The 115,343-nt window shown below is 54.4% G+C and carries 107 protein-coding genes (2 of these 107 only partly in view); 42 read left to right on the top strand and 65 right to left on the bottom strand.

Annotated elements, in window-relative coordinates:
* The 4 genes in view from mukB to cmoM are tightly spaced (at most 3 nt apart) and all read right to left on the bottom strand, a layout consistent with a single transcriptional unit that may run on beyond the window.
* On the bottom strand, positions 1-958 hold the beginning of the coding sequence (gene mukB / locus JGF26_RS02905; protein WP_134707394.1) for a chromosome partition protein MukB. Its footprint begins 3,494 nt before the window's first position; the window shows 958 of its 4,452 coding nt (coding positions 1-958); its start codon is at positions 956-958; its stop codon lies beyond the left edge, outside the window.
* Complete coding sequence (gene mukE, locus JGF26_RS02910; protein WP_028019236.1) at positions 958-1,662, bottom strand: chromosome partition protein MukE; 705 nt, start codon at positions 1,660-1,662, stop codon at positions 958-960. Before mukE ends, mukB begins: the two co-directional genes overlap by 1 nt.
* Complete coding sequence (gene mukF / locus JGF26_RS02915; RefSeq protein ID WP_134707393.1) at positions 1,643-2,965, bottom strand: chromosome partition protein MukF; 1,323 nt, start codon at positions 2,963-2,965, stop codon at positions 1,643-1,645. Before mukF ends, mukE begins: the two co-directional genes overlap by 20 nt.
* A gap of 3 nt (positions 2,966-2,968) precedes the next feature.
* Positions 2,969-3,748, bottom strand: coding sequence for a tRNA uridine 5-oxyacetic acid(34) methyltransferase CmoM (gene cmoM / locus JGF26_RS02920; protein ID WP_028019238.1), 780 nt, complete (start codon positions 3,746-3,748; stop codon positions 2,969-2,971).
* A 124-nt stretch (positions 3,749-3,872) separates the two neighbouring features.
* Between cmoM and elyC the strand changes: the two genes are divergently transcribed.
* Positions 3,873-4,652, top strand: coding sequence for an envelope biogenesis factor ElyC (gene elyC, locus JGF26_RS02925; protein WP_049005478.1), 780 nt, complete (start codon positions 3,873-3,875; stop codon positions 4,650-4,652).
* On the opposite strand, the gene JGF26_RS02930 is transcribed toward elyC, so the two are convergent.
* From JGF26_RS02930 to JGF26_RS02960, 7 genes are all read right to left on the bottom strand, one after another.
* A complete protein-coding gene (locus JGF26_RS02930; protein ID WP_134707392.1) occupies positions 4,629-5,522 on the bottom strand; it encodes a YcbJ family phosphotransferase in 894 nt (297 codons plus the stop codon). The genes elyC and JGF26_RS02930 overlap by 24 nt on opposite strands.
* A gap of 143 nt (positions 5,523-5,665) precedes the next feature.
* Entirely contained in the window at positions 5,666-6,412 is a 747-nt protein-coding gene (gene kdsB / locus JGF26_RS02935; protein WP_049005476.1) for a 3-deoxy-manno-octulosonate cytidylyltransferase, read from the bottom strand.
* Complete coding sequence (gene ycaR, locus JGF26_RS02940; protein ID WP_006174474.1) at positions 6,409-6,591, bottom strand: protein YcaR; 183 nt, start codon at positions 6,589-6,591, stop codon at positions 6,409-6,411. The genes kdsB and ycaR overlap by 4 nt, the downstream gene beginning before the upstream one ends.
* A 45-nt stretch (positions 6,592-6,636) precedes the next feature.
* Complete coding sequence (locus JGF26_RS02945; RefSeq protein ID WP_128348087.1) at positions 6,637-7,866, bottom strand: winged helix-turn-helix domain-containing protein; 1,230 nt, start codon at positions 7,864-7,866, stop codon at positions 6,637-6,639.
* A gap of 44 nt (positions 7,867-7,910) precedes the next feature.
* Positions 7,911-8,888, bottom strand: a complete 978-nt coding sequence (gene lpxK / locus JGF26_RS02950) for a tetraacyldisaccharide 4'-kinase (RefSeq protein WP_134707391.1) — start codon at positions 8,886-8,888, stop codon at positions 7,911-7,913.
* A complete protein-coding gene (gene msbA, locus JGF26_RS02955; RefSeq protein WP_049005473.1) occupies positions 8,885-10,633 on the bottom strand; it encodes a lipid A ABC transporter ATP-binding protein/permease MsbA in 1,749 nt (582 codons plus the stop codon). Before msbA ends, lpxK begins: the two co-directional genes overlap by 4 nt.
* 36 nt (positions 10,634-10,669) lie before the next feature.
* A complete protein-coding gene (locus JGF26_RS02960) occupies positions 10,670-12,934 on the bottom strand; it encodes a ComEC family protein (RefSeq protein ID WP_134707390.1) in 2,265 nt (754 codons plus the stop codon).
* Here JGF26_RS02960 and JGF26_RS22505 point away from each other — a divergent pair.
* Entirely contained in the window at positions 12,933-13,055 is a 123-nt protein-coding gene (locus JGF26_RS22505; protein WP_255660271.1) for a hypothetical protein, read from the top strand. The two genes, JGF26_RS02960 and JGF26_RS22505, sit on opposite strands and share 2 nt — an antisense overlap.
* A gap of 94 nt (positions 13,056-13,149) precedes the next feature.
* Here JGF26_RS22505 and ihfB read toward each other — a convergent pair whose 3' ends face one another.
* The 6 genes from ihfB to JGF26_RS02990 all read right to left on the bottom strand — a co-directional run bounded on the left by ihfB (position 13,150) and on the right by JGF26_RS02990 (position 19,558).
* Positions 13,150-13,437, bottom strand: a complete 288-nt coding sequence (ihfB, locus tag JGF26_RS02965) for an integration host factor subunit beta (protein ID WP_008499965.1) — start codon at positions 13,435-13,437, stop codon at positions 13,150-13,152.
* Positions 13,438-13,607: 170 nt separating this feature from the next.
* The gene (rpsA, locus tag JGF26_RS02970; protein ID WP_008499966.1) at positions 13,608-15,281 is read right to left on the bottom strand and encodes a 30S ribosomal protein S1; all 1,674 of its coding nucleotides are present in this window, start codon (positions 15,279-15,281) and stop codon (positions 13,608-13,610) included.
* Between the two features lie 111 nt (positions 15,282-15,392).
* Positions 15,393-16,076, bottom strand: a complete 684-nt coding sequence (cmk, locus tag JGF26_RS02975) for a (d)CMP kinase (protein WP_013097305.1) — start codon at positions 16,074-16,076, stop codon at positions 15,393-15,395.
* 185 nt (positions 16,077-16,261) lie between these two features.
* Positions 16,262-17,545 (bottom strand): 3-phosphoshikimate 1-carboxyvinyltransferase, encoded by a 1,284-nt coding sequence (aroA, locus tag JGF26_RS02980; protein ID WP_049005471.1) that lies wholly within the window; start codon positions 17,543-17,545, stop codon positions 16,262-16,264.
* Between the two features lie 69 nt (positions 17,546-17,614).
* Positions 17,615-18,703, bottom strand: a complete 1,089-nt coding sequence (gene serC, locus JGF26_RS02985; RefSeq protein ID WP_028019248.1) for a 3-phosphoserine/phosphohydroxythreonine transaminase — start codon at positions 18,701-18,703, stop codon at positions 17,615-17,617.
* A 162-nt stretch (positions 18,704-18,865) separates the two neighbouring features.
* A complete protein-coding gene (locus JGF26_RS02990) occupies positions 18,866-19,558 on the bottom strand; it encodes a DUF421 domain-containing protein (RefSeq protein ID WP_134707389.1) in 693 nt (230 codons plus the stop codon).
* 126 nt (positions 19,559-19,684) lie between these two features.
* On the opposite strand from JGF26_RS02990, the gene ycaO reads away from it, so the two are divergent.
* The 4 genes from ycaO to pflA all read left to right on the top strand — a co-directional run bounded on the left by ycaO (position 19,685) and on the right by pflA (position 25,987).
* Positions 19,685-21,445, top strand: coding sequence for a 30S ribosomal protein S12 methylthiotransferase accessory factor YcaO (gene ycaO, locus JGF26_RS02995; RefSeq protein WP_033830109.1), 1,761 nt, complete (start codon positions 19,685-19,687; stop codon positions 21,443-21,445).
* Positions 21,446-21,851: 406 nt separating this feature from the next.
* Positions 21,852-22,709: a formate transporter FocA gene (focA, locus tag JGF26_RS03000; protein WP_008499974.1), complete on the top strand. Its 858-nt coding sequence runs from the start codon at positions 21,852-21,854 to the stop codon at positions 22,707-22,709.
* Positions 22,710-22,760: 51 nt separating this feature from the next.
* Positions 22,761-25,043 (top strand): formate C-acetyltransferase, encoded by a 2,283-nt coding sequence (gene pflB, locus JGF26_RS03005; RefSeq protein ID WP_134707388.1) that lies wholly within the window; start codon positions 22,761-22,763, stop codon positions 25,041-25,043.
* Between the two features lie 203 nt (positions 25,044-25,246).
* On the top strand, positions 25,247-25,987 hold the full coding sequence (gene pflA, locus JGF26_RS03010; protein ID WP_010429226.1) for a pyruvate formate lyase 1-activating protein: 741 nt from the start codon (positions 25,247-25,249) through the stop codon (positions 25,985-25,987).
* A 35-nt stretch (positions 25,988-26,022) separates the two neighbouring features.
* Here the strand turns inward: pflA and JGF26_RS03015 are convergent, their stop codons facing one another.
* The 10 genes from JGF26_RS03015 to lrp form a co-directional block, all read right to left on the bottom strand.
* On the bottom strand, positions 26,023-26,544 hold the full coding sequence (locus JGF26_RS03015; protein WP_045404123.1) for an anti-virulence regulator CigR family protein: 522 nt from the start codon (positions 26,542-26,544) through the stop codon (positions 26,023-26,025).
* 123 nt (positions 26,545-26,667) lie between these two features.
* On the bottom strand, positions 26,668-27,816 hold the full coding sequence (locus JGF26_RS03020; RefSeq protein WP_134707387.1) for an MFS transporter: 1,149 nt from the start codon (positions 27,814-27,816) through the stop codon (positions 26,668-26,670).
* Between the two features lie 275 nt (positions 27,817-28,091).
* Complete coding sequence (locus JGF26_RS03025) at positions 28,092-28,955, bottom strand: dimethyl sulfoxide reductase anchor subunit family protein (protein ID WP_134707386.1); 864 nt, start codon at positions 28,953-28,955, stop codon at positions 28,092-28,094.
* 1 nt (position 28,956) lies between these two features.
* Positions 28,957-29,574, bottom strand: a complete 618-nt coding sequence (locus JGF26_RS03030; protein ID WP_017384545.1) for a DMSO/selenate family reductase complex B subunit — start codon at positions 29,572-29,574, stop codon at positions 28,957-28,959.
* A gap of 10 nt (positions 29,575-29,584) precedes the next feature.
* Complete coding sequence (gene dmsA, locus JGF26_RS03035; protein WP_134707385.1) at positions 29,585-32,029, bottom strand: dimethylsulfoxide reductase subunit A; 2,445 nt, start codon at positions 32,027-32,029, stop codon at positions 29,585-29,587.
* A 210-nt stretch (positions 32,030-32,239) separates the two neighbouring features.
* Complete coding sequence (gene serS, locus JGF26_RS03040) at positions 32,240-33,532, bottom strand: serine--tRNA ligase (RefSeq protein WP_047071876.1); 1,293 nt, start codon at positions 33,530-33,532, stop codon at positions 32,240-32,242.
* 92 nt (positions 33,533-33,624) lie between these two features.
* Positions 33,625-34,968: a replication-associated recombination protein RarA gene (gene rarA / locus JGF26_RS03045; RefSeq protein ID WP_108090350.1), complete on the bottom strand. Its 1,344-nt coding sequence runs from the start codon at positions 34,966-34,968 to the stop codon at positions 33,625-33,627.
* 9 nt (positions 34,969-34,977) lie between these two features.
* Positions 34,978-35,592 (bottom strand): outer membrane lipoprotein chaperone LolA, encoded by a 615-nt coding sequence (lolA, locus tag JGF26_RS03050; protein ID WP_108090351.1) that lies wholly within the window; start codon positions 35,590-35,592, stop codon positions 34,978-34,980.
* 129 nt (positions 35,593-35,721) lie between these two features.
* Complete coding sequence (locus JGF26_RS03055) at positions 35,722-39,360, bottom strand: DNA translocase FtsK 4TM domain-containing protein (protein ID WP_134707384.1); 3,639 nt, start codon at positions 39,358-39,360, stop codon at positions 35,722-35,724.
* Between the two features lie 135 nt (positions 39,361-39,495).
* On the bottom strand, positions 39,496-39,990 hold the full coding sequence (lrp, locus tag JGF26_RS03060) for a leucine-responsive transcriptional regulator Lrp (RefSeq protein WP_000228469.1): 495 nt from the start codon (positions 39,988-39,990) through the stop codon (positions 39,496-39,498).
* 544 nt (positions 39,991-40,534) lie between these two features.
* Here lrp and trxB point away from each other — a divergent pair.
* From trxB to infA, 5 genes are all read left to right on the top strand, one after another.
* Positions 40,535-41,503, top strand: coding sequence for a thioredoxin-disulfide reductase (gene trxB / locus JGF26_RS03065; RefSeq protein WP_049005462.1), 969 nt, complete (start codon positions 40,535-40,537; stop codon positions 41,501-41,503).
* 114 nt (positions 41,504-41,617) lie between these two features.
* The gene (cydD, locus tag JGF26_RS03070) at positions 41,618-43,384 is read left to right on the top strand and encodes a cysteine/glutathione ABC transporter permease/ATP-binding protein CydD (RefSeq protein WP_134707383.1); all 1,767 of its coding nucleotides are present in this window, start codon (positions 41,618-41,620) and stop codon (positions 43,382-43,384) included.
* A complete protein-coding gene (cydC, locus tag JGF26_RS03075) occupies positions 43,384-45,105 on the top strand; it encodes a cysteine/glutathione ABC transporter ATP-binding protein/permease CydC (protein WP_134707382.1) in 1,722 nt (573 codons plus the stop codon). Before cydD ends, cydC begins: the two co-directional genes overlap by 1 nt.
* 46 nt (positions 45,106-45,151) lie before the next feature.
* Positions 45,152-45,856 carry a leucyl/phenylalanyl-tRNA--protein transferase gene (gene aat / locus JGF26_RS03080; RefSeq protein WP_134707381.1) on the top strand — a complete coding sequence of 235 codons (705 nt, stop codon included), beginning with the start codon at positions 45,152-45,154 and terminating at the stop codon, positions 45,854-45,856.
* Between the two features lie 284 nt (positions 45,857-46,140).
* Complete coding sequence (infA, locus tag JGF26_RS03085) at positions 46,141-46,359, top strand: translation initiation factor IF-1 (protein WP_002211347.1); 219 nt, start codon at positions 46,141-46,143, stop codon at positions 46,357-46,359.
* Positions 46,360-46,566: 207 nt separating this feature from the next.
* Here infA and clpA read toward each other — a convergent pair whose 3' ends face one another.
* Both clpA and clpS read right to left on the bottom strand, forming a co-directional pair.
* Entirely contained in the window at positions 46,567-48,849 is a 2,283-nt protein-coding gene (gene clpA / locus JGF26_RS03090) for an ATP-dependent Clp protease ATP-binding subunit ClpA (RefSeq protein WP_049005459.1), read from the bottom strand.
* A 27-nt stretch (positions 48,850-48,876) separates the two neighbouring features.
* On the bottom strand, positions 48,877-49,197 hold the full coding sequence (clpS, locus tag JGF26_RS03095; RefSeq protein ID WP_006174393.1) for an ATP-dependent Clp protease adapter ClpS: 321 nt from the start codon (positions 49,195-49,197) through the stop codon (positions 48,877-48,879).
* A 267-nt stretch (positions 49,198-49,464) separates the two neighbouring features.
* Between clpS and cspD the strand changes: the two genes are divergently transcribed.
* The gene (gene cspD / locus JGF26_RS03100) at positions 49,465-49,686 is read left to right on the top strand and encodes a cold shock-like protein CspD (RefSeq protein WP_008499993.1); all 222 of its coding nucleotides are present in this window, start codon (positions 49,465-49,467) and stop codon (positions 49,684-49,686) included.
* A 70-nt stretch (positions 49,687-49,756) separates the two neighbouring features.
* Here the strand turns inward: cspD and macB are convergent, their stop codons facing one another.
* Positions 49,757-51,697, bottom strand: coding sequence for a macrolide ABC transporter ATP-binding protein/permease MacB (gene macB / locus JGF26_RS03105; protein WP_134707380.1), 1,941 nt, complete (start codon positions 51,695-51,697; stop codon positions 49,757-49,759).
* Positions 51,694-52,809 carry a macrolide transporter subunit MacA gene (gene macA, locus JGF26_RS03110; protein ID WP_129325288.1) on the bottom strand — a complete coding sequence of 372 codons (1,116 nt, stop codon included), beginning with the start codon at positions 52,807-52,809 and terminating at the stop codon, positions 51,694-51,696. Before macA ends, macB begins: the two co-directional genes overlap by 4 nt.
* A gap of 159 nt (positions 52,810-52,968) precedes the next feature.
* Between macA and JGF26_RS03115 the strand changes: the two genes are divergently transcribed.
* Complete coding sequence (locus JGF26_RS03115) at positions 52,969-53,925, top strand: VirK/YbjX family protein (protein WP_134707379.1); 957 nt, start codon at positions 52,969-52,971, stop codon at positions 53,923-53,925.
* On the opposite strand, the gene JGF26_RS03120 is transcribed toward JGF26_RS03115, so the two are convergent.
* Positions 53,922-55,580 carry an ATP-dependent endonuclease gene (locus JGF26_RS03120; RefSeq protein WP_134707378.1) on the bottom strand — a complete coding sequence of 553 codons (1,659 nt, stop codon included), beginning with the start codon at positions 55,578-55,580 and terminating at the stop codon, positions 53,922-53,924. The two genes, JGF26_RS03115 and JGF26_RS03120, sit on opposite strands and share 4 nt — an antisense overlap.
* Positions 55,581-55,872: 292 nt before the next feature.
* Here JGF26_RS03120 and aqpZ point away from each other — a divergent pair, with 292 nt between their 5' ends.
* The 4 genes from aqpZ (at position 55,873) to hcr (ending at position 60,426) form a co-directional block, all read left to right on the top strand.
* Positions 55,873-56,568: an aquaporin Z gene (aqpZ, locus tag JGF26_RS03125; protein WP_025204573.1), complete on the top strand. Its 696-nt coding sequence runs from the start codon at positions 55,873-55,875 to the stop codon at positions 56,566-56,568.
* A gap of 182 nt (positions 56,569-56,750) precedes the next feature.
* Complete coding sequence (locus JGF26_RS03130) at positions 56,751-57,650, top strand: lysine exporter LysO family protein (RefSeq protein WP_134707377.1); 900 nt, start codon at positions 56,751-56,753, stop codon at positions 57,648-57,650.
* A gap of 144 nt (positions 57,651-57,794) precedes the next feature.
* Positions 57,795-59,447, top strand: coding sequence for a hydroxylamine reductase (hcp, locus tag JGF26_RS03135; protein WP_134707376.1), 1,653 nt, complete (start codon positions 57,795-57,797; stop codon positions 59,445-59,447).
* A 10-nt stretch (positions 59,448-59,457) separates the two neighbouring features.
* Positions 59,458-60,426: an NADH oxidoreductase gene (gene hcr / locus JGF26_RS03140; protein WP_134707375.1), complete on the top strand. Its 969-nt coding sequence runs from the start codon at positions 59,458-59,460 to the stop codon at positions 60,424-60,426.
* 59 nt (positions 60,427-60,485) lie between these two features.
* Here the strand turns inward: hcr and JGF26_RS03145 are convergent, their stop codons facing one another.
* Positions 60,486-60,920 (bottom strand): DoxX family protein, encoded by a 435-nt coding sequence (locus tag JGF26_RS03145; RefSeq protein WP_028019272.1) that lies wholly within the window; start codon positions 60,918-60,920, stop codon positions 60,486-60,488.
* A 151-nt stretch (positions 60,921-61,071) separates the two neighbouring features.
* Between JGF26_RS03145 and poxB the strand changes: the two genes are divergently transcribed.
* The 4 genes from poxB (at position 61,072) to JGF26_RS03165 (ending at position 66,383) form a co-directional block, all read left to right on the top strand.
* On the top strand, positions 61,072-62,790 hold the full coding sequence (poxB, locus tag JGF26_RS03150; protein ID WP_134707374.1) for a ubiquinone-dependent pyruvate dehydrogenase: 1,719 nt from the start codon (positions 61,072-61,074) through the stop codon (positions 62,788-62,790).
* Positions 62,791-62,827: 37 nt separating this feature from the next.
* The gene (gene ltaE / locus JGF26_RS03155; RefSeq protein ID WP_049005450.1) at positions 62,828-63,829 is read left to right on the top strand and encodes a low-specificity L-threonine aldolase; all 1,002 of its coding nucleotides are present in this window, start codon (positions 62,828-62,830) and stop codon (positions 63,827-63,829) included.
* A gap of 10 nt (positions 63,830-63,839) precedes the next feature.
* Positions 63,840-65,276 carry an SDR family oxidoreductase gene (locus JGF26_RS03160; protein WP_134707373.1) on the top strand — a complete coding sequence of 479 codons (1,437 nt, stop codon included), beginning with the start codon at positions 63,840-63,842 and terminating at the stop codon, positions 65,274-65,276.
* 93 nt (positions 65,277-65,369) lie between these two features.
* On the top strand, positions 65,370-66,383 hold the full coding sequence (locus tag JGF26_RS03165) for an NAD(P)-dependent oxidoreductase (protein ID WP_028019276.1): 1,014 nt from the start codon (positions 65,370-65,372) through the stop codon (positions 66,381-66,383).
* A gap of 90 nt (positions 66,384-66,473) precedes the next feature.
* On the opposite strand, the gene JGF26_RS03170 is transcribed toward JGF26_RS03165, so the two are convergent.
* The 15 genes from JGF26_RS03170 to gspC form a co-directional block, all read right to left on the bottom strand.
* Entirely contained in the window at positions 66,474-68,294 is a 1,821-nt protein-coding gene (locus JGF26_RS03170) for a chitinase (RefSeq protein ID WP_128348068.1), read from the bottom strand.
* Positions 68,295-68,425: 131 nt separating this feature from the next.
* Positions 68,426-68,866 carry a type III secretion system invasion protein IagB gene (gene iagB / locus JGF26_RS03175; RefSeq protein WP_134707372.1) on the bottom strand — a complete coding sequence of 147 codons (441 nt, stop codon included), beginning with the start codon at positions 68,864-68,866 and terminating at the stop codon, positions 68,426-68,428.
* Positions 68,867-68,968: 102 nt separating this feature from the next.
* Positions 68,969-71,662, bottom strand: coding sequence for a glycosyl hydrolase family 18 protein (locus JGF26_RS03180; RefSeq protein ID WP_134707371.1), 2,694 nt, complete (start codon positions 71,660-71,662; stop codon positions 68,969-68,971).
* 255 nt (positions 71,663-71,917) lie between these two features.
* On the bottom strand, positions 71,918-72,715 hold the full coding sequence (locus JGF26_RS03185) for an A24 family peptidase (protein WP_134707370.1): 798 nt from the start codon (positions 72,713-72,715) through the stop codon (positions 71,918-71,920).
* Positions 72,712-73,197 (bottom strand): type II secretion system protein M, encoded by a 486-nt coding sequence (locus tag JGF26_RS03190; RefSeq protein ID WP_134707369.1) that lies wholly within the window; start codon positions 73,195-73,197, stop codon positions 72,712-72,714. The genes JGF26_RS03185 and JGF26_RS03190 overlap by 4 nt, the downstream gene beginning before the upstream one ends.
* Positions 73,194-74,327: a type II secretion system protein GspL gene (gene gspL, locus JGF26_RS03195; RefSeq protein ID WP_134707368.1), complete on the bottom strand. Its 1,134-nt coding sequence runs from the start codon at positions 74,325-74,327 to the stop codon at positions 73,194-73,196. Before gspL ends, JGF26_RS03190 begins: the two co-directional genes overlap by 4 nt.
* 15 nt (positions 74,328-74,342) lie before the next feature.
* Positions 74,343-75,353: a type II secretion system minor pseudopilin GspK gene (gene gspK / locus JGF26_RS03200; protein ID WP_049005443.1), complete on the bottom strand. Its 1,011-nt coding sequence runs from the start codon at positions 75,351-75,353 to the stop codon at positions 74,343-74,345.
* Positions 75,350-75,955, bottom strand: coding sequence for a type II secretion system minor pseudopilin GspJ (gene gspJ / locus JGF26_RS03205; RefSeq protein ID WP_134707367.1), 606 nt, complete (start codon positions 75,953-75,955; stop codon positions 75,350-75,352). Before gspJ ends, gspK begins: the two co-directional genes overlap by 4 nt.
* Positions 75,952-76,332, bottom strand: a complete 381-nt coding sequence (gene gspI / locus JGF26_RS03210) for a type II secretion system minor pseudopilin GspI (RefSeq protein WP_028019285.1) — start codon at positions 76,330-76,332, stop codon at positions 75,952-75,954. Before gspI ends, gspJ begins: the two co-directional genes overlap by 4 nt.
* The gene (gspH, locus tag JGF26_RS03215; RefSeq protein ID WP_129325264.1) at positions 76,325-76,810 is read right to left on the bottom strand and encodes a type II secretion system minor pseudopilin GspH; all 486 of its coding nucleotides are present in this window, start codon (positions 76,808-76,810) and stop codon (positions 76,325-76,327) included. Before gspH ends, gspI begins: the two co-directional genes overlap by 8 nt.
* Positions 76,810-77,259 carry a type II secretion system major pseudopilin GspG gene (gspG, locus tag JGF26_RS03220; protein ID WP_134707366.1) on the bottom strand — a complete coding sequence of 150 codons (450 nt, stop codon included), beginning with the start codon at positions 77,257-77,259 and terminating at the stop codon, positions 76,810-76,812. The genes gspH and gspG overlap by 1 nt, the downstream gene beginning before the upstream one ends.
* A gap of 3 nt (positions 77,260-77,262) precedes the next feature.
* Entirely contained in the window at positions 77,263-78,471 is a 1,209-nt protein-coding gene (gene gspF, locus JGF26_RS03225; protein WP_028019288.1) for a type II secretion system inner membrane protein GspF, read from the bottom strand.
* Positions 78,471-79,949, bottom strand: coding sequence for a type II secretion system ATPase GspE (gene gspE, locus JGF26_RS03230; RefSeq protein ID WP_028019289.1), 1,479 nt, complete (start codon positions 79,947-79,949; stop codon positions 78,471-78,473). Before gspE ends, gspF begins: the two co-directional genes overlap by 1 nt.
* 12 nt (positions 79,950-79,961) lie before the next feature.
* A complete protein-coding gene (gene gspD / locus JGF26_RS03235; RefSeq protein WP_108090370.1) occupies positions 79,962-81,851 on the bottom strand; it encodes a type II secretion system secretin GspD in 1,890 nt (629 codons plus the stop codon).
* Between the two features lie 13 nt (positions 81,852-81,864).
* The gene (gspC, locus tag JGF26_RS03240; RefSeq protein WP_028019291.1) at positions 81,865-82,596 is read right to left on the bottom strand and encodes a type II secretion system protein GspC; all 732 of its coding nucleotides are present in this window, start codon (positions 82,594-82,596) and stop codon (positions 81,865-81,867) included.
* 298 nt (positions 82,597-82,894) lie between these two features.
* Here gspC and JGF26_RS03245 point away from each other — a divergent pair, with 298 nt between their 5' ends.
* Together JGF26_RS03245 and JGF26_RS03250 are read left to right on the top strand one after the other, a co-directional pair.
* Entirely contained in the window at positions 82,895-84,442 is a 1,548-nt protein-coding gene (locus tag JGF26_RS03245; RefSeq protein WP_134707365.1) for an ExeA family protein, read from the top strand.
* A complete protein-coding gene (locus JGF26_RS03250) occupies positions 84,442-85,071 on the top strand; it encodes a hypothetical protein (RefSeq protein WP_049005437.1) in 630 nt (209 codons plus the stop codon). Before JGF26_RS03245 ends, JGF26_RS03250 begins: the two co-directional genes overlap by 1 nt.
* Here JGF26_RS03250 and JGF26_RS03255 read toward each other — a convergent pair whose 3' ends face one another.
* The 3 genes from JGF26_RS03255 to JGF26_RS03265 form a co-directional block, all read right to left on the bottom strand.
* Positions 85,072-85,695 carry a helix-turn-helix domain-containing protein gene (locus JGF26_RS03255; protein ID WP_028019294.1) on the bottom strand — a complete coding sequence of 208 codons (624 nt, stop codon included), beginning with the start codon at positions 85,693-85,695 and terminating at the stop codon, positions 85,072-85,074.
* Positions 85,696-85,962: 267 nt separating this feature from the next.
* On the bottom strand, positions 85,963-86,793 hold the full coding sequence (locus tag JGF26_RS03260) for an N-acetylmuramoyl-L-alanine amidase (RefSeq protein ID WP_134707364.1): 831 nt from the start codon (positions 86,791-86,793) through the stop codon (positions 85,963-85,965).
* Complete coding sequence (locus JGF26_RS03265; RefSeq protein WP_023310944.1) at positions 86,790-87,113, bottom strand: heavy metal-binding domain-containing protein; 324 nt, start codon at positions 87,111-87,113, stop codon at positions 86,790-86,792. Before JGF26_RS03265 ends, JGF26_RS03260 begins: the two co-directional genes overlap by 4 nt.
* A 97-nt stretch (positions 87,114-87,210) precedes the next feature.
* Here JGF26_RS03265 and JGF26_RS03270 point away from each other — a divergent pair, with 97 nt between their 5' ends.
* The 6 genes from JGF26_RS03270 to artJ all read left to right on the top strand — a co-directional run bounded on the left by JGF26_RS03270 (position 87,211) and on the right by artJ (position 91,732).
* Positions 87,211-87,729, top strand: coding sequence for a lipoprotein (locus JGF26_RS03270; RefSeq protein ID WP_028019296.1), 519 nt, complete (start codon positions 87,211-87,213; stop codon positions 87,727-87,729).
* Positions 87,730-87,955: 226 nt separating this feature from the next.
* On the top strand, positions 87,956-88,684 hold the full coding sequence (gene artP / locus JGF26_RS03275) for an arginine ABC transporter ATP-binding protein ArtP (RefSeq protein WP_028019297.1): 729 nt from the start codon (positions 87,956-87,958) through the stop codon (positions 88,682-88,684).
* Positions 88,685-88,703: 19 nt separating this feature from the next.
* Positions 88,704-89,435 carry an arginine ABC transporter substrate-binding protein ArtI gene (artI, locus tag JGF26_RS03280; RefSeq protein WP_008500032.1) on the top strand — a complete coding sequence of 244 codons (732 nt, stop codon included), beginning with the start codon at positions 88,704-88,706 and terminating at the stop codon, positions 89,433-89,435.
* Between the two features lie 6 nt (positions 89,436-89,441).
* A complete protein-coding gene (gene artQ, locus JGF26_RS03285) occupies positions 89,442-90,158 on the top strand; it encodes an arginine ABC transporter permease ArtQ (protein ID WP_028019299.1) in 717 nt (238 codons plus the stop codon).
* The gene (artM, locus tag JGF26_RS03290) at positions 90,158-90,826 is read left to right on the top strand and encodes an arginine ABC transporter permease ArtM (RefSeq protein ID WP_028019300.1); all 669 of its coding nucleotides are present in this window, start codon (positions 90,158-90,160) and stop codon (positions 90,824-90,826) included. The genes artQ and artM overlap by 1 nt, the downstream gene beginning before the upstream one ends.
* 174 nt (positions 90,827-91,000) lie before the next feature.
* Positions 91,001-91,732, top strand: a complete 732-nt coding sequence (gene artJ / locus JGF26_RS03295; RefSeq protein ID WP_028019301.1) for an arginine ABC transporter substrate-binding protein ArtJ — start codon at positions 91,001-91,003, stop codon at positions 91,730-91,732.
* Positions 91,733-91,774: 42 nt separating this feature from the next.
* Here the strand turns inward: artJ and JGF26_RS03300 are convergent, their stop codons facing one another.
* Together JGF26_RS03300 and JGF26_RS03305 are read right to left on the bottom strand one after the other, a co-directional pair.
* The gene (locus JGF26_RS03300) at positions 91,775-93,247 is read right to left on the bottom strand and encodes a HAMP domain-containing sensor histidine kinase (protein WP_134707363.1); all 1,473 of its coding nucleotides are present in this window, start codon (positions 93,245-93,247) and stop codon (positions 91,775-91,777) included.
* Positions 93,244-93,966, bottom strand: a complete 723-nt coding sequence (locus JGF26_RS03305) for a response regulator transcription factor (RefSeq protein ID WP_134707362.1) — start codon at positions 93,964-93,966, stop codon at positions 93,244-93,246. Before JGF26_RS03305 ends, JGF26_RS03300 begins: the two co-directional genes overlap by 4 nt.
* A 144-nt stretch (positions 93,967-94,110) precedes the next feature.
* Here JGF26_RS03305 and JGF26_RS03310 point away from each other — a divergent pair, with 144 nt between their 5' ends.
* From JGF26_RS03310 to JGF26_RS03320, 3 genes are read left to right on the top strand one after another with little or no spacing between them, the layout of a single operon-like run.
* Positions 94,111-94,707: a cytochrome b/b6 domain-containing protein gene (locus JGF26_RS03310; protein WP_134707361.1), complete on the top strand. Its 597-nt coding sequence runs from the start codon at positions 94,111-94,113 to the stop codon at positions 94,705-94,707.
* Between the two features lie 9 nt (positions 94,708-94,716).
* Positions 94,717-95,487 (top strand): molybdopterin-dependent oxidoreductase, encoded by a 771-nt coding sequence (locus tag JGF26_RS03315; RefSeq protein ID WP_128347884.1) that lies wholly within the window; start codon positions 94,717-94,719, stop codon positions 95,485-95,487.
* 28 nt (positions 95,488-95,515) lie between these two features.
* Positions 95,516-95,761: a hypothetical protein gene (locus JGF26_RS03320; protein ID WP_128347883.1), complete on the top strand. Its 246-nt coding sequence runs from the start codon at positions 95,516-95,518 to the stop codon at positions 95,759-95,761.
* Between the two features lie 42 nt (positions 95,762-95,803).
* Here the strand turns inward: JGF26_RS03320 and rlmC are convergent, their stop codons facing one another.
* The 9 genes from rlmC to nfsA all read right to left on the bottom strand — a co-directional run bounded on the left by rlmC (position 95,804) and on the right by nfsA (position 104,251).
* Positions 95,804-96,931 carry a 23S rRNA (uracil(747)-C(5))-methyltransferase RlmC gene (gene rlmC, locus JGF26_RS03325; protein WP_128347882.1) on the bottom strand — a complete coding sequence of 376 codons (1,128 nt, stop codon included), beginning with the start codon at positions 96,929-96,931 and terminating at the stop codon, positions 95,804-95,806.
* Between the two features lie 40 nt (positions 96,932-96,971).
* Positions 96,972-97,490 (bottom strand): YbjO family protein, encoded by a 519-nt coding sequence (locus JGF26_RS03330; protein WP_129323625.1) that lies wholly within the window; start codon positions 97,488-97,490, stop codon positions 96,972-96,974.
* 20 nt (positions 97,491-97,510) lie between these two features.
* Positions 97,511-98,356, bottom strand: a complete 846-nt coding sequence (gene potI / locus JGF26_RS03335) for a putrescine ABC transporter permease PotI (protein ID WP_023310934.1) — start codon at positions 98,354-98,356, stop codon at positions 97,511-97,513.
* Positions 98,353-99,306 (bottom strand): putrescine ABC transporter permease PotH, encoded by a 954-nt coding sequence (potH, locus tag JGF26_RS03340; protein WP_028019309.1) that lies wholly within the window; start codon positions 99,304-99,306, stop codon positions 98,353-98,355. The genes potI and potH overlap by 4 nt, the downstream gene beginning before the upstream one ends.
* A 10-nt stretch (positions 99,307-99,316) precedes the next feature.
* Positions 99,317-100,450 carry a putrescine ABC transporter ATP-binding subunit PotG gene (gene potG, locus JGF26_RS03345; protein ID WP_050482952.1) on the bottom strand — a complete coding sequence of 378 codons (1,134 nt, stop codon included), beginning with the start codon at positions 100,448-100,450 and terminating at the stop codon, positions 99,317-99,319.
* A 102-nt stretch (positions 100,451-100,552) separates the two neighbouring features.
* Positions 100,553-101,665 carry a spermidine/putrescine ABC transporter substrate-binding protein PotF gene (potF, locus tag JGF26_RS03350; protein WP_028019311.1) on the bottom strand — a complete coding sequence of 371 codons (1,113 nt, stop codon included), beginning with the start codon at positions 101,663-101,665 and terminating at the stop codon, positions 100,553-100,555.
* Between the two features lie 351 nt (positions 101,666-102,016).
* Positions 102,017-102,493, bottom strand: a complete 477-nt coding sequence (locus tag JGF26_RS03355; protein ID WP_014169308.1) for a YbjN domain-containing protein — start codon at positions 102,491-102,493, stop codon at positions 102,017-102,019.
* A gap of 63 nt (positions 102,494-102,556) precedes the next feature.
* Positions 102,557-103,459: a 30S ribosomal protein S6--L-glutamate ligase gene (gene rimK / locus JGF26_RS03360; protein WP_134707360.1), complete on the bottom strand. Its 903-nt coding sequence runs from the start codon at positions 103,457-103,459 to the stop codon at positions 102,557-102,559.
* A 69-nt stretch (positions 103,460-103,528) separates the two neighbouring features.
* Positions 103,529-104,251, bottom strand: a complete 723-nt coding sequence (nfsA, locus tag JGF26_RS03365; RefSeq protein ID WP_028019313.1) for a nitroreductase NfsA — start codon at positions 104,249-104,251, stop codon at positions 103,529-103,531.
* 184 nt (positions 104,252-104,435) lie between these two features.
* On the opposite strand from nfsA, the gene JGF26_RS03370 reads away from it, so the two are divergent.
* Positions 104,436-104,705: a GrxA family glutaredoxin gene (locus tag JGF26_RS03370; RefSeq protein WP_014883149.1), complete on the top strand. Its 270-nt coding sequence runs from the start codon at positions 104,436-104,438 to the stop codon at positions 104,703-104,705.
* Between the two features lie 30 nt (positions 104,706-104,735).
* On the opposite strand, the gene JGF26_RS03375 is transcribed toward JGF26_RS03370, so the two are convergent.
* On the bottom strand, positions 104,736-105,107 hold the full coding sequence (locus tag JGF26_RS03375; RefSeq protein WP_028019314.1) for an inner membrane protein YbjM: 372 nt from the start codon (positions 105,105-105,107) through the stop codon (positions 104,736-104,738).
* A 273-nt stretch (positions 105,108-105,380) separates the two neighbouring features.
* Between JGF26_RS03375 and JGF26_RS03380 the strand changes: the two genes are divergently transcribed.
* The 5 genes from JGF26_RS03380 (at position 105,381) to JGF26_RS03400 (ending at position 110,302) form a co-directional block, all read left to right on the top strand.
* Positions 105,381-107,066, top strand: a complete 1,686-nt coding sequence (locus JGF26_RS03380) for an aspartate:alanine antiporter (RefSeq protein ID WP_028019315.1) — start codon at positions 105,381-105,383, stop codon at positions 107,064-107,066.
* Between the two features lie 252 nt (positions 107,067-107,318).
* Positions 107,319-107,639, top strand: coding sequence for a metalloregulator ArsR/SmtB family transcription factor (locus JGF26_RS03385; RefSeq protein WP_108090520.1), 321 nt, complete (start codon positions 107,319-107,321; stop codon positions 107,637-107,639).
* Between the two features lie 40 nt (positions 107,640-107,679).
* Positions 107,680-108,969, top strand: coding sequence for an arsenic transporter (locus JGF26_RS03390; protein ID WP_134707359.1), 1,290 nt, complete (start codon positions 107,680-107,682; stop codon positions 108,967-108,969).
* Between the two features lie 12 nt (positions 108,970-108,981).
* Complete coding sequence (gene arsC / locus JGF26_RS03395; protein WP_134707358.1) at positions 108,982-109,413, top strand: glutaredoxin-dependent arsenate reductase; 432 nt, start codon at positions 108,982-108,984, stop codon at positions 109,411-109,413.
* A gap of 118 nt (positions 109,414-109,531) precedes the next feature.
* Positions 109,532-110,302: an SDR family oxidoreductase gene (locus tag JGF26_RS03400; RefSeq protein ID WP_134707357.1), complete on the top strand. Its 771-nt coding sequence runs from the start codon at positions 109,532-109,534 to the stop codon at positions 110,300-110,302.
* On the opposite strand, the gene JGF26_RS03405 is transcribed toward JGF26_RS03400, so the two are convergent.
* Positions 110,299-110,850: a TetR family transcriptional regulator gene (locus JGF26_RS03405; RefSeq protein ID WP_049005417.1), complete on the bottom strand. Its 552-nt coding sequence runs from the start codon at positions 110,848-110,850 to the stop codon at positions 110,299-110,301. The two genes, JGF26_RS03400 and JGF26_RS03405, sit on opposite strands and share 4 nt — an antisense overlap.
* An 81-nt stretch (positions 110,851-110,931) precedes the next feature.
* On the opposite strand from JGF26_RS03405, the gene JGF26_RS03410 reads away from it, so the two are divergent.
* Both JGF26_RS03410 and JGF26_RS03415 read left to right on the top strand, forming a co-directional pair.
* Positions 110,932-112,146, top strand: coding sequence for an MFS transporter (locus tag JGF26_RS03410; protein ID WP_028019328.1), 1,215 nt, complete (start codon positions 110,932-110,934; stop codon positions 112,144-112,146).
* Positions 112,136-112,948, top strand: a complete 813-nt coding sequence (locus tag JGF26_RS03415; protein WP_128347874.1) for a Cof-type HAD-IIB family hydrolase — start codon at positions 112,136-112,138, stop codon at positions 112,946-112,948. The genes JGF26_RS03410 and JGF26_RS03415 overlap by 11 nt, the downstream gene beginning before the upstream one ends.
* A gap of 60 nt (positions 112,949-113,008) precedes the next feature.
* Here JGF26_RS03415 and JGF26_RS03420 read toward each other — a convergent pair whose 3' ends face one another.
* A complete protein-coding gene (locus JGF26_RS03420; RefSeq protein WP_028019330.1) occupies positions 113,009-114,241 on the bottom strand; it encodes an MFS transporter in 1,233 nt (410 codons plus the stop codon).
* Between the two features lie 168 nt (positions 114,242-114,409).
* Between JGF26_RS03420 and JGF26_RS03425 the strand changes: the two genes are divergently transcribed.
* Together JGF26_RS03425 and ybjG are read left to right on the top strand one after the other, a co-directional pair.
* Entirely contained in the window at positions 114,410-115,138 is a 729-nt protein-coding gene (locus JGF26_RS03425) for a phosphatase PAP2 family protein (RefSeq protein ID WP_028019331.1), read from the top strand.
* A 7-nt stretch (positions 115,139-115,145) separates the two neighbouring features.
* Positions 115,146-115,343, top strand: the 5' end (the start) of a protein-coding gene (gene ybjG, locus JGF26_RS03430; protein WP_028019332.1) for an undecaprenyl-diphosphate phosphatase. Its footprint extends 411 nt past the window's final position; 198 of the gene's 609 nt are visible here — the first part of the coding sequence; its start codon is at positions 115,146-115,148; its stop codon lies beyond the right edge, outside the window.

The following is a 115,343-nucleotide window of genomic DNA, read 5'->3' on the forward strand; positions in this document are numbered from 1 at the left end:
TGTGCTCGCCCAGCTCGCGCGCCATTTCGACGTGCTTGTACTGCTCGGCCACCAGCTGTTTACGGGAGGTAAACAGCTCGCGACGGTACTCTAATGCCTGATCAAGATGCACGCGGCGCTCGTTGGCGTGACGCATGTAGTCCGCAGCCACGTAGTTAGTAGCTTCGCTGATCAGGTGTTTAAACAGGTCGCGGTCAGACTGGGTAACGCGAATCGCTTCCAGCGTCATGCGGTTTTCACGCAGTGCGGCTTCCATATCCTGGAAGGCCTTACGCACGCCGCTGTTTTCCGGCAGCAGGTAGTCTCGCAGCGAGCGGGTAATGGCGCTGGAGATACCACCGTACAGCGACGCTTCGATCAGACGATAGTATTTGCTACGGTCTGATGCCGTGCGCAGACGACGCGCCACCACGCCCAGATCGAACATCAGCGAGTGGTAGTCGGTAATAGAGTTGAACTGCTTGAACTGCACGCCTTCGATGGCTTCGAGCTTGTCTTTCAGCTCCTGCAGCGTCAGCACGCGCGCCTGGCGCTCGTTCAGGGTTTCCGTCAGCAGCGCCGTCGGCTGCATTGATGTTGGCAGCCCCTGGATCGCAAACGGTTTGATATCCACTTTACGGTCGCGACCCGCGACCTGCTGCAGGCGTACGCCCACCACCACACGCTGATGACGGGAGTTAATGACGTCCAGCACCGAATAGCAGACGCCAGCCTTCAGCTTACCGTGCAGACCTTTATCACGGGAGCCGCTTGTTGCCCCCGCTTCGGTGGTGTTACGGAAGTGAAGCAACGTCAGATCGGGAATCAGCGCCGTAACAAACGCCGCCATGGTGGTGGATTTACCCGCACCGTTACCGCCGGAGAGCGTCGTGACCAGCTCATCCAGATCGAACGTTCGGGCGAAGAAGCCGTTCCAGTTAATCAGCGTTAGTGAGCGAAATTTACCGCGTTCAATCATTACTCTTCCTCCCCGCTATCCGGCAGATTCTCTTCATGCTCATCATTGAGCTGCAAATGGTTTTCCACCGGCATCGCTTCACCATCGCGGATCATGCGAAGCTGCGCCTCACGCGCGTCATCACCCGTACGCACATCGGCGCCGAAGCGGAAGACAGATTCCGTGATGCGGAATTTGCTGCTGTCGTGGCCCATAAACCAGACCATACCCAGACGACGCAGACGGTTCAGGGAAGAACGAACTTTTTCCTGTAATTTCTGACGATCGAGATCCGAACCCGTGGAGCGGTTGTTCACCAGCTTAAGCAGCTTGCTCTCATCTGCCAGCGTCAACAGCTCGTCGTAAAGTTCCTGCTGGGTGAAGATCCCTTCATTCGCCAGACGTTCCGGGCTGAGATAGAGGTAGCAAAGAATTTTGCCGACCATCATATCCAGCTCGGAGAGCACGGAGCGCGGAATCAGCGTCGTGGAGCGTGGACGCAGGTAGAAAAAACCTTCCGGTGCGCGGATAAGCTCCACGTTATAGCGTGCATAAAACTCTTCCAGGTACTCCTGAAAGTCCATCAAAAAGGCGTGATTATCCAGCTCGTCTAAGCCAATGTGACGACCGGCACGCAGCTGGCTGTCCAGCGCCGGAAATAACGGATTCGCCAGCGCCTGTGCCAGCTTAACTGGCATCACTTGTTCAATATTTGTCAATGACATGCGCCTGTACCTTGGCTCCGTAATCGTTAATTGGCTGCCACTTCGGCGGCAGTCCGGTGAAATCTGCTTGTGCGACACCCAGGCGCACCGCCTGGTCTACCACAATGCGGGCAACATCGAAGTGGCGTGCACGAGGATATTGCGCCAGATAGTCGCGCACCACGAGACCAAGATCCAGCGGCACTTGTCTGGTTTTGTAGACAGTGAGCTGTTCTTCGATCATGGCCGCAAGTTGCTCACGAATTTCGTTGAATTCTTCGTATTCCAGATCCGGTGGCAGTTCACCGGTCACCTCTTCATCACGCAGCGCCATCTCTTCGTCGCGCATATCCAGCAGACGATCGGCATTGGCGTAGGTCAGCGCCCACGGCGCATCGAAATAGGTCTGCACAGACTGACGCAGACGCTGGGCAAAGACGCGGTTTTTATCCATATCAATCGCGGTACGGATAAATTTATGCACATGGCGGTCATAGCCGATCCACAGGTCGATCGACTGCTGTCCCCAGCTAATAATGCGATCGAGTTTACTCTGCAAATCAAAGACCAGACGGTCGACAAAATGCAGATCGTCATGTGCCATGGTCGCATCCTGAATGCGTAGCAGGTTGGCCTGGAGCTTATCCCCTGCGGCCTCCAGCGTATCCTGCAGTTCACGCAGCGTGCCGGAGGTTTCCGACAGCAGCAGTTCACAGCTGGAGATGGCCGCGCGCCAGTCTTTGTTCAGCAGTTGCGCAATATCGTCTTTCACCTGCTGCTGCTGTTCGTCCATCAGACGCTGAGTCAGATCGATACTGTCGAAAATCTCCGCTACCGAGTATTTCAGCGGCGCGTAAACATTGCGGTGCCAGTGGAATTCGTCACCGTTTTCATCCGCAGCATCGGCGGCACGCTTAAGTTCACCCGCCACGATCGAGAGCTGCATGGAAAGACGCAGCGTGGAAAATTCACGCTGGCGAATGTAGTAATCGGTGATGCCGATGCCCAGTGGCGTCAGGCGATAGATGGCGTTTCCTTCCGCCTGCTCGCTGGTAAAGCGGTTCAGCAGACGTTGACGCACCATATCGTTGATTGCGTTGTTGGCACGCACGCTAATGGTTTCGCTGGTTTGCTCAAACGCATCACTGACATGGCGGAACGCATCCACCAGTTCACCCTCGCTCATTTCACCATCCAGCCGTTCGCCGTTCAGCGTGGCAACCGCCAGCAGGAAAGAGAGTCTGTCTACCGGCAGCGAGATGGAGAAATCGTTTTTCCTGGCCCAGGCAACCAGTTCGGGGACTGTCTGGGAAAATTCACTCATAGGTTATCCTTGCATCTGCGGCTTGTGCGCGGTGACGTGAATATAGCGGCCAAGGCTGATAAAAGGCTCCTGACGGCAATACCGCGTTTCTAATTCTGTTAAGGTGTCAAAACAGTCACGCTGTTTGTGTTTTTCACGCAGATAATCATGAAACACCCTGACGCCCGTCTTCCCAACGATCTGCCAGCCAATCTCTTCCAGCCAGCCGTACACCTGCTGTGGATCGCGCGGATAGTCCGGGGAAAGCGTGCGCTTTTTCTTTTTCGGCATCCCGACCTGAACATAGTCGAAGTTACCTGCAACCATGTTATGCATCAGGAAGCCGTTAGCATTGTAGAACATCAGCGACAGCGTGCCGCCCGGGCGTAACATCGACCACAGGGTTTGTAATACGCTTTGCGGATCGGCAACCCACTCCAGCACCGCATGAAACAATATCAGATCAACCTGGGTTTCCAAATGCTGTGAGATATCCTGAGCGGCGCATTGTATAAAATGCATGTTGTCGCTCACACCTTTCTCTTCTGCTGCACGCGTCGCACGGGCGACCATTTCAGCAGAAAGATCGCAAAGCGTGACGTGATGACCGCGCTCGGCCATTTTTATCGCCGTCTGCCCTTCACCGCCTCCGGCGTCCAGCACACGCAACGTTTGACCGCCAAAGGTGGCAAGAATGTTGTCCAGATCCTGCCAGAGGATCGTCTGACGTAACTGCCCTTTCGTGGTGCCATAAATGTTGCGCGAAAACTTTTCCGCGATGTCATCAAAATTGCGATCCCGCATTGGGAGAGTTCCACTCGCTAACTGCAAAACCGCTATTTTGTCACACCCGCGCGGAGAATGAACCTCTCTGGTGTAATATCACGGGTAATCACCTGCTATATGGTCAAAAAAGGAACCAAAAAGGATGCTTTTTACCCTTAAGAAATACATTGGAGGGATGATGCTTCCCCTTCCTCTGTTGCTCATCATCATCGCGCTGGGGCTGGCGCTGGTGTGGTTCAGTCGCTTTCAGAGAAGCGGCAAAACGCTTATCACGCTTGGCTGGTTTGTCTTGCTGCTGTTGAGCCTGCAGCCGATCGCGGATGGCCTGTTACGCCCAATCGAAAATAAGTACCCGACATGGCAGGGAAATCAGAAAGTAGCGTACATCGTGGTGCTGGGCGGCGGATATACCTGGGACCCTGACTGGGCACCCAGCTCAAACCTGATCAACAATAGCTTGCCAAGGTTAAACGAAGGTATTCGCCTGTGGCTTGCGAACCCGGGATCAAAAATGATCTTCACCGGCGCGGCGGCCAAAACGAACCCGGTAAGTACGGCTGAAGCAGGTGCCAGAGTCGCGGAATCACTCGGCGTGCCACGATCCGCTATCATCACTCTGGACAGCCCAAAAGATACCGAAGAAGAGGCGGCAGCAGTGAAGCAGGCGATTGGCGATGTCCCGTTCTTACTGGTGACCTCCGCCTCACACCTGCCACGAGCGATGATTTTCTTTGAAAAACAAGGTCTGCACCCGCTTCCCGCACCAGCAAACCAGATGGCCATTGATGCCCCGCTCAACCCATGGGAACGGGCAATCCCGTCCCCGGCGTGGCTGATGCATAGCGATCGCGTCGGCTATGAGACGCTCGGTCGCCTCTGGCAGTGGCTGAAAGGTTCCTCAGGCAAGCCAGGGCAAGAGTGATTTTGTCGCCAGATCGAAGTTTGCGCGATTAAAACGCCCGGTATTGACCAATTGCGCGACTTCGTCCCAAAGCAGATAAAGCCAGCGTCGCCAGAGAAACGCTTCTGCAACGGGCGCGCGTTGAAGGTAGTGCCAAATTAAACCTTCCGCCGCCCCGCTGTCGCTGAGCCTGAATAACTCATATTCGCGCGGAGCCCAGAGCATGATCCCCGGCCCGACCATCGCCAGAAGCTGATCGCTGCGGGAATCTTTCAGCATGCTGCGCAGGGTAAAATTACCGTGGATCAGCACGCAGTTATCATTAAAGCCTTCAAACAGCGCCGGTAAGCACTCGCGGGTGCGAAACAGAATACGTTTGTCCTGCATAGTTAAACCGGTGTTATTGAACTGGTTAAGCGTCCCCCACAGTACTTCAACCCGCTGGCGATACCACAGCGGCCACAGGTTTTCCTGGGTACTGTCGACCGGACCGACAAGTCCACGGCTATCCTGACGGTGCCAGGCCAGCAGCGCCTCGACTATCTGGTCTTTCAACTGTTCCCAGCGTTCCGGCGTGCGTGCCGGTGCTTCAACAGGCACACCACGCAAACGCTCGATCAGCAATACATCCGGGCCGGGATGTTCCTCATGGGTCATCACGCCGTACACCGTTGGCATACGGACGGTCCCCTCCCGTGCCAGCATCGACATTTTCCACGCAAGCTGCCTGGCAACCCCCGGCGAGGTAAAACTTCTGGCCATCAGTGGCATTGGGTTACCCTGACTGTCATACAACGACCAGAGCGCGGTATCGGCCTTTTCACTCACGCACTCAACCCGGCTTAACTTCTCGCCCAGCAGATGGCTAAGTTCGGCACGCAGCTGTTCCATATGAGATTACCCCCATCAAGACTACTGCTTTTATAATGAGCGCGCAGAATGAAGATGTCACCCGGAAGAGATCAATTATGGAAAAGAAAGGGAAAAAATAGCAGGGAGAGAACATCCCCCCGAAAGGAGGGATGAAGGCAATATTAACGCAGTTCGGCGCGAACGCGCTCAAGATCTTCCGGTGTATCAACGCCCGTTCCAGGCACTTCCATGGCAACAGCAACGTGGATTTTTTCACCGTACCAGAGCACACGAAGCTGCTCCAGCATTTCAATATGTTCCAACGGGCTGGGTGCCCAGGTGACATATCGACGAATAAAGCCGGCGCGATAGCCGTAAATCCCCAGATGGCGCAGGAATGAATCACCGATAGTCTCTTTAGAGAGCGCAAAGCGATCGCGATCCCACGGAATCGTGGCGCGGGAGAAATAGAGCGCATAACCTTCGGCATCCATCACCACCTTCACCGCATTCGGGTTGAATGCTTCTTCAGCGTGGTGAATGGGTACTGCGAGTGTGGCCATACCGACCTGACGTTGTGCCAGGTTTTCCGCCACCTGACGGATAATAACCGCCGGGATCATCGGCTCGTCGCCCTGGACGTTAACGATGACCGTATCGTCACTAAAACCGCATTTTTCAACCACTTCCGCCAGACGTTCAGTGCCGGACTGGTGATCGGCACGGGTCATGCACACCTCTCCGCCGACTGCCTCCACCGCGCGGGCGACGTCCGGATGATCGGTAGCAACAATAACGCGATCGGCACCCGATTCACGTGCACGCTCCAGGACATGCACAATCATCGGCTTGCCGTTGATATCCACCAGTGGTTTACCCGGCAGTCGCGTTGACGCATAACGCGCAGGAATAATGACAACAAAACTCATGGCTTGCTCTCTTCTGCCACCAGGGAGCGGGCTTCGTTTTCCAGCAAAACCGGAATACCGTCACGCAGCGGGAAAGCCAGGCTGTCCAGCTTGCAAATCAGCTCTTGTTTGTCCTGGCTATAGTAGAGTTTGCCGTTGCACACCGGGCAGGCAATAATTTCAAGTAAACGGTGATCCATAGTTCCTCCGTATGGGTAATCATTAAAGCTTACCACATTCCCTTTTCAGAGAGTGCCTGTTTCCCAGCCACTTCGGCAGGTTGTAAACAGTCCGTCAGGTACCCGCCCCAGCGTCACGTTGCTGGCCCCCTGCCAGCGAGCAAAATCGCTTATAGCGGACGCTAACCCTTTTTCCAGACTCGCTGACACTCTGATACCCTCTTCCAGATAGAGTGCGATGACCTCAAGCGTGTCGGTTTTACGGTGCATTTTGGCGTCCATGCGCCCGACAAGTTGCCCTTTGTGCAGCAGAGGCAGAACAAAGTAGCCATACTGGCGCTTCGGTGCTGGAGTGTAGCACTCCAGTCGGTAAGTGAAACCGAACAGTTGCTCGGCTCTTTTTCTGTCCCAAACCACAGGATCGAAAGGAGACAGCACCGCGCTATGTGTTGCCTGAAGTTTTCCTTCCTGAGCCTGAGGCAGAAGCGGAAGTAGCTCCGAATGCAGCCACATTTCTCCCAGTGTTTCCACTGTGACGGGAACGACTCGCTGTTCGCGCTGCCATATTTCCAGCAATGGTTTCAGCGCGGGCTGGCGCAGGCGGTAATAATCTGCCAGCCACTGTGGGCGGAAAATACCCAGACTGCGGGCACTGTTTTCCAGCATGACATCCTCAGCCGCTTCCTGAGTCAATAAGTCACGCTCATCGTCCCAGTGAGGCATCACACGATGGGTCAGGTCGTATACACGCTGAAAATTACGCCGTTCAATCACCATGACCTGGCCTGACGTAAACAGTCCTTCGAGATGGCGTTTATGCGGCTTCCACTCCCACCAGCCGCTCGTACCTTTTCGCGGATGCTCAAAATCGGCAGAACGTACAGGTCCGTTTTCCTGAATGTGGCGGATGAGTTGCTCAATCTCAGTTGCATGTTCCAGCATCCACTCTTGCCGGTACTTCCAGCCCATCTTCTCCGGAGCAAGCATCCGGTGACGAACCAGGGCAAAATCACTGCGAGGCAAGAAACACGCTTCATGCGCCCAGTACTCCATTAACTCCCCTTTGCTGAGAGCCTCATCCAGCCATTGCGAGGGATAATTCCCCAGACGGCTAAACAGCACCAGATAAGGGCTACGGGCCACGATGTTAATGGTGTCGATTTGAAGTAGCGACATGCGCTGGATGGTAGAGAGGATATCGGCAGATTGCGCGCGGCGACGGGGTTTTTTGAGTAACCCCTGCGCAGCAAGGTGCAAATTACGTGCGGCTGAAAGCGAGAGTTGCGGTAAAGACATGCGTTTTCCTGTCAGTCAAAGCGCCACCAGAACCGCGTAAGCCTTCACTTCACCAACGTGATCAGTTCCTTGAGTAATTGTTCCGGCTGCTCGCCGCTGAGTTCAGCGTCAACCGGCAGGTACCACCAGTTTTCTTTTGCAAAGGCACGGCATTTCACCGCATCTTTTTCGGTCATGATCAGCGTCTGTCCCGGCATAGTCAGGGCATCGACCTGCTCTTCCACCAGCGCCTGGTGGTCCGCCAGCGGCACACATTTTTCAAGCTGTGCGCCACACTGTTCCAGCGTCGTGAAGAAACGTGGAGGATGGCCAATACCGGCCATCGCTACCAGGGCGGGAAGTTGTGCAACTTCCCGGCGTTCCCCGGTCTGCAAATTCACCGCCAGACCAGGATGGAGATGCATAGGGATTTCACCCGCTTTTGCCACACCACCATTCACAATGACCGCATCTACGGATTTCAGACGTGAAGCGCGTTCGCGCATCGGCCCGGCCGGCAGCCACCAGCCATTGCCAAAACGACGAACGCCATCAATAACCACAATCTCTTTGTCACGCACCAGAGCATAATGCTGCAGACCATCATCAGTGATGATGATTTGTACCGCATGTTCTGCAAGCAGTGCCTGCACGGCGTCGCTGCGCACCGGAGAAACCGCAACCGGAGTGCCGGTACGCTGGTAAATTAAAACCGGTTCATCACCCGCTTCAGCAGTCGATGTTTCATCCGTCAGCAGCAGTGGGTAATGCGTTGCCTTGCCGCCATACCCGCGCGACACTACGCCGGGACGTATACCGCGTTTTTGCAACTGTTCCACCAGCCAGATAACGACTGGCGTTTTACCGTTGCCACCCGCGGTGAGGTTACCGACAACCACTACCGGAACCGGCGCGCGCCATGCGCGTTTGAGCCCCAGACGATAAAGAAGACGAATGACAACGCTCACCAGGCCATAAAGCCAGGAGAACGGCAGAAGCAGTAGCCACAGCGGCGATTCACCGGACCAGATGCGTGCAATCATGCGCCAAACTGCATCTTATGAAGCTGGGCGTAAACACCACGGTGCTCCAGCAAATCAGTATGGCTTCCGCGTTCAACAATGACGCCATCTTCAACCACCACGATTTCATCAGCCTGCTCGATAGTCGACAGACGGTGTGCAATCACCAGCGATGTACGGTTCTTTTGCAGTTCATCCAGGGCTGACTGAATCGCGCGTTCCGATTCCGTATCCAGCGCCGAGGTCGCTTCATCAAGGATCAGAATTGGGCTATCGCGCAGCAGCGCACGCGCAATGGCGATACGTTGACGCTGCCCACCGGAGAGTAGCACCCCGTTCTCACCGATTATGGTATCCAGTCCGTTATCCATCTTGTTGATAAAGTCCATTGCGTACGCCATACGCGCGGCGTTTTCAATCTGCTCGCGGCTGTATTCATCAGTGCGTGCATAAGCAATGTTGTTTGCAACAGTATCGTTGAACAGATGCACGTTCTGTGAGACCAGCGCAACCTGGTTACGCAGCGACTGCAGGGTGTACTCTCGCAGGTCATGGCCATCCAACAGAATCTCACCTTCGTTAATATCGTAGAAACGGGTGATCAGGCTGGCAATGGTCGATTTACCTGAACCGGAACGACCAACCAGTGCAACGGTTTTCCCCGCCGGAATGGTCAGGTTGATGTTGCGCAGGGCCGGAGTTTCACGGCCAGGATAGGCGAAAGTGACATTGCGGAATTCGACATCGCCACGGGCGCGCTCAATCACGCGTGTACCTTCATCTTTCTCCTGCTCGGAATCCAGAATGCTGAAGAGAGTCTGACAAGCAGCCATCCCACGCTGGAACTGGGCATTGACGTTTGTCAGCGATTTCAGTGGACGCATCAGAGCAATCATCGAGGAGAAGACCACGGTGATAGTACCCGCCGTCAGCGTCTCCATCACGCTAGGGAAGCTTGCCGCATACAGAACGAATGCCAGTGCCAGAGAGGCAATCAGCTGAATAACAGGGTCAGAGATTGAAGAGGCCGACACCATTTTCATCCCCTGCAGGCGCATTTTGTTGCTGACTTTGTCAAAGCGGTGGGTTTCGACTTCCTGACCGCCGAAAATCAACACCTCTTTATGTCCTTTCAGCATCTGTTCTGCACTGGTCGTCACCTGCCCCATGGTGTTCTGCATATTCTTACTGATATTGCGGAAACGTTTTGAGACGACGCGAATCGCAATAGAAACCACCGGTGCCAGAACGATAAGGATGATCGACAGCTGCCAGCTGTAATAGAACATCATCGCGAACAGGCCGATAATCGACGCGCCCTCACGCACAACGGTAATCAGTGCGCTTGATGACGAGGAGGCAACCTGTTCTGAGTCGTAGGTAATGCGAGACAGCAGCGTCCCGGTCGACTGTTTATCAAAGAATGAGACCGGCATGCCCATCATGTGACTGAACAGACGGCGACGCATAGTCATAACCACTTTCCCTGATACCCAGGAAATACAGTAGCTGGAGATATAGCTGGTGATGCCGCGTAAGATCATCAGTCCGATAACCACCAGAGGCATCCATAGCAACACTGAGCGATCCGTTTTACCAAAACCGTCGTCCAGTAACGGTTTGAGAAGCGATAGCATAAAAGTATCGCTGGCTGCGTTGAGGATTAACGCTACACCCGCCACGATCAAGCCTGGTTTAAAGGGCGCAATCATCGGCCAGAGTCGGCGGAAGGTTTGCCACGTGGAGAGATCTTTGTCGTTATGCATTCAAAAAACCAGCATTTGTTGAAATAGCCGCATATTCTACCCGTTATCTACGGGCGCGCCAAACCACTGATGATACCAACGTGGTAAAAATTGCTCTCGCAAGCGCAGGATTTGCCAGCGATGTTGCGAAAATGTCACCGATATTTGTCCAGAATGGGGGGTATCGTGCCAGATATATCCCTCTTTTCGATAACGTCGAACCACTTTCGCCGACGGAAATCGCCATGCGTTATAGCGTGCCGCCGAATCCAGGGCAATTTGCCCTTCTACCCGTTGAACCAGTGGCAATGAAGAAGACGTCTTACTGCCATGATGGGGTACCTGTATGAGTGTAGACGTCACATTACGCCAGTAATGGCTAAGCATTGCCTGTTCCGCTTGCGCTTCAATGTCCCCTGTCAGCAGAACACTCTGCTCGCCGTCGTCAATTTTTACCACACAGGAGTGGTTGTTTCCTTGAGCAGGATAATTTTCAGGTGGCCAATGGACGGCGAAGGTCAACCCCTGCCAAATCCATCTCTGCCCACGAAAACAGGGATGATGCCCTGCCTGGCGTAATGGACTTCTTATCCACAAATCAGGCCATGTTTTTTGCAGCGATATCAGCCCTCCCGCATGGTCAAGATGCTCGTGACTGAGAATTACGCCTTCTGGTCGCAGGTGATGCCAACGGAGCCACGGAATAATTAACCGCTGCGCACTATCGCCGCCTGGCCAGGCGAGCCCGGTATCATAGAGAATGGCTTTTCCCTGTCTTTCAATAACCATTGCCAGGCCCTGCCCCACATCCAGCATATGTAACGTCCAGCTATCGCTTTTTGCCGTTCGCCAGAGGGGAAATGTGAGTATGACACTTCCAGCCAGGCAAACGGCAGGAACACTGCTCCAGGCACGAAACCGCCAGCCAACAATGATAAGCCAGGGGAGTAATGTGAGGGACTGCCAGCGTTGATCCACATTTTGCCAGCCATCAGGCAGGCGCATCAGCAGCCAGAACAATACCGCCAGAGACTTTTCGGCTGCAAACCAGATGGTACTTTCCAGGGCCGTCAGTGGAAGCAGATGAAGCAGCATACCGAGCAGGATCAGCGGGACAGAGACCAATGTCACCAGGGGAACGGCAAAGAGATTCGCAACCAGGGAAGAGATGCTGAAGCCATGGAAAATCAGGACCTGCAAAGGCATGAGCAACAGCAGCATTCCTATCTGAAGATAAAGCAGATTCAGTAGCGGCCGCATCCAGCGAGCCCGGTGTCCGTGAGGAAGAGGCAACCACTGAAACCAGAAAATCAGTGCGGCAACCGCAAAGGCTGACAAGAGCAGACTCTGTGAAAGCACAGCTAATGGATCGATTAACAGGATCGCCGCAACACAGCAAAACCAGATCTCCCAGGGGGACCATTGACGGGCGGCGATCCGCAACGCCGCCAGCATAGTAATGGCGGTAACCGTTCGCAATGCCGGGGGTTGCAGACCAGTAAGCCAGGCATAGAAGGCAGCAAAAACCACCCCAGCCAGCAGAGGCATCTGCCAGCGGATCCAGTGGCAGGGTAATAAAAACTGGAACCCACGTGCGAGTAGCCAGGCGATGGATGCTGCCATCGCGATATGCAGTCCTGAAATTGCCATCAGATGGAGTGTGCCGGTTTCCCGCATCAGGTCTTTTATTTCCTGGGGTACGTCCAGACGTTCTCCCATCCCCAATCCAAGGATAACAGCCCCCCATTGATAAGAAGAAAGCCGGTTTTGCAGTGACATCAGGTATTGAGCACGCAGGCTACAGCGTCCATCGACGAGTTCCGCATGGGTGAAGCGCCCACTCAGTGTTTGATGTTGGGCAAACGCGCTTCGCTGAAGATCGTAGCCCCCGTCATTTAATTCTCCATGTACAGGCCTAAGTCTGAGCGTCATGGCCCAGCGCTGGCCGGCACAAACCTTTTGCGGCAGTGCATTGCCATACAATGTTACGCCAGCCGATGTCCACCCGCGTTGGCCATCGACGTTGATAATCTTTCCCTGATGCATTGTTGAACCATCAGTGGCGGTGATCTCTACCTCAGCATGTACGGCATCTGACGTTAAATGTTGCATCGGCCAGACGCTCTCTTGAGCGGCAAGAATTCCCCATACGCAAAATAATAAACCGATCCCCACATATTTCAGTCGTACGCGCCGCTGCGCGGCCAACCCTATTCCGCCAACAATCATTATCCACACGAAATAGCGTGGTGGCAGTTCAGGTAACCAGAGTAACGGAGTTATCGCCAGAATGGCACAGACGCTAATAGCGGGAATTCTCATGACTACCTCCCTGTCTCAGGAAAGGCAGTATGCAGGCAGGCAGGGTGAGCCGTCAGTTGAGAAAAATGCGTTTTACAGCAAGCGCTGTATTGATTTTATTGGTTTGCAGAAAGCGAAATGAAAAATGCGCGGTTTCTTCAGAATTGAAACGATAAAGACAAAAAAAGCACCCGCAGGTGCTTTCTTTCGAACCCAGTTTAACCCGATGGCTAAACTCAGTTACCGTAAATATTGGCGCGGTCGCGCAGTTCTTTACCCGGCTTAAAGTGTGGAACGTACTTACCTTCCAGCTCGACTTTATCACCCGTTTTCGGGTTACGCCCGGTGCGTGGAGCACGATAGTGCAGAGAAAAACTACCGAAACCGCGGATTTCAATGCGCTCGCCCTGGGCAAGAGTGGAGGCCATATGCTCCAGCATCTCTTTTACGGCATCTTCCACTGCCTTGGCAGGGATATGCGGTTGCTGACTGGCAAGTCTTTCAATCAATTCTGACTTGGTCATGATTCCTCCGGTTCCTTTCAAACCAATTAGCTGAACAGCTCATTAAACAAGGGCGGCCGTAGCCGCCCTTTGTTATTGATTACAGGACGAATCCTGCAATCTGTCAAGTTTGCTCCTCATCCTTCACGCTGTAAATGCATTACAGCTCAAATGATGCTGAGAACTTGATATTACTCGCCTTTAGCTGCTTTGAAAGCTTCAGCCATTGCGTTGTTAGAGAAGTTTGCATCTTCCTGTTTGTTAACAGTTGCGATTGCATCTTTCTCATCAGCTTCGTCTTTAGCACGAACAGACAGGCTGATTGCACGGTTCTTACGGTCAACACCGGTGAACTTAGCTTCAACGTCGTCGCCTACGTTCAGAACCAGAGTGGCATCTTCAACGCGGTCACGGGAAGCTTCAGAAGCGCGCAGGTAACCTTCAACGCCGTCAGCCAGTTCTACGGTTGCGCCTTTAGCGTCAACTGCAGTCACTTTACCGTTTACGATTGCGCCTTTCTTGTTCAGTGCAACCCAGTTGTTGAACGGATCTTCTGCGAGCTGTTTAACGCCCAGGGAGATACGCTCACGCTCTGCGTCAACCTGCAGAACAACTGCAGCGATTTCGTCGCCTTTTTTGTATTCACGAACTGCTTCTTCGCCTGCAACGTTCCAGGAGATGTCAGACAGGTGAACCAGGCCATCGATGCCGCCGTCCAGGCCGATGAAGATACCGAAGTCAGTGATAGACTTGATTTTACCTTCAACACGGTCACCCTTGTTGTGGGTTTCCGCGAACTGCTGCCATGGGTTGTTTTTGCACTGTTTCAGGCCCAGGGAGATACGACGACGTTCTTCGTCGATATCCAGAACCATCACTTCCACTACATCACCAACGTTAACAACTTTGGATGGGTGGATGTTTTTGTTGGTCCAGTCCATTTCGGAAACGTGCACCAGACCTTCAACGCCTTCTTCGATCTCAACGAAGCAGCCGTAGTCAGTCAGGTTAGTAACACGACCAGTCAGTTTAGTACCTTCTGGGTAACGCTTAGCGATAGCTACCCATGGATCTTCGCCCAGCTGTTTCAGGCCGAGGGATACACGAGTACGCTCGCGGTCGAACTTCAGCACTTTAACAGTGATTTCGTCGCCCACGTTCACTATTTCGCTTGGGTGCTTAACGCGTTTCCACGCCATGTCGGTGATGTGCAGCAGGCCATCAACGCCGCCCAGGTCAACGAATGCGCCGTAGTCAGTGAGGTTCTTAACGATACCTTTGACTTCCATGCCTTCCTGCAGGTTTTCCAGCAGCTGATCGCGTTCTGCGCTGTTTTCGGACTCGATAACAGCACGACGGGAAACAACAACGTTGTTACGCTTCTGGTCCAGCTTGATTACTTTGAACTCAAGCTCTTTGCCTTCCAGGTGCAGGGTGTCACGGACTGGACGAACGTCTACCAGAGAACCTGGCAGGAACGCACGAATACCATTCAGCTCAACAGTGAAGCCGCCTTTAACTTTGCCGTTGATAACACCGACCACAGTTTCAGCTTCTTCATAAGCTTTTTCCAGCGTGATCCATGCTTCGTGACGTTTAGCTTTCTCACGAGAAAGCAGGGTTTCACCGAAGCCGTCTTCTACTGCGTCCAGAGCAACGTCAACTTCGTCACCAACCTGGATTTCCAGCTCGCCCTGGGCGTTTTTGAACTGCTCTGCCGGAATGGCGGACTCAGATTTCAGACCGGCGTCAACCAGTACTACGTCTTTGTCGATAGCAACAACAACACCGCGAACGATGGAACCCGGACGGGTTTCGATTTCTTTTAAGGATTCTTCAAACAGTTGAGCAAAAGATTCAGTCATGTTTAATCTTCAGGTTAATATTAACGTCCACCTGGCTCCGTGCCGGATGGGGTTGTTTCACATACCCGCCGTCAATCCATTGCAGCGGGGGTACTGCTAAATCGGTCGCGATTACGCGAGTGCCAGTTTTTGGCGCGCATATTGTAGCGCTTTTTCAATCACTTGCTCAATAGTTAAACTGGTTGAATCCAGAACTAATGCATCTTCTGCAGGAACAAGTGGGGCGACGGCGCGGTTACGATCGCGGTCATCACGCTCTTTTATCTCGGATAAAAGGCGATCAAAGTTAACACTAAACCCCTTCTCCTGCAACTGAAGCATGCGGCGTTGAGCACGTTCTTCAGAAGAGGCGTCAAGGAAAATTTTCACTGGCGCATCAGGGAATACCACGGTTCCCATATCGCGTCCGTCGGCGATCAGACCCGGGGCTTCACGGAAAGCGCGCTGACGACGTAACAGAGCCTCACGAACGCGCGGGAATGCTGCAACCTGAGAGGCCGCATTCGCGACTTCCTGAGTACGAATTTCACCACTTACGTCTTCCCCTTCCAGGATGACTTCCAGGTTGCCATCGGTCGAGACAAAACGCACATCCAGATGCGCAGCCAGCGGTACCAGCGCTTCTTCAGACGCAACATCCACATGGTGATGCAACGCTGCCAGAGCCAGCACGCGATAGATTGCTCCCGAATCTAAAAGATGCCATTGCAATGCTTCCGCCATCGCTTTGCACAGAGTACCTTTCCCTGCGCCACTAGGCCCATCAATGGTGATTACCGGGGCAACTGCCGTCATCTTTTTCTCCTTAAATAAGGCATACCGTTTACATGAACGCCGCGCATTATACGCGCCAACGTGCGCAACTGTTACCTTTGCGTGCAAATTACGGAATGATTGAAGCAGAGTGTAGAAGAAATGAACGGAAGTGTTCGTCAGGAAACGTAAGGAAATGCCGCATCAGATGATGCGGCAAAACATCATCAGGCCAGCGTGCTAATGCGTGCCAGCTGTTCGAAGTAGTCCGGGAAGGTTTTCGCGGTACATTTCGGGTCAAGAATGGTGACCGGCGTGTCTGACAGCGCCACCAGCGAGAAACACATCGCCATACGGTGATCGTTGTAGGTTCCGATTTCCGCAAACTGCAGTTTTGCCGGAGGGGTCACGCGAATGTAGTCTTCGCCCTCTTCCACCTCGGCACCGACTTTTCGCAACTCTGTCGCCATTGCGAACAGGCGGTCCGTCTCTTTTACGCGCCAGTTGTAGATGTTACGCAGCGTGGTGGTGCCTTTGGCAAACAGCGCCGCCGTGGCAATGGTCATCGCCGCATCCGGGATATGGTTCATGTCCATGTCGATGGCGTTCAGCTCGCCGTGGGTACAGGAGATGAAGTCATCGCCCCAGGTGACAATAGCGCCCATTTTTTCCAGCACGTCCGCAAAACGGATATCGCCCTGCACGCTGTTTCGGCCAATACCGGTCACTTTTACGGTGCCGCCTTTAATTGCTCCAGCGGCCAGGAAATAGGATGCAGAGGAAGCATCACCTTCAACAAGGTAGCTACCCGGGGATTGATATTGCTGTGCTCCACGCACCACGAAGCGCTGATAAGACTGGTTCTCCACCTCAACACCGAAGGTTTTCATCAGGTGCAGAGTGATATCAATATACGGTTTGGAAACCAGATCACCCTTAATGGTGATAACCGTGTCCTGCGGTGCCAGCGGTGCAGTCATCAGCAGTGCCGTCAGGAACTGGCTGGAGACGCTGCCGTCAACCTCAACGCTTCCGCCGGTAAAACCTCCGCGCAGACGCAGCGGTGGGTAGTTTTCCTGCTCCAGATACTCAATCTGCGCGCCGCCCTGACGCAGCGCATCCACCAGATGACCAATCGGGCGCTCTTTCATGCGCGGCTCGCCGGTCAGCACAATATTGTTGCTGCCCAGACACAGGGCTGCCGCCAGCGGACGCATTGCGGTACCGGCGTTCCCCAGAAACAGCTCCAGCTCTTCACCAGAGCGCAGTGCACCGCCGTTACCAGTCACTTCACAACGCGTGCGGTCGTCAGACAACGTGTATTGAACTCCCAACGCTTTCAGCGCATTGAGCATGTGGCGTACGTCATCGCTATCCAGCAGATTTGTGAGGACAGTGGTGCCGTTTGCCAGAGCTGCCAGCAGCAGAGCGCGGTTCGAGACACTTTTTGAACCAGGCAGATTAATGGTGCCATCTACCCGCGCGATAGGTTGTAACGTCAGGGATTCCATGAAAACTTAACTCTCAAATCAACATAATAAAAACCCCGTAGCAGGGCTACGGGGGTGAAAACAGCGTAATTAACCGTGGCGACGTTCGAAGTCGATCATGAAATCGGTTAGAGCTTTAACGCCTTCCAGCGGCATCGCGTTATAGATGGAGGCACGCATACCGCCAACAACACGGTGTCCCTTCAGTGCATGCAGGCCGGCCGCGAAGGACTCTTCCAGGAAGACTTTATCCAGGTTGCTGTCTGCCAGCTGGAACGGCACGTTCATGCGGGAACGATTGGTTTTCGCGACATCGTTACGGTAGAAATCGCTCTTGTCGATGACGCCATACAGCAGTTCAGCTTTCTGCTGGTTAACCTTGTCCATCTGCGCCACACCGCCGTTTTGCTTCAGCCATTTGAACACCAGACCGGAGAGGTACCACGCAAACGTAGGTGGGGTGTTGAACATAGAATCGTTATCGTTCAGCACGGTGTAATCGAGAATCGACGGGCAAGATTTATGCGCTTTCCCCAGCAGGTCTTCACGCACGACGACGATAGTCAAACCGGCCGGGCCGATATTTTTCTGTGCGCCCGCATAGATAACACCGTAGCGGCTGACATCAATCGGTGCAGACAAAATGGTGGAGGAGAAATCCGCGGCAACCACGACATCGCTGCCGAAGTTTGGCGTCTCATCGATGGCAATCCCGTCAATGGTTTCGTTCGGGCAGTAGTGCAGATACGCTGCGTTATCAGAAAGCTGCCACTCGCTCATTGGCTTAACGGCGCGCAGACCGTCAACGGTCACTTTGGCGTCGATAACATTTGGCGTGCAGTATTTATGCGCTTCTTTAACGGCACTTGCCGCCCAGTAACCCGCGTCAACATAGTCAGCCGTCGTTTTGTTACCGAGGATATTCAGCGGTACACCTGCAAACTGACCGCGTCCGCCGCCGTGACAGAACAATACTTTGTAGTTCGAGGGAATATTCAGCAGATCGCGAAAATCCTTTTCTGCCTCTTCCGCCACCTGAATAAACTCTTTACCCCGGTGGCTGATTTCCATCACCGACGTACCGAGACCGTTCCAGTCACAAAGTTCCTGTTGGGCCTGTTTAAGCACGTCTGCCGGTAACATTGCCGGACCTGAACTGAAATTAAAGACTTGAGCCATTTCCCCTCACCACGCTAAAAGCCATAAGTTATAACTGTGGATATCGGTTTTATCATTCAGTGACACGCGCCGCAATGTCTAAAACTTATAGCCGGCGAAATGTGTCCCGCGTCACACAAAACAATCTACCGCCTCGTCAGGACAAAACCGACAAAATGGCTGTCAGGTAAGCCGTTTAGCCTGGCTAACCTTCGACCATTCCGGATTTGCACAGCGGGGGCATAATTGACGATCGCCCGGCTGCATCGCAACCACGTGGCTACATCGTACGCAGGCATATTCGCCAGCTTCAGGAACCGTTCTGAAACGTTCGATCAGCATGTCCGGTAAAATACAGAGACCGGGCTTTACGTCCTCGTCAGAATAGTAATAAACGCTGATCTGCCCGTTGGTTTCCATTATTGCCAGACGCACCTGCCCGAGCTGTTCCACGCTATTCAGGCGTAGATCCATAAAGAACTCAAACTCGGTCATGTTGGCACTTTTTACATTTTCCCAGGCCAACTGTCCGCCCTCGACGATTACAACCGGCTTCCCTTCAAGCAGGTCTTCCAGCTTTTCGCTTTTCGACATCAGCCACATGACAAGACGGTAAAGTAGCGCCAGTGAGACAAATACAATAAACACCGGCACCATAGGCACATCATCATAGAAGGCAACATCACCCGCCGCTGATCCCAGCGTCAGGATAATCAATACCTCAAAGAGCGACATCTGCCGGACGCCACGACGGCCCGTAATCTTGAGAAACAGAAAGACCAGGACGAAGGTATACAGACTGCGCAGAGCGACTTCGCCTAAAAACTCAGGAGGGACTTTATCAAACGCCATCCGATGGAGATCGAAAGCTTTCATTTTTCTATGCCTTACAGTAGGTTACTGGCTATAAGCATAGCTCAGGCATTTATTTTCGCCGGAGATAGCACCTGTCACGCAAAACCCGTATCATTGCGCGCTTTACGTACGATAAAAGTGAACGCCATGACTCAAACATTTATCCCCGGCAAAGACGCCGCTCTGGAAGATTCCATCGCTCGCTTCCAGCAGAAACTGACCGACCTGGGCTTTAACATCGAAGAAGCCTCCTGGCTCAATCCGGTGCCTCATGTCTGGTCCGTGCATATTCGCGATAAAGACTGTGCCCTGTGCTTTACCAACGGTAAAGGTGCGACAAAAAAAGCGGCACTGGCCTCTGCGCTGGGTGAGTATTTTGAGCGTCTGTCCACCAACTATTTCTTCGCTGACTTCTGGCTGGGCGAAACCATCGCTAACGGCCCGTTTGTTCACTATCCAAACGAAAAATGGTTCCCACTGACCGAAGATGACGAACTGCCGGAAGGTATTCTCGACGCCCGCCTGCGTGCCTTCTACGATCCGGAAAACGAACTGACTGCCAGCATGCTGATCGATCTGCAGTCCGGTAACGACGATCGCGGTATCTGTGCCCTGCCATTTACCCGTCAGTCTGATGAGCAAACCGTCTATATTCCGATGAACATCGTCGGCAACCTGTATGTCTCCAACGGTATGTCCGCCGGTAACACCCGCAATGAAGCGCGCGTGCAGGGTCTTTCCGAAGTCTTCGAACGTCACATCAAAAACCGCATTATTGCCGAATCTATCAGCCTGCCTGAAATTCCGGCAGACGTGCTGGCGCGCTACCCGGGCGTGGTGGAATCCATCGCCAAACTGGAAGCAGAAGGTTTCCCAATCTTTGCGTATGACGGCTCGCTGGGCGGTAAATACCCGGTTATCTGCGTCGTGCTGTTTAACCCGACCAACGGCACCTGTTTCGCCTCCTTCGGCGCGCACCCTGACTTCGGCGTGGCGCTGGAACGTACCGTCACCGAACTGCTGCAGGGCCGTAGTCTGAAAGATCTCGACGTGTTCACCCCGCCAACGTTTGACGATGAAGAAGTGGCCGAGCATACCAACCTCGAAACCCACTTCATCGACTCCAGCGGTTTGATCTCCTGGGATATGTTTAAGCAGGACGCAGACTATCCGTTCGTGGACTGGAGCTTTGCCGGTACCACTGAAGAAGAGTTCGCCACGCTGATGGCGATCTTCGACGCGGAAGATCAGGAAGTCTATATTGCCGACTACGAACACCTTGGCGTCTACGCCTGCCGTATTCTGGTGCCAGGTATGTCCGACATCTACCCGGCTGAAGATCTGTGGCTGGCGAATAACAGCATGGGCGCGCATCTGCGCGAGACGCTGCTGGCTCTGCCGGGCAGCGAATGGGAGAAAGAAGATTATCTGAACCTGATCGCCCAACTGGACGAAGAAGGTCACGATGACTTCACCCGCGTACGCGAACTGCTGGGCCTGGCGACCGGTAAAGACAACGGCTGGTATACCCTGCGCATCGGGGAGTTGAAAGCCATGCTGGCCCTGGCGGGTGGCGATTTGGATCAGGCCCTGGCCTGGACCGAGTGGACCATGGAATTCAACCAGTCGGTCTTCTCTGCCGAGCGCACCAACTATTACCGCTGCCTGCAAACGCTGTTGTTGCTTGCACAGGAAGACGATCGCGAGCCGCTGCAATATCTGAATGCCTTCGTACGGATGTACGGTGCTGAGGCGGTAGAAGCGGCCAGTGCGGCCCTGAGTGGCGAAGAGCCGTTCTATGGTCTGCAGGCTGTTGATAGCGATCTGAAAGCCTTCCCGGCGCACCAGTCACTGCTGAACGCCTATGAAAAACTGCAGAAAGCAAAAGCCGCTTACTGGTCAAAATAAGCGCACATAACATTAGCAGCAGTAGGCGTATTCAATCGTCTGGGCTATATTACGGGGCAATTTCATTGCCCCGTTTTTTATTTTCTTCGGCAATGATTGTTGATTGTAATAATAAAGTTAAACATGGGTAAATATAATAATATTAACCCGGGCTTTACTGTTACTTTTTATGGTAAATACTCCATATTAATTAACTGTTTTAGAGGTGGCCGAACGAAAAAATTCAACTCTTTTCATAACTTTTAAAATTTATTTTTATACGGATAATCAAATACTTACTCCGCATTTGTTGTAAAACCATACACACTGCGGGCCTATAAGCCAGGCGAGATATGATCTATATCAATTTCTCTTCTATAATGCTTTGTTAGTATCTCGTCGCCGACTTAATAAAGAGAGAGTTAGTGTGAAAGCTGACAACCCTTTTGATCTTTTACTCCCTGCTGCGATGGCCAAAGTTGCCGAAGAAGCAGGTGTCTATAAAGCAACGAAACACCCGATGAAGACGTTCTATCTGGCGATCACGGCTGGTGTGTTCATCTCTATCGCTTTCGTCTTCTACATCACTGCCACCACCGGTACTGCTGGAATGCCTTTCGGCATGGCCAAACTGATTGGCGGTATTTGCTTCTCACTGGGTCTGATTCTTTGCGTTATCTGCGGTGCCGACCTCTTCACCTCAACGGTGCTGATTGTCGTAGCGAAAGCCAGCGGAAGAATTACCTGGGGTCAGCTGGCGCGTAACTGGCTTAACGTCTACGTGGGTAACCTGGTTGGCTGTCTGCTCTTTGTTTTGTTGATGTGGCTTTCTGGCGAGTACATGACCGCCAACGGTGGCTGGGGGCTCAACGTCCTGCAAACTGCCGACCACAAAATGCACCACACATTTATCGAAGCCGTTGCTCTCGGCATCCTCGCTAACCTGATGGTCTGCCTGGCTGTATGGATGAGCTACTCGGGTCGCAGCCTGATGGACAAAGCCTTAATTATGGTTCTGCCAGTTGCGATGTTTGTTGCCAGCGGCTTTGAGCACAGTATCGCGAATATGTTCATGATCCCAATGGGCATTGTCATCCGCGACTTTGCAAGCCCGGAGTTCTGGACCGCAGTTGGTTCATCCCCGGAAAGTTTCTCTCACCTGACTATTATGAATTTCATTACTGATAACCTGATCCCTGTCACTATCGGGAACATTATCGGTGGGGGTCTGTTAGTTGGGTTGACATACTGGGTCATTTACCTGCGTGGCGACGATCATCATTGATGGTTTTCTCAGGCAGTAAATAAAAAATCCACTTAAGAAGGTAGGTGTTACATGTCCGAGCTTAATGAAAAGTTAGCCACAGCCTGGGAAGGTTTTGCGAAAGGTGACTGGCAGAATGAAGTAAACGTACGTGACTTCATTCAGAAAAACTATACCCCGTATGAAGGTGACGAATCCTTCCTGGCTGGCGCAACTGACGCGACCACCAAGCTGTGGGACAGCGTAATGGAAGGCGTTAAACTGGAAAACCGCACTCACGCGCCAGTTGATTTCGACACCTCCGTTGCTTCCACCATCACTTCTCACGATGCTGGCTATATCAACAAAGCCCTTGAGAAAATCGTTGGTCTGCAGACTGAAGCACCACTGAAACGTGCAATCATCCCGTTCGGTGGTATTAAAATGGTTGAAGGTTCCTGCAAAGCGTATAACCGCGAGCTGGACCCAATGCTGAAAAAAATCTTCACCGAATACCGCAAAACCCACAACCAGGGTGTATTCGATGTTTACACCAAAGACATTCTGAACTGCCGTAAATCTGGCGTTCTGACTGGTCTGCCAGATGCGTATGGCCGTGGCCGTATCATCGGTGACTACCGTCGCGTTGCGCTGTACGGTATCGACTTCCTGATGAAAGACAAGTACGCACAGTTTGTTTCCCTGCAGTCTGACCTGGAAAACGGCGTAAACCTGGAAGCGACTATCCGTCTGCGTGAAGAAATTGCTGAACAGCACCGCGCGCTGGGTCAGATCAAAGAAATGGCGGCTAAATATGGCTGCGATATCTCTGGTCCTGCTACCAACGCACAGGAAGCTATCCAGTGGACCTACTTCGGCTATCTGGCCGCGGTTAAGTCTCAGAACGGTGCAGCGATGTCCTTCGGTCGTGTATCCACCTTCCTGGATGCTTACATCGAACGCGACATCAAAGCAGGCAAAATCACCGAGCAAGACGCTCAGGAAATGATTGACCACCTGGTCATGAAACTGCGTATGGTTCGCTTCCTGCGTACCCCAGAATACGATGAGCTGTTCTCTGGTGACCCAATCTGGGCAACAGAATCTATCGGTGGTATGGGCGTTGATGGCCGTACTCTGGTAACCAAAAACAGCTTCCGCTTCCTGAACACCCTGTACACCATGGGTCCTTCTCCGGAGCCGAACATCACTGTTCTGTGGTCTGAAAAACTGCCTCTGAACTTCAAGAAATTCGCCGCTAAAGTGTCTATCGATACCTCTTCTCTGCAGTACGAGAACGATGACCTGATGCGTCCGGACTTCAACAACGACGATTACGCTATCGCTTGCTGCGTAAGCCCAATGGTTGTTGGTAAACAAATGCAGTTCTTCGGTGCGCGTGCAAACCTGGCGAAAACCATGCTGTACGCAATCAACGGCGGCGTTGATGAAAAACTGAAAATGCAGGTTGGTCCTAAGTCTGAGCCGATCAAAGGCGACGTTCTGAAGTTCGACGAAGTCATGGACCGCATGGATCACTTCATGGACTGGCTGGCTAAACAGTATGTCACTGCACTGAACGTTATCCACTACATGCACGACAAGTACAGCTACGAAGCCTCTCTGATGGCGCTGCACGACCGTGACGTTATCCGCACCATGGCGTGTGGTATCGCAGGTCTGTCCGTTGCGGCTGACTCCCTGTCTGCAATCAAATATGCGAAAGTTAAACCAATTCGTGACGAAGACGGCCTGGCTGTAGACTTCGAAATCGAAGGTGAATACCCGCAGTTTGGTAACAACGATTCTCGCGTTGATGACATGGCGGTTGACCTGGTAGAACGTTTCATGAAGAAAATTCAGAAACTGACTACTTACCGTAACGCTATCCCGACTCAGTCTGTTCTGACCATCACCTCTAACGTTGTGTATGGTAAGAAAACCGGTAATACCCCAGACGGACGTCGTGCTGGCGCGCCATTCGGCCCAGGTGCTAACCCAATGCACGGTCGTGACCAGAAAGGTGCTGTTGCCTCTCTGACTTCCGTTGCTAAACTGCCGTTTGCTTACGCTAAAGATGGTATCTCTTACACCTTCTCTATCGTTCCAAATGCGCTGGGTAAAGACGACGAAGTGCGTAAAACTAACCTCGCGGGTCTGATGGATGGTTACTTCCACCACGAAGCGTCCATCGAAGGTGGTCAGCACCTGAACGTGAACGTAATGAACCGTGAAATGCTGCTCGACGCGATGGAACACCCTGAGAAATATCCTCAGCTGACCATCCGCGTATCCGGCTACGCAGTACGTTTTAACTCCCTGACTAAAGAACAGCAGCAGGACGTTATCACCCGTACTTTCACTCAGTCCATGTAAGTGGAATTGACTGAAATCACGCGTTAAAAAGCGTACAATAAAGGCTCCACGCAAGTGGGGCCTTTTTAGCACCCTCTCCACCTCAGTCTCTTTTGTCCGCTATCTATACTTAATGGATAACAGCCAAAACAGACTTAACACAGCCGGTTTTGAGCTGTGCATACACAGGCCCCGGACGGGCCGATGCTGGAGATATCACCGCAATGTCAATTATTGGTCGCATTCACTCCTTTGAATCCTGTGGCACTGTCGATGGCCCAGGTATCCGCTTTATCACCTTTTTCCAGGGCTGCCTGATGCGCTGCCTGTACTGCCATAACCGTGACACCTGGGATACACACGGCGGCAAAGAAGTGACCGTTGAAGATTTAATGAAAGAGGTGGTGACCTACCGTCACTTTATGAACGCGTCTGGCGGTGGTGTAACCGCATCCGGCGGTGAAGCCATTCTTCAGGCTGAGTTTGTACGCGACTGGTTCCGTGCCTGCCGCAAAGAAGGCATTCATACCTGTCTCGATACCAACGGCTTTGTACGTCGCTACGATCCGGTTATCGACGAGCTGCTCGAAGTGACCGATCTGGTGATGCTCGATCTCAAACAGATGAACGATGAGATCCACCAGAACCTCGTTGGTGTCTCAAACCACCGCACGCTGGAATTTGCCAAATACATTGCCGATAAAGGCATCAAAACCTGGATCCGCTACGTGGTTGTGCCTGGCTGGTCAGATGATGACGACTCCGCGCATCGTCTCGGGGAATTTACCCGCGACATGGGCAACGTCGAGAAAATCGAGCTTCTGCCCTATCACGAGCTGGGTAAACACAAATGGGTGGCAATGGGCGAAGAGTACAAACTCGATGGCGTGAAGCCGCCGAAGAAAGAGACGATGGAACGCGTAAAAGGCATTCTTGAGCAGTACGGCCATAAGGTGATGTATTAAAGAAAAGCCCGGTGAAAACCGGGCTTTTTTATATTCTATTTAAAGACGCCGTTAATAACGGACGTCACGATGGCTGTACTCAGCGCAATTAAGACCAGGTCGTCTCCGACCACACGCCATTCATAGCCAGGGTAGGAAGGAAGCTGGCCCAGCATTGAGGCCGGCACGGTTTTCTTCGCAATGCCCGGAGGCAACGGCTTACCGCGCGCCAGGTTTTTCGCGATACCCGGAGGCAGAGAGTCATAGCCCGTTAAGCCATAATTCAGCGCCAGGTGGCGGGCATGATCGAAGCTCACGCGAGCGTCGACATCGTTACCGACATCTTTACTGCTTTTAAAGCTTTTATCCGATTTTCCAGGGTTATCCTGACCGTTATTTTGCTTATTGCCATGGTTACCAGAATTCCCGTTACCATGATTGCCGCCATTACCCTGTCCGCCACCGTTTCCGTGACCACCGCCATTCCCGTTTCCAGGATTAGCCATGACCGGAGCCGTTGCAAACGTTAAAGACAACACTACGGCAAGTGCGGTAGCGGAAAAACGACGAATAGACATGATTGCTGCCTTATAGTGGTAGGACTCACATGAATTATCGCCTGGCGCAATAAACAAACAATAAGTAAAACTCTTAGTTGTGACTGGGACAAAAAAGCCTGTCATCGACAGGCTTTTATTTAATCAGGCATGTGCCACAGGCGTAGGATGTTCGCCCACTTTGCGCAGCAGCATCAAGAGATAAATAAACGACACGCTGGCGATCATGATAAACAATAAATTATCGGAATAATTCTGCATCAGCATCGCGGTAAACGTCGGCCCTAATAAACTGCCGATGGTATAGCTCAGTAACAGCGCCTGGTTCATTGCCACCAGCTGGTGATGTTCAACTTTCTCACAGGCCCAGGCCATCGCAACCGGATAGAGCGTAAAGCCGGCGGCCCCGAGAATAAACAGCGCAGGCGCCATTGCGGCGTTGCTGAGCATGGCTAGACATCCCAGGATCACCACGAAGACCTGAACGCGCAGTACCAGCAGACGACCGAAACGGTCCGCCAGTCGGCCAATCGGCCATTGCCCGACGATCCCTGCACTCACCATAACCGCCATCCAGAAGCCAATTCCGGAATCGCTGACGCCCTGATGATTTAGATAGAGCGGCATCAGGCCATAGAGTGAGCCCAGTACAATCCCCGAGATAATGCAGCCGTTAACGCCCAGCCGCGCCTGACGGAGTCTCAGCATCGGCCAGACGTGGGTTGCTTCCTGGTGTTCGCTGTTCTGGTTCACAATGCGCGTAAAGAGCAGCGGCAGGATCGCGGCCAGCACCATACCCGTTACCCAGGGCAGAACGCTCATCAGGTCGGTTGGCAGTTTGCTGACCATCAGTTGACCCAGCACGGTGCCCACATAGTAAACCATCATATAGGCTGCCAGCAGGCGTCCGCGGTTGCGCGACGTACCGCTGCACATCAGCGCACTTTCAACCACCACCCAAATCATCGCGCAGCCTACGCCAGCGATAAAGCGCCACGCCATCCAGCTCCAGAAGCCGACCATAAAGCCTAAACCGGCACATCCGGCGGCGAAAATCAGCGAGGCCAGATAATAGCTGCGATTAAAGCCAAAGCGCTTAATCAGGCTCCCGGTGACCAGCGTCCCCAACAGGTTGCCGGTAAAAAAGGACGAGCTGACCATACCCACCTGCCAGGTCGGTAAGTTTTCATGGGCGAGCCACAGCGGGACGAGCGTATTTAACACTGCGATCGCCAGGGTCAACAGAAGCAGGCCACAGAGCAACAGAAGCACTGGCCGGGTATAGGTGGTCATGGGTTAAAAACCGTGAGGAAGTTCAGATTTCGTGCGCATCATGCCACTGGCAAAAACAAAGTCAATCCACTGATTTCGCCGTCACGCACAATATGTTCCTTGTCGATTCAAAAAACTTATCCTGCTAATGCAACGCCTGCTATAGATATTAATTATGTATCTGTTTTTATTTATTAATGAACGAAATTAAAACGAAACAACAGTCGAAAAATTTCATGATCGAAAAAAGAAAAAGCCGGGCACTCAGGCCCGGCTTGATATAACTAAATGCAACGTTAACTGGCAATAGCCATACCCACGGTCATATGCAATCCGTAGAACACACCACGGCCAATCAGTTCACCTGCCAGTACCAGCACAAAAGCCAGCGACAGCAGCGGCAGCGCGGGCTGATATCCTTTAAGCTGAGGCGCGATCCAGAATACCAACGCCGCGACCAGCAGAACGATGCGCCAGGCCATCAGTGAACCGTAGTCCGGCACCAGGGCAGAGGCATGCTGAATAGAGCTGTGAATGGTTGCCAGTTCGGATCCCTGCATCAGGGCAACCATCGCACTCACCACCAGCGCCAGCAGCGAAACAGCGGGGAGCAAACGCATTGCCCACCCATCTACGCCCGCTACGCGCAGCAGCAGGTAGCCCAACAGCGGACCACCGATAAACATCGTCAGGAAGAAACTCATCGGCGTCCAGACGCTGTACCAGGTTGGAACGGTATCAATGGTGTTGTACACGCGCACCATCATCCATACGAATACCACGCCTAGCACCATGGTCACGATCAGCCACAGGCTGCGTAGACCCGCAGGCAATTTTTTCAGCGCTGCCAGCAGCCATCCCAGCCCACCGACGGCGAAGAAAATCGCCCCGCTGGCAATCTCATTACTGAGTGATGATGCCCCCACGCGGTTCAGGGAGTTAAACGCACGCATCGGTGAGCCCAGATGCAGCGTTGAGGCAATAAAGCCAATTCCCATCAGTACCCACAGACCAAACATACTCAACACGAGACGCTGCTGCTGTTCAGCACTGAGGTTGCCTTTTAACAGCGCCAGGGCGAGCACGATAAACCCACCGGCAACACATTGCCCAAAGACCGTGAAGATCATCAGCGGCCATTCATGCCATCCACTTCCCATCTCACACCTCCTTCGGATTTGCCAGGTAGCCGGTGGTGTCACCTGTCGGACGGCTGTTGGCGTTAGGTTTAATCACAATACTCGGCTTCGTGAAGTGCGCTGACGGTAGTGGCGCTACCGCCGCAAGCTGACCGTGTTTTTTACGCAGCTCTTCAATTGGGCCAAAGTCCAGCGCGCGCAGCGGACAGGACTCGACGCAAATCGGTTTTTTGCCATCCGCCACGCGTGAGTGGCAGCCGTCGCACTTGGTCATATGACCTTTGGCGGCGTTGTACTGCGGCGCGCCGTACGGACAAGCCATATGGCAGTAACGGCAACCGATGCAGACATCTTCATCCACGACGACAAAACCGTCATCGCGCTTGTGCATCGCCCCACTCGGACAGACCTTAGTACAGGCCGGATCTTCACAGTGGTTGCAGGCAATCGACAGGTAGTAGGCGAACACGTTTTGATGCCAGACGCCGTTATCTTCCTGCCAGTCACCCCCGGCGTATTCGTAGATACGGCGGAAGCTGACGTCCGGGGTCAGATCTTTGTAATCTTTACAGGCCAGCTCGCAGGTTTTGCACCCGGTGCAACGGCTGGAATCAATAAAAAATCCATACTGGGTTGTCATCGGTTACTCCTTAAACCTTTTCAACCTGAACAAGGTTTGTGTGAGATGGGTTACCTTTCGCCAGTGGCGATGGGCGCTGTGTAGTCAGTACGTTAATACTGCCTGCCTGGTCGATGCGGTTGGCATCCGGGTTATACCAGGCCCCTTCCCCCAGCGCGACAACGCCAGGCATCATGCGCGGTGTAACCTTGGCTTCGATATGCACCTCACCACGCCCGTTGAAAATGCGTACGCGATCGCCATTGTTGATGCCGCGCGCTTTGGCATCCATCGGGTTGATCCACATCTCCTGACGGCAGGCGGCTTTCAGTACGTCGACGTTACCGTACGTGGAGTGAACTCGCGCTTTGTAGTGGAAACCGGTCAACTGCAGCGGGAATTTCGCCGTCAGCGGATCGTTATAGTTTTCAAAGCCCGGCGTGTAGATCGGCAGCGGATCGATAACGTCCCCTTCCGGCAATTCCCAGGTTGAGGCAATTTTTGCCAGCTCTTCGGAGTAGATTTCGATTTTACCCGACGGTGTGGTTAGCGGGTTCGCCTGCGGGTCTTCACGGAACGCTTTGTACGCCACGTGGTGCCCTTCCGGATCGCGCTGTTTGTACATACCTTGCTTACGGAAGGTGTCGAAATCCGGCAGATCAGGGATCGCTTTACGAGAGAGCTCATGCAGATAGCGCATCCACCCTTCCTGAGTACGCCCCTCAGTAAACTGCTGCTCAACGCCAAGACGTTTCGCCAGCTCAGAGGTCATCTCATAGATGGTTTTGCACTCAAAGCGAGGTTTGATGGCCTGATCGGTGAAGATCACATAGGACATGTTACCGCAGGAGGCGTCCAGCGCGAAATCCATCTGCTCAGATGCAGTACAGTCCGGCAGCAAGATATCGGCATATTTTGCCGAGGAGGTCATGTGGCAGTCGATGACCACAATCATCTCGCACTTCTTGTCATCCTGCAGGATTTCGTGGGTACGGTTAATTTCAGAATGCTGGTTGATCAGACAGTTGCCGGCATAGTTCCAGATCATCTTGATCGGCACATCCAGCTTGTCCTTGCCGCGCACACCGTCGCGCAAAGCGGTCATTTCCGGACCACGCTCGATCGCATCGGTCCACATAAACATCGAGATGCTGGTCTGAACCGGGTTATCCAGCGTCGGCATACGTTCAAACGGTACTTCATACGAGCCTTCACGCGCGCCAGTGTTACCGCCGTGAATACCAACGTTGCCGGTCAGGATGGAGAGCATAGAGATGGCGCGGGTCGCGATTTCACCGTTTGCATGACGTTGCGGGCCCCAGCCCTGGCTGATATAGGCCGGTTTGGCTGAGCCAATCTCACGCGCCAGCTGGACGATGCGTTCGACCGGAATACCGGTGATCGTGGACGCCCACTCTGGCGTTTTCGCCACGCCATCGCTGCCCTGGCCAAGAATGTACGCTTTGTAATGCCCGTTTGCCGGCGCGCTGGCTGGCAGGGTTTTCTCGTCGTAACCGACGCAATATTTATCCAGGAAAGGCTGATCGACGAGGTTTTCGGTGATCATCACCCACGCCAGCGCTGAGACCAGCGCCGCATCGGTACCTGGACGGATTGGGATCCACTCATCTTCTCGCCCGGCACCGGTATCGGTATAGCGCGGATCGATGATGATCATGCGGGCATTGGACTTAGCGCGAGCCTGTTCGAGGTAATATGTCACCCCGCCACCGCTCATGCGGGTTTCACCCGGGTTGTTACCGAACAGTACAACCAGTTTGCTGTTTTCGATATCAGACGGGCTGTTACCGTCCGCCCAGCCACCGTAGGTGTAGTTCAGGCCAGCAGCGATCTGAGCAGAGGAGTAGTCACCATAGTGATTAAGATAACCGCCGCAGCAGTTCATCAGGCGCGCCACCAGTGTTTTACCCGGTGGCCAGGAACGGGTCATGGTGCCACCGAGCGTTCCAGTACCGTAGTTCAGGTAGATGGATTCGTTGCCATACTCGTTGATCAAACGCTGCATGTTGGTGACGATGATATCGTAGGCTTCATCCCAACTAATGCGCTCGAACTTTCCTTCCCCACGTTTGCCGACGCGCTTCATTGGGTACTTCAGACGGTCCGGATTATACACACGACGACGCATGGAACGGCCACGCAGACAAGCGCGTACCTGATGTAATCCTTCGTAGTTATCGTCCCCGGTATTGTCGGTTTCAACATATTTAATTTCGCCATCCACCACATGCATACGCAGTGGACAACGACTACCACAGTTTACGGTACAGGCGCTCCACACCACTTTTTCCGGAGCTGTCGCCGGGGACAATGCATCTGCCGCCGACGCCAGCCGGGTAAAAGGAAGCGTGAGGGCGCTACTGGCCATAGCCAGGCCGCCTATTGCCGTGGTTTTCATCAACCCACGGCGAGTGACCTCAGCTGCCATTAATGCTTCAGGCGCGTTGATTTTCATAGAGACTCACTTGGTTGCTCACAAAGAAAAGAGAGGCGGCACATACCGCTATATAGTTTTATATATAACGAAACTCTTCGTTATCAGTCATTTATGCTAACTTTCATTCGGAGGAGTATTACTACTTTAGAGGGAGGGGGTATTGCGTAGTATCAATTCAGAGGCATAAAAAAAGCGCCCGAAGGCGCTTTTTTGTTGTGAGGCAAAGAATTAGCCGATGTACTGCTGGCCTTTCATGTATGGGCGCAGTACTTCAGGGATCTCGATACGACCATCTGCCTGCTGATAGTTTTCCAGCACGGCAACCAGCGTACGGCCGACAGCCAGACCAGAGCCGTTCAGGGTATGAACCAGACGGGTTTTCTTGTCAGATTTGCTGCGGCAGCGTGCCTGCATGCGACGCGCCTGGAAATCCCAGACGTTAGAGCAGGAGGAGATCTCACGGTAGGTGTTCTGCGCAGGCACCCACACTTCCAGATCGAAGGTTTTGCAGGCGCCAAAGCCCATATCACCGGTGCACAGGGCCATACGACGGTACGGAAGACCCAACAGCTCCAGCACTTTCTCAGCGTGGCCGGTCATCTCTTCCAGCGCGTCCATGGATTCTTCAGGACGGACGATCTGCACCATCTCAACTTTGTCGAACTGGTGCATACGAATCAGACCGCGCGTGTCGCGACCGTAAGATCCTGCTTCAGAACGGAAGCACGGAGAGTGTGCCGTCAGCTTAATTGGCAGGTCGTCTTCGTCGATGATCTCATCGCGCACGAGGTTTGTCAGCGGCACTTCAGCGGTTGGGATCAGCGCGTAGTTGCTGCTGTCCGCTTCCTCGTCCAGCGGACGGGTGTGGAACAGATCGCCGGCAAATTTCGGCAGCTGGCCCGTACCGTACAGCGTATCGTGGTTGACCAGATACGGTACGTAGGTTTCGCTGTAGCCGTGCTGCTCGGTGTGCAGATCCAGCATGAACTGCGCCAGCGCGCGGTGCAGATGGGCAATCTGGCCTTTCATCACCACGAAGCGAGAGCCGGTCAGCTTAACCGCCGCCGCAAAGTCCAGGCCCGCGTGCATTTCGCCCAGCGTCACGTGATCGCGCACTTCGAAGTCGAACTCGCGAGGCGTACCCCAACGTTTCACTTCAACGTTGTCGTTTTCATCTTTGCCGACAGGCACGCTGTCGTCAGGAATATTCGGGATAGCCAGGGCAATATCACGAATTTCGGTCTGAAGAACATCCAGCTCAGCTTTCGCCTGATCCAGCTCTTCACCCAGTTTGTTCACTTCCAGGCGTAATGGCTCAATATCTTCCCCGCGCGCTTTCGCCTGGCCAATGGATTTCGATCGAGAGTTACGCTCTGCCTGCAGATTTTCAGTTTGTACCTGCAGAACTTTACGACGCTCTTCAAGAGCGCGCAGCTTATCTACATCCAGCTTAAAGCCCCGGCGTGCCAGTTTTTCAGCGACTGCGTCTGGCTCGTTACGCAGCAGATTGGGATCGAGCATGCTTATCCTGTGCTTATCGAATTAAAATAGGAAAATGTGACCACAGCCTGCGGTCACAGGGATACATTGCCAACATTACCGCAACGATAGCGCTAACGGTAGCGTTTTATAGGGCTATTTTGATCCTGTCCGGCGAGCCAGGTGAGCTTTTCACCAATCTTGCCTTCAAGACCTCTGTTTGTGGGGTGATAATAGCGCGTTTGTGCCATCTCTTGCGGGAAATATTCCTCTCCGGCAGCGTAGGCATTGGGTTCATCATGGGCATAACGGTACTCCTGACCATACCCCATCTCTTTCATCAGTTTGGTCGGTGCATTACGCAGATGAACCGGCACATCGTAGTCCGGACGTTCACGCGCATCAGACATTGCCGCTTTAAAGGCGGTATAGACCGCATTACTCTTCGGCGCACAGGCCAGATAGACAATCGCCTGCGCAATGGCGCGCTCCCCTTCAGCGGGACCGACGCGGGTAAAACAGTCCCATGCTGAGAGCGCCACCTGCATCGCCCGTGGATCAGCATTGCCGACATCTTCCGAGGCAATAGCCAGGCAACGTCGTGCAACATACAGCGGATCGCCACCGGCAGTGATAATGCGTGCATACCAGTAAAGTGCCGCATCCGGCGCGCTGCCTCGCACGGACTTATGTAGCGCCGAGATCAGATCGTAAAAACGGTCGCCCTTGTTATCGAAACGCGCGCTACGTTCACCAGCAATCTCGGTGAGCAGTTCCGGTTTAAGCACTCTCTTGCCGGAGTCATCAATTTCGGCCATATCGGCCATCATCTCCAGCGTATTCAGTGCCCGACGCGCATCACCGTTGACCAACTCAGCAATCGCACGACGCGTCTCGTCAGGTAAAACGATATCCTGCCCGCCGTAGCCGCGTGCTTTGTCGTCCATTGCCTGGGTGAGAACCTTTTCGATATCCTCGGTAGTCAGCGATTTGAGCAGGTAAACGCGCGCACGCGAAAGCAGCGCCGAGTTCAGTTCAAACGATGGGTTTTCAGTGGTTGCACCGATGAAGAATATCGTGCCGTCTTCAATATGCGGCAGGAAAGCATCCTGCTGGCTCTTGTTGAAGCGGTGGACTTCGTCCACAAAGAGGATGGTACGCCGCCCGGCATTGCGGTTCTGCCGCGCACGCTCGATCGCCTCGCGGATCTCTTTCACGCCGGAGGTGACCGCCGAAAGACGTTCAACGTCCGCGTTGGCATAGCGGGCAATAACTTCTGCAAGGGTGGTTTTGCCGGTGCCAGGTGGCCCCCAGAGGATCATGGAATGGAGATGCCCGGCTTCAATAGCACGCGGCAAAGGCTTACCGGCAGCCAGCAGATGTTGCTGGCCGATGTACTGCGCTAAATTTTCTGGCCGCATACGGGCGGCCAGAGGTTGAAACGCGTTATCTGAAAAATCGAGCGACAGATTGCCCACTCACGCCTCTTACTTATTGCGTTGGTCGTCCACCGTTACGCCCTTCGGCGGGGTAAAGGTGAATTTCGATGCATCAACGGCGCCGTTCTGCTGAGACTTGAGCTGGTAGCTGCTGCGCTGATCGTCCTGCTCAACCGCGCCGAACTGATTAATGGTACCGTTGGTGCTTACGTTAATGGTGAACTGCTTCAGGTTGCCGTTGCTGCCTTTCGGCGTCAGGATAAACTCGTCACCCGTCTGTTTGATATTGTACTGCTGCCAGTCGCTGGACTGGTTGCGGGCAATCAGCATAAACGGCGTATTGCTGGTGGCATCTTTCAGCCAGGTCGCCGTTGCCTGCTCAACGAACGGGTTGAAGAACCATAAGGTTTTACCGTCAGACACCAGGATGCTCTCATCCGGCTGGGTCATGTGCCAGTTAAACAGATTGGGGCGCTTTACCCACAAATCGCCCTGGCCTTCCTGCACCGCGTTGCCGCTGCCGTCAGTCACTTTTTGCGTGAAGCTGGCGTGGAAGCTGCTCACTTTATCCAGTCGGCTTTTAAGGTCGCTGGCTGCATCAGCCCAGACGCTGCTGGCGACAAAACTGGTCAGTAATGCACAGGCGATGGCGATTTTTTTCATTGTTATTCCTTAAAATACGTCTTCCCGAAATGGGGTTTCCGTCTTCTATTCTGGACCTGCCCGAAGGCAGGCGACAGAAGAAAATGCTTAATTTTTTGCTGATTTACCCTTCTTTGCAATCGCTGAAGGTTAGTCAAACGGCGGCGGAGCAAGCACCTCGCGGTTACCATTATGCCCCTGCTCGCTCACGATGCCCTGCGCTTCCATCTGCTCGATGATACGCGCTGCGCGGTTATAGCCGATGCGGAACTGACGCTGAACGCCAGAGATGGACGCTTTGCGTTTTTCGGTAACGAAGTTAACCGCCTGATCAAATAATGGATCCAGCTCTTCTCCACCGTCAAAACCGCCACCGCCGCCTTCGCTTTCTACATCGCTGGTAATACCGTCAACATACTGCGGACGACCGCGCGCTTTCCAGTCCTGCACCACGGCGTGAACTTCCTCATCGCGGACAAACGCGCCGTGGACACGCACCGGAGAGGTGGAGTTCGGGCCGGAATAGAGCATGTCACCCATACCCAGCAGCGACTCTGCGCCACCCTGATCAAGAATGGTACGGGAGTCAATTTTACTTGATACGGTAAACGCAATACGCGTCGGAATGTTCGCTTTAATAAGACCAGTGATAACGTCCACGGAAGGACGCTGGGTCGCGAGAACAAGGTGAATACCGGCCGCACGCGCTTTCTGCGCCAGACGGGCAATCAACTCTTCCACTTTCTTACCGACGGTCATCATCAGGTCAGCGAACTCATCCACCAGAACGACGATATAAGGCAGTTTTTCCAGCACCGGATGCTGGGCATCCATGCTGTCACCCGGCTTCCAGTAAGGATCCGGGATCGGACGTCCCATGCGCACAGCCTGGGCAATTTTCTCGTTATAACCGGCCAGGTTTCGCACGCCCAGCGCAGACATCAGCTTGTAGCGGCGTTCCATCTCATTGACGCTCCAGCGCAGGGCGTTGGCGGCGTCTTTCATGTCGGTGACCACTTCAGTCAGCAGATGCGGAATGCCTTCGTAGACCGACAGTTCGAGCATTTTCGGGTCGATCATGATGAAACGCACGTCTTCCGGCTGCGCTTTATAAAGCATGCTGAGGATCATGGCGTTCACGCCGACGGACTTACCGGAACCGGTGGTACCCGCTACAAGCAGGTGAGGCATTTTGGCGAGATCAGCCACCACCGGATCGCCCGCGATATCTTTACCCAGCACCACGGTCAGCGGGGATGGGTTATCGCGGAATTTGGTGTTATCCAGCACTTCGCGCAGGTAAACGGTTTGACGTTTTTTGTTCGGCAGCTCAAGGCCAACGTAAGGTTTGCCGGGAATCACTTCCACCACACGTACCGCAACGGTCGACAGCGAACGCGCCAGGTCGCGGGACAGGTTCGAAATACGCGCGGCTTTAACACCCGGCGCCAGATTCAGTTCAAAACGGGTAATAACCGGGCCAGGAGAGTAGTTCACCACGTCCGCCTTGATACGGAAGTCGGCCAGACGAGCTTCCACCAGACGCGCCATCTGCTCCAGCGCAAACGTATCGACCGGCTCAACTTCAGACGGCGGCGGCGTTAACAGGTCCAGCGACGGTAACGGCGTACTTGGACGTTGCAATGGACGGCTGTCACCATTACGCATCAGCAGCGGGTGAATCAGGCTTTCCTGCGCCTGAGGCGCAGGCTGCTGGAACTGCGGCGGCTGTTGCGGCTGCGTATAAGCCTGCGGAGCTGGCTGCTGACGCACTGGCTCGGCTTCCGGCATCACGCTCGGGGTAAATAAAGGCTCGCTCGGACCATCATCCACCAGATCCTTCATTGGCGAGAATTCAAAATCAGACAGCGAGAACGGGTTCGCACCAGCAGGTTGTTCACCGGAATAGCGTTGCTGCTGCGTTGCGGCAAACTGGCGCGCTAATTCGGCTTCCGCCGCGTCATCTTCATCTTCCAGAATCGGTTCATCGTGCTGGTATTCCTCACCGTAACGTTGATTCTGTTGCGCTGCGAACTGGCGAGCCAGCTCGTCCTGCTGCATTTCATCGGCGTCATCTTCGTACTCTGGTTCACGCGCTTTTTCTTCGGCCATACGCTGGGAAGGCAGCTTGATACCGTAAGAAGCAAGCTCACGACGAGTGGGAACGCGGACGCGGTTAGGACGAGGCAATTGTGGGCCAATACCCTCTTTCACCTGAGGACGTGGTGTCCCACCTGTTGCCAGACTGAAGACAGGTGCAGCCACGGCCGCCGCCGCAGTTGCCTGCTTAACGCTTTCTGTAACAGGAGCAACAGCAGGTGTTGGGTCAACCGGCGGAACAGAGAAAGAAGGTGCTTTGGTAACCGGCTCCTGCACCGGTTCAGGCACAGGCTGATACCAGGCTGCCAGTTGCTCGCGTTCACGAGCACGACGCTCTTCAACCTCTTCAAAATAATACATTGGTGGACGAGAGGGTTTCACCTCTTCCACCACTTCAGGTTCAGGCTGTGGCGCTACATAAGGCTGCACAGATTCAACCGGCTCAGGCACATACTCCTGATACGGCTGGGCCACAGGCTGTTCATATTGCTGCGGTTCATATTCAGGTTGCGGCGGCTGATAAGGCTCCTGCCACTGCTCCTGATGCACAGGGATATAGCTTTCCGGTTCAGGGGCGATAACGGGCTCCGGTGTGTTAACACCGGGCGCTGTCTGCCAGTCAACCTGAGGCTGCTGAATAACGGATTCCGGCGGTGGAACCGGTGCAGATGGCATCACGGCTTCGACAGGTGCGGCATACGCCTGCGCAGCGGTCGTTGCTGCTGCGGCTGCGGCAACCGGCGCGGTAACGGTTTGACCATTTAGCAGCGGATCGTATTCGTCAAAGTCACCCGGCGTGGCACGGCTCCCGGAGAAAAGCACATCATCAGGATCGACGGCGTTACCTGCTGCGCGATACTCAACCTGCTCGTCTTCATCCATACGCTTACCAGAGAAGAGTGCCGCATCGGTTTTACGTCCAAGCGGGTTGGCAAATTTTTCAGCTACACGCTGGCGACGCGCCAATGCCCCACGCAGGATACGTGCGCGACGGGATTCGCGACGCTGTACAGGTGCATCGTCTTCCTCTTCATCTTCATACTCGTCTTCATCCACCCACGTATCGTCACGACGGGTACGGTTGCTGGCGAAGGTCAGAATGGTGAGGATAAAACTGCCGATTTTCTCGGCAATGCTCACCCAGGACCAGCCGGTAAACAACGTCAGCCCGGCAGCCCAGATGCACAGCAGCGCCAGCGTGCCGCCGCTGCTGTGGAGCATTGGTTGCAGTGCAGAACTCAACAAACTGCCGATCACTCCGCCAGAGGCAAAGTACCAGATATCATCGGCATTAATGGCCGCCAGACCGCATGAGGTCAGGATCAGCGCCAGCGCGCCGATCAGGCGCAGCGAAACCGCGAAATAGTCGATGTAATCATCGTTCTGACGATGACGCCACGCAAACCAGCATCCGCCAATGATAATGACGGGAAGGGTGTAGGCCATCACACCGAAAATGAAAAACAGCGTGTCCGCAAGCCAGGCTCCGGGGACACCGCCTAAATTATGGATAGGCTCATGCCATGCAGTTTGTGACCAGCTGGGATCTGAGGGGTTGAAACTGAGTAAGGCTGCCATCAGCCAGACGGCAAAAAGGGCAATAACAATCAGCAAAGCTTCGAGGAGACGACGTCCGCTGCTTAGCTTCGATAGTGTGACTTCTTTGTCTTCAGTGTATTCCTGGCTCAAGAAAGGCTCTCCAGGTATCAGGCATATCCTGCCTGTTTGCTAAAACGGACAACAGCGCCGGGACTCCCCGGCACTGTTGCTGTATGGATTAACAGGAGTGTAATCAAACTACGCTGATTTTGCACCTGTTCCGTGTTAGCGCGTCTTAATAACCAGACGATTGCTCTGTTTGACCTCTTCCATCACCACATAAGTACGGGTGTCGTTCACGCCCGGCAGACGCAGCAGGGTCTCACCCAGCAGCTTACGGTAGGCGGACATATCCGGCACACGGGTTTTCAACAGGTAGTCGAAATCACCGGACACCAGGTGACACTCTTGAATTTCTTCAAGTTTTTGTACAGCGGCGTTAAATTGCTCAAACACATCCGGCGCACCACGATTCAGAGTAATCTCAACAAATACCAGAAGTGAGGCATCCAGATAATGCGGGTTCAGCAGAGCAGTATAGCCCTGAATGAAACCCTGTCTTTCCAGTCGGCGCACACGCTCAAGGCATGGCGTCGGGGAAAGTCCCACACGTTTTGAAAGCTCGACGTTGGAAATACGCCCATCCTTTTGCAATTCATTAAGAATGTTACGATCGATACGGTCGAGATCTTTGCCAGGGCGCTTCTTGCTATCTACCATTATTATTGTCTCTCTGTATTCCTTCCCTACTCCTGCCTGGACCCTGTGCACATCACTGTTCAGAGCCTGTACCCGTTAGTCATCACATCGCCTGGTTTTGTATTAGACGCGATGCGGATTCGGGTTCTGTTGGTAAGAAGACCGTTGCCCGAAAGCAGTCACCGACATCACGTATGGCGTCTGTCCACGCCATGCGTAGATTTCACTGACCCGGTAAAAATGGCATTTACGTGCATGCCTATGCGGCACACGGTTAACGCGGTTTTTTTTCTTCCTTGAATGTTTTCGCAAAAGCGCAGGGGATTGTCAAAGCAAAACATCGTTTTTTAGTACAACATGCCGGATATTCATTACGGCAGGGTATGAATCCTCATTTTATTGCCTTACAAACGACCGTTTTTCAAGGGAAAGCGCGATGTTATCGCGCGCCATTCATCGTCAGCGGCTATTACACAGATTGATATCAAAATTGCTGCGCTCTTTTTTTACGGCAACAAATTCCCTACAATCCAGCCAAATGTCTGCCAACAACAATGGGGATCTCATGGGCACGGCTAAACACAGTAAGCTGCTAATCCTTGGTTCTGGACCTGCGGGATATACCGCGGCGGTCTATGCTGCACGCGCTAACCTGCAACCGGTGTTAATTACCGGCATGGAAAAAGGCGGTCAGCTGACCACCACCACCGAAGTGGAAAACTGGCCAGGCGACCCGCACGACCTGACCGGGCCGCTGCTGATGGAGCGTATGCACGAGCATGCCGCTAAATTCGAAACCGAAATTCTGTTCGACCACATCAATAAGGTCGATCTGCAGAACCGTCCGTTCCGCCTGACGGGTGACAGCGGCGAATACACCTGTGACGCGCTGATCATCGCCACCGGTGCCTCTGCCCGTTACCTCGGTCTGCCATCCGAAGAAGCGTTCAAAGGCCGCGGCGTTTCTGCATGCGCTACCTGCGACGGTTTCTTCTACCGCAATCAGAAAGTCGCGGTCATTGGCGGCGGTAACACCGCAGTGGAAGAAGCGCTCTACCTGGCGAACATTGCCTCTGAGGTGCATCTGATCCACCGTCGCGACACCTTCCGCGCAGAAAAAATCCTGATCAAACGTCTGATGGATAAAGTGGCAAGCGGCAACATCGTGCTGCATACCAACCGCACCCTGGAAGAGGTGACGGGCGATCAGATGGGCGTTGCGGGTCTGCGTATTCGTGATACCCAGAACACCGATAATGTTGAAACGCTGGAAGTGGCGGGTCTGTTTGTGGCTATCGGCCACAGCCCGAACACCGCGATCTTTGACGGTCAACTGGAGCTGGAAAACGGCTACATCAAAGTGCAGTCTGGTATTCACGGCAACGCGACCCAGACCAGCATCCCGGGCGTGTTCGCCGCTGGTGACGTGATGGACCATATTTATCGTCAGGCGATTACCTCAGCGGGCACCGGCTGTATGGCCGCGCTGGACGCTGAACGCTACCTTGATGGACTGGCTGAACAAGGTAAATAATCTTTACAAGTCAGTAACAAACGTAAATAAAGGCGGCGATAAGTCGCCTTTATTGTCTCACCGTTGTAACATTGCGCTGCCCAATTTCTAATAACGTCACCTGCAAAGTACGCAATGGAAAAAACCCGTCAACAAGAGTTAACACGCTGGCTGAAACAGCAAAGCGTTCTTTCCCGCCGCTGGCTTACGATCTCCCGTATTCTTGGGTTCGTCAGTGGTCTGTTGATTGTTGCCCAGGCATGGCTGCTGGCCCGCATTCTTAATCATATGATCATGGAGAACATTCCACGCGAAGCGCTCCTGCTGCCCTTTATTGTTCTGATCCTGATTTTTATCCTGCGAGCCTGGGTGGTATGGCTACGTGAGCGTGTCGGGTTTCACGCCGGACAGCATATCCGCTACGAGATCCGCCGTCAGGTGCTCGATCGCCTTCAGGAAGCCGGGCCCGCGTGGATCCAGGGTAAACCGGCCGGTAGCTGGGCGACGCTGATTCTTGAGCAGATTGACGATATGCACGACTACTATGCGCGCTACCTGCCGCAAATGGCTCTTGCCGTCTTTGTTCCGCTGCTTATTGTGCTCGCCATCTTCCCGGTGAACTGGATGGCCGCGCTGATTCTGATGGGCACCGCCCCGCTGATCCCGCTGTTTATGGCGCTGGTCGGCATGGGGGCTGCGGACGCTAACCGTCGTAACTTCCTGGCATTGGGTCGCTTAAGCGGCCATTTCCTCGACCGTCTGCGCGGCATGGAAACATTGCGCATTTTTGGTCGCGGTGAAGCGGAAACCGAAAACATTCGCCAGGCATCGCAGGACTTCCGTCAGCGCACCATGGAAGTGTTACGCCTCGCCTTCTTGTCTTCTGGCGTACTGGAATTCTTTACCTCGCTGTCGATTGCCCTCGTGGCGGTCTACTTCGGCTTCTCCTACCTCGGCGCGCTGGATTTTGGCCATTACGGCACGGCAGTGACCCTTTCTGCCGGGTTCCTGGCGCTGATCCTGGCCCCGGAGTTTTTCCAGCCGCTTCGCGATCTGGGGACCTTCTATCACGCTAAAGCACAGGCGGTTGGCGCGGCCGACAGCCTGAAAACATTCCTGGAAACGCCGCTGGCACACCCGGAACGGGGTGACATTACGCTGAATGCTAAAGATCCCGTGACCATTGAAGCGCAGGACTTTTCCATTTTGTCACCCGAAGGCAAAGTGCTCGCAGGTCCGCTGAACTTTACCTTACCTGCCGGACAACGCGTAGTGATCGTCGGCACCAGCGGTTCCGGGAAAAGTTCGCTGCTGAATGCGCTATCCGGTTTTATGGCCTACACAGGTTCACTGCGGATCAACAAAACGGAACTGCGCAACCTCGATCCTGACGCCTGGCGTAAACAGCTGAGTTGGGTAGGCCAAAATCCGCAGCTTCCAGCCTCTACGCTGCGTGAAAACGTGCTGCTGGCGCGCCCGGATGCCCGAGAAGACGAGCTGCAATCGGTTCTCGACCGCGCCTGGGTCAGCGAATTTCTGCCGCAACTTCCGCAAGGAGTTGATACCGTGGTCGGCGACCAGTCTGCCGGACTGTCCGTCGGACAGGCGCAGCGTGTGGCGGTTGCCCGTGCGCTGCTTAACCCGTGCCAGCTGATGCTGCTTGATGAGCCCGCAGCCAGCCTGGATGCACACAGCGAGCAGCGCGTAATGGATGCCCTGAATGACGCCTCTCTGCAGCAAACCACCCTGATGGTCACCCATCAGCTGGAAGGTATTGCCGACTGGGACCAGATCTGGGTCATGGAGAACGGTCGTATTGTTGAGCAAGGCGATTACGCCTCTCTCGTTACCGCGCAGGGACCGTTTGCCGCCCTGCTGGCGAATCGTCAGGAGGACATCTGATGCGTGCTCTGCTGCCTTATCTTGCGCTCTATAAACGCCACAAATGGATGCTGACACTGGGGATTGTGCTGGCGATTGTGACGCTGCTCGCCAGTATCGGCCTGCTCACCCTTTCCGGCTGGTTCCTGTCGGCCTCTGCCGTTGCGGGCGTTGCCGGGTTGTACAGCTTCAACTATATGCTTCCAGCGGCCGGTGTTCGCGGTACCGCCATCACCCGTACTGCCGGACGCTATTTCGAGCGGCTGGTCAGCCACGACGCCACTTTCCGCGTGCTGCAGCACCTGCGTATCTACACCTTCAGCAAACTACTGCCCCTCTCCCCTGCCGGGCTGGCGCGTTTTCGTCAGGGTGAGTTACTTAACCGTGTCGTAGCGGATGTCGACACGCTGGATCACCTGTACCTGCGCGTGATATCCCCGATCGTGGGCGCGTTTGTGGTGATTGTAGTGGTCACGCTGGGACTGTCCGTTCTGGATGTTCCCGTTGCGCTGACGCTGGGTGGGATCATGTTGCTCACGCTCATTATTTTGCCACCGCTGTTTTACCGCGCCGGGAAATCCACCGGGGAAAACCTGACGCGCCTGCGCGGGGACTACCGCCAGCAACTGACCTCCTGGCTTCAGGGGCAGGCCGAGTTGACCATTTTTGGTGCCAGCAAGCGCTACCGCGCGCAGATGGAAAGTACGGAGCTGAACTGGCATGAAGCCCAGCGCCGCCAGTCGGAACTGACGGCCTTCTCTCAGGCGCTGATGATGTTAATCGGCGGCGTGGCAGTAATCGCTATGCTATGGCTGGCATCCGGTGGTATCGGCGGTAATACGCAGCCAGGTCCTCTGATTGCCCTCTTCGTGTTCTGTGCTCTGGCCGCATTTGAAGCGCTGGCACCGGTGACAGGCGCTTTCCAGCATTTGGGACAGGTAATCGCCTCCGCCCTGCGCATCACCCAGATCGCCGAGCAAGAACCTGAAGTCACATTCAGTGCCGCACAGACCGCGGTGCCAGAGAACGTTGCGCTCACGCTTGATAATGTCACTTTCGCTTACGACAAGCAGGCGCAGAACGCACTGGAAGGTGTGAATCTCGAGGTAAACGCTGGCCAGCGCATTGCCATACTCGGCCGTACCGGCTGTGGCAAATCGACGCTGTTACAGTTGCTGACCCGCGCCTGGGACCCGCAACACGGTCAGATTCTTTTCAATGATACGTTGCTGACAGATTTCAGCGAACAGTCTCTGCGCAAAACTGTCAGTGTGGTTCCGCAGCGCGTGCATCTGTTTAGCGCCACACTGCGCGATAACCTGCTGCTGGCAGCACCAGAGGCCTCTGATGATGAACTGAGCGCCATGCTGGAACAGGTTGGACTGCATAAGTTGCTTGAAGATGCAGGGCTAAACAGCTGGCTGGGTGAAGGTGGCCGTCAGCTCTCCGGCGGTGAGCTGCGCCGTCTGGCGATTGCGCGCGCGCTGCTGCACGATGCGCCGCTGATGTTGCTGGACGAACCGACGGAAGGTCTGGACGCCACAACCGAGAGCCAAATCCTTGATTTGCTGGCCAATGTCATGACCGGTAAAACCGTGCTGATGGTCACACACCGCCTGCGCGGACTGGCGAGTTTTGATCAGATAATTGTGATGGACAACGGACACATTATTGAGCAAGGTAGTCACGCAGAACTGTTGGCGAAACAGGGTCGCTACTACCAGTTTAAACAGCGTCTGTAGACTATATTTGTACCGATCCTCACTCGCGTATTGGAGTTCTGCTGTCATGCGCCTGGTCCAGCTTTCTCGTCATAATATTGCGTTCCCTTCTCCGGAGGGGGCGCTACGTGAACCCAATGGGTTGCTGGCTCTTGGTGGCGATCTCAGTCCTGCACGACTGTTAATGGCCTACCAGCGAGGTATTTTTCCCTGGTTTTCCCCCGGTGATCCGATTTTATGGTGGTCTCCCGATCCGCGTGCCGTACTGTGGCCTGCGCAGTTTCACCTGAGCCGCAGCATGAAGCGTTTCCACGCTAAATCACCGTATCGGGTGACCCTGAATCACGCCTTTGGTCAGGTGATTGAAGGCTGTGCTGAAGACCGCTATGAAGGGACATGGATAACGCGCGATATCATTACCGCTTACCACCAGCTCCATGAACTGGGTTACGCCCATTCCATCGAGGTATGGGAAGGTAGTGAGCTCGTCGGCGGCATGTATGGCGTCGCGCAAGGGACGCTTTTTTGCGGCGAATCCATGTTCTCCCGCGCGGTGAATGCCTCGAAAACGGCGCTGCTGATCTTCTGCCAGGCGTTTTCCCAACGCGGCGGACGCCTGATCGATTGTCAGGTACTCAACGAGCATACGGCCTCCCTGGGTGCTGTTGAAATTCCGCGACGCCAGTACATCGAACAACTGGATGCCAGCCGTCAGGAGAAGCTCCCGCGCGACTTCTGGATACCGAGAACGCTCTTTCTGCCCAATGCCTAAATGTTTTCCGCATATTTTTTGTGAGGGTGTTATAATTATGCCGCAGAGTAGCTTCTGCCTGTTGCCCCGCCGCCGTTTGGGACCCTCGCTTCAGATAACGTCCTGACGTTTATCCTGTCGTCTCCCCTTTACGAATGCGCTTCCTGTTCGGTTGTACCGTGACGCTTGGGCAATGCGCCGAAACTGTTTTGCTGCGTTTTAATCGCGCAATTCTTTACTTAATTGATGAATTTCGGCATTATCTTGCCGGTTCAAAACTTGGTAGTGATACCCCAGAGGATTAGATGGCCAAAGAAGACAATATTGAAATGCAGGGTACCGTACTTGATACGTTGCCTAATACCATGTTTCGCGTAGAGCTGGAAAACGGTCACGTGGTAACTGCGCACATCTCCGGTAAAATGCGCAAAAACTACATCCGCATTTTGACGGGCGACAAAGTGACTGTTGAACTGACCCCGTACGACCTGAGCAAAGGCCGCATTGTCTTCCGTAGTCGCTAATTGTTTTCGCCTGTAATGGCAGATGAATATTTAAAAGGTCGGGTTAATCCCGGCCTTTTTTATTTGTGGCATTAATGTGGCTGTGCAGGAAGATGTATTTCAGTGCGGCACGATGCCCTCACCCTGACCCTCTCCCACAGGGAGAGGGAGAAAAGCGGGCACAAAAAAAGCCGGGTTAAAAAACCCGGCTTTTAGATTTAAAACAACTCAGTGAGCCGCTTCAGGCTTGTGTTTCTGCGCACTCTGGAAATCATACGTCAGCTCATTCTTCGCCTGATCCAGCGCCACCGTCACCTGGCCGCCATCCACCAGCGAGCCAAACAGCAGTTCGTTCGCCAGCGGTTTCTTCAGGTTGTCCTGAATCACACGCGCCATTGGACGGGCACCCATCGCACGGTCATAGCCTTTCTCAGCCAGCCAGTTGCGGGCCTCCTGGCTCACTTCCAGCGACACGCCTTTCTGATCCAGCTGAACCTGCAGTTCGACGATGAACTTATCCACTACCTGATGGATCACCTCGGTAGACAAGTGATCGAACCAGATAATGTTGTCCAGACGGTTACGGAATTCCGGCGTAAAGATCTTCTTGATCTCTTCCATAGCATCGGTGCTGTTATCCTGGTGGATGAGGCCGATGGATTTACGCTCGGTTTCACGCACACCGGCGTTGGTGGTCATCACCAGCACCACGTTGCGGAAGTCCGCCTTGCGCCCGTTGTTGTCGGTCAGCGTCCCATTGTCCATCACCTGCAGCAGGATGTTGAACACGTCCGGGTGCGCTTTCTCGATTTCATCGAGCAGCAGTACCGCGTGCGGATGCTTGATCACCGCGTCGGTCAGCAGACCGCCCTGGTCAAAGCCCACATAGCCCGGAGGCGCACCAATCAAACGGCTGACGGTGTGACGCTCCATATACTCGGACATATCAAAACGCAGCAGCTCAATGCCCAGGGCTTTGGAGAGCTGTACTGTCACCTCGGTTTTCCCGACACCGGTTGGACCGGCGAACAGGAAGGAACCGACTGGCTTGTGGTCATGTCCCAGCCCAGCGCGTGCCATCTTGATCGCTTCGGTTAAGGCCTCAATGGCTTTATCCTGACCAAAGACCAGCATTTTCAGGCGATTGCCGAGGGTGCGCAGCGTGTCGCGGTCGCTCTGAGAAACGCTCTTCTCAGGGATACGCGCGATACGAGCCACCACGGACTCAATATCCGCCACGTTAACGGTTTTCTTACGCTTGCTGGCCGGCATCAGGCGCGCACGCGCCCCGGCCTCATCAATCACGTCAATCGCCTTATCCGGCAGATGACGGTCGTTGATGTATTTCACCGCCAGCTCCACCGCCGCACGTACCGCTTTCGCGGTGTAACGCACGTCGTGGTGCGCTTCGTACTTCGGCTTCAGGCCATTGATGATCTGCACCGTCTCCTCGACGGACGGTTCGGTCACGTCGATTTTCTGGAAGCGGCGCGCCAGCGCACGGTCTTTCTCAAAGATGTTGCTGAACTCCTGGTAGGTGGTGGAGCCAATCACGCGGATCTTGCCGCTGGAGAGCAGCGGTTTGATCAGGTTCGCGGCATCCACCTGGCCACCGGAGGCCGCACCTGCACCGATGATGGTATGGATTTCATCAATAAACAAAATGCTGTTGGTGTCCTGCTCCAGCTGTTTTAACAGCGCCTTGAAGCGTTTTTCAAAATCACCGCGGTATTTGGTGCCAGCCAGCAGCGAGCCGATATCCAGCGAGTAGATGGTGCAGTCGGCAATCACTTCCGGCACGTCGCCCTGCACGATACGCCAGGCCAGGCCTTCGGCAATCGCGGTTTTACCCACGCCAGATTCCCCCACCAGCAGCGGGTTGTTCTTGCGACGACGGCACAGCACCTGGATCGCGCGCTCCAGCTCTTTATCGCGGCCAATCAGCGGGTCGATACCGCCAACGCGAGCAAGCTGGTTAAGGTTGGTGGTGAAGTTTTCCATACGATCCTCCCCGCCTGCTTGCTCTTCATTATTGTTATTGACCTGATTGCTGGAATCCGATGCCTGGTTAGGCTCGTCTTTGCGCGTTCCGTGAGAAATAAAGTTAACCACATCGAGGCGGCTGACTTCGTGTTTGCGCAGCAGGTAGGCAGCCTGTGACTCCTGCTCGCTGAAGATGGCGACTAAGACGTTTGCGCCAGTCACTTCGCTACGTCCGGAAGACTGGACGTGGAAAACCGCACGCTGCAATACACGCTGGAAGCTGAGCGTCGGCTGCGTGTCGCGCTCTTCTTCACTGGCTGGCAGCACCGGTGTGGTTTGTTCGATGAAGGCTTCGAGTTCCTGACGTAGCGCCACCAGATCCACGGAGCAGGCTTCCAGCGCTTCGCGGGCAGATGGGTTGCTAAGCAGTGCGAGCAGTAAATGCTCGACGGTCATAAACTCATGTCGGTGCTCACGCGCTCTGGCGAAAGCCATGTTTAAACTGAGTTCCAGTTCTTGATTGAGCATAGGCACCTCCCCCAATTTTATGCCTTATCAGGCCTTTTCCAGCGTACACAGCAACGGATGCTCGTTCTCCCTCGCGTAGTCGTTCACCATCGCCACTTTGGTTTCCGCGACTTCAGCAGTAAAGATGCCGCAGATCGCTTTACCACGATAATGAACGGTAAGCATCAGTTGCGTTGCACGTTCTACATCATAAGAAAAGAACTTTTGTAGCACGTCAATAACAAATTCCATCGGCGTGTAATCATCGTTCATTAACATAACTTTATACATAGATGGCGGTTTTAGCGCGTCGCGCACTTTGTCTTCCGCCAGCTGGTCAAAATCCAGCCAATCGTTGGTCTTACCCATTATGCATAACCACTTTGAATCTACCTCAGATGTTAGATAACAATCATCTATTACTGTCATCCGCGATGTCTGTCACAAACTGTTGCAATAGCGTTAACTGCTTCAAACTTTGGTTGATTATTGTCCCATCTCCAGCCCCAAACGCTTGACGACTTCTTTCGTTTCTCTAAATTGTACAAGCGTGAGATGGCGAGGTTTTGAACAGCCCCCACTCCACCACCGGTTCATTCCATCTTAATTTATAAGATTTACGAAGGATGTCGAAGCATGGAAATGGGTACTGTTAAGTGGTTCAACAACGCCAAAGGGTTTGGATTCATCTGCCCCGAAGGCGGCGGCGAGGATATATTCGCTCACTATTCCACCATTCAGATGGATGGTTACAGAACGCTCAAAGCCGGGCAGTCCGTCCGGTTCGATGTACACCAGGGACCAAAAGGCAATCATGCAAGCCTTATCGTACCCATTGAAGCAGAGACGGTTGCATAGCTCTCTGTTTTATTGTGTACATCCCGCAGTCAAAATGCCAGCCCGATCGGCTGGCATTTTTATTTTCAGCCTATTCGCGGGCCAGCGCATCAACCGGATCCAGCCGCGCCGCGTTGCGGGCCGGCAACCAGCCAAACAAAATGCCGGTAAATGTCGAACACAAAAATGCGGTAAGAATAGCCAGAGGTGAGAAACCAATTTCCCAGCCGGGTAAAAAGAGCTGGAGCGCAAACGCGATCATCATCGAGAGCGCAATGCCCATTGCACCGCCGACCAGACACACCAGCACCGCTTCAATCAAAAACTGCTGGAGCACATCGCTGGCCCGGGCCCCGACCGCCATACGGATGCCAATCTCCCGCGTGCGTTCGGTCACCGACACCAGCATGATATTCATCACCCCAATGCCACCCACCACCAGCGAGATCACTGCCACCAGCGTCAGGAACAGCTGAAGAGTACGTGTGGTCTTTTCAGCCGTTTTCAAGAGGCCGTCCATATTCCAGGTGAAGAAATCTTTCTTTCCGTGACGTAACGTGAGCAGTTGTTCCAGCTGCTGCTCGGCCCGGGCACTGTCGTAGCCTTCCTTCACGCGCACGGTGATGGAGTTGAGCCAGGATTGCCCCATGATCCGCCCTGAGATGGTGGTATAGGGCAGCCAGACGCGCAGGATCTTACTGCTGCCAAACATCGACTGCTTCTCTTCCGCCACGCCAATGACGGTGGCAGGCATATTCCCTACCAGGATCACCTCACCCACCACGTTGGTTTTATTGGGGAAGAGTTGCCTGCGTGAGTTCGCGTCCAGCACCACCACCTGTGCCCTACCCGCCAGCTGCTCGGCGTTGAAGGTAGCGCCTTCACTGAAGGTCATGCCGTAGACGTTGAAATAGTCTCCACTCACGCCATTCGCGCTGGCGGCCACGTCAACGTTGCCCACGCGCAGACGCAGGTTCTGCGAAACCGCAGGCGTGGCGGAGTTCACCCACGGCTGCTTCTGAATAGCCTCCAGATCGTTATATTTCAGCGCCTGCTGATACTGTGGCTCGTCGTCGCCAAAGTCTTTGCCGGGATAGACGTCAATAGTATTGGTGCCGATGGCGCGAATATCGGCCAGCACCAGCTGCTTGGCGGCATCGCCCACCACCACAATCGACACCACCGAGGCGATACCAATGATAATGCCGAGCATCGTCAGCAAGGTGCGCATTTTGTTGGCCGCCATAGCCAGCCAGGCCATGGTCAGCGCTTCGCGAAAGCCGCTGGAAAATTGCCCCCAACCGGTTGACGCAGGCAAGGCTTCTTTCGGTGCTGTCGCTCTGGTCTGTCGCGGTGGCGGGTTGCTGACCAGCTCGCCGTCGTGGATCTCAACGATCCGCTCCGCCTGCGCCGCGACCTGTGGGTCATGCGTCACGATAATCACCGTGTGCCCCTGATCGCGCAGCTGATGGAGGATCGCCATGACCTCTTCACCTGAATGGCTGTCGAGCGCGCCGGTCGGCTCATCCGCGAGGATCACCTGTCCACCGTTCATCAGCGCACGGGCAATACTGACTCGCTGCTGCTGACCGCCGGAAAGCTGAGACGGTTGATATTCCACCCGTTCTGCCAGCCCCAAACGCGTTAATAATGCTTGCGCCCGCTCCAGACGCTTTTTACGCTCCACGCCCGCATAGACCGCGGGCACTTCCACGTTCTGTGCCGCACTTAAATGAGAAAGCAGGTGATAACGCTGGAAGATAAAACCAAAGTGTTCGCGCCGCAGTTTTGCCAGCGCGTCACCATCAAGCGTGGAGACATCCGTTCCCGCCACGCGATAGGTGCCGCTGGTGGGTTTATCCAGGCAACCGAGAATATTCATCAGCGTCGATTTACCGGAACCAGACGCCCCGACAATCGCCACCATCTCGCCAGCCTCGACGCGCAACGAGATCCCCTTCAGCACCTCCACCGGGCCGTCGCCCGACGGGTAGCTGCGACGAATGTCGTTCAGCTCAAGCAGCGCCGTCATTTAGGCGCTCCTGGCAGGCTTTCGCTGGTGACAACCTCCTCACCCTCTTCCAGCCCTTTCGTCACCACCACGTCAGTATCGTTACGCGCGCCGATCACCACTTCTCGATCGCGAGTTTCGCCATTGCGCAGTACCTTCACCTTATAACGGCCCTCGCCAGTGGATTCACCCAGCGCGGAGAGTGGAATGGTCAGCACGTTTTTCACGCCGGTGAGCTGAATATGCACCTGTGCGGTCATGTCCAGACGCAGAACGCCCTGCGGGTTGGGCACCTCAAAACGGGCATAGTAGAAAATGGCGTCGTTGACCTTTTCCGGCGTCGGCAGAATATCTTTTAGCACGCCTTCATAACGCGTCTGCGGATCGCCAAGCACCGTAAACCAGGCATTCTGCCCCGGTTTAAGATGGATCACATCCGCCTCTGAGACCTGGGCTTTCACCAGCATGGTGCTCATGTCTGCCAGGGTCAGAATGTTTGGCGCCTGCTGTGCCGCAATGACCGTCTGGCCCTGAAGCGTCGTGATCTGGGTGACTTCCCCAGCCATCGGGGCAACAATTTGCGTGTAATCGAGGTTGGTTTTCGCCGTATCCAGCGAGGCCTGATTGCGCTTGATTTGTGCATCAATCGTGCCAATCTGCGCCTGCTTGACCGCCAGTTCTGTGGTGGCAGTATCTAAATCTTGTTTCGAAATAGCCTGAGTTTTGGCAAGCGCCTGCTGGCGGGTGAGCGTCACCTGGGCGAGGTTACGCTCTGCCAGTGCCTGTGCACGCTGCGCCCGCAGTTCCATCAGCGTCGCTTCCACCTCACGGATCTGGTTCTCAGCCTGTTCAGGGTCGATTACCCCAAGCAACTGACCTTTTTTCACCTTGTCGCCAATCTCTACCGACAACGTTTTCAACTGGCCGCTGACCTGAGCACCGACATCAACCTTGCGCAGGGCGTCAAGTTTGCCCGTTGCGAGGACGTTTTGCTGCAGTTCACCCGGACGAACAATCAGTGTCTGATACTGCGGCACCGGCGCATTAAGCACCTGCCAGAGCCAGTATCCGCCGACCAAAACCACGACCGCCAGCAGCAGAAACAGCGTTCTGCGTTTTCCCTTGAGGTTCATAAATATTCCAAATAAATGTTCTGGCAATTATCAGTGTTGATTTTATCTAAACGACTCCTCAACGAAACCCCTGTTTCCCGAAATCGTCACAATTTGTTTACGAGATGTTGAACGTTCGCCTGCTGAAATGAAGCTCTTCAACAAGAAGCAGGATCTATCATGTCTTCCATCGTCGATACACCTTTTTCAAACCTGCCGCAGCCTAAATCAGGCTGGCAGCTTTTCAAAAATCTGGCTTTCGGTCAGCTCACACCTGGGCTTGCGTGGAAGAATCCCTCCTATCGACGTAAATTCATGTTACGTTCGCTGGCGTCACCTGTTAGCACCGCGCGCCTTTTAACGAGTCTGGCAAAACAACCGCGTCTGATGCAGATGTTGCAGGTACAACCTGGGCTACCATGCCGGCTGCATCGTCCCTGGTTAACGGTGAATATGGATAGTCAGCACGCGCTGGAATCCCTCAACTGGCACTATCAGACGATGAGCCGCCAGCTTCCTGCGACGCTGCTGAATGGTTATCTTTCTAAACAGGGCTTCACGCTGCTGACCTTAACCGGCAAAGATGAACAGCAATTTACCGTTCGTCTGTGCGCAGATGCATTCCTGGATAAAGAGGGGGAAGCCACCCTCGCTTTCTGTGACAGCCAGAACACGGTGCTGGCAGAAATGACCTTTACGTTGTGCCAGTTTGAAGGAAAATCTACGCTGTTTATCGGCGGTTTGCAGGGCGCAAAAGCACACGTTCCGCACGAGCTTATCCAGGGGGCAACGAAAGCCTGTCATGGCCTGTTCCCGAAACGTCTGCTCGTTGAAGCAGCAATGACCCTCGGCACCGCTTTCCCGGTAGAACAGATTCTTGCCGTCAGTAACGCCACCCATATTTATCGCAGCTGGCGTTATCGCAAGAAAAAAGAGGGGAAACTGCTGGCCGATTACGACAGTTTCTGGGTTTCCATCGGCGGTGAAAAACAGGATAACGGTAACTTTAGGCTGCCGCTTGTTATGCCACGTAAACCGATGGAAGAGATCGCGAGTAAAAAACGTTCCGAATATCGCCGCCGCTACGAACTGCTGGATAGCCTGATTCAGCAAGTGAGCCAGGCAACCCAATCTTAATCCGCTTTCCCGCGTGCCAGCCACAGCACGCGGGAGAACATCTTGCGCAGCAGCGTCGGTACTGATTCCACGCCCCGTTTCCCCGCCTCCGTCGCCACTTCAATGGCTAAATCCGGTTTTGACGAACGATGAATGGCTTTGGCAATCACGCGCCGCATGTTCATCGGGACATCTACAGGTACCATCGCAATTCTGTGGAATACGTCGTCAAAACCCTGACGATACATAAAATGCTCCATGTCCATCGCAGGGAGCATGGTTAAATGGTCGCGCTCTTCTTCTCGCTCATTATTCAGCAGGCTACGCACGGTTGAGGCGTATTTTTTACCCGCTTCGTCACCGTCTACCAGGACATGCCACTCGATCCCCATCCGGCGGGCAAATTTTATCAACGGTTTTAATCCCGACTGGGCAAACTCAATCACCTTAATGCCTTCGGCATCAAAATGGTGGCCGCACTGGCGCGCCAGTTCGTTGATGACCCAGGTTTCCGTTTCCCCCTCCACCAGCAGCCAACAGCGGGCAAAAAGCGACGATGCTCGATTAAAGCGAATATGAAACGCAATACGGCGCCCGTCTTCCGCGTTCAGACCGCCAGGCCCGAGCCGGAAAGCAGAAACACGCGAAGATTCACGCACCAGACGGCAGACGTGTTCAACCGGCGTCAGCGATAATAACTCGCCGGAATTGGTGGTGGTAATGCGCTGGAGCGGCAGCAGATTCAGCAGATGCCATGCCACGGAGAGCATAATGGGATGCAGACGGGTCTCAGGATCTTCCACCAGCAGCAGCGGGCGGGCGTCCCGGTCGAGACGAACGGTTCCTTTGGCCTGCAGAAGTGTTGAAAACAGCCCCAGCAAAATTACCCGATGGGAACGGCCTCCAGGCCGGTCGATCATCCGGTTAATAATATCGAGGTAACGCCAGCTTCGCTGCTCATCATGAGAGCGTCGGCGCATCAGACGATGGCGCGACTCCGACGTGCCCTGTTCGGAAAAATAGTGTTCGAGAAGTTGCACCATCGCGGACAATCCCTGACGGATTTGCCCATCGGTCAGATTTTGCGGACGCGAAACCAGCTCTCTGGCCAGGAAATCCAGCTCCCGGGCCGTAACTTCCACTTCCGGCATATGCGGTACGGTACCGTTACGGATACGCCGCATAAAGCGCGCATCACGCAAGCGTAGTACCGGCGTCAGGCGGGTCAGGTGGCGCGCCAGATCGTCGATATTCTCCAGGGGGATCGGGTTGGCTTTCTCATCAAGAAAATCGCGCAGGGTCAGTACCCCTTCGTTTTCCGACATCTCGCCTTCAAGCCGATAGAAAATACGATGGAAATCGTCATCGCACGGCACCCAGCAAGGTGATAACGGACGGAAACGACGCACGCGATGACGTCCTGGCTCAGATTCCCGGAACGTCAAAATGATATGCAGATGCTTCTCGCGGCCCGTGATGTCACCCGGTGGGAACCAGAAATCATCGTGGACGAAGTGATACAAATCATCTTCGGGCGAAAGCAACAACGTTAGCGCATCCAGCAGGCTGGACTTACCCCAGGCGTTCTCGCCGATCAGGACGTTGTTCTGTTCAAGCTGCAGCGACAGGCGGTTAATCCCGCGAAACCCGACAATTTCCACACGTTCGAGAAGCATAAATCCCCCGCGAAATGACCACTTTTTCCTTTAAGTTATCAGCAGTATAGCGGGCGTCGTTCTGTCACGACAGCATAACATTCGTCCTTGCGAGAATTGGTCTATGCTCTATTTACCGCTTATTTGAACAAGGATTGACATCACATTGCCTTAAATCAAATTAATCGAATTTATTTAAGTGGCGAAGGGGTGTTGTTGGTTTTTAGAATAACGGCTCTTTGAGTCGTCATCCCTTTATGGCGATATATCCCGTACGCGGGAAAGCGTGCGGAAATTTATTATTGAGGTGGTTATGTTTAGAAAATTGGCAGCAGAATGCTTTGGTACATTCTGGCTGGTATTTGGTGGCTGCGGTAGCGCCGTTCTGGCTGCGGCATTCCCGGAATTAGGCATTGGTTTTGTCGGCGTCGCACTGGCGTTTGGTTTAACCGTATTAACCATGGCCTTTGCCGTAGGGCATATTTCGGGTGGCCATTTTAACCCGGCGGTGACATTGGGTTTATGGGCGGGCGGCCGTTTCCCTGCGAAAGAAGTCATTGGCTACATCGTCGCTCAGGTAGTGGGCGGTATTATTGCGGCAGCTGTGCTTTACGTGATTGCCAGCGGTAAAGCCGGCTTCGACGCGGCAGCCAGCGGGTTTGCCTCTAACGGCTTCGGTGAACACTCACCCGGCGGCTACTCCATGCTGTCTGCCATCGTGATTGAAATTGTGCTGACCGCAGGCTTCCTGCTGGTGATCCACGGCGCAACCGACAAACACGCACCAGCAGGCTTTGCCCCTATTGCCATTGGTCTCGCGCTGACGCTTATCCACCTGATTTCTATTCCGGTCACTAACACCTCCGTCAACCCGGCACGCAGTACCGCCGTCGCCATTTTCCAGGGCGGTTGGGCGCTTGAGCAGCTGTGGCTATTCTGGGTGATGCCAATCATCGGCGGTATTCTGGGCGGTGTGCTGTATCGCACCCTGCTGGAAAAACGCGATTAATGATTTTCTCCCTCTCCCGTGGGAGAGGGTTGGGGTGAGGGCATCAGGCCGCATAACCCCACATACACTCAAGCCGGGTAAGGCGCAGTCGCCACCCGGCTTTCTTTTTGCCGCTTTACTGAACAGCCTTTATTGGGTAGTGTCACTGGCGCTTAACAGATACTCAAAAGGACCAGCTGTTCATGTTTTCAGGACTCCTCATCATTCTGCTGCCCCTGATTGCGGGCTACCTTATCCCGCTGCATCAGGAATCCGCACTACGTCTTATCAACCGTTTTCTCAGCTGGATTGTATACGTCATTCTTTTCTTTATGGGGATCAGCCTGGCCTTCCTGGATAATCTGGCGACCAATCTGCTTTCTATCCTGCATTATTCAGTGGTCACCGTGGTGGTTATTTTACTGTGTAATATTGCCGCACTATTCTGGCTTGAACGTACCGTTCCCTGGAAAAACCATCATCATCAGGAAAAGCTGCCTTCCCGAATTGCGATGGCGCTGGAATCATTAAAACTGTGCGGCGTCGTGGTGCTCGGGTTTCTTCTTGGGCTGACCGGCTGGGCATTTTTACAACACGCTACGGAAGCTAGCGAATATACCCTTATTTTCCTGCTGTTCCTGATCGGTATCCAGCTGCGAAATAATGGCATGACGCTTAAGCAAATTGTTCTGAACCGTCGGGGAATGATGGTCGCGGTCATTGTTGTCGCCAGCTCCATGGTGGCGGGCGTGATTAACGCTTTTATTCTCGACCTACCGCTGAAAACAGGCCTCGCGATGGCCTCAGGTTTCGGTTGGTATTCCCTCTCCGGGATTCTGCTGACCGAATCGTTCGGCCCGGTGATTGGTAGCGCCGCCTTCTTTAACGACCTGGCACGGGAGTTAATTGCCATTATGCTGATCCCGGGTCTGGTGCGCCGAAGTCGCTCTACGGCGCTGGGTCTGTGCGGCGCGACTTCAATGGACTTTACCCTGCCGGTATTACAACGCTCTGGCGGACTGGAGATGGTGCCCGCCGCCATCGTGCACGGCTTTATTTTAAGCCTGCTGGTTCCGGTTCTGATGGCAGTCTTCTCGGCCTGATACTTCTTTGGCGGTAGGGTTCCTGCCGCCAAAATTGCGCTAAATCAATCTCCCTTTATTTTGTAGCAAAAAGCCCTTTTCACCGTTCTGGCACAGGCATAACCTTAAACATGTATATTAAATATAACTTTAACAGGTGTGATTATGTTTTGTGTGCAATGTGAACAAACCATCCGTACCCCGGCAGGCAATGGCTGCTCTTACGCACAGGGTATGTGCGGCAAAACCGCAGAAACATCTGACCTGCAGGACCTGCTGATTGCGGCCCTGCAAGGCCTTTCCGCATGGGCGTGCAAAGCGCGTGAATATGGCATCATCGACCACTACGTCGACAGCTTCGCACCGCGCGCCTTCTTCTCCACGCTAACCAACGTTAACTTCGACTCTCCGCGCATTGTCGGCTACGCCCGCGAAGCCATTGCCCTTCGTGAAGCGCTGAAAGCGCAGTGTCTGAAGGCGGACGCTAACGCTCGTGTTGAAAACCCCATGTCAGAACTTCAGCTGGTGAGCGACGATCTGGGCGAGTTGCAGCGTCAGGCGGCAGAGTTCACCCCAAACAAAGACAAGGCGGCCATTGGCGAGAATATCCTTGGCTTGCGTCTGCTGTGCCTGTACGGTCTGAAAGGCGCCGCGGCCTATATGGAGCACGCGCATGTGCTCGGTCAATACGACAACGACATCTACGCCCAGTACCACAACATCATGGCGTGGCTCGGCACCTGGCCTGCAGATATGAACGCGCTGCTTGAGTGCTCAATGGAAATCGGCCAGATGAACTTCAAAGTGATGAGCATTCTGGACGCCGGTGAAACCAGCACCTACGGCCACCCAACGCCCACCCAGGTCAATGTCAAAGCAACCGAAGGCAAATGCATCCTGATTTCCGGTCATGACCTGAAAGATCTCTACAACCTCCTGAAGCAAACCGAAGGTACGGGGGTTAACGTCTATACCCACGGTGAAATGCTGCCGGCTCACGGGTATCCAGAGCTGCGTAAATTCAAACATCTGATCGGTAACTACGGCAGCGGCTGGCAGAACCAGCAGGTTGAGTTTGCCCGTTTCCCGGGCCCAATCGTGATGACCTCTAACTGCATCATCGACCCAACCGTGGGCGCGTATGACGACCGCATCTGGACCCGCAGCATCGTCGGCTGGCCGGGTGTAAGCCACCTTGAGGGCGATGACTTCGGTCCGGTCATCAAGCAAGCGCAGCAGATGGCGGGCTTCCCGTACAGTGAAATTCCGCACCTGATTACCGTCGGTTTTGGCCGTGAAACACTGCTCGGGGCTGCAGATACGCTGATCGATCTCGTCAGCCGTGAAAAACTGCGCCATATCTTCCTCGTCGGCGGCTGTGACGGCGCACGTGGCGAGCGTAACTACTTCACCGATTTCGCCACCCGCGTACCGGAAGATTGTCTGATCCTGACGCTGGCCTGCGGTAAATACCGCTTCAACAAACTGGACTTCGGTAACATCGAAGGTCTGCCGCGCCTGGTGGATGCCGGACAGTGTAATGATGCCTACTCTGCGATCATCCTGGCGGTTACTCTGGCGGAGAAACTAGGCTGCAGCGTGAACGATCTGCCGCTGTCGCTGGTGCTGTCATGGTTTGAGCAGAAAGCGATTGTCATCCTGCTGACCCTGCTCTCTCTGGGCGTAACCAACATCGTGACCGGCCCCACTGCGCCGGGCTTCCTGACGCCGGACCTGCTGGCCGTGCTGAACGAGAAATTCGGCCTGCGTTCCGTGACCAACGTTGAAGACGATATGAAGCAGCTGCTGAGCGCGTAAGGAGTTATTCATGACCATGCCAACCTCACAATGTCCGTGGCGGATGCAGGTTCATCACATCCATCAGGAGACGCCGGATGTATGGACACTGTCACTGCTGTGCCATGACTACTATCCGTACCGTGCAGGGCAGTATGCGCTGGTCAGCGTTCGCAATTCGGCGGACACCCTGCGCGCCTATACCCTATCCTCAACGCCGGGCGTGAGCGAATACATTACGCTCACCGTCCGCCGCATTGACGACGGCGCGGGCTCCCAGTGGCTGACGCGTGACGTCAAGCGCGGGGATTACATCTGGCTGTCTGACGCGCAGGGGGATTTCACCTGTGACGACAAAACAGACGATAAATTCCTGCTGCTGGCAGCGGGTTGTGGCGTAACACCGATTATGTCGATGCGTCGCTGGCTGGCGAAGAACCGCCCGCAGGCCGACGTGCAGGCGATCTTCAGCGTCCGTTCCCCGGACGATGTGATTTTTGCCGAGGAGTGGCGTGATTATCCGGTGACGCTGGTGGCGGAACATAACGCAACCCATGGTTTTATGCCCGGTCGTCTGAGCCGCGAGCTGCTGCAAAGCGTGCCTGATATCGCAAATCGTACCGTGATGACCTGCGGCCCGGCGCCGTACATGGCTATCGTGGAAGAAGAAGTGAAAGCGCTCGGCGTGACCCGCTTCTTCAACGAGCAGTTCTTTACCCCCGTGGCAGTAGCGGCTACCAGCGGGATTAAATTCAGCAAACTGCAGCCTGCACAGACTTTCTTTGGCCGTGTGGGCACTACGCTGCTGGAGGCGCTGGAAAGCAATAAGATCCCCGTAGTGGCAGCCTGTCGTGCAGGCGTGTGCGGCTGCTGTAAAACGAAAGTGGTCTCCGGGGAGTACAGCGTCACCAGTACTATGACGCTGTCCGACGCGGAAATTGCAGAAGGTTATGTGTTGGCCTGCTCGTGTCATCCGCAGGGTGATTTGGTTCTGGCATAAACGGTAAACGTTCGATCACAGGCCCGGTAAGCGCTAGCGCCACCGGGCTTTTGTTATCCTCACCGCCACGCAGGACCTTTCCCTACCGCAAACCGCCCTGCCCCTAGACACGCCACCGCCAGCGAGCCGATAAAGAAGTACACCAGGCTTTCAATTGCCCATGCGCCTACCTTATCGAGCGCGAGCGTTTCCCCCATTCCCACCATCAGCCACGCCACAATCATCGTAAATGCCAGCACCAGCGCGGCCGGGCGCGTAAAGAGCCCAATGATAATCAGGATCGGTGCCACGACTTCGCCAATCAAAACGCCATAGGCGATAAACCCCGGCAACCCTTTTTCCACCAGCATGCCGCTGATGAATCCCACACCACCAAACAACTTATGCAAGCCGTGAAACAGCATTAGCCCACCCACGGCAAGTCGTAACAAGAGTTTGCCAAGATCGTCGCACGATAGCTTTTCATTAACAGCAATTAACAATGATTTAACCATTTGAAATGATTCCTGTTTTCACTGAGGTATCACCAGATTATGCCGAATAATTGCGCGTGAACAGCACCTTTTAATTGGGGGGATGCGGCGGGCAATACGGAGACTTTCTTCTAAGCTTGTAAGCGATATCACAAAAAGGAGACGGACAACCATGAAACAAACCGTGGCTGCATACATAGCGAAAACCCTGGAACAAGCAGGCGTAAAACGCATCTGGGGTGTCACCGGCGATTCACTTAACGGACTGAGCGACAGTCTCAACAAGATGAAAACCATTGAATGGATGCCGACCCGTCATGAGGAGGTCGCCGCCTTTGCCGCCGGTGCCGAAGCCCAGCTCACGGGGGAACTGGCCGTCTGCGCCGGATCGTGTGGGCCGGGAAACCTGCATTTAATCAACGGTCTGTTTGATTGCCACCGTAACCACGTGCCGGTGCTGGCGATTGCCGCTCATATTCCGTCGACAGAAATCGGCAGCGGCTATTTTCAGGAGACGCATCCGCAGGAGCTGTTCCGTGAATGTAGCCACTATTGCGAGCTCGTTTCGACACCCGAGCAGATCCCTCAGGTCCTGGCGATTGCCATGCGCAAAGCTGTGCTGAATCGGGGTGTTTCCGTGGTCGTGTTACCTGGCGACGTCGCGCTCAAGGCCGCACCAGAAACCGCTAGCAGCCACTGGTATCATGCGCCACAGCCAGTGGTGACGCCAGCCGAAGAAGAGCTGAAAAAACTGGCGCAACTGCTGCGCTATTCCAGCAATATTGCCCTGATGTGCGGCAGCGGCTGTGCAGGCGCACATAAAGAATTACTTGAGTTCGCCGGTAAGCTCAAAGCGCCGATCGTCCACGCCCTGCGCGGCAAAGAGCATGTTGAGTACGATAACCCCTATGATGTGGGTATGACCGGCTTAATCGGCTTTTCCAGCGGCTTCCATACGATGATGAATTCCGACACACTCATTTTGCTCGGCACGCAATTCCCTTATCGTCCGTTCTACCCGACGGACGCTAAAATCATTCAGATTGATATCAACCCCGCCAGTATCGGCGCGCACAGCAAGGTCGATATGGCGCTGGTGGGCGATATTAAATCCACCCTTGCCGCCCTGCTGCCTCTTCTCGAAGAAAAAACCGATCGCAAATTTCTCGATAAAGCGCTAAGCGACTATCGCGATGCGCGCAAGGGGCTGGACGAACTCGCCAAACCGAGCGACAAAGCCATCCATCCGCAGTATCTGGCGCAGCAGATCAGCCATTTTGCTGACGACGACGCCATCTTTACCTGCGACGTGGGTACCCCAACCGTCTGGGCAGCGCGCTATCTGAAAATGAACGGGAAACGTCGCCTGCTCGGCTCGTTCAACCACGGATCGATGGCCAACGCCATGCCGCAGGCGCTAGGGGCGAAAGCCACCGCTCCGGAACGCCAGGTCGTGGCGATGTGCGGCGATGGCGGGTTCAGCATGCTGATGGGCGATTTCCTGTCGGTGGTGCAGATGAAGCTCCCGCTTAAAATCGTGGTTTTCAACAATAGCGTGCTGGGCTTCGTGGCGATGGAGATGAAGGCCGGCGGCTACCTCACGGACGGCACCGAGCTGCACGACACTAACTTCGCGCGTATCGCCGAGGCCTGCGGCATCACCGGTATTCGCGTGGAAAAAGCGTCAGAGGTGGATGAAGCCCTGCAACGCGCCTTTTCCATTGACGGCCCGGTACTGGTGGACGTGGTGGTCGCCAAAGAAGAGCTGGCGATCCCGCCGCAAATCAAACTGGAACAGGCCAAAGGCTTTAGCCTCTACATGCTGCGCGCCATCATCAGCGGCCGCGGCGATGAGGTGATCGAACTGGCAAAAACGAACTGGCTCAGGTAAAACATCTGGCATCGCCTTTTAAATATAAGGACATGCCATGATTGATTTACGCAGTGATACCGTAACCCGTCCGAGCCGCGCCATGCTCGAAGAGATGATGGCCGCTCCGGTCGGGGATGACGTCTATGGTGACGATCCGACGGTTAACGAGCTGCAGCGCTATGCCGCAGAGCTCAGCGGGAAAGAGGCCGCTCTGTTCCTGCCCACCGGTACGCAGGCCAACCTGGTGGCGCTGCTCAGCCACTGCGAGCGCGGCGAAGAGTACATCGTGGGCCAGGGCGCGCATAACTATCTGTATGAAGCAGGCGGTGCAGCGGTGCTCGGCAGCATTCAGCCACAGCCGATTGACGCCGCGCCGGACGGCTCCCTGCCGCTCGATAAGGTCGCTGCGAAAATCAAAGCTGACGATATTCATTTTGCGCGCACAAAACTGCTCAGTCTGGAAAACACCCATAACGGTAAAGTTTTGCCGCGCGAGTATCTGAAGGCGGCGTGGGAATTTACCCGTGAGCGTAAACTGGGGCTGCACGTGGATGGCGCACGCATCTTTAACGCCGTGGTGGCGTACGGTTGCGAGCTAAAAGAGATCGCGCAATATTGCGATTCGTTCACCATTTGCCTCTCTAAAGGGTTGGGCACGCCTGTAGGCTCCCTGCTGGTGGGCAATGCGGACTACATCAAGCGTGCCAACCGCTGGCGTAAAATGACCGGCGGCGGCATGCGTCAGGCGGGTATTCTGGCGGCGGCCGGGCTGTATGCCCTGAAAAACAACGTGGCACGTCTGAAAGACGATCATGACAATGCCGCATGGATGGCGGCGCAGCTGCGCGAAATAGGTGCCGATGTTATGCGCCACGACACCAACATGCTGTTCGTTCGCGTGGGTGACGAACACGCTGCCGTGCTGGGTGAATTTATGAAAGCCCGTGGCGTGCTGATCAACGCCTCACCTGTCGTGCGTCTGGTCATGCATCTCGACGTGAGCCGCGAACAGCTGTCAGAGGTGGTGAAACACTGGCAGGCGTTTTTACAGCGATAAGGAGCCTCACGTGCCGCAACGCATTCTGGTGCTCGGCGCCAGCGGGTATATCGGTCAGCATCTCACCACTGTATTAAGCCAGCAGGGGCATCAGGTGCTGGCCGCGGCACGCAACACCGAACGTCTGCAAAAACTCAGTTTGCCTCGCGTCACGTGCCATAATGTTGACCTCAACTGGCCGAAGGAACTTCCCGCGCTGCTGGAAGGGGTCGACACGCTTTACTACCTGGTGCACAGCATGGGTGAAGGCGGAGATTTTATCGCCCACGAGCGTCAGGTGGCGATGAACGTCCGCGATGCCCTGCTGCAAACGCCGGTGAAGCAGGTCATTTTTTTAAGCTCGCTCCAGGCGCCCGAACATGAGCAATCCGATCATCTGCGTGCCCGCCAGCTGACGGCGGAAACCCTGCGCGGCGCCACTATCCCTGTTACCGAACTGCGCGCCGGAATTATCGTCGGTGCGGGCTCCGCCGCCTTCGAAGTGATGCGCGATATGGTCTACAACCTGCCGGTACTCACGCCGCCGCGCTGGGTCCGTTCGCGCACCACGCCGATTGCGCTGGAAAATTTACTGCATTATCTGGTGGCGCTGCTGGACCACCCGGCGGAGCAACACCGCGTGCTGGAGGCGGCAGGCCCGGAAGTGCTGAGCTATCAGGAGCAGTTTGAACATTTCATGCGCGTCAGCGGTCGCCGCCGCTGGCTGATCCCCATCCCCTTTCCAACCCGCTGGATTTCGGTGTGGTTTTTGAATGTGATTACCTCTGTGCCGCCGACGACCGCCAAAGCGCTGATCCAGGGACTCAAACATGATTTACTGGCGGACGATCGCGAGCTGCGGGCACTCATTCCCCAGGACCTGATCCGCTTTGATGATGCCGTGCGCAATACGCTGAAAGAAGAAGAGCAACTGGTGAACTCCAGCGACTGGGGTTACGACGCCCAGGCGTTTGCCCGCTGGCGACCGGAGTATGGTTATTATCCCAAACAGGCCGGCTGCACGGTAAAAACGCAGGCAAGCCTGGCGGCGCTGTGGGACGTGGTGAACCAGATTGGCGGCAAAGAACGTTATTTCTTCGGCAATATTCTCTGGCAAACGCGTGGAGCAATGGATCTGCTGGTGGGACACAGGCTGGCAAAAGGCCGCCCTGCTCGTCCTTACCTTGAAGTGGGCGATGCGGTCGACAGCTGGAAGGTCATCATCGTCGAGCCGGAAAAGCAGCTGGCACTGCTGTTCGGTATGAAAGCTCCGGGGCTGGGTCGACTCTGCTTTACGCTGAAAGACAAAGGCGACCATCGCGAACTGGATGTCCGCGCCTGGTGGCATCCGCACGGGATGCCGGGTCTGTTCTACTGGTTGTTCATGATCCCCGCACATCTGTTTATCTTCCGGGGAATGGCGAAGCGGATTGCGCAACTGGCAGAACAAAAGACGGAAAAGTTCTAAATAAAACTCTCTTTCTTTCACCTTTCCCATTGCAACCCGCCGTAATTCACGAAAGAATGCGCACGAAATTCTTTTTCAACACAGTGGATTGATATGAAGGTACTGGTTACCGGGGCGACCAGCGGCTTAGGCCGAAATGCGGTCGAATTTCTGCGCAACAAAGGCATCAGCGTCAGGGCTACCGGTCGCAACGAAGCGATGGGAAAACTGCTGCAAAAAATGGGCGCAGAGTTTGTCCATGCTGACCTGACGGAGCTGGTCTCCTCTCAGGCGAAAGTGATGCTCGCCGGTATCGACACGCTGTGGCACTGCTCCAGTTTCACCTCTCCGTGGGGAACCCAGGAAGCCTTTGACCTCGCTAACGTGCGGGCAACCCGCCGTCTGGGCGAATGGGCCGTTGCCTGGGGCGTGCGTAACTTTATCCATATCTCCTCCCCATCGCTCTATTTCGATTATCACCACCATCGTGACGTGCAGGAAGATTTCCGCCCCGCACGTTTTGCCTGTGAGTTTGCCCGCAGCAAGGCGGCCAGCGAAGAGGTGATTGACCTGCTGGCGCAGTCAAACCCGCATACCCGTTTTACGGTACTGCGTCCGCAGAGCCTGTTCGGGCCGCACGACAAGGTGTTTATTCCGCGTCTGGCGCAGATGATGCACCACTACGGCAGCGTGCTGCTACCGCGCGGCGGCGATGCGCTGGTGGATATGACCTACTATGAAAATGCGGTTCACGCCATGTGGCTGGCAAGTCAGCCGGACTGCGATAAGCTGATTTCCGGCCGTGCCTACAACATCACCAACGGCGAGCCGTGTTCGTTACGCAGCATTGTGCAACGGCTGATTGATGAACTGCAGATCAACTGCCGTATCCGTTCCGTGCCCTACCCGATGCTGGACATGATCGCCCGCAGCATGGAGCGTTTTGGCAGTAAATCGGCCAAAGAGCCCGCGCTGACGCACTATGGGGTATCCAAGCTCAACTTTGATTTCACGCTGGATATTACCCGCGCAGAGAACGAGCTGGGGTATAAACCGATCGTGACGCTGGATGAAGGGATTGTGCGCACGGCGGCGTGGTTGCGGGACCACGGGAAGCTTCATCGCTAGCCTTTTTGCCCGGTGGCGGCTTCGCCTTACCGGGCCTACAACAGCACAGTGCGAACACGAAAACGGCAACCCTTCGGTTGCCGTTTGCTTTTACAGCGCCGTCCAGGCGTCAGACCATGCCAGACCTGCGCCGGGTTCATAGTACGCCGGAGCCGTGTTACACCAGCCGCTGTACGGGAACGGTTTGCACTGGAAGAGTTTACCGTGGTTGTTCACGATATCACCTGCTTTGTACTTACTGTTCGCACTCCACGCGGCGTAAGAGCCGGATGTCCCTTCGTCCTGAGAAGGAACCGCTTTCGCCTTCACGTTCAGCAGATAAGAGGTTGTGCTGCTCAGTTCACCGTCGCTAACCGTGAGGCTAATTTCAACCTGCTGCGCCGTCGCCGCTTCTGGGGCTCTGAAGGTCACAACCGCTTTATCCTGACCCGTCACAGTCTGACCATCCTGAGAGCGCCAGGTGTAAGTCAGTTTGTTACCATCAGCATCTGTCGAACCTTCGGCGCTCAGAGAAACCTGCGCACCTGCGTCAACCGCACCGATTGGGCCGGCAATATGCGCGACCGGTGCGTGATTGACAGCCGTCGGTTCTGCAGGCGTTTCATCCGGAACGGGCGCCGGAGCCGGGGTTTCCTCTTCCGATGGCGCTGGTGCTACCGGGGTTTCATCCGGCGTGGTTGTTGAGCCGTCATCGTTAACGATATTCACGTTAAAGAAGTGCTGTACGCATTTGCTGTAGTCGCCCTCTTTGAACGCGCTGTATGGCGTCTGGTAGCCCACCAGCTGGCAAGAGTACGTCTGACCGCTTGGTGTATCCGCGCTCCATCCCCAGTCCTGCTCCCAGTATATCTTCAGCGCGCCAGCACCTCCTTCATCGAACTGCTTCATGTTGGCGCAGCCCAGCACTTCATTCGCCGGAACCGGAACCTTCAGGTAGTTCGCGAACTCTTTGTAGTACTTGATACGGTTTTGCGACTGGGCAATTTCAGTCGGGCCGCCGCATTCTACGCCGCCGTTGATGATCTGGGTGGTCACGCCGAAGCCCGGTACCAGACCGTTGGCTTTATCGCGATCGTTCGGCTGCCATGTGCCGTCAATAACTTGCAGCATGCTGGGTTTTGGTGGCTGCGGATAGGCGAAGAAGAAGATCGCACTCGCCAGGTTCAGCCAGGTATCCGCCACCAGCTCGGGTTTATCGAGCAGCGTACGCACGTCACCGTACATCGCTTCAGAGAACGGGCCATAGTTGTAGTTGTAAGACAACTGTTTCGCGCCGCGACCGAAGTAGCTCAGGAAATCGCCGTCTTTATCTTTACCGCACGGCCAGGTCTGACCCTGCCAGACGTCCGGGTTACATTCGCCGTTATAGCCCCCCTTCTGGCCTTCGCTCCAGCCCATTTCACGTACGTGAACCAGCGCCTGACGCCATTCGGCTTCCGGACGCCAGCTTTCATGGCCGCCAGTCTCCTGAGCGAAGTGAGCAAACATGGTTGCCAGCTCTTTACGGCAGATGGCGTCGCTGTCACGACCATCCTTATAGGTCTTACACAGCGCCGGGAATTTACCGACCGCTTTCAGGAAGTTGCTATAGGTGTACGCCTGCGCACGCAGCGGGAAGAGATATTCCCAGTCGCTGGCCTTAACAATGCCTTCAACGCGCTTCACGTTTTCCGGGTTCGCTGCACGGCCTGGCTCAATCAGTTCAACCTGCGCATTATCCAGCGTCTGAATGGTCTCTTTCACTGAGGCCATCAGCGGGAAACTGGTCAGCTCTTTTTCTTTCTTCGCCAGATCGCTGGCTTTCATGGTGTATGGCTCACTGGTGGTCGCTTGCAGCGAGGCAGCCTGTGCCATAAAGGGAGCTACGCATGCTCCGGCAACGAGCACACTTAGTAACGTCCTTTTGTTCATTTCCGATTCCTGTTAATTGAAGTTAAAATTAAAATCCCGGTTTATGTATTAATCCATTAATACATAAACCACAGACAGCTGTTTTTTCTTTTCGAAGAACACCCTGAGGAATTCTTCAAAAATAAAAAACATTAATATTGTGCAGCTAATTTTAATTGCTGATATTTTTTCCAGACTTTATGGGCATAGACCATACGCTGCGGATAATTCTCTTTTTTTAAACCTGCGTTATACGCGCCGACAGCCTCCCAGTTATAGCCATAGACCTTAATCATTCCGGACAGAATGGAAGCGCCGACCATGATGGAGGTACAGGGCTCGGTCATCAGTCTGCGTTCATCAATACCTCTGGTCTCCAGTTCCGTAAAATGTGAGCTGTTAATTTGCATCAACCCAACATCACGCGTGCCATCATGATTTTGTCCCACCGCATACGGATTCATACCGGATTCGACATTGGCTATGGCATACAATAAATACGGGTCGACATGATAATAACGTGCCGCGTTATCCCAACAGTTTGCCAGTGCGCTTTGGCTTATTATTAATAACAACAAAAGGATCTTTTTCATTTTTACCTGCTGACAGTTTCGGTTATTTCTCCCTACCAACATCCTGTAAAATGAATTTTTCATCACTCCCCCTTCGTGAGGGGGAGTGATTATCGGGTTAGATTATTTGCAATCTGTTGATGCGCCTTCTTTCACCCATACGTCGCTATTAGCCGGGTTATCGCCACGGGTCCACCATTTGGCACGGTAAACGTTACCCTGGTAAGTGGTGGTTTCACCGCCGTTGTAGACCAGGTCAGAACGCCAGTTCATCTTCACATTGCTCACCAGTTCCCAGGCATCCACACCGAAGCCAGGTTTGTTACCTTGCGTCCAGTATTTCGCTTTCCACACCAGGTGGTCGGCACTCACGGTGTCGCCATTGTTGTAGATTTTGCTGGCATCCCATGCAGCATATTTGCTGGCGTTAGCATCGACTGGCGCGTCGCAGCTACCGGTTGCCGTGCCTTCATCCGAAGGAGGTGTCACTTCATCAGACGGAGGGGTCACTTCATCAGCAGGCGGGGTGACGTCAGCAGGTTTAGGATTCACCGTGACCTGCACGTTAGACTGCACGCTGGTTTTACCATCGCTTACGACGACACTCAGGGTGTAAGTCGAGGCGGAGGTCACATCTGGCGCAGTGATATTCACGTTCGCCGTATCAGTCCCGGTCGCGTGCATATCCGCCGGAACGCTCCAGGCGTAGGTCAGTGCATCACCGTCTGGATCCGCAGCCTGCGCGTGCAGCGCATAGGTTTCACCTGCCTGCAGCGTCACTGCTTCCATTGGGTTCACAACCGGTGCCTGGTTCGCTTTTGGTGCTTTGTTTACAACCTGCACATCAATCGCGTTGCTCAGTCCTTTCGCGTCAGTCACGGTCAGGCGGAATGCCATCGTCTGATCGCTGGTCACCGCAGCCACGTTGAAGGTGGCTTTCGCTTTGGTGCTGTTGGTGAGCGTCACCGATGGGCCAGAAATCTGGGTCCACTTATAGGTGATTGCATCGCCATCCGGATCGCTGGAAGCAGACCCGTCGAGCGTTACGGTCGCCGGGCCAGAGACGTAAAGATCGGTCGAGGAAGCAATCGGCGCATGGTTGGTGACAACAGGTTCAACCGGGGTTGAACTACCGCCCAGCAGGCTTTCATTCATGGCGTTCAGAATGTCGCCGTTATCTGAGTCAATGGACCAGGAGAACAGACCGCCCAGCTGATTCGCCATAACATACTTGCCTTTTGCGGCAGCAGAACGCGCATCTTCATAAGTGATCAGGTCGCCAGTGGATTTATTGAAGACGTACGGTGCTTCCGCGTCTGCGTCGTAACCGTATTCCCAACCCGGCTTGCCTTTGTACTCATTCACAATCTGACGGTAGTCAACCACGCCCGGTTCCCAGGTCCCTTTCACCTTGCCGGTGGCGGTGCCAGTGAACGGATTGTTGCCGGTGTAACCATGAACCCCCGTCCAGCCGCGGCCGTACATGGCGGTTCCCACCACAATCTTGCCAGGCTGTACGCCCTGCTGCAGCAGCGCGTTAACGCCGTTTTCGGTGGTGTAGTTTGTGTCCGGACGCCATGCAGGTGCTTTCAGCGCAGCCTGGTGACCCAACTCTGTATTGCTCCAGCCGCCGTAGAAGTCATAGCTCACCAGGAAGATGTGATCGAGATACTGCTGTGTGGTGGTGTAATCCACGTCTTCGATCTTATCTTTGCCGGAACCGATCGCGGTGGTCAGTTCATAAGTACGGCCAGTTTCGCTGGAGAGTTCGTTCAGCATCGTGCGCAAATCATGCATCAGCGCGGTATACGTCGCTTTATCCTGCTGCGGATTACCCAGTGCCGTGTTCTCACCGCCGCCGCCCGGGAATTCCCAGTCGATATCCACACCGTCAAAGAATTTCCAGGTTTGCAGGAACTCTTTCACCGATGCCACGAAGCGGGAGCGAATAGCAGGGTTGTTCATCTGGAAGAACGGATCGGAGAGGGTCCAGCCACCGATAGATGGCAGTACTTTCAGCCCTGGATGTGCTTTTTTCAGCGCCATCAACTGACCAAAGTTACCTTTGTAGGGGTCATCCCAGCCAGAAACGCCGGCCTGTGGTTTTTGCAGCGCCGCCCACGGATCGTGAATGGCAACGGTATAATCCGGACGACCGTTACAGGCACGTTGCAACGCCTGGAAGCTGTTACCCCCTTCGATGGTTTTCAGGCTGTCGTTGATGCCGTCACCGCCACAGATTGGAATGAAGCCATACAGAATATGGTTCAGGTTAGCCGCCGGGATTTTATCGACCTGGAAGTTACGGTCATAGACGCCCCATTCCGGGAAGTAAGCCCCAACCACTTTGTCAGTATGCTGAGCAAAGGTCTTGTTGTTTTCCTTCATGGTAGTATTGAGAGGAAGCAAGTGGCTACCGTCGGTATCCGCGACAATAATCAGCTTGCTGGCGCTTTTGCTACAACCGCTGGTGTTACAGAGCTCTACCTGCTCCTGGTAACGTCCGCCTTTTTTCACCTTGAAGGTGGCAGAGCCTGATGCGCTGCCCGCACCGGTCCAGACGGTTTGGCCGTCCAGCAGCACCTTCGCGGACGTCGGTGCATCACCGCTCCAGACGTTCCACTCCACTTTTACATCCACGCCGTCTTTATGTACTTTGACAAGGCTGTTGTAATCCTGTGCTGCCTGATCGACTTCAACAAGGGCAAATTTGTCATTACCGTAGCCGATCGTCGGTGTACCCGGTGCTGCAGCAAATGCGGAACTGGTTGCCGCCGCAATAAAGAGCGCCAGATATTTAGGCTTCATAAATTTCATTTTTATTTCCTGATAAATTTATTCGTAACGTTAATCATCCATGTCTTCCTTGAGAACATGGAGCTTTTTGCGTAATGCGTATTTAACCAATCTGAAAACCGAGAAAAAAAACGTTTTTGCTGCGTTGTATTCCTCCATAAAAAGATACAAGCCCCAATTCCGTGTAGCTTATATCCCTTACGATACACTGGGCGCAAAGAGACGTCCTTCTCTTCCACCGTCAAAAAAATTTATAAAAAAACTTGACCTGAATATTTAAAAAATGAAAGCAAACTGCTGACTAATAAACACCACTATTCCAGCAAATGAGAGATACGGCCCGAAAGAAATCGTGAGGTTATTTTTATTTAAATTAAATAACGTGAAATAGCCGACAATACCGCTCAACGCTGCTACTAATTCAAGTACAGGCAACGACTGCCAGCCGCACCAGGCCCCTAAGGCCGCCAGCAGCTTAAAATCGCCGTACCCCAGACCTTCCCGCCCGGTTGTCAGGCGAAACGCCCAATAAAGTAACCAGAGCGACAGGTAACCCGCCACGGCACCGAACAGCGCATCCCGTAAGGGCAACCGGTGGTCAAAAGCATGGAGCAGCAATCCCGTCCAGAGCAGCGGCTGGGTCAGGCAATCCGGCAGCAGTTGATAGCGCCAGTCGATCATGGTCAGCGGCAATAAAAAAGCGGCCAGCAGCCAAAGGGAAAACAATGCCTGTACGTACGGCATACACCAGGCTGTAATACCAAAAAAAAGTGCAGATAAAAGTTCGATTAAAAATATCCGCAATGGGATGGCGGTGTGGCAGCTTCGACAGCGTCCGCGTAAAACAAGCCAGCTGACCAGCGGGATATTCTCCCAGGCGGCAAGCGTGTGCTGGCATACCGGGCAGTGCGAGGCTGGGAACAGCAAATTGCCACTGCCTTCCTCTTCCATCACCATGCCAGGTACGCGCTCGGCGACGACGCCAAGAAAACTCCCCACAATGCTGCCCAATATCGCACTCATTGCCGGGAACCCCACAGGCCAGGTATCCCGCATCAGCGCGAAAGTATTCATGCGGTTTTGCTCCAGGTGAGCTGTATTTCTGCTTTCACATCGCTGAGGTGATCGACCGGTGTGAGGTTCATTTTTTGCAGTCTGACACCGGATGTCTGGTTAATTTCCCGCAGCCAGCTTTTTAATTCGTAGACGTTAACGCGACTAACCACGAACGATAATGTTTGTCCATCCTGACGCACATCGGTCAGAGAGAGATTAATTTCATGTGCGCTATTTTCCACCACCGTGCGCGGATTGTTTGTTTTAACAACCTGAACCGGAAGGTGGTTTTTATTTATTTCGCTGCGCATCCAGTTCAGCGTCTCTTTTTGTCTGGTGAGCGTGGCTTTACTATTTTGAATCATATTATCCAGAGGAATAACACCTGCATAATATATAGCGCCCCCCAATACGGTAATAGCACATATTTTCAGGATGGTTTTTTCTCTGGCGCTGTAATGCTGGTAACGAGACTTGAGCTGTGCGATTCGCGCTTTCATTTATATTTCCCGGCGATCATAGCGGTATAAGGAGCAGACGTAGAAACAGGCTGCAGGGTGAAATCAAAATTTTCACCCGCCTGATTCACAAACGTCTGCAATGCAGTTTGGCTTTGCGAACTGACGCTCAGCGTCAGCGAGTTTTGCCGGGCATCGTATTCGAGCAGAGAGATCTCCATTCCCGGTACGGCCTGTCTGGCTTTTTCCAGTTCGTCCAGTTGCAGAAATACGCCTTTACTCTGTTTTTTCATGTTTTGACCAAAGTGATATTTGATATTGGTCTGCTGACGCATACTGGGGAAATGATGCTGATAAACCTGAAGGATCTCCTGCTGAACCTGATTTTCCTGTTGCACCAGCATCCATGCCATGGCGATCCGCGGGCCCAGTAACAGGCCAAGAGAGAGCAGGCCCGCTGCGGCCATCGCCGTTTTGATGCTCTTCGCGGCTTTACCCGTGCTCGCTTTCGCGCTGAACTGACCATGCAGGAGCGTGACGCGGCAGGTTTGCCACTGCGGCTGGATCAACATCAGTGGATGCTGCCAGGGTTGCACGGTATCGACGTCAACATCGGCAGGCGTTTCCCCGTAACAGCACACCTCCCCCTCTCCCGCTTTCTGCAGTAAAAGGGGCAACAGGCCCGGCGCTATTTCGCAGGCGGCATGCGGCGATGAACGCAGCCAGTAACCATTGTCCATGGCGACAAGCGTGCTTCCGCCTGCCGTTGCGGGCAGCAGCCAGGCATCCGGCAGCGCCTGTATGACCTTCAAACCGGCTTCCTGGCAGCGGGTTAACCACCCGCGCAGACAATCGGCGTCGATGGCTACGGCGTCAACCTCGGCACCCTTTTTGTTAAGCACCGTCCAGTGAAGGTTGTCCACATCACCCATCAGCGTCTCTTCCGCCATCCACGAGAACGCCGTCGCCTGCGAGGCGACTTTCTTCGGCAGCGTAAAATGGCGGAAGATCATGTTGCTCGCGGGCAGCAGCAGACAAACACGGGCTGCCAGAGGATGCTCCACCAGTGCGTCCAGGCTATCCACTACCTCAACCTGTTCGCTGCCGGAGAGACACCACATTATTTTCCCGTCCTCGCGGCTGTCGGGACGAACAAAAAGTACCTGTTTCATAGCGTTCAACTTTTCTTATTCAATCATTCGGTAACGACGTTGCCACGTCACGATCTCGCCAGCCTCACTGTTGACCTGAAGCTGGCTCACCACGCGAAGCGTTAATTCATCGGTATTGCCGGTATAATTGACGCGGAAATACCGGCTATTGGTTGAGAAGAACTCAGCCACCTGCGGGAGATCGTCCTTTAGCTGTGGGAAGGCCCGTTCCAGCGCTTTGCTGAACGCTTCCATATTTTCCCAGCCAGTTTCAGGGCGCGATTCAATCAGGCGCAGGGCGTCATCTTCGGTCATTTTTCCGGGGAACATTGCGGCCAGTAAGGACGCATGCGCCGGTTTCAGCGTGTTCACATCCACCTTGCTGGCGGAGTCCGGTAATGCGCATAACAGCTTGTTCACCTTCGGGTATGCCGTTGCCGGAAATGCCGGCAGCAGCGTAATCTCCGCAATCGTGCGCATCATCTGGTTCGCCGGTTGTCGGGCGGGCACCACGCCAGCCCAGGCATCGGTCTCGGTACCCTCTTTGGCCGTCGTCGTATCGCCATCGAGATAGTCCACCAGCTGTTGATACACCTCTTCTGCCGTGTTGTGACTCAGGCCACTCTCTGTCAGAAGCTGTTCAACAATCTGCTCTTTACGCGATTTTTCCGGCGTGACAGGCACATTTTGCCCTTGCGCAATTTTCTCAGCGGCCAGCAGGTTATTAACGTTAAAACAGTCCTGCGCGTCTTCTATCTGGCTGACGACCGTATAGTCTTCCCCGCGTGTTTCCAGCGGTTGATGCCAGTCGCCCTCAAGCGTGAGGGCTTTACTCTCGCCGCTGGCGTCGGCTTGCAGTCGGTCTTTCACCACCTTCTCCTGCGCCTGCATCGCCCAGCGCAGCTGCTGCTGGCTCACCTGGTAATGCGTTTTTTGCAGGTTGCGGCAAAATTGCTGGCTGATTTTAGCGGCCAGCGCCGACATCATGACCAGCAGGATCAACACCACCAGCAGGGCCACCCCTTTCTGTTTGCGTAATACACTCATGATGTTGCTTCCGGTGCCGCTGGCGACACAGGCGACGCAGCTTCCGGCAGATCGCCCGGGGTCGTAAACACCCAGCGCCAGGTATCACCGTTTTCCATGGTCAGCGTCAGTTCTACGCCGTCCGGCAGATGCGCCGGGTCGCTCCAGCTTTTCAGCCAGCCCTGATGGTAAAAACGCCACTGCAGGGATTTCACCTCGCTGACAATCGGCACCTCGTCGGGTTTGGCGTCCGCCGGGCCGTCAATCACCGGCCAGACGTCGCGATACAGGCGCCCCTCTTCCAGCCGCCAGCGCACGCGCTCCAGTTGTACCGTTCCGCTCACGCCGTTCAGGGTGGTCAGTTCAAGCACATCACCAACCTGACGAAACCGATCCGGCTCGTTACGCGGGGCGCGCGCCTGAAGCTGGTAGAAATCACGCACCATCAGGTTCCAGGCCCGCTGAAGCTGATTGAGCTTCGCCGCGCTGGCATCGGTGGCCGAGCTGGTACGCATCGCGCCGTCCAGAATTTGCCAGGCCAGGGTGCTGATCACCGCAAAGATGGTCAGCGCAATCATGATCTCCAGCAGGGTAAATCCGCGCTGGCGTCGGGTTTTCTTCACTTGCTCTCTCCCGGCCCAATGATTTGCAGTGAGATTACCGGCTGGCTGTCGTCGCCTTCCGCATACACGCGGATGGCGTTAGCCCAGCTGTTGTCGGCGGTTTTGACCCGCTGCTTGCGCCAGTTCCAGCTGCGTCCGCCCATGATTTCCGTTCCCTGCTGCTCAGCATCCGGGAAGTCGGTTTTCGCGAGCTGCGCTTCCGCCAGCTGGTTCTCGGCAACCCAGCTCGCCTGCAATGTGTCGGCCAGACCATGGGTGAAACGCACGTTCAGGGAGACCGAGTTCATCAGCGCCAGTGCGGCAGTCGAGAAGATGACCAGCGCGACCATCACCTCCAGCAGCGTCATGCCCTTTTGCTTAGCGTTGCCTTTAGTCATCGTTTTCTACCGATACCGGGGCCGCACCTTGCGACACCACGCGAAAATGGTGCTGTTTGTCGTCGCTTTGCAGCGTCAGCGTGAAGCGGCTGATTTCACCATCCGGCAAAAAGAGCACCTGCGGCTCGGAGGCGACCGTGGCGGCAAGGCGCTGCGGCGAGAGCGAAACGTGCATCTCCTCAGGGAAATCGCCTTTGGTGGTAATACGACCTGCGGATAACGGTACCCAGTGCCGCTCGCCGTTTTTATCGTCGAGCGTCACCAGCTGATAGTTATCCGTGGTTAGCACCAGCCCGACGATATTTCCGTCCATCACCGCACGGTCTGAACCATAATCAACGAGGGCTTTTAATTGCTGGCCAAATATATCCGCACCGCTGCGTGAAGGTATTGTTGACACCACCATCATGGCGCAACTGGCAAATATCACCAGCGCCAGAATAATTTCCAGCAACGTAAAGCCGCGTTGATTTTTCATTATTTCTCTTTCTTATCCAGAGACCAGTTCGTAATATCATCGGCGGTATTGGCTTCACCGTCAGGCCCTGCCGAGAAGACATCGACCGCACCGTGTTCGCCCGGGCTCACCAGAATATACTCTCCGCCCCATGGGTCCTGCGGCAGGCGACGAATATAGCCGTCAGCACGGTAGCCGTTCGGGATGGGTGCGATTTCAGGTTTAGTCACCAGCGCCTGCAAACCCTGTTCCGTTGTCGGATAACGGTGGTTATCCAGCTTATACATATCCAGGGAGCCTTCGAGCGCGACAATATCGCTGGTCGCTTTTTGGGTATCGGCCTTTTCTTTATTTCCCATTAAGTTTGGCACCACCATACTCGCTAACACACCGAGAATAACAATAACCACCATTAATTCGAGCAAAGTAAACCCCGCCTGGCGTGCCAGGTGTTTTCTTTTCTTAGCCATGTTTTAACCTACCATATTATTAAGTTGCAGAAGCGGTTGTAATATTGACAGCACGATGAATAAAACAATCGTTGCCATGGATACCACCAGTGCCGGTTCAAATACCGACAGCGTTAACGTAATTCGATGCTGTAATGCTGATTCCTGGTTTTCCGCCGCGCGATCCATTAAATTGCCTAATTCGCCGCTCTCTTCGCCGGAGGCAATCATATACAGCATGGTCGGCGGGAATAATTTCGCCTGTTCCAGCGCGGCATACAGCGACGCCCCCTGGCGCACGGTATCTGCTGCCTGCTCCAGCACCTGCCGGGCATAGAGGTTTTCAATGCCGTCCATCGCGATATACATCCCTTCCAGTAACGGCACGCTGCTGGCCTGAAGAATACTTAAGGTACGGATATAACGGGCGCTGTTAATGGCGCACACCAGCTTTTTAACTGGCGATCCGTTGACCAGCCAGTGGTTCCATTTGAAACGGTTTTTGGTATGTCTGAGCCAGGCCTTAAAGCTGACGAATCCACCGCCCAGCACGCCGACAATGTAGATGCCGTAGGCCTGCAGGAAATCACTCACCGCAATCAGCGTCCGGGTGGTGATCGGCAGTTGCTGCTTCATGTGGGTGAACTGTTCAATCACCTGCGGCACCACCGCCACCAGCAGAATGCTGATGACCGCGATGGCCACCACCGTCAGGGTGATGGGGTAGACCATCGCCTGCGTCAGCTTGCTTTTCATCTTCTGACGCTGCTCGTTGTACTCGGCCAGCTTCTCCAGCACATCGCCCAGGTGGCCGGTCTTTTCACCAGCCATCACCAGCGTGCAGTAGAGTTTGTCGAAGGTGCGCGGAAACTGGCTGAAGGCGTCAAAGAGCGTGTGTCCCTCCACTACCTTCTCGCGGATCTCCACCACCATCGCCGCCAGCTTTTTGTCTTCCGTCTGCTTCGAGATTGCTTTCAGCGCGCTCTCCAGCGGCAGCGCGGCGTTGACCAGCGTGGAGAGCTGGCGGGTAAACATCGACAGCACCGGGGTGGAGAGCTTTGTCCCCGTTTTCGTTTTTCCGGCTGACGCTGCTTCACGGGTCTCGGTAATGCTGACGGGCATCAGCTTTTGCTCGCGCAACATCTGGCGAACCTGCTTCTGCCCTTCGGCCTGCAACGCGCCACGCACGGTTTTGCCCGCGACATCCGTTGCCGTCCAGGCGTAGAAGGCCATTACGCATCCCCTCCACGCTCGGCGGTCACCCGCATCACCTCTTCGAGAGACGTTACGCCGCCGATCACTTTCAACAGTCCGTTTTCACGCAGGCTGTAGGCCTGCTTAAAGAGCTGTGTCTCGATGGACATTTCGTCTTTATCTTCATGAATGGCGCGGCGCATAGTGCTGTCCACCACCAGGAATTCATGAATACCGGCCCGGCCCTGATAGCCGCTCTGGCGGCAGTGCTCGCACCCTACCGCGCGATAGATCGTTTTGGGTGGCGTCTCCATAAAACTGAACAACGCCTTTTCATTGTCATCCAGCGGACTGGTGGTTCGGCAGTGAGAACACAACCGACGCACCAGACGCTGGGCAATGACACCGAGTAACGATGAACCGATTAAAAAGGACTCCAGCCCCATATCCCGCAGACGGGTAATCGCCCCTGCGGCACTGTTGGTGTGCAGCGTAGACATGACCAGGTGACCGGTCAGCGATGCCTGCACCGCAATTTGCGCGGTCTCACCATCACGAATTTCCCCAATCATCACCACGTCCGGGTCCTGACGCAGAATTGCGCGCAGTCCGCGGGCAAAGGTCATGTCCACGCGCGGGTTAACCTGCGTCTGCCCCACCCCTTCCAGCTCGTATTCAATCGGATCTTCAACGGTCAGAATATTGCGTTCATGGCCGTTCAGCGCCGACAGAATGGCGTACAGGGTGGTACTTTTACCGGAACCCGTTGGCCCGGTGACCAGGATAATGCCGTGCGGACGGTCAATCAGCCCTTTTAACTTCTCCAGCTCTTCATCAATCAGCCCCAGCTTGTTGATGTCGGGCTTGAGATTGCTTTTATCGAGCAGACGCATTACCACGCGCTCGCCATACTGAGATGGAATGGTCGACACACGCACGTCAATCGCCTTACGACCAATGCGCAGGGAGATACGGCCATCCTGCGGCAGGCGCTTCTCGGCGATGTCGAGTTTTGACATGACTTTAATACGCGACACCAGCAGCGGCGCGAGTTTACGCGCGGGTTGCAACACCGGGCGCAGTACGCCGTCGACGCGGAAGCGAATACTCAGCGTGCGCTCAAAAGTTTCGATATGAATATCTGACGCACCGTCCTTGACCGCCTCGCCGAGAATGGCGTTGATCAGGCGGATCACCGGGGAGTTTTCGTCGTTATCGAGCAGATCTTCGTTATCCGGGATCTCCTCGGTTAACGCCATCAGATCGATATCCGCATCCATATCGTCCACCAGTTGCTGAGACACGCCGCTGCTCTGCTGCCAGATTTTAGCCAGCATCTCATCGAAGGCGTCAGACGTCAGGGTTACCGGAACGAACGCGCGCCCCAGCACCCGGTGTACCTCCAGCAGGGCAAAAGCCGGGGTGTCATCACGGATATAGACATCATTGTTGTAAAATAAAACGCCATTATCTTTCGCGTAGCTGCTGCTACACAGAGTTTTACCCAGCTCGTCCACGTTATGCCTCCCTTACTCTTTAAACGGGTTGCGGGAGGCAGAGGGCAATGCAGGCAACACCGCATTATCGGTTGGCTCAACGATACCGAGCTTTTTCTCTTCCACGCGCTGCTGCTGACGAGCGCGGATTTGGTCATATTTCTCTTTCGACGCCGCACTGTAGTTATCGTCGTCACGCAGGACGGTGGTATGGATGAATACCATCAGGTTGCGTTTGGACGTATCCTGCGAGGTGTAGCGGAACAGCTGACCGACCAGCGGGATATCGCCGAGCAGCGGCACTTTGGAAACCGACTGTTTGGTGACGTTTTCCATCAGTCCGCCAAGCACCACCGTCTGCCCACTGTGCACCATCACTTCGTTGTTGATGGTACGGGTGTTGAAGGTTGGGCCGAGGCTGGCGTCTTCCGTTGCACTGTTGTCGACACTTGACACTTCCTGCTCGATCTTCAGATGGATCATGTCCCCGTCGTTGATTTGCGGCACAATCTTCAGCTTGGTACCGACCGTCTTACGCTCAACAGAGTTAAAGACGTTGTCACCACTGGTGGTCTGCGAACCGGAAAGCACCGGCACATCCTGACCCACGTTGAACGACGCTTCTTTGTTATCCAGCGTGACCACGCTTGGGGTCGAAAGAATGTCATTTTTGCCATCGGTTGAGAGCGCGGTCATCAGGGCCCCGAAATCACCGTTAAAGAATCCTGTCGCCAGGCCAGTGAAACTCGCCCCTTTCATCACGCCATTTTTCACCTGGCTGATGGGCAGCCCGGTGGAGCCGAACTGCACACCACCGTGCTTACTGGTCCACTGCACGCCGAGGTCCAGTCCGTTACCGTCCTGCACCTCAGCAATGATCGCTTCTACCAGTACCTGCGGACGGCGGATGTCGAGCTTGTCGATCACCTTCTCCAGAGAGTTCATCACGTTAGGCTGCGCGGTGATCACCAGCGAGTTGGTTGCCTCATCAGCGGTAATATTCAGATCGCTTGTCGCAGTAGCGGTTTTCGCCTTAGGCGTGCCCGCTTTATCTTTCAGCTGTTCGCCAATACCGGTAAGCACCGGAACCACTTTCGTGGCACTGGCATACTTGAGATAGAAGACTCGGGTGTTACCCTCGTTGTTCTGCTCGCGATCCAGTTGATGAATGAGGGAACGGGTACGCATCCGCGCATCTTCCGAACCGCTGATCACCAGACTATTCGTTTCGTCATCCGCCACCACTTTGGTAGCCAGTTGCGGCGCGTTTTGCCCTTTCTGCTCTTCGTTGTTGAGGTTGTTCAACATGTCTGAGAGCTCCTTCGCGGACGCAAAGCGCAGCGGCACAATCTCACGACGCTGAACCCCGTCTTTATCCACGCGCTGAACCAGATCCACCAGGCGGTTCACCACAGAGGCTTTACCGGTTAACAGCAGCACGTTGGAGGGCTCGAAATGGACCACGTTCCCGATGCCGGTGGCATCGTTGAGCTGACGCAGCAGCGGAGCCAGTTCACGTACTGGCACATTTTCCATGCGCACCACGCGAGTGATGATCTCATCACCCTTGCCCGGATTTTTGCTGTCTGCCAGCGGTGCACCGGCGGTGCGGGCTACGCTTGAACGCACCACTTTGACCATGCCGTTGTCCATCGGGATCACCGACAGCCCGTACAAATCCAGCACGCTCAGAAAGAACTGGTAATACTCATCTTCCGTCAGCACGTTGTAGGTTCTGACCGACACCGTGCCCTGAACGGACGGGTCGACGAGAATGGTTTTATTAAGATTGCGGCCAACCGTATCAATAAACTCGCGGATATCGGTATTTTTAAAGCTCGCGCTAAAGTTGGCTGCAAGCAGCGAACTCGAATATAACGACAATGCGGTCAGCGCCACGCACGCCCAGGGAAATTTCTTCATGTCTGTACACTTGTTAATTGTTTAGAACATTAACCCGAATATTTTCAAGGTGAGCGTGACGTCTGACGACGACCTCCGCTTCTTTCATTTTCGACCAACTGGCAATAATACTTTTTGCCTTTGCTTGATCGGTCATATCGACTGAGTTCACTTCTACTGCCACATCCCCTTTTTTCAACCCTGAATGGCTGTAGAAGGTGGAAGCATCCTTTGGATTAATGTTATAGCCTTCCAGTTGCCCCTTTTCGATTATTGGTTTTAACACCAGATAATCATCCAGATGCACATTGTCCGCACCTGCATCTTTCGTCGAATGGGTTACCGGGCCGTTGTCAACGCCGCCCTTAAAATAATCAGGTTTATTTAAAGCCAGTACCTGCGTAGCACCTTCGTAATTAACCACCACATTATCTTTGTTAATTTCCTGAATATAGGCATCGTTAAATCCGGCCAGTGGCTCACCTTCGCGGTAACTCTTTTGACCACCGGGTGTTTTGATGACGGCGAAGGAAAGCCAGGTATCATCACTGCGTACGATGCCTTCAATTTCCGCAGCCAGAGGGGCTTTGACTGCCGCAGGTAAGTTATCCTGACGTACAGCAGCGGCGAAAAGTGTGAATGTCTTTTCTTCACGAGGATTTTTCGCTGGCTGCACATCAGAATTAACCAACTTATTCGTCACTTTTTTATAATCTTTAAACGTCCGATACCCTTGCTGGCCGCAAAAAATTAACAGCACAAACATAATGCAAGGCGTTATCCACCGAGACAGATATGAGAACCTCATTTTTCATCTGGCCTTTAGCAAAGCGAAAATAAGCAGCATCACACTGCACTAATATGTGTGGAAAGCGTAATACCTCGCGATAAATACGACCACTGGCTTTGCCGCTAACTTTCATGAAAAAACATATTGACCGTATAAAATTCAGATGTTAGGTATCGACAGCAGGATATTTTTACCCTGTGTATAAATTGCCCCCTCGGTGGCGTTGCTTTACTTTCTCGTCCTGTTGCTATTCAATCAGAGACGGTAAGTCGTTATGTATCAGAGCCACTTTAATTTTAAAAATCCGCCCTTTCGGAAGATCACTCGTTTATCCGGGGATTTTCTGGTGCCTTATCATCAGGACGTTTTCAACCTGCTGAAAGAGAAAACCCAGCTGGCGGGAATTACGGGGCTCTTTTCTGACGATCTCCCGCTGCTGGGCCAGTTCAGCGATGCCCTGAAATCTGCTAACCCTAATGTTCTTGCCATCAACGCGTTCCCAAAACTGAGTGCCAGTAGCCTGCTGTATAAGCTCAACCCGGGAACGAAAGAGAACAAGAACCGGATTCAGGCGGTAGATGCGGTGTTGCACCAGTGGCAAGGCGGTAAAACCAGGTCGAAAGTGCTGGTGATCGCCCACACCGAAGCCATGAAAGACACCTGCCGGGAGGTGCTGGCTCTGTTGCTCACGCGCGCCCAGGAGATGGAGTTTGCTCTTTCCATCGTGCTGATGGGCACAACAGCTCAGGAAGCTGTCCTGATGCAGCAATCTGTGTTGCGGGAATATACGCATACCCATCACACGTTGCGCTCACTCACCTGCCGGGAATATCTCAACTACGTGCAGGCGCAGTGTGACGAACAGGGATGCGAGAACTCACCGTTAACCCCGGCCCGCGTGCGTAAAATGCATGCCCTGACCAAAGGGAATATCAGCAAGCTGAATGAACTGGCGCACCTCGCGATGCTTGCCGCCTGGACCGAGCGTGCAAGCCAGGTCAGCCCACGTCATTTACGCCTGGCCGCGGGAGAAGTCCTGCCCGGGAAAAATTACGGTAAGCGCCTGGCTACCGTGGGATTATTCGCGTCTGTGCTATTCGCTGCCTGCGGCTGGTATTTCAGCTCAGCGATGACGGCACGCCTTCCGATTCAGCTGCCGGTTCCTGTAAGCTGGCGGCATCAGACGCCAAAAGTTCAGGCGCCTGTTGTGCCGGTTATCGATAACGAAATGATCACCCCGTCAGATGCCATGCATCAGCTCTACCTGATGTGGGGTTATGACGCCTCGGCGGACGATGCTCTGTGTCAAAACGCCGCGAAGGTGAACCTGATGTGTAAACAGGGAAATGCCTCACTGGAGGCGCTGGCACAGGAGGGCTATCCGTGGATCAGTGAACTGAAAACGGGTAACCACCTCAATTATGCCGTGGTCGCCCGCGTCGGAGAGACCTCAATCGACCTGCTGATGAACAACCGCACCTGGCAGGTGAGCCGCAACTGGTTTAAGCAACACGCGACCGGAAACTACACCCAACTGCACAGCCTGACGCCAGAAGGTAAAGACGCGATCGGCGCCGCCAGCGACAGTAAAGATATGACCTGGCTTGACCAGCAGTTGAGCCAGGCCCTTGCCCAACCGGAAACCCACTCTCAAACCTGGACGACGGAAATGATGAAACGCACCCGCGAGTTCCAGCAAAAAATGCATCTGCATGTGGATGGTATTCCCGGGGAAGAGACGTTGATGCAGTTGATGCGCGTAACCAATACCACGCCGAGCGTATTGATTCAGACCACTCAAACGCAGGAGGGGCGTTCCTGATGTCTACCATCTGTCTTGCGGCTCAGCGCAGCTACACAACCGGGGAGGCGGTGTGGTTTTCGTATCGTTTCCCCCACCTGAGAACAATATTCACCAACACCGTCGTATGGATGGTGAGTCTGTGTGCCATGCTGATGGCGGGACTGTACACGCATACCTACTGGAACCTACGTCATCCCGCACCGGAACTGGCAAAAAAAGTCAGCGTAGTAAAACCCGAGACGCAGATTTCAGATATGCACTATGTGTATGTGAGTAAGCCGTTCCCGCATCCGGAGCCGAAACCTGCGCCAGTACACCATGATATTCCTGCCATGCAGGATCTTCCCATTAACAGCGATGATGCCGACTGGCAGCAGGCACCTCAGGGTACGGAACCGCACGATACGTCGCGGGATACGTTACCCGGAACTGAAGCTCACGATGTTTCGCCCGCCAGCACAGACACAAATAATTCATCGTTAACCGAGTTGTTTAAGCAGGCGTTAAAAGAACAAGAACAGGATTACTCGCACGGAAAAATTCCCGCGCCGCCAGTTGACGAAACGCAGGAGAATTCACAGTCTGGTGTATTACATAAAGCAGATACCCGATCGCCTTTGAGTCAGAAAGGCGATCGGCTGGAATAATTAATATTTCTCAGGCAACGTTGCCATATTAAGGAGACGCCCCTTTTCCACGACAATATACTGACCTTTTTTCAGGTCGGAGAGAATTTTAATGATGGTACTACGCGCCAGATTGGTGTACTCCTGAATATAATCATAAACATTAATATCACGTTGATGATGAATAATCAGTTCATTAATTTCGTACAGGAATTCGCGTACGACTGAATAGGCACTGCGGGCAACCAACACATCGTCTCGTTTGCTCAGCATACAAATGTACCAGGAGAGGACTTTAGTCAGTTCCGGCCATAAGTTGTTTTCAGTCATTAGCTGGGCGAAAACCTCTTTTTTAATTGAGCGCACCACGGTATTGGCACGAACGAGGCCATACATGTGCGTTGCGTTGTAGTACATGGCAGAGAGACCAAAAATGCACTGGCCCGTCACAGTGAACATACACAGCTCGTCGGATTCACGGCGGAACTCAACTTCGCCGCTGACGATAATATGAATATACTGTGAATCAGAGGTCGATATTTTTTGCCATTTCTTTAAGGTTCTTTCTTCAAAACCTGACGTTGCAGAGATAATGGTTTCCATTTCATGCTGCGGACGTAATTTTTTCGCATAGATGCTTAACATTATTATACCCGATTTAAGATGTGAAATTTAAAAAGCAAGACTAAGGTATAAAACCTTAACCTTTTAATATTTTCCTGATGATATTCTCAAGGAGAAAATAAAGGACGAGTACGTTATATTTATTTGCTGCATTACTTAGCAAGCTATGTGTCTATCTTAAATCCGGATAATTTTAAGTCAATTAACTAAAAATGAATTAAGTTTGTACTTAAGATTAATCTCAAGCAATTCAGCATAAACAGGCGCATTCGGGGGCAATCCGAAGGATTACCCCTGCCCGTATTTCTCTAGAAGTGCTTCTGCAATGGCCATCGTTTCGATATCCGCGACTCCGTTCCACAGATCGGGCCGGAAATGCATCTGGAAGACCATGATGATGCGTTTTTGCTGCGCCGGCGTACTGTCTGCCGGTACTTCATAGCCATAACGCGCAAGGAGATCGAGTAACGCGGGAGTATCCACCTGTTGATAGCGCGGACGCCCGTTCATATAGAACGCAACACGTGAGGGATCGGGCCATGCGCCGATGCCTTGCTGAGCCAGTTGCCGCCACGGAAACAACGGACCGGGGTCATCTTTACGCTGCGGCGCGATATCCGAATGGGCCACGACATTTTCAGGCCTGATGTTGTAGCGGGCAATAATGTCTTTGGCGAGCGGCACCAGCGCCGCGATCTGCGCAGGTTCAAAAGGAGTAAAGTGCTTAACGCCAGACGTCTTTTGCCAGCCACGGTTTTCCAGCTCAATGCCGACAGATGTATCATTGATACGGTTAGTACCCCGCCAGAAGCTAATGCCTGCATGCCAGGCCAGCTCGCTCTCGGGCACCAGTTGCCAGATGCGCGGTTTTCCTTTCGGTGCCGGTGGCTTTGCAGGGATCAAATAGTGAGAGCTGACGTTTTTATCCGTTAGCGTGGCGAGCGAGCTGTCAAAATCATCCGCGGTGTAGTGGATCACCAGCACCTTGATGCGCGGGTAAGCCGCCTGCGCCTGATGCCGGGTATCCAGCTCGTAGGCACCTTTATCAATAATCCCTTTTTCAGCGGAGCACCCTGCCAGCAACAGCGCCAGCAGGAGCGCCGTAAGCGAACGCGTCATCGAAGAGTTTTCACCGCCGTACCGCTTACGCTCACCATCAGCATGCTGGCATCTTTCCCGACCGTTTCGTAGTCGATATCAATCCCCACGACCGCATCCGCGCCGAGGGCTTCCGCCTGCTCGCCGAGCTCTTTAAAGGCGATCTCGCGCGCTTTGCGCAGCTCTTTTTCGTATGCGCCAGAGCGTCCACCTACGATATCGCGGATGCCGGCAAAAAAGTCACGGAAGATGTTGGCACCGAGAATCGCTTCACCGGTGACCACACCGCAGTACTCGGTAATGGTCTGCCCTTCCAGGGTTGGCGTTGTTGAAAACTGCATATTTTATCTCCTTCTTTAGCGTTCAATGCCTTAGGCACAGCATTATCGGTTCGTTACGCTATGATTGAAAGGATAGTTAATAAATAAGGAAATCAACATGCGCTATTCTGCTTTAACACTTTTCGTGCCCTGCGCGCTGGTGCTCAGCGCCTGTACCACCACGGTCACGCCAGCCTTTAAGGATATCGGTACCCGCAGCGGCCCCTGTATTGATGGCGGCCCGGACACCGTGGCGCAGCAGTTCTATGATTATCGCATTCAGCACCGCAGCAACGATCTCACCGGCCTGCGCCCGTATCTGAGCGATGGGCTGGCAAAATTGCTGAACGACGCCACCCGCGATCCGCAGCACAACGCGCTGTTGAAATCCGATCCGTTCTCCAGCCGCGCCACGCTGCCTGACAGCGCCGAAGTGGCCAGCGCGTCAACTATTCCGAACACGGATGCGCGAAACATTCCGCTCCGCGTGAAGCTGACCCAGGGTACTCAGACCTGGCAGGATGAAGTGCTGATGATCCGTGAGGGTCAATGCTGGGCGGTGGACGACGTACGCTACGTCGGCGGCAGCGTTCATGCCCCGGCAGGCACGCTACGTCAGTCGATTGAAAACCGTTAAACCATCCGATACAAAATTGTAACCCCCGAAAAATGTGCGGCATTTCATTCGGAATGCCGACATTTATACTCGCCGACCTTGCCGTTCGCTATTTTGTGCTATGTTTAAGAGGAAATACGGGTTATATTTAACTTTTAACGCAGAAATATTGCATAACTATTCTGTCAACGGTACTATCTGCGGCCTCAATTGCTATAGATTGCCTGGATGAGTAAAGACTGCCCCGATGAGTATTAAACTAAACGGCATTAACTGCTTCTACGGCGCACACCAGGCGCTGTTTGACATCACGCTGAACTGCCCGGAAGGCGAAACGCTGGTTTTGCTTGGCCCAAGCGGTGCAGGTAAAAGCTCCCTTCTGCGTGTCCTTAATCTGCTTGAAATGCCACGTTCAGGTACGCTGGCAATCGCCGGTAACCATTTTGATTTCGCGAAAACTCCGTCAGATAAAGCGATTCGCGAACTGCGTCAAAACGTCGGCATGGTCTTCCAGCAATACAATCTCTGGCCGCATCTGACCGTGCTGCAAAACCTGATTGAAGCCCCGTGCCGCGTGCTGGGGTTAAGCAAAGATCAGGCGATTGCACGTGCCGAAAAACTGCTGGAGCGTCTGCGTCTTAAGCCATACAGCGACCGCTATCCGCTGCACCTTTCTGGTGGGCAACAACAGCGTGTGGCGATTGCTCGTGCGCTGATGATGGAGCCTGCGGTACTGCTGTTTGATGAGCCGACGGCGGCGCTGGACCCGGAAATCACCGCCCAGATCGTCAGCATCATTCGTGAGCTGGCGGAAACCAATATTACTCAGGTCATCGTAACCCACGAAGTGGAAGTGGCGCGCAAAACCGCCAGCCGCGTGGTTTACATGGAAAACGGTTATATCGTTGAGCAAGGTGATGCGAGCTGCTTCTCCAACCCGCAAACCGATGCCTTCAAAAACTATTTATCTCATTGATTGTGTCAGGGGAAATATAATGAAAAAAGTATTACTTGCCGTGCTGCTTGCTGGCGTTACCCTTTCCGCTACCGCAGCCCAGACCATTCGTTTTGCCACGGAAGCCTCTTACCCTCCGTTTGAGTCGATTGATGCGAACAACAAAATTGTTGGCTTCGACGTGGACCTGGCTAACGCCCTGTGTAAAGAGATCGACGCAACCTGTACCTTCAGCAACCAGGCGTTCGACAGCCTGATCCCAAGCCTGAAGTTCCGCCGTATCGACGCCGTCATGGCCGGTATGGACATCACCCCTGAGCGTGAAAAACAGGTCCTGTTTACCACCCCTTACTACGACAACTCCGCCCTGTTCATTGGTCAGAAAGGGAAATTCACCTCTGTTGATCAGCTGAAAGGCAAGAAAGTCGGTGTACAGAACGGCACCACGCACCAGAAATTCATCATGGATAAACATCCGGAAATCACCACTGTTCCGTATGACAGCTACCAGAACGCGAAGCTGGATCTGCAGAATGGCCGTATTGACGGCGTCTTCGGTGATACCGCTGTCGTGACCGAGTGGCTGAAAGCCAACGACAAGCTGGCACCAGTGGGCGACAAAGTGACCGATAAGGATTACTTCGGCACCGGTCTGGGGATTGCCGTTCGTCAGGGCAACACTGAGCTGCAGCAGAAATTTAACGCTGCGCTGGAAAAAGTGAAGAAAGACGGCACCTACGAAACCATCTACAAAAAATGGTTCCAGAAGTAATTCCTGATGAATGAAATTTTTCCTTTAGCAAGCGCCGCCGGGATGACCGTCGGCCTTGCCGTTTGCGCACTGATTATCGGCCTTGTGCTGGCGATGTTCTTCGCGGTGTGGGAATCAGCAAAATGGTTCCCCGTCGCCTGGGCAGGCTCCGCGTTGGTCACCGTGCTGCGTGGGCTACCGGAAATCCTGGTGGTCCTCTTTATCTATTTCGGTTCCTCACAGCTGCTGTTAATGCTGTCGGACGGTTTCACCATCAATCTTGGCGTTGCGCAGATCCCGGTGCAGATGCAAATTGAGAATTTTGACGTTAGCCCGTTCCTGTGCGGCGTCATTGCCCTCTCTCTGCTCTACTCCGCCTACGCGTCGCAAACGCTGCGCGGTGCGCTGAAAGCGGTACCGCAGGGGCAATGGGAATCCGGTCAGGCGTTAGGCTTGTCGAAGTCAGCCATCTTCTTCCGTCTGGTGATGCCGCAAATGTGGCGTCATGCCCTGCCGGGGCTCGGTAACCAGTGGCTGGTGCTGCTGAAAGATACCGCTCTGGTGAGCTTGATTAGCGTAAATGATTTGATGCTGCAAACCAAAAGCATCGCCACCCGTACTCAGGAGCCGTTTACCTGGTACATTGTGGCGGCAGCTATCTACCTGGTGATTACGTTGCTCAGTCAGTACATCCTCAAGCGTATTGACCTGCGTGCGACGCGCTTTGAACGGAGACCAGGCTGATGCTTGAATATTTTCCCGAGTTGATGAAAGGGCTGCACACCAGCCTGACGCTGACCGTGGCGTCCATCATCGTGGCGCTGATCCTGGCCCTTATCTTCACCATCATCCTGACGCTGAAAACGCCGGTGCTGGTGTGGATTGTGCGCGGCTACATCACCCTGTTTACCGGTACGCCGCTGCTGGTGCAGATCTTCCTGATTTACTACGGGCCCGGCCAGTTCCCGTCGCTGCAGAACTATCCGGTTATCTGGCACCTGCTCTCTGAGCCGTGGCTGTGTGCCCTGATTGCTCTTTCCCTGAACAGTGCTGCCTACACCACCCAACTGTTCTACGGGGCTATCCGCGCTATTCCTGAAGGGCAATGGCAGTCGTGCGGGGCGCTGGGCATGAGCAAGAAAGACACGCTGGCGATTTTGCTGCCGTACGCCTTTAAGCGCGCGCTCTCCTCCTACTCCAACGAAGTGGTGCTGGTGTTCAAGAGTACCTCTCTGGCCTACACCATCACCCTGATGGAAGTGATGGGTCACGGACAGTTGTTGTACGGACGCACCTATGACGTGATGGTATTTGGTGCCGCAGGCGTGGTGTATCTGGTGGTTAACGGTCTGTTGACGCTGATGATGCGTCTGATTGAGCGTAAAGCGCTGGCATTTGAGCGCAGAAATTAACCACGCGAATGCATAAAACGGTATTCATGGAGCGGGTAACCTGATGGGTTATCCGCTTTTTTTTTACAACAGACATAATATTTAATCATTTTTATTGCATACAAATTCATTAACTGGCATTGTACATCCAGGCCGCAGACACGGCGCATAAATAAGACAGACGGGAGCATTACAATGAAAAAGTTAGTTCTGGCCGCATTACTCGCAACCTTCGCCGCTGGCGCATCCGCTGCGGATAAAATCAATTTCGGCGTGTCCGCCACCTATCCGCCGTTTGAATCGCTGGATGCCAGCAACCAGATCGTCGGTTTCGATATCGATCTGGCAAAAGCGCTGTGCAAACAAATGCAGGCCGACTGCACCTTTACTAACCATGCTTTTGACAGCCTGATCCCGTCGCTGAAGTTCAAAAAATACGACGCGGTGATCTCCGGGATGGACATCACGCCTGAACGCAGCAAGCAGGTCGCGTTCACCGACCCGTACTACGCCAACTCGGCGGTGGTGATTGCGAAGAAAGGTGCTTATAAATCCTTTGACGAGCTGAAAGGCAAACGCATTGGGATGGAAAACGGCACCACGCACCAGAAATACCTGCAGGACAAACATCCTGAAGTGAAAACCGTGGCCTACGACAGCTACCAGAACGCGATTATCGACCTGAAAAATGGCCGTATTGATGGCGTGTTTGGTGACACTGCCGTGGTGAACGAGTGGCTGAAAACTAACCCGCAGCTGGGTACCGCAACCGAGAAAGTGACCGATCCACAGTACTTCGGTACCGGTCTGGGCATTGCAGTACGTCCGGATAACAAAGCGTTGCTGGAAAAACTGAACGGCGCCCTGAAAGCAATTAAAGCGGACGGCACCTATCAGAAAATCAGCGATCAGTGGTTCCCGCAGTAAGTATTTTTGCCGGGTGATGGTTTCGCCTTACCCGGCAATTTCTTACAACGGCACAAAGAACCGGAAACGTGCCCCGCTCACCGAATCCATCAGCCTGATCCCTCCCCCATGCAGCTCCAGCATTCGCTTCACAATCAGCAAGCCTAATCCGCCGCGATTCTCCCGCGATGCCTGCGGGTTTAACGCAGAAGGACGCTGAAACAGATCGTCACGCAATGCACGCTCGATACCTGAGCCACTGTCCGCCACCTCAACCTGCAGTAGCCCATTCTCCTGCCAGACCTTAAGCAAAATCTCGCCTCCTGCCGGGGTATGGCGAACGGCATTATCCAGCAAATTCGTGACCACCCGCTCAATCATCGACACATCGGCATACACCAGCGGCAGCGGGCCAGGGACGTCTATATGCATCCGCAACTGCCTTGTCTGTGTGGTCAGCTCGAATTTTTGCGCCACATCTGAAATCAATTCAGCCATGGCAAAACGTTCGCGCTGCGGTTTAATCCCCCCATGCTCAAGGCGCGCCAGTTCAAACAGCTGTTGAGAGAGATGGCGCACTTTCTGTCCCTGACGCAGTGCGATCGCCAGGTATTGATTCTGCTCCTCGGCACTCAACGTGGCGGACTTAAGCGAGAGGGTTTCGAGATACCCCAGCAGCGAAGTCAGCGGCGTGCGAAGATCGTGAGAGATATTGGCGATAAACTCCCTGCGCTGGCGGTCACCGTCAGCCAGTTGATCCCATTGTGAAGCAATCTTGCGCGATAATTCGATAAACGTGTTACGAAGCAGTTCAACTTCGTTTTCAGGAGCCAGATTGACCGGCCGGGCGGCCAGACTTTTTATGGCGCTGATGCTGTCCTGCTCAAGGTCATTTACCTCGCTGGTTAACTGTTCCACTGGACGGGTAACCCATTTTTTGACCAACCACCAGGCCAGTGCGCCAAAGAGTAATGCCAGTAAAAGCGATCCTACGATAGCGTCGGTCAGGGCCTTGTGCCACGCGGTGTTCGCCAGTGCATTTAGGTCTTCGCCCTGGAGAATAATATACAAGTAGGAGTGCAGATTGCCGTTAAGGAGGAGCGGCGCCACGCTGAACACCTTACGTTGATCCAGACTTCGTGGATCATCGCCATACACAGGGAAAGCAGCCCCGGATAAATAGTTGTTTAACGGGGTAAGGTCGATCGTTTGACGCTTCATGTGCCCGACCGGGGCCGCGTCTGCCACAATATGTCCCTGAGGCGACACCACATAGAGTTCAACGCTGGGATTAAGCGTCATCAGACGATCGAACAGCGATTTGAGATTCTCAGTGTTTGCTTTACCCTGGTTATCAAGAAGCGGTTCACTGTTCACTATCTGCTGCGCCAACCCCGCTGACAGACGTTGCACCATGGCATCGCCGTACTGCTTACTGCTATAAAGCTGCACGCCACATGCCACAAACATGCATAAAACAAGCGTTGCGCTAAAAAGAAGTGACAGGCGCTGGCTTAAGGTTAAGTGGCTTATCATGCGTGGGGCTCCGCTTTTTCGACGGCAAATTTGTACCCTTTCCCCCACACCGTCAGGATGATATCTGGCTCTGCGGCATCTTTTTCAATTTTGACGCGCAGACGGTTAATGTGCGTATTTACCGTGTGCTCGTACCCTTCATGCTGGTAGCCCCAGACATGATCCAGCAACGATAAACGGGAGAACACCTCGCCCGGATGGCGGGCAAACCAGTAGAGCAAATCAAACTCACGCGGGGTCAAGTCGATGGTATCCCCCCGCAGGCGAACCTCTCGTGCCAGGGGGTCAATTTCCATGCCGTGACAGCGAATAATGCCCGCCTCCAGACGAAGATTTTGCCCCATCGCTTCCTGACGTCGAAAGAGCGCCTTGACGCGAGCAATCAGCTCCAGAACGGAGAACGGTTTAGGCAGATAATCGTCAGCCCCCATCTCAAGACCCAGTACCCGGTGCGTCTCGCTGGTGCGAGCGCTGATGATAATGACGGGCAGATAGCGGGTCATCTGGCGGATACGGCGACAGATCTCCAGCCCGTCCACGCCAGGCAGCATCAGATCGAGGATCACGGCATCCCAGTGCTGTTTTTCCAGTTGGAGCAGCGCACGTTCGCCATCGGCTTCGTGCACAATCTCAAAACCTTCATCTTTTAAGTTCAGGCTCAGGAAGGCGGCGATATCGCTATCGTCCTCCACCAGCAATATTTTCTTTGCGTTACTCATGACCCACATCCACGCCGTTTCATTACAGTTGAGCTTACCTAATAACGCCCGCCGGAGTTATCACATTTTATTTAAACTTCCGTGAGGATGTGGTGACCGAATTTATCTTAGGATTTGACCACGCAATGGAATAACGAGGTCACCATGTCTCTGCCAACAGCTGTTATTCATCCCCTTTGGGTCAGGGTGTGTCACTGGATTAATGCCCTCGCCATGGCTGGCATGGTATTCAGCGGATGGCGAATTTATAACGCCTCGCCGTTGTTCCCATTCACTTTTCCGTCCTCTTTCACGCTGGGAGGCTGGCTGGGCGGCGCGCTGCAGTGGCACTTCGCCATGATGTGGGTTTTAGGTATTAACGGCCTGATCTACTGCACGTTAGGTATTGTCACCGGGCGCTTTGCACGCACCTTTTTCCCTTTGTCTGTTAAGGGGTTGCTCAAGGATATGGCGCTGGCCCTGCGGGGAAAACTGCAGCATGCCGATCTCAGCCACTACAACATGGTGCAAAAACTGGCCTACTTGCTGGCCATATTAACCGGCGTAATGCTTGTGCTTTCCGGGCTGGTTATCTGGAAATCCGTTCAGTTTCCGCTTTTACGTGAACTGTTGGGAGGCTATGACACCGCACGTTACATCCACTTCTTTTGTATGTCCTTCATTGTCGCGTTTGTCGTGATCCACCTGCTTATGGTGCTGCTCGTTCCTAAAACATTACTGGCAATGCTGCGCGGTCGCTAAGGATATCTCATGAAAAAACCAACCTTTCTCTCTTCCCGCGACGCGGAATATCTGGTCAAGGACGCCGAAAAATCCGTAAACGCACGGCGACGTCACTTTCTTAAACAGGGGCTGACGTTAGGCGGGATTATGCTGCTTACAGGCTGCGACCTGAGCGACAACGCCAGTGTTGAAACTGCACTTTCACGAATGTCGCGCTTTAACGATCGTGTCCAGGGTTTCCTGTTCAGCGACCGTCATCTGGCACCTGAATATACCGAAAGCGACATCACCCGGCCTTTCCCTTTTAACGCCTTTTACGATCGCGACCAAATTCCGCAGGTCGACGGCCGGGATTATCAACTCGCCATTCGCGGCCTGGTGCGAGACACCCGCAGCTGGTCCCTGCCTGAGTTGTATCGTATGCAGCAGGTAAACCAGATCACGCGCCATATTTGCGTGGAAGGATGGAGCGCCATTGGCCGCTGGGGTGGTATCCCCTTCCGCCATTTTCTGCAGGCGATCGGTGCCGACACCCGCGCCAAATACATCAGCTTCCGCTGTGCGGATGATTACTACACCAGCATTGATATGGCGACCGCGTTGCACCCGCAAACGCTGCTCGCCCTGACCTGGGATAACCAAATCCTCCCTCCTGAGTACGGTTATCCCATGAAACTCCGAATTCCGACCAAGCTGGGATACAAAAACCCAAAGCATATTCAGGTCATTGAAATCACCAATCGCTTCCCCGGCGGTTACTGGGAAGACCAGGGTTACAACTGGTTTGGTGGCAGTTAATACAACAACGTAAACGACGAGGAATACCATGAAAAAAATGATCATTGCAGCAACCGTGCTTTCAGCTCTGTTTATGGCAAATGTGCAGGCGGCAGACTCCATGAACAAAGAGACGATGGCAAAAGACAACATGTCCCAGCCACACGATAAAATGTGTAAGGGCGACATGTGCAAAGACGCCATGAAGAAGGATCACATGGGGAAAGACAAAATGGGCAAAATGGACAACATGAAAAAGGATGAGATGGGTAAAAAAGACGCCATGAGCCAGTAAGTCTCATCGCAGCCGGAGGCAACCGCCCTCCGGCTGCTTTGCTTATTGTTTAACGAGTAGCGTCAACACTTCATAGTGCGCAGTGTGCGGGAACATATCGAAAAGCTGAACGCGCTCAATGCGATAACCCGGCAAATGCGCAATGTCTTTCGCCATCGTCTGCGCGTTGCAGCTTGAATAGACGATGTAATCCGGTGCCATCTGGCTCAGGTAATCGCATAGTGCTTGTCCGATGCCACGGCGCGGCGGGTTTACCAGTACCAGCTCTGGCACATTACCCTGCCCGGTCGCGAACTGCGTAGAGTCCAGCGCCTGGAAGTGCAGATTCGTTAACCCCAGCTCAGCGGCGGACTGTCTGGCGCAGGCAATCGCCTCAGCAGAGATCTCAATCCCGGTAAGCTGCATCTCAGGCGTGGCGCAGTGCAGGCCAAATCCCCCCACGCCGCAGAACAGATCCCACATATGATGGATGTTTAACGCCCGAACCCAGTCGCGCGCGGTGGCGTACAGCGCACTGGCGACAGTCGGGTTGGTCTGGAAGAAGCTTTGCGGGCGGATCCACAGCGGCACACCGTTGAAATTCTCCGCCAGCGCGTGCTGTTCGGTGAAGAAGACCTCTTTTTCCCCTTCCATGATCGCCATATGCACCGGCTGAATATTTGCCGTGATGACCTTAAGCTGCACAAGCTGTTCCTGCAACCACGGCAGCGCCGCGCGAAGCTGTTCCAGCTTGGTTTCGGAACGCAGCACGAAACGCAGCATCATGCCGCCGTCAATCTGGCTTTCCGTCAGCAGAAGGTATTTCAGCTCGCCGCGCTTGCGGGCGACGTTGTAAGGCGTTAACCCGGCCCGCGCAATAAACGGTTTGAGTGCCGCAAAGACGGGCTCAAATGAGGCGGGGTAAAGCGGGCAGTCAGTTAAATCTTCCGGCGTGCCGTCGCGGTGCAGCATCCCCAACAGCGGTTTTTCTACGCTGCCGCTGACCACCATTTTGGCTTTGTTGCGAAAGCCCTGCTCCGGGCCGCTGACGGGTGCGCACCACTCGCCCACCGCGTGTGCTGCCAGCAGCTGTTGCAGGTCGGCCATTTTGGCGGTGAGTTGTTGAGAGACCGGCTGTTCTATCCACTGACAGGAGCGGCAGCGACCGGCGTCATAGAGTGCGCACTGCATATGAAAACCTTAAAAATCACGAGGGCTGCGATTATACACATTATTGCAGGCGGAAGAACCGCCGACTGGAAGCCGGAATAAACAGCAGGAACAGAACCAGTATGTCCGGCAGTTTTTGCATAAACAGCGCGCGCAGGATTTCGCGTTTGGATTCACCGGCAATGCTGAACAGCTCCGGGTAGCCATATCCCAGCGAGGCGGCCCACAGATAGCTGGCGGCGGTAATTTGCGTCAGCAGATAGACCCAGCGCGCCCAGTTGCGCCCTTTCACCAGCGAAAAGGCGCAGTAGATCTCGATAAACACCAGCACCAGGCTGCTCAGAAAGACCAGCGTCAGATTCCACGTCTGCACGCTGCGGTGAATAAATTCACCAATGCCGCGCGCGCCCAGGGTGTTCAGAATCATCAGCACATCCAGGCAGCGGATCATAATAATGGCGAGCGCCGCCACCTGAACCAGCGCAGGAACGTTTGGACGAGCGTGCGTAAGACGTGATTTCTTTAATAATCCCAATGTTTTACTTCCCTGAAAAACAGTGCCGCGTCGTACGCGGCACATCACTGGAAATTTTAAATCCTTCAGCCGCGTCTTGCACGCTGGATATCACGCACACGCTGTTTTTCCGCGCGCGCCATCAAATACCAGGCGATAAATCCGACAATTCCGACCACGCCAAGAATAATCGAGGCCAGGGCGTTGATTTCCGGGTTCACCCCCATGCGCACGCTGGAGAAGACCAGCATCGGCAGCGTCGTCGCCCCCGGGCCAGAAACAAAGCTGGCGATAACCAGATCGTCGAGCGACAGGGTAAACGCCAGCAGCCAGCCCGAGATCACCGCTGGCATAATCATCGGCAGGGTGATGATGAAAAAGACCTTCAGCGGCGTCGCACCAAGATCCATCGCCGCCTCTTCAATGGAGCGATCCAGCTCGCGCAGACGCGAGGAGATCACCACCGCCACGTATGCGGTACAGAAAGTGACGTGCGCCAGCCAGATGGTGAGCATCCCGCGATCCGCCGGCCAGCCGATGGCATGCGCCAGCGCCACGAACAGCAGCAGCAACGCCAGACCGGTGATCACGTCCGGCATAACCAGCGGGGCGGTGATCATAAAAGCAAAGCCGTTCGAACCGCGAAAACGCCCGAAGCGGACCATCACCAGTGCAGCGATGGTCCCCAGCACCGACGCCATGGTTGCGGCCAGCGCAGCAATCGTCAGGCTCAGCCCCACCGCGCTCATCATCGCATCATCGTGGAACAACTCGCTATACCAGCGCGTCGACCAGCCAGCCCAGACCGTCACCAGTTTGGAGCTGTTGAACGAGTAGATCACCAGCATCAACATGGGTGCGTACAGGAAGGTAAAGCCAATCACCAGGATCGCAATTCGCCACGGGGAGCGCACTACCGGTAAGTTGTTCATCCGTGGTCTCCCATCTGTTTCTGCTGATGCTTGTGGAACCACATGATCGGCACGATCAGCAGGAGTAACATCACAATTGCCACCGCGGACGCCACCGGCCAGTCGCGGTTATTAAAGAACTCTTGCCACAGCACGCGACCAATCATGATGCTGTCCGGCCCGCCGAGCAGTTCCGGGATCACAAACTCCCCCACCGCCGGAATAAAGACCAGCATCGACCCGGCAATAATCCCGCCTTTGGTCAGCGGGACGATCACACTGAAGAAGGTCTTCAACGGGCGCGCACCGAGATCGAGCGACGCTTCCACCAGCGAGTAATCAATACGCGTCAGCGCCGTATAAATCGGCAGCACCATAAACGGCAGATAGGCGTAAACAATGCCGATGTAGACCGCGAGGTTGGTGTGCAGGATCGTCAGCGGCTGATCGATAACTCCGAGCCACATCAGGAAGTTATTCAGTACACCGTTGTTTTTCAGGATCCCCATCCAGGCGTAAACGCGGATCAGGAACGAGGTCCACGACGGCAGGATCACCAGCAACAGCAAAATGTTACGCGTCGACGGCTTACTGTGCGCCACGGCCCACGCCAGCGGGTAGCCCATCACCAGACAGCAGATCGTCGAAATCGCCGCCACCTGTAACGACTGTAAATACGCTTCGAAATAGAGCGGATCGTCCGTCAACTGCAGGAAGTTGCCGAGATTAAGCGTCAGCGTGAGCTGTCCGTCGGCCCAGTCCAGCAGGTTGGTATAAGGCGGGATCGCCCGCGCCATTTCTGCGAGGCTTATCTTGAAAACAATCAGGAACGGCAGCAGGAACAGCAGGATCAGCCACACGTATGGCATGGCGATCACCAGCTTGCGACCGTGGTTCATCTGCATACGCGCCAGCCAGTTCGCAAAACCACCCGTTTTTTCTGCGCGGGCTGGAGGTTCTAGTGTACTCATGAGCCGCTCCTTATACCGTCAGCACAACGCAACTGTCAGCATCCCAGCACAGGCGCACTTCGTCACCCCAGGTCGGCTGCCCCTTGCGATAGCGATGTTCGTTCTGCAACTGAGCGCTGAGCATCTGTCCGCTTTTCAGACGCACATGGTAGATGGAAAGATCGCCAAGGTAAGCAATATGCACCACTTCACCGACGGCAAAGTTATAGCCATCGGCAGGGGGATCCTCACAGAGCATGATTTTCTCCGGGCGCAGCGCGACGTAGACCGGCACGTTATCCACCACCGAGTTATCCGGATCGACCTTAAGCGGATGTTGCAGCCCCGGAGATTCAATGACCAGGCCATCTTCCTGGCGATCTTTCAGCAGCCCTTCGAAGACGTTGACCGAGCCAATGAACTCCGCGCTGTAGCGGGTGGTCGGATGCTCATAAATCTCTTCCGGTTCGCCAATCTGCACGAACTTCCCACGGTTCATGATGGCGATACGCCCGGCCATGGTCATTGCCTCTTCCTGGTCGTGGGTCACCATCACGCAGGTCACCCCCACACGTTCGAGGATATCCACCACTTCGAGCTGCATACGGTCGCGCAGTTTTTTATCCAGCGCCCCCATCGGCTCATCGAGCAGCAATAATTTCGGACGTTTTGCCAGACTGCGGGCCAGGGCGACACGCTGACGCTGACCGCCAGAGAGCTGGTGCGGTTTACGCTTCGCGAACTCCTGCATGTGAACCAGGCTCAGCATCTCAGCCACACGCGCGGTAATTTCGGCTTTCGGCAGTTTGTCCTGCTTCAGGCCAAAGGCGATGTTCTGCTCCACCGTCATGTGCGGAAACAGCGCGTAGGACTGGAACATCATGTTAATCGGGCGCTGATACGGCGGCACGCTGGAGAGATCCACGCCATCCAGCACAATCTGCCCGGCAGTGGGCTGTTCAAAACCGGCCAGCATACGCAGCAGGGTCGACTTACCGCAGCCTGATGCTCCCAGGAGGGCAAAAATTTCACCTTTGTAGATCGTCAAATTGACGTCGTCCACGGCATGCTGGCCATCGAAAGATTTGGTGAGGTTACGAATTTCAAGAAGCGGGGTCAGCGCTTTACGGACTTTCGCCTGCGGGCGGGGGATCGCGTCATTCACGGGGTGCTCTCCGGCAGAAATCAAATCATGGTGCAGGCGCACCATAACGGTGCGCCTGTTGCCGGGTGCGCTGTGCTTGCCCGGCCTACAACTCACGGGTAATTACTTACCGCTTTTCACCTTGGTCCACGCACGGGTACGTACGCGGTCAATTTTTGGATCCTGAACTTTCAGGGTGAACAGCTTGGCGAACACATCCGCAGGCGGATAGATAGCCGGGTTATTGCGGATCTCTTCACTGACCAGCGGCACGGAAGCCTTGTTACCGTTCGCGTAGTAGACGTGGTCACTGATATGGGCGATGACGTCAGGACGCATCAGGTAATTGAGGAACTGATAGGCTTCATCTTTGTTTTTCGCATCTGCAGGCATCGCGAAGACGTCAAAGAACGCCAGCGCCCCCTCTTTCGGAATGAAATAGGAAACGTTCACGCCGTTTTTCGCTTCTTTCGCGCGGTTCGCCGCCTGCCACACATCGCCCGCCCAGCCAATCGCGACGCAGATGTCGCCGTTTGCCAGGTCGTTGATGTACTGGGACGAGTGGAAGTAGCGAATGTTTGGACGCAGCTTCAGGAGCAGGTCGGTCGCCGGGCCGGTGTAGTCGTCAGCCTTGTTGCTGTTCGGATCTTTGCCCAGATAGTTCAGCACGGTGGCGAAAATCTCTTCCGGCGCATCGAGGAAGGAGACGCCGCAGCTTTTCAGCTTCTCAAGATTTTCCGGCTTCAGCACCACGTCCCAGCTGTCCAGCTTGACGTCCGGGCCCAGCACCGCTTTGACTTTATCGACGTTGTAGCCGATACCGGTAGTCGCCCACAGATAAGGCATGGCGTATTTATTATCAGGGTCGTGCTTCGCAACCAGCTTAAGCACGTCCGGGTCAAGGTTTTTCCAGTTTGGTAACTTGCTCTTATCCAGCGGCTGGAAGACGCCTGCCGTCAGTTGTCGCTCCAGGAAGCTTGCGGAAGGCACCACGAGATCAAACCCGGTGCTGCCCGCCATCAGCTTTCCTTCCAGCACTTCGTTGGAATCGAAAACGTCGTAGACCACTTTAATCCCGGTCTCTTTTTCAAAATTGGCGACCGTGTCCGGCGCAATATAATCAGACCAGTTGTAAACGTGCAGCGTTTTTTGTTCCGCAGCGAGCGTGCCGGCAGAGACGGCCATCAGAGCACCCGCAACCAGACCCGATAACCATTTTTTATTCAAGGCGATCATATCTTTATTCCTTCTGAAAGCTCGTTAACAAACGAACTAAAACTGTGCAATCTGAAGATATGCAATAATCATGCATAGTTTGTCGCTCTGCCTAAAATAAAAAGAAACCTCTTTACCCGGCAGCTTCCGCTCGCTTTTTTAAGCATCGCAAGAATAACTGTAGCCCGTGTCTCCGGCTATAGCCCAGACGAAAAAACGCCTTTTATCAATTTTTTATGCAGGTTATGTCTACGTGATAAGCCGAAACGGCCTTGAGGGAGGTGAATAATTCTTTAAAGAAAGGTTAAAAGCAGCAGAAAAAATGGCCTTCTGCAGCCGCTATGGCAGCGACTGCGCAAAAGTCAGACAGGCTTAGTGAAGAAAATTGGGAGATGCATCATTATTCTCTGCATCATCTTCCGCGCTATACAGCAGATGGTGCGCGTTGGCTTCCATCATGACCATCGAAATTTGCTCTTCACTCAAGCGCATAAACCATGAGAACTGTTTGAACGACAGCCCGGCACCGGAGAATAAAGACTGGCAAACGACCAGTTTTGGCAGATTATCATCCTGTATATCGAGAAATGCCTTCACGGTCAAAGAACTGGCATTGATGGCCGACAGGTCGGAGGCCAGCGCCAGCAGCGCAGACGGCTTCACTTCAGCCAGCGCAGAGAAAAGAATCACGTCGTTAATGAGATCGATTTTGGCATCAAAAATGCCGTCGAAATTCTGCATATGAGGCAGATGCAGCGCCTGGCAGGAATCGCATTCGAAGAACGTAATTCCGGCATCATCAAGCCATTGACGTAACGTATCCAGTGTTGGAACGACCTGTAAATCCATCGCTGTGCAGCCTCTTTAATAAAAACTTCGCATAGATTACGCAAAAAGTGGGTTCAATTCCATTTAACCGCCCGTTTTCAGACAGTAGCCGGGCGTCGCATGACGCTCGATCCATGCGATCATTTTACCCGCAATATCGACCCCTGTGGTTTTTTCCACGCCTTCCAGCCCCGGCGAGGCATTCACTTCCATGACCAGCGGTCCACGCGTTGCCCGCAGAAGGTCTACGCCTGCCACGTCCAGCCCCAGCGTTTGCGCGGCTTTCACCGCAATTTCCCGCTCACGCTCGCTGATATCCGCCACCCGCGCAACGCCGCCACGGTGCAGGTTGGAGCGGAAGTCGCCCTCTTTTGCCTGGCGCTCTATGGCCGCTACCACCTCGTTCCCCACCACGAAGCAACGAATGTCGCGCCCTTTGGCCTCTTCGATGTACTCCTGCACCAGGATGTGGGCATTCAGCCCCCGGAAAGCATCAATGACGCTTTCTGCCGCCTGGCGTGTTTCCGCCAGCACCACACCAATGCCCTGCGTGCCTTCCACCAGCTTGATCACCAAAGGTGCGCCGCCCACCATATCGATCAGATCGCTGGTGTCGTCCGGTGAGTGGGCAATCCCCGTAACGGGGAGATCGATCCCCTGCCGGGCGAGCAGCTGTAACGAGCGCAGCTTATCGCGGGCGCGGGAGATGGCGACGGATTCATTGAGCGGATAACTGCCCAGCATCTCGAACTGGCGCAGCGCGGCGGTGCCGTAATAGGTTATCTGGGAGCCGATGCGGGGGATCACCGCATCAAAATGCAGCAGCTTGCGGCCTTTGTAGTGAATCGACGAGGCAGCCGGATCAATGTTCATATAGCAGGACATTGGGTCGAGGATCTCAACCTGATGTCCGCGTTTCGCCGCCGCTTCTCGCAGACGTTTACATGAATAGAGCGTTCCATCCCGGGACAAAATGGCAATTTTCACCCTGCACCTCTCTAAAGACATGGAAAAAGCCTGCATATCATATACGCAGGCAGGCGCAGGAGGAATGGACTATCGCGTCGCCCAGCCCTGTTTGTGCAGATAATCGAGAATAAACGGACGGTTTTCTTTAATGATGGTGCGACGAATATGGTCACTCCAGGTATCGCGGCGGTTATTGCTGCCGCGCGTCATATAGTAGTTCGCCAGTTCCTCATCGTATTGCGCCAGGACATCCTGATCGACAGGTTGATAGTGATTTTCATGCACCAGCATGGCGGCAGGAATACGCGGCTTCAGATCCGGGTTATCCGCTGGCCATCCGAGGCACAGGCCAAACAGCGGCAGAACGTGTTTTGGCAGCTTCAGCAGTTCGGTGACGCTTTCGATGTTATTACGCAGGCCGCCGATGTAGACACCCCCTAACCCCAGCGATTCCGCCGCCGTAAAAGCGTTTTGCGCCATCAGCGCGGTATCCACCACGCCCAGCAGCAGCTGTTCTGCCAGCCCCAGCTCGGCCTCAGGGCAGATCTGCAGGTGACGGTTAAAGTCGGCGCAGAACACCCAGAACTCCGCCGCCTGGGCCACATGCTTCTGTCCGCCCGTAAGCGTGACCAGTTGTTCCCGCATGGCCGGATCGGTAATGCGGATAATAGAGCTGCACTGCAGGAAGCTGGAGCTGGAGGTCGCCCTTGCGCTGTTAATAATGGCTTCGCGCTGCGCCTCGGTAATCGGCTCATCGGTAAAATGGCGAATGGAACGGTGGGATGTGAGCAGGTCTATGGTTGGCGTCATTTTGTCTCTCTTTGTCTTGCTTAATTCGCATGGCAGCCAGTATAGGCAATGATTGTCACAGTGTAATTGGCGAAACATAGCCTGACTGTATCAAAGCGACAGGCGAAACCTTCTTTAATGGCGGCAGGTTATCGGGCACTATATGTGTCATTCGCCGTCAGGCTTGTTTTTTGAGGAGAGAGAAATGTTTGCAGTAATTTTTGGTCGTCCAGGGTGCCCTTACTGTGTGCGCGCGAAAGAGCTGGCTGAGAAACTGACCGCAGAGCGCGATGATTTCAACTTCCGCTACGTTGATATTCACGCGGAAGGCATCACGAAAGCCGATCTGGAAAAAACCGTCGGTAAGCCGGTTGAAACCGTCCCGCAGATCTTCCTCGATCAGAAACACATCGGCGGTTGCACAGATTTTGAAGCTTACGCCAAAGAGCATCTTGGCCTGTTTGCTGAGCAGTAATACCTGAACGCCCTCACCTTGAGGGCGTTTTTATTTGGTGTGCCGCCGGTGTATCAGACTGCGCACAAACAGATAGCACAACGCGCCAAGGGCGCACCAGAACACACCGCTCAGCAACCACGCCAGCTCCTGCCAGAAACTTCTCACGGGAACAAACAGCAAGCGCATCAGCAGCAGACACAGCGGTGCTGCAAGCATTGCACCCAATAGCGGTTTCACCACCTCCCCTTTACGGGAGAGAAAGCTGGCGGCCGCGCCCGGCAGAGTGAAAAAGAGTAAACCCAGCTCCGGATGACCCGACGCCCTGAATGCCCCTTTCACATTAAAAGCAAGCGACATGCACACGACCGTGAACAGCAAAAAGCAGCTGATCACCCCCGCCCAGTTTCGTTTAATGTTCAAACAATCCTCCTGACTTATCTCTATCAAATACACATTCGTCGGGTAGACGCCCAGTCAGATAAAGCAATGCGGCAATCCTTGCCAAAGCACGCACAGGGTGATGCGATAATCAGTAGCTGTCAGTAGCTAATACGATTAAACTACACGCCAGCTAATGTTTTAGGGAATAAAGCAGGAAACAGGGAGCGTTAACGCCTTTCCCTGACCCAGAAAACAGTAGCCCAAAAAGCCCTTTCATTCAACAACTTACTGGTAAACAAGAAGTTAGCCTCCGTGAATATAAACGTCGCAGACTTGTTAAATGGGAATTACATCCTGTTATTATTTGTTGTACTCGCGCTGGGCCTTTGCCTGGGTAAATTGCGCCTGGGGTCGGTTCAACTTGGTAATTCCATTGGCGTTTTAGTCGTATCATTAATATTAGGTCAGCAGCATTTCAGCATTAACACGGACGCGCTCAACTTAGGTTTTATGCTGTTTATTTTTTGTGTTGGTGTGGAAGCGGGTCCCAACTTTTTTTCAATTTTTTTCCGCGACGGCAAAAATTATCTGATGCTGGCGCTGGTCATGGTCGGCAGTGCACTGCTGATCGCGTTAGGGCTGGGTAAACTGTTTGGCTGGGATATCGGGTTAACGGCCGGTATGCTGGCAGGTTCGATGACCTCTACGCCAGTGCTTGTCGGTGCAGGTGATACCCTGCGCCATTCCGGCATGGCTGGAGCACAACTCTCTACCGCCCTCGACCACCTGAGCCTGGGCTATGCCCTGACTTATCTGATCGGTCTTGTGAGCCTGATTGTGGGCGCGCGCTACCTGCCGAAACTGCAACACCAGGATCTACAGACCAGCGCCCAGCAAATCGCCCGCGAGCGCGGCCTGGATACCGATTCCAAACGTAAAGTCTATCTCCCGGTGATCCGTGCCTACCGCGTCGGGCCAGAACTTGTGGCATGGGCAGACGGGAAAAACCTGCGCGAGCTGGGCATTTACCGCCAGACCGGTTGCTACATCGAACGTATTCGACGTAACGGCATTCTGGCGAACCCGGACGGCGATGCGGTGCTGCAGATGGGCGACGATATCGCGCTGGTGGGTTACCCGGATGCTCACGCCCGTCTTGACCCAAGCTTCCGTAACGGCAAAGAGGTATTCGACCGCGATCTGCTCGACATGCGTATCGTCACCGAAGAGATTGTGGTGAAAAACCATAACGCCGTCGGCCGTCGTCTGGCGCAGCTGAAGCTGACCGACCACGGTTGCTTCCTCAACCGCGTGATCCGCAGCCAGATTGAGATGCCTATCGACGACAACGTCGTACTCAATAAAGGTGATGTTCTGCAGGTCAGCGGCGACGCACGCCGCGTGAAAACCGTTGCTGACCGCATCGGCTTTATCTCCATTCACAGCCAGGTCACCGACCTGCTGGCCTTCTGCGCCTTCTTTATCGTTGGCCTGATGATCGGGATGATCACCTTCCAGTTCAGCAACTTTAGCTTCGGCATCGGTAACGCCGCCGGTCTGCTATTCGCCGGGATCATGCTGGGCTTCCTGCGAGCGAACCATCCGACCTTCGGCTACATTCCGCAGGGCGCGCTGAATATGGTGAAAGAGTTCGGCCTGATGGTCTTTATGGCGGGTGTCGGCTTAAGCGCGGGCAGCGGGATTGGTCACAGCCTCGGCGCCGTCGGCTGGCAAATGTTAGTTTCCGGACTCATCGTCAGTCTGGTGCCGGTAGTGATCTGTTTCCTGTTCGGCGCCTACGTGCTGCGCATGAACCGCGCCCTGCTCTTCGGAGCCATGATGGGTGCCCGTACCTGTGCGCCAGCCATGGAAATTATCAGTGACACCGCGCGCAGCAACATCCCGGCGCTGGGCTATGCAGGCACTTACGCTATCGCTAACGTACTGCTGACGCTGGCAGGTACGCTGATCATTATCATCTGGCCTGGACTCGGATAACTCTCAAGTTTGCGCATAAAGAAAAAATTTTCGTTATGCGCAGAACTTTTTGATCAGGGGGCAGTCATAACTAGTGCCACTGCTTTTCTTTGATGTCCCCAATTTGTGGAGCCCATCAACCCCGCCGTTTTGGTTCAAGGTTGATGGGTTTTTTGTTGCCTGAAATTCCCTTTCCTGCCATCTCCACTTTTCTCCTGCAATCAAAACATATATGCTTAATCGAATATGTATTAGCTACCTGAAGGCTTGACCATGCTCCACCCGCTCCAACTCTTCAAAACCCTCTCCGACGAAACGCGACTCTCTATCATCATGCTGCTCCGCGAAGCGGGCGAGCTGTGCGTCTGCGATCTCTGCTCCGCGACCACCGAGTCGCAGCCGAAAGTATCCCGCCATATGGCGCTGCTCCGCGAGTCCGGGCTGGTTATCGATCGCCGGGAAGGGAAATGGATCCATTACCGTTTATCCCCCCACATGCCTGCATGGGCGGCAACCATTATCGACAACAGCTGGAACTGCCTTCGGGAAGAGACGCGTGAGAAGCTGAAAAACAGACTTCCGGGTTCGTGCTAATCAATACACATTCACAAAAACAGATATGATGGAGTAAGCAATGTTTCTGGCAGGGGCAATTTTTCTGTTTACGCTGGTACTGGTTATCTGGCAGCCAAGGGGACTGAGTATCGGCTGGAGCGCGACCATTGGTGCCGTGCTGGCGCTGGTCAGCGGAGTGATCCTCGTCAGCGATATTCCGGTGGTCTGGAATATTGTCTGGAATGCGACGGCCACGTTTATCGCCGTCATTATCATCAGCCTGCTGCTGGATGAGTCTGGCTTTTTCGAATGGGCTGCGCTGCACGTCGCCCGCTGGGGGAATGGCCGGGGGAGATTACTTTTTACGTATATCGTGCTGCTGGGCGCGGCGGTGGCGGCGCTCTTTGCCAATGACGGTGCAGCGCTGATCCTGACACCTATCGTGATTGCGATGCTGCTGGCGCTGGGGTTCAGCAAACAGGCGACGCTGGCGTTTGTGATGGCGGCAGGGTTTATCGCCGATACCGCCAGCCTGCCGCTGATTGTCTCTAACCTGGTCAACATTGTGTCAGCCGATTTCTTCACGCTGGGGTTCAGCGAATATGCCTCGGTGATGATCCCGGTTGATGTCGCCGCGATTGCCGCCACGCTGGTGATGCTGCATCTGTTCTTTCGCAAGGAAATTCCCCCGGAATATGACCTGTCGAAACTTCGGGAGCCAGCGCGCGCTATTACCGATCTCCCGACGTTCAGAACGGGCTGGATCGTCCTGCTCCTTCTTCTGGTCGGCTTCTTTGTGCTCGAACCTCTCGGTATTCCGGTCAGCGCCATTGCGACCGTCGGTGCGCTGATTTTATTCGCTGTCGCAAAACGCGGACATGCGATAAACACCGGAAAAGTGCTGCGCGGCGCACCGTGGCAGATCGTCATCTTCTCGCTGGGGATGTATCTGGTGGTGTACGGCCTGCGCAATGCCGGGCTGACGGACTATCTCACAGGCGTACTGAATAGCCTGGCCGGTCACGGGCTGTGGGCCACCACGCTGGGAACCGGGTTCATCACTGCGTTCCTGTCATCCATAATGAACAATATGCCCACGGTACTGATAGGCGCGCTCTCCATTGATGGCAGTACGGCAACAGGATTGATTAAGGACGCGATGATTTACGCCAACGTGATTGGTTGCGATCTGGGGCCGAAAATCACACCTATCGGCAGCCTGGCGACCCTGCTCTGGCTTCATGTACTGGCGCAGAAAAACATGACGATTACCTGGGGCTACTATTTCCGGACGGGCATCATTATGACGCTGCCGGTCCTGTTTGTGACGCTCGCCGCGCTGGCGCTACGTCTCTCCTTCACACTGTAATGAGCCACTGATATGACCCACATCACCATTTACCACAACCCCGCCTGCGGTACCTCGCGCAACACGCTGGAGATGATCCGCAACAGCGGCACGGAGCCAGAGATTACCCTCTATCTGGAAACCCCACCGTCCCGCGAGAAGTTGACCACTCTGATTGCCGATATGGGGATTTCTGTTCGGGATCTGCTGCGTAAAAACGTGGAGCCCTATGAACAGCTCGGCCTGGCCGAAGATAAATTCACCGACGAACAGCTGCTCGACTTCATGCTGCAATATCCGATCCTGATTAACCGTCCGATCGTCGTGACGCCGCTGGGCACTCGCCTGTGCCGCCCTTCTGAAGTCGTCCTCGACATCCTGCCTGATGCGCAAAAAGGGGCATTTACGAAAGAGGATGGCGAAGCCGTCGTTGATGCCAGCGGGAAAAAAATCTCACAAAAGTAACCCATTGATAATGGCGCAGTAAGGCTTGCATACGGCATACCCCACCTACCGGCTGAGTTGCATCAGCCGAAACCCGGCACATACTTTTGAGGGTTAAGTCTGGTGAGGGTATGCGGATATGGGCTTTAAAAACAAAATCGCGGTCATCTTCGGCGGCAGTGGCGCCATCGGCAGCGCTGTGGCACATGCTCTGGCGCGTGAGGGGGCTGAAGTGCACCTCGCTGCACGCACCTCTACCAGGCTAGAACACGTTGCCAACAGCATTCGCAACGCAGGCGGGTCTGCCAGCGCATTTATTTTCGATGCGCTGGATGAGTTCGCGCAGCTTCCTGAGTTTGCCCATATTGATATTGTCGTCAACGCCACGGGCTTTATGCACGATCAGGGAAAACGCCTTGACGCATTAGCCCTTAGCGAATTCAGGCAGGGTTTTGATCCCTTCCTGACCGCGTACTTTAACATCGCCAAAGCTGTTTCACCCCGCATGGGCGGCGAACATGGCGGAACCCTGATTACCGTCGTCGCGCCCGCCGTGAATATGGCGATCTCCGGGCACCTGGGACATATCGTTGGCTGCGCGGGAACAGAAGCGTTTACCCGGGCGCTTGCCGCAGAACTGGGCGTTAAAAATATTCGCGTCGTGTGCGTGCGTTCGCACGCGATTGCCGACGCGGTGCAGGCAGGTTCGTATGTCGGTGCCATTTTCGCCGCTAAGGCGCAGGAGATGGGAATTACGGTCGAGCAGTTTCTCGGTGGTGCCGCGCAAAGTACCCTGACACATCACCTGCCCACGCTGGCACAGGTAGCAGACACGATTACGTTTCTGGCCTCAGATGCGGCAAGCGCCATCACGGGAACTACCGTCAATATGACCGCGGGCGCAACCTAGCAGCCGCCCTCGCCCGCAATTCTGCCCACCATAACCCGGATCTCCTCCCGGGTTAATGGTGCCCGGTCGGTGACATAGTGCAGCGTCATCCCTTCAATAAACGCATCCAGCGCACGGGTGGTAACCGGGTCAAACCACTGCTCCAGCGTGGTCTGGCTCATCTTCATCCAGTCCTGCATCACCGTTTTGAGCGCCGCGCTGCGGTGCATAAAGGCGTAGAGCTGATACATCAGCGCCATGTTGTGCGGCGTCGTCACCTGCGAGCTGTGGATCAGCGTGGTGATGGATTCACACGCCATTTCCGGCCCGGTGACGCCCGCGAAGAAATCCCGGTACTGTTGCGACATCTGCCGGGTAAACCACGTGAAAGCTTCCTCCAGCAGCGGCTCCATACCGTCGAAATAGTAGGTCATCGAACCTAGCGGCACACCTGCACAGGTGGCGATTTTACGGTGCGTGACGGCGTGAATCCCGTGCTCGGCAATAGTATCGAGCGTTGCCTTCAGGATCTTCTCCCGTCGATGCGGATCGTTCGGTGGTCTGCTCATAAATTCCTCACGTGATTTGTGTACAAATGTACACAAACTTGCTAGTGTTGTCGCTATTGTTGTACTTCTGGTGCTACCCCAATGACGCTGACCTCTCCCCGCAAAGCCCTGCAGCTACGCCTGTGGGCGCTGTTTATGTTCTTCTTCATTCCCGGCCTGCTGATGGCCTCCTGGGCCACGCGTACCCCCGCCATTCGCGATATTTTGTCCGTTTCTACTGCCGAGATGGGTATTGTGCTGTTCGGTCTGTCGATAGGCTCTATGAGCGGCATTCTTTGCTCAGCGTGGCTGGTGAAGCGCTTTGGTACACGGGCGGTGATCCGCACCACCATGTGCTTTGCCGTGTTCGGGATGGGGGTACTGAGCGTTGCGCTATGGTTTGCCTCACCGGTTCTGTTTGCCCTGGGGCTGACAATATTTGGCGGCAGCTTCGGCTCGGCGGAAGTGGCGATAAACGTTGAAGGGGCGGCGGTCGAGCGCGAGATGAACAAAACCGTGCTGCCGATGATGCATGGCTTTTACAGCCTTGGCACGCTGGCCGGTGCGGGCGTGGGGATGGCGCTGACGGCCTTTGGCGTCACTGCGAATCTGCATATCTTGCTGGCAGCACTGGTTTGTATCATTCCGATTTTGACCGGCATCCGGGCAATCCCTGACGGCACTGGTAAGAACTCCTCGGATGAACAACATTCTGCGGAAAAAGGGCTGCCTTTCTACCGCGATATTCAGCTGATGCTGATCGGCGTGGTGGTGCTGGCGATGGCTTTCGCGGAAGGTTCCGCCAACGACTGGCTGCCGCTGCTGATGGTGGACGGCCACGGTTTTAGCCCGACCTCCGGCTCGCTGATCTACGCCGGGTTTACGCTGGGGATGACCGTAGGGCGCTTTACCGGCGGCTGGTTTATCGATCGCTACAGCCGCGTGGCGGTGGTTCGCGCCAGTGCTCTGCTCGGAGGGCTGGGAATTGCGATGATCATCTTTGTGGATGTGGACTGGATTGCCGGCGTGTCGGTCATCCTCTGGGGGCTGGGTGCATCACTCGGCTTCCCGCTGACCATTTCGGCCGCCAGCGATACCGGCCCGGATGCCCCAACGCGCGTCAGCGTCGTGGCGACCACGGGCTACCTCGCTTTCCTGGTCGGGCCGCCGCTGCTCGGTTTCCTCGGCGAGCACTACGGGCTGCGCAGCGCCATGCTGGTGGTGTTAGGGTTAGTCATCATCGCAGCGCTGGTGGCACGCGCGGTGGCAAAGCCGGAAACGAATCAAACGACACTGGAGAAGGGATATGAGCGTTAAACTGATCGCCGTCGACATGGATGGTACTTTTCTGAGCGATGCCAAGACCTATAATCGCCCGCGTTTTCTGGCCCAGTACGCGCGCATGAAGGCGCAAGGCATTCGCTTCGCCGTCGCCAGCGGCAACCAGTACTACCAGCTGATCTCCTTTTTCCCGGAGATTGCCCATGAAATTGCATTTGTCGCCGAAAACGGCGGCTGGGTCGTGAGCGAAGGGGAAGATATCTTTAACGGTGAACTGTCGAAAGCCCATTTCGAGACCGTCGCAAACGTCTTAAACGACGTTCCGGGCATTGAGATCATCGCCTGCGGGAAAAGTAGCGCGTATACGCTGAAATGCTATGACGAGGGCTTTAAGGAGATCGCAGCGAAGTACTATCACCGTCTCGAAATGGTGAGTGATTTCGACAACCTGAACGATGTTTTCTTCAAGTTCGGGCTTAACGTGTCTGACGATGAAATCCCGCGTATTCAGGCGCTACTGCATGAAAAACTGAGTGACATCATGGTGCCCGTCACGACCGGGCACGGCAGCATAGACCTGATCATCCCAGGCGTACATAAAGCCAACGGCCTGCGGATACTGCAAAAACGCTGGGGCATAGACGATAGCGAAGTGGTGGCCTTCGGCGACAGCGGCAACGACGTGGAGATGTTGCGCCAGTCCGGGTTCAGCTTTGCGATGGCGAATGCCGGACCGCATATTAAAGCGGTGGCGCGTTTTGAAGCACCGCATAATAACGAGGAAGGGGTTTTAAACGTGATTGAGAAGGTGTTGAACGGGGAGGCACCGTTTAATTGACCGCGTGCGGTCTGGTGCCCTCACCCTAACCCTCTCCCACAGGGAGAGGGAATAAACAGGTTAAGGCTGCAGGGCGTTTCCGACGCGTTTGTCTTTCAGGAACACCACCATCAGTCCAACCCATAGCACGCCGTTGGCGAAGTTAAACAGGCTGAACAGTCCGTTGCCGCCCATCGCGTAAGCATGCTTGCTCACTTCGATACCGACGGTAAAAATTAGCATCTGCAACATCCCCATCGCCGCGGACACCGTACCTTTACTCATCTCGCTGGCAAACAGCGTCAGGCGTACCAGCCCGGCATTCGCCACACCAATCCCGAACGCATAAATGCTTAACCCTGCGGTCATCCAAAGATACGCATGTGATGACACCACGGTCGCGACCGCCGCGACAATCAGCCCCGCAGCAATCGGCCAGCCGCCCATAATAATCAGCGAACGCACGGTGCGGCGTGACGTCAGACGTGCCAGCACCAGGTTACCTATTATCAACGCGCCGAAAATCGGCACCTGCAGCAGGCCATACTCGTAGCTGCTGAGCTTTTCTCCGCTGATGATAATGACCGGAGACTGCGCAATCCACGCCAGCAGCGGCAGACTGACGAACCCCGTAGCCAGCGCACCCGCGACAAATCGTCCATTTTTCAGGACTTCTTTGTAATCCCGGCCTAGCTCTTTGAGCGAAAGTTTCTCGCCGATGCGGGTGGCTGTTTCCGGCATCGCACGGTGCAGGCCAAAGAATGAAATGGCGGCGAGAACCGCAAAGAGCACAAACATCCCTTCCCATGGCGCAACGTGCACCCACGCGGCCCCCACCAGCGGGCCGAGCAACGGGGCGATCAGCGCCACGTTCGCCATCAGGGCGGTAATTTTGATACACACCGCCTCTTCAAACGACTCCTGAATGGCGGCATACCCCACGGCGCCGATAAAGCACAGGCTCACCCCCTGCAGGAAACGCAGCAGGGTAAATTGTTCAATATTTTGCGCCAGAAGCGTGGCAAGACAGGTGACGATAAACCACACCACGCCGGTCAGCATCACCGGACGACGGCCAATACGATCCGACAGCGGGCCTAACAGCCACTGTAAAAACATGCCGCCGGCCAGATAGGCGGTCATGGAGGTCGGCACCCACTCAATTCCCGCGTTGTACTGTTCCACAACGGCCAGCATACCGGGCTGGATCATATCGTTGCCGATATAGGTAGAGAATTCGTAGAGCACCAGACACAGAGGAAAAAGCAACGCCTGACGACCCAGACGCGCTCCAGAAGAAGAACGGTTTAACATGCAATCTCTTTTTAATGACAAAATCGCGACGAGTGTAATGAAATGCCCCAGCCCGAGATAGTGATTTATCGAGGATAAACAGAAATAAGGCACATATCGTCTTCGTTTAAGGTTTCCTTAAGTTGACAGATTTATGATAGCCCCATTATTCGTCAACGACCCCAGATTATGGCACTCACTTCCAGCCGTTCAGAATTATCTAACTTACAGACAAATAAGACAAAACAACTTTACCGCTTACCGGCCCGCTTTTATGGTTACCAGCTTCTGGTCCTGATAGCCCTTGCCGTGCTGTTTACGTGGTTATCCCGCGATGAAACGCTCGACAAATGGGTGACCGGCTTTTGGTACGACGCGGCGACACAGAGTTTCCCGCTGCAGAAAGACCATCTGCTGGATCTGCTGAACCACCGCATGGCGAAGTATATCGCCATCGCCTTAGGTGCCGTGGCGCTGTTTTACGGCGCTTACAAGCGTAACGCAAGACTGGTTACGGCTGCGTTGTTGATGGGACTTGGCGCGCTGGTGGTTGGCGTACTGAAAAGCGTAAGCCATCACAGCTGCCCGTGGGATCTGGTGGAATATGGCGGTAAGGCTATTTCTTATCCCCTGTTCAGTTCCGTCCCTGCAGACAGCGGTCCCGGGCGTTGTTTCCCCGGCGGTCACGCGTCCAGTGGCTTTATGGTCATGGGCCTGTTTTTTGCCTTCTGGCGCGAGCGTCCACGTCTGGCATGGTCCTTTGTCGTACTTGGCGTGGTGTTAGGCCTGGTGATGGGTTATGGCCAGGTGATGCGAGGCGCACATTTCTTATCTCACAACCTGTGGGCTGGGTGGTGGGTTTGGTTTTCCCAGGTGGTGGTCTATGGCCTTGTTTCCACCCGGTTTGCTAAAGAGTAACGACATTATGTTAGAGCAATTGAACTACGGGCTGTTTTATCTGATTAACGCTACCCCGGCATCGCCGGAGTGGATGATTGATATCGCCACCTTTTTTGCCAAAGATCTGATCAGCATCGTTCCTGTGCTGGCCGTGATCCTCTGGTTATGGGGCCCACGCAATCAGGTCGTCGCGCAGCGTCAGCTGGTTATCAAAGTCGCGATG

This window comes from Enterobacter sp. E1, assembly GCF_016809815.1.
Taxonomy (GTDB): Bacteria; Pseudomonadota; Gammaproteobacteria; order Enterobacterales; family Enterobacteriaceae; genus Enterobacter; species Enterobacter adelaidei.

Excerpts from the sequence above, each read along its gene's own strand:
- JGF26_RS03265 (WP_023310944.1), bottom strand. The coding sequence starts at position 87,113 with ATGCAGTTTTCAACAACGCCAACCCTGGAAGGGCAGACCATTACCGAG.
- gspH (WP_129325264.1), bottom strand. The coding sequence starts at position 76,810 with ATGAAAAATCAACGCGGCTTTACGTTGCTGGAAATTATTCTGGCGCTG.
- JGF26_RS03425 (WP_028019331.1), top strand. The coding sequence starts at position 114,410 with ATGGCACTCACTTCCAGCCGTTCAGAATTATCTAACTTACAGACAAAT.
- potH (WP_028019309.1), bottom strand. The coding sequence starts at position 99,306 with ATGAGTACACTAGAACCTCCAGCCCGCGCAGAAAAAACGGGTGGTTTT.
- rlmC (WP_128347882.1), bottom strand. The coding sequence starts at position 96,931 with ATGCAGTGCGCACTCTATGACGCCGGTCGCTGCCGCTCCTGTCAGTGG.
- serC (WP_028019248.1), bottom strand. The coding sequence starts at position 18,703 with ATGGCTCAAGTCTTTAATTTCAGTTCAGGTCCGGCAATGTTACCGGCA.
- ltaE (WP_049005450.1), top strand. The coding sequence starts at position 62,828 with ATGATTGATTTACGCAGTGATACCGTAACCCGTCCGAGCCGCGCCATG.
- cydD (WP_134707383.1), top strand. The coding sequence starts at position 41,618 with ATGGAAAAAACCCGTCAACAAGAGTTAACACGCTGGCTGAAACAGCAA.
- cspD (WP_008499993.1), top strand. The coding sequence starts at position 49,465 with ATGGAAATGGGTACTGTTAAGTGGTTCAACAACGCCAAAGGGTTTGGA.
- ycaO (WP_033830109.1), top strand. The coding sequence starts at position 19,685 with ATGACTCAAACATTTATCCCCGGCAAAGACGCCGCTCTGGAAGATTCC.
- JGF26_RS03370 (WP_014883149.1), top strand. The coding sequence starts at position 104,436 with ATGTTTGCAGTAATTTTTGGTCGTCCAGGGTGCCCTTACTGTGTGCGC.
- dmsA (WP_134707385.1), bottom strand. The coding sequence starts at position 32,029 with ATGAAAATCAACGCGCCTGAAGCATTAATGGCAGCTGAGGTCACTCGC.
- JGF26_RS03410 (WP_028019328.1), top strand. The coding sequence starts at position 110,932 with ATGACGCTGACCTCTCCCCGCAAAGCCCTGCAGCTACGCCTGTGGGCG.
- ihfB (WP_008499965.1), bottom strand. The coding sequence starts at position 13,437 with ATGACCAAGTCAGAATTGATTGAAAGACTTGCCAGTCAGCAACCGCAT.
- JGF26_RS03245 (WP_134707365.1), top strand. The coding sequence starts at position 82,895 with ATGTATCAGAGCCACTTTAATTTTAAAAATCCGCCCTTTCGGAAGATC.
- artP (WP_028019297.1), top strand. The coding sequence starts at position 87,956 with ATGAGTATTAAACTAAACGGCATTAACTGCTTCTACGGCGCACACCAG.
- gspG (WP_134707366.1), bottom strand. The coding sequence starts at position 77,259 with ATGGCTAAGAAAAGAAAACACCTGGCACGCCAGGCGGGGTTTACTTTG.
- JGF26_RS03025 (WP_134707386.1), bottom strand. The coding sequence starts at position 28,955 with ATGGGAAGTGGATGGCATGAATGGCCGCTGATGATCTTCACGGTCTTT.
- potI (WP_023310934.1), bottom strand. The coding sequence starts at position 98,356 with ATGAACAACTTACCGGTAGTGCGCTCCCCGTGGCGAATTGCGATCCTG.
- artI (WP_008500032.1), top strand. The coding sequence starts at position 88,704 with ATGAAAAAAGTATTACTTGCCGTGCTGCTTGCTGGCGTTACCCTTTCC.
- lpxK (WP_134707391.1), bottom strand. The coding sequence starts at position 8,888 with ATGATTGCACGCATCTGGTCCGGTGAATCGCCGCTGTGGCTACTGCTT.
- msbA (WP_049005473.1), bottom strand. The coding sequence starts at position 10,633 with ATGCATAACGACAAAGATCTCTCCACGTGGCAAACCTTCCGCCGACTC.
- gspK (WP_049005443.1), bottom strand. The coding sequence starts at position 75,353 with ATGAGTGTATTACGCAAACAGAAAGGGGTGGCCCTGCTGGTGGTGTTG.
- elyC (WP_049005478.1), top strand. The coding sequence starts at position 3,873 with ATGCTTTTTACCCTTAAGAAATACATTGGAGGGATGATGCTTCCCCTT.
- JGF26_RS03330 (WP_129323625.1), bottom strand. The coding sequence starts at position 97,490 with ATGTGCCGCGTACGACGCGGCACTGTTTTTCAGGGAAGTAAAACATTG.
- cydC (WP_134707382.1), top strand. The coding sequence starts at position 43,384 with ATGCGTGCTCTGCTGCCTTATCTTGCGCTCTATAAACGCCACAAATGG.
- JGF26_RS03315 (WP_128347884.1), top strand. The coding sequence starts at position 94,717 with ATGAAAAAACCAACCTTTCTCTCTTCCCGCGACGCGGAATATCTGGTC.
- JGF26_RS03305 (WP_134707362.1), bottom strand. The coding sequence starts at position 93,966 with ATGAGTAACGCAAAGAAAATATTGCTGGTGGAGGACGATAGCGATATC.
- clpS (WP_006174393.1), bottom strand. The coding sequence starts at position 49,197 with ATGGGTAAGACCAACGATTGGCTGGATTTTGACCAGCTGGCGGAAGAC.
- pflA (WP_010429226.1), top strand. The coding sequence starts at position 25,247 with ATGTCAATTATTGGTCGCATTCACTCCTTTGAATCCTGTGGCACTGTC.
- JGF26_RS03020 (WP_134707387.1), bottom strand. The coding sequence starts at position 27,816 with ATGACCACCTATACCCGGCCAGTGCTTCTGTTGCTCTGTGGCCTGCTT.
- macB (WP_134707380.1), bottom strand. The coding sequence starts at position 51,697 with ATGACGGCGCTGCTTGAGCTGAACGACATTCGTCGCAGCTACCCGTCG.
- JGF26_RS03130 (WP_134707377.1), top strand. The coding sequence starts at position 56,751 with ATGTTTTCAGGACTCCTCATCATTCTGCTGCCCCTGATTGCGGGCTAC.
- JGF26_RS03120 (WP_134707378.1), bottom strand. The coding sequence starts at position 55,580 with ATGCTTCTCGAACGTGTGGAAATTGTCGGGTTTCGCGGGATTAACCGC.
- JGF26_RS03420 (WP_028019330.1), bottom strand. The coding sequence starts at position 114,241 with ATGTTAAACCGTTCTTCTTCTGGAGCGCGTCTGGGTCGTCAGGCGTTG.
- JGF26_RS02945 (WP_128348087.1), bottom strand. The coding sequence starts at position 7,866 with ATGTCTTTACCGCAACTCTCGCTTTCAGCCGCACGTAATTTGCACCTT.
- JGF26_RS03170 (WP_128348068.1), bottom strand. The coding sequence starts at position 68,294 with ATGAACAAAAGGACGTTACTAAGTGTGCTCGTTGCCGGAGCATGCGTA.
- JGF26_RS03250 (WP_049005437.1), top strand. The coding sequence starts at position 84,442 with ATGTCTACCATCTGTCTTGCGGCTCAGCGCAGCTACACAACCGGGGAG.
- JGF26_RS03185 (WP_134707370.1), bottom strand. The coding sequence starts at position 72,715 with ATGAATACTTTCGCGCTGATGCGGGATACCTGGCCTGTGGGGTTCCCG.
- potF (WP_028019311.1), bottom strand. The coding sequence starts at position 101,665 with ATGATCGCCTTGAATAAAAAATGGTTATCGGGTCTGGTTGCGGGTGCT.
- JGF26_RS03015 (WP_045404123.1), bottom strand. The coding sequence starts at position 26,544 with ATGTCTATTCGTCGTTTTTCCGCTACCGCACTTGCCGTAGTGTTGTCT.
- JGF26_RS03320 (WP_128347883.1), top strand. The coding sequence starts at position 95,516 with ATGAAAAAAATGATCATTGCAGCAACCGTGCTTTCAGCTCTGTTTATG.
- JGF26_RS03400 (WP_134707357.1), top strand. The coding sequence starts at position 109,532 with ATGGGCTTTAAAAACAAAATCGCGGTCATCTTCGGCGGCAGTGGCGCC.
- poxB (WP_134707374.1), top strand. The coding sequence starts at position 61,072 with ATGAAACAAACCGTGGCTGCATACATAGCGAAAACCCTGGAACAAGCA.
- rpsA (WP_008499966.1), bottom strand. The coding sequence starts at position 15,281 with ATGACTGAATCTTTTGCTCAACTGTTTGAAGAATCCTTAAAAGAAATC.
- iagB (WP_134707372.1), bottom strand. The coding sequence starts at position 68,866 with ATGAAAAAGATCCTTTTGTTGTTATTAATAATAAGCCAAAGCGCACTG.
- JGF26_RS03115 (WP_134707379.1), top strand. The coding sequence starts at position 52,969 with ATGTCTTCCATCGTCGATACACCTTTTTCAAACCTGCCGCAGCCTAAA.
- nfsA (WP_028019313.1), bottom strand. The coding sequence starts at position 104,251 with ATGACGCCAACCATAGACCTGCTCACATCCCACCGTTCCATTCGCCAT.
- artQ (WP_028019299.1), top strand. The coding sequence starts at position 89,442 with ATGAATGAAATTTTTCCTTTAGCAAGCGCCGCCGGGATGACCGTCGGC.
- JGF26_RS02960 (WP_134707390.1), bottom strand. The coding sequence starts at position 12,934 with ATGAGAATTCCCGCTATTAGCGTCTGTGCCATTCTGGCGATAACTCCG.
- lrp (WP_000228469.1), bottom strand. The coding sequence starts at position 39,990 with ATGGTAGATAGCAAGAAGCGCCCTGGCAAAGATCTCGACCGTATCGAT.
- gspC (WP_028019291.1), bottom strand. The coding sequence starts at position 82,596 with ATGTTTGTGCTGTTAATTTTTTGCGGCCAGCAAGGGTATCGGACGTTT.
- JGF26_RS03385 (WP_108090520.1), top strand. The coding sequence starts at position 107,319 with ATGCTCCACCCGCTCCAACTCTTCAAAACCCTCTCCGACGAAACGCGA.
- mukF (WP_134707393.1), bottom strand. The coding sequence starts at position 2,965 with ATGAGTGAATTTTCCCAGACAGTCCCCGAACTGGTTGCCTGGGCCAGG.
- kdsB (WP_049005476.1), bottom strand. The coding sequence starts at position 6,412 with ATGAGTTTTGTTGTCATTATTCCTGCGCGTTATGCGTCAACGCGACTG.
- JGF26_RS02930 (WP_134707392.1), bottom strand. The coding sequence starts at position 5,522 with ATGGAACAGCTGCGTGCCGAACTTAGCCATCTGCTGGGCGAGAAGTTA.
- JGF26_RS03260 (WP_134707364.1), bottom strand. The coding sequence starts at position 86,793 with ATGACGCGTTCGCTTACGGCGCTCCTGCTGGCGCTGTTGCTGGCAGGG.
- JGF26_RS22505 (WP_255660271.1), top strand. The coding sequence starts at position 12,933 with ATGACTACCTCCCTGTCTCAGGAAAGGCAGTATGCAGGCAGGCAGGGT.
- JGF26_RS03030 (WP_017384545.1), bottom strand. The coding sequence starts at position 29,574 with ATGACAACCCAGTATGGATTTTTTATTGATTCCAGCCGTTGCACCGGG.
- trxB (WP_049005462.1), top strand. The coding sequence starts at position 40,535 with ATGGGCACGGCTAAACACAGTAAGCTGCTAATCCTTGGTTCTGGACCT.
- infA (WP_002211347.1), top strand. The coding sequence starts at position 46,141 with ATGGCCAAAGAAGACAATATTGAAATGCAGGGTACCGTACTTGATACG.
- pflB (WP_134707388.1), top strand. The coding sequence starts at position 22,761 with ATGTCCGAGCTTAATGAAAAGTTAGCCACAGCCTGGGAAGGTTTTGCG.
- JGF26_RS03180 (WP_134707371.1), bottom strand. The coding sequence starts at position 71,662 with ATGAAATTTATGAAGCCTAAATATCTGGCGCTCTTTATTGCGGCGGCA.
- JGF26_RS03300 (WP_134707363.1), bottom strand. The coding sequence starts at position 93,247 with ATGATAAGCCACTTAACCTTAAGCCAGCGCCTGTCACTTCTTTTTAGC.
- lolA (WP_108090351.1), bottom strand. The coding sequence starts at position 35,592 with ATGAAAAAAATCGCCATCGCCTGTGCATTACTGACCAGTTTTGTCGCC.
- artM (WP_028019300.1), top strand. The coding sequence starts at position 90,158 with ATGCTTGAATATTTTCCCGAGTTGATGAAAGGGCTGCACACCAGCCTG.
- cmk (WP_013097305.1), bottom strand. The coding sequence starts at position 16,076 with ATGACGGCAGTTGCCCCGGTAATCACCATTGATGGGCCTAGTGGCGCA.
- JGF26_RS03165 (WP_028019276.1), top strand. The coding sequence starts at position 65,370 with ATGAAGGTACTGGTTACCGGGGCGACCAGCGGCTTAGGCCGAAATGCG.
- mukE (WP_028019236.1), bottom strand. The coding sequence starts at position 1,662 with ATGTCATTGACAAATATTGAACAAGTGATGCCAGTTAAGCTGGCACAG.
- JGF26_RS03355 (WP_014169308.1), bottom strand. The coding sequence starts at position 102,493 with ATGGATTTACAGGTCGTTCCAACACTGGATACGTTACGTCAATGGCTT.
- serS (WP_047071876.1), bottom strand. The coding sequence starts at position 33,532 with ATGCTCGATCCCAATCTGCTGCGTAACGAGCCAGACGCAGTCGCTGAA.
- ycaR (WP_006174474.1), bottom strand. The coding sequence starts at position 6,591 with ATGGATCACCGTTTACTTGAAATTATTGCCTGCCCGGTGTGCAACGGC.
- JGF26_RS03270 (WP_028019296.1), top strand. The coding sequence starts at position 87,211 with ATGCGCTATTCTGCTTTAACACTTTTCGTGCCCTGCGCGCTGGTGCTC.
- JGF26_RS03145 (WP_028019272.1), bottom strand. The coding sequence starts at position 60,920 with ATGGTTAAATCATTGTTAATTGCTGTTAATGAAAAGCTATCGTGCGAC.
- hcp (WP_134707376.1), top strand. The coding sequence starts at position 57,795 with ATGTTTTGTGTGCAATGTGAACAAACCATCCGTACCCCGGCAGGCAAT.
- macA (WP_129325288.1), bottom strand. The coding sequence starts at position 52,809 with ATGAACCTCAAGGGAAAACGCAGAACGCTGTTTCTGCTGCTGGCGGTC.
- arsC (WP_134707358.1), top strand. The coding sequence starts at position 108,982 with ATGACCCACATCACCATTTACCACAACCCCGCCTGCGGTACCTCGCGC.
- JGF26_RS02990 (WP_134707389.1), bottom strand. The coding sequence starts at position 19,558 with ATGAAAGCTTTCGATCTCCATCGGATGGCGTTTGATAAAGTCCCTCCT.
- gspF (WP_028019288.1), bottom strand. The coding sequence starts at position 78,471 with ATGGCCTTCTACGCCTGGACGGCAACGGATGTCGCGGGCAAAACCGTG.
- gspD (WP_108090370.1), bottom strand. The coding sequence starts at position 81,851 with ATGAAGAAATTTCCCTGGGCGTGCGTGGCGCTGACCGCATTGTCGTTA.
- JGF26_RS03190 (WP_134707369.1), bottom strand. The coding sequence starts at position 73,197 with ATGAAAGCGCGAATCGCACAGCTCAAGTCTCGTTACCAGCATTACAGC.
- cmoM (WP_028019238.1), bottom strand. The coding sequence starts at position 3,748 with ATGCGGGATCGCAATTTTGATGACATCGCGGAAAAGTTTTCGCGCAAC.
- aqpZ (WP_025204573.1), top strand. The coding sequence starts at position 55,873 with ATGTTTAGAAAATTGGCAGCAGAATGCTTTGGTACATTCTGGCTGGTA.
- aat (WP_134707381.1), top strand. The coding sequence starts at position 45,152 with ATGCGCCTGGTCCAGCTTTCTCGTCATAATATTGCGTTCCCTTCTCCG.
- clpA (WP_049005459.1), bottom strand. The coding sequence starts at position 48,849 with ATGCTCAATCAAGAACTGGAACTCAGTTTAAACATGGCTTTCGCCAGA.
- artJ (WP_028019301.1), top strand. The coding sequence starts at position 91,001 with ATGAAAAAGTTAGTTCTGGCCGCATTACTCGCAACCTTCGCCGCTGGC.
- aroA (WP_049005471.1), bottom strand. The coding sequence starts at position 17,545 with ATGGAATCCCTGACGTTACAACCTATCGCGCGGGTAGATGGCACCATT.
- JGF26_RS03255 (WP_028019294.1), bottom strand. The coding sequence starts at position 85,695 with ATGTTAAGCATCTATGCGAAAAAATTACGTCCGCAGCATGAAATGGAA.
- JGF26_RS03310 (WP_134707361.1), top strand. The coding sequence starts at position 94,111 with ATGTCTCTGCCAACAGCTGTTATTCATCCCCTTTGGGTCAGGGTGTGT.
- JGF26_RS03415 (WP_128347874.1), top strand. The coding sequence starts at position 112,136 with ATGAGCGTTAAACTGATCGCCGTCGACATGGATGGTACTTTTCTGAGC.
- hcr (WP_134707375.1), top strand. The coding sequence starts at position 59,458 with ATGACCATGCCAACCTCACAATGTCCGTGGCGGATGCAGGTTCATCAC.
- JGF26_RS03405 (WP_049005417.1), bottom strand. The coding sequence starts at position 110,850 with ATGAGCAGACCACCGAACGATCCGCATCGACGGGAGAAGATCCTGAAG.
- gspL (WP_134707368.1), bottom strand. The coding sequence starts at position 74,327 with ATGAAACAGGTACTTTTTGTTCGTCCCGACAGCCGCGAGGACGGGAAA.
- JGF26_RS03390 (WP_134707359.1), top strand. The coding sequence starts at position 107,680 with ATGTTTCTGGCAGGGGCAATTTTTCTGTTTACGCTGGTACTGGTTATC.
- gspI (WP_028019285.1), bottom strand. The coding sequence starts at position 76,332 with ATGACTAAAGGCAACGCTAAGCAAAAGGGCATGACGCTGCTGGAGGTG.